The sequence below is a fragment of the Pseudoduganella buxea genome (assembly GCF_009720835.1).
Lineage (GTDB): Bacteria > Pseudomonadota > Gammaproteobacteria > Burkholderiales > Burkholderiaceae_D > Rugamonas > Rugamonas buxea.
Window position 1 is genome coordinate 1 of sequence record NZ_WNKZ01000011.1, and the last position, 89,882, is coordinate 89,882.

76 protein-coding genes, 1 tRNA gene and 2 pseudogenes are annotated in these 89,882 nt (G+C 66.5%); 33 read left to right on the top strand and 46 right to left on the bottom strand.

What is annotated here, in order from left to right:
* Nucleotides 1-1,296: DEAD/DEAH box helicase (locus GM672_RS06140; RefSeq protein ID WP_155469714.1), on the bottom strand; the 1,296-nt coding region annotated here is incomplete at its 3' end.
* Nucleotides 1,297-1,631: 335 nt separating this feature from the next.
* Between GM672_RS06140 and GM672_RS06145 the strand changes: the two genes are divergently transcribed.
* Together GM672_RS06145 and GM672_RS06150 are read left to right on the top strand one after the other, a co-directional pair.
* Nucleotides 1,632-4,685 carry a ligand-binding sensor domain-containing diguanylate cyclase gene (locus tag GM672_RS06145; protein WP_155469650.1) on the top strand — a complete coding sequence of 1,018 codons (3,054 nt, stop codon included), beginning with the start codon at nt 1,632-1,634 and terminating at the stop codon, nt 4,683-4,685.
* On the top strand, nt 4,678-4,866 hold the full coding sequence (locus tag GM672_RS06150) for an oxidoreductase-like domain-containing protein (RefSeq protein WP_155469651.1): 189 nt from the start codon (nt 4,678-4,680) through the stop codon (nt 4,864-4,866). Before GM672_RS06145 ends, GM672_RS06150 begins: the two co-directional genes overlap by 8 nt.
* A 27-nt stretch (nt 4,867-4,893) precedes the next feature.
* Here the strand turns inward: GM672_RS06150 and GM672_RS06155 are convergent, their stop codons facing one another.
* Entirely contained in the window at nt 4,894-6,594 is a 1,701-nt protein-coding gene (locus tag GM672_RS06155) for a methyl-accepting chemotaxis protein (RefSeq protein ID WP_155469652.1), read from the bottom strand.
* 241 nt (nt 6,595-6,835) lie between these two features.
* On the opposite strand from GM672_RS06155, the gene GM672_RS06160 reads away from it, so the two are divergent.
* From GM672_RS06160 to GM672_RS06180, 5 genes are all read left to right on the top strand, one after another.
* Entirely contained in the window at nt 6,836-7,162 is a 327-nt protein-coding gene (locus GM672_RS06160) for a hypothetical protein (protein ID WP_229417578.1), read from the top strand.
* Nucleotides 7,163-7,326: 164 nt separating this feature from the next.
* Nucleotides 7,327-7,986: a PEP-CTERM sorting domain-containing protein gene (locus GM672_RS06165; protein ID WP_155469653.1), complete on the top strand. Its 660-nt coding sequence runs from the start codon at nt 7,327-7,329 to the stop codon at nt 7,984-7,986.
* A 254-nt stretch (nt 7,987-8,240) separates the two neighbouring features.
* The gene (locus GM672_RS06170; protein WP_155469654.1) at nt 8,241-8,768 is read left to right on the top strand and encodes a (2Fe-2S)-binding protein; all 528 of its coding nucleotides are present in this window, start codon (nt 8,241-8,243) and stop codon (nt 8,766-8,768) included.
* Nucleotides 8,765-9,853 (top strand): FAD binding domain-containing protein, encoded by a 1,089-nt coding sequence (locus GM672_RS06175; RefSeq protein ID WP_155469655.1) that lies wholly within the window; start codon nt 8,765-8,767, stop codon nt 9,851-9,853. The genes GM672_RS06170 and GM672_RS06175 overlap by 4 nt, the downstream gene beginning before the upstream one ends.
* Complete coding sequence (locus GM672_RS06180) at nt 9,850-12,162, top strand: xanthine dehydrogenase family protein molybdopterin-binding subunit (RefSeq protein ID WP_155469656.1); 2,313 nt, start codon at nt 9,850-9,852, stop codon at nt 12,160-12,162. The genes GM672_RS06175 and GM672_RS06180 overlap by 4 nt, the downstream gene beginning before the upstream one ends.
* A gap of 31 nt (nt 12,163-12,193) precedes the next feature.
* On the opposite strand, the gene lpxO is transcribed toward GM672_RS06180, so the two are convergent.
* Nucleotides 12,194-13,093 (bottom strand): lipid A hydroxylase LpxO, encoded by a 900-nt coding sequence (gene lpxO / locus GM672_RS06185; protein WP_155469657.1) that lies wholly within the window; start codon nt 13,091-13,093, stop codon nt 12,194-12,196.
* Nucleotides 13,094-13,358: 265 nt separating this feature from the next.
* Between lpxO and GM672_RS06190 the strand changes: the two genes are divergently transcribed.
* On the top strand, nt 13,359-14,288 hold the full coding sequence (locus tag GM672_RS06190; protein WP_229417579.1) for a PLP-dependent cysteine synthase family protein: 930 nt from the start codon (nt 13,359-13,361) through the stop codon (nt 14,286-14,288).
* A gap of 9 nt (nt 14,289-14,297) precedes the next feature.
* On the opposite strand, the gene GM672_RS06195 is transcribed toward GM672_RS06190, so the two are convergent.
* The 4 genes from GM672_RS06195 to paoA form a co-directional block, all read right to left on the bottom strand.
* Nucleotides 14,298-16,283: an alpha/beta hydrolase family protein gene (locus GM672_RS06195; RefSeq protein WP_155469658.1), complete on the bottom strand. Its 1,986-nt coding sequence runs from the start codon at nt 16,281-16,283 to the stop codon at nt 14,298-14,300.
* A gap of 173 nt (nt 16,284-16,456) precedes the next feature.
* Nucleotides 16,457-18,661 carry an aldehyde oxidoreductase molybdenum-binding subunit PaoC gene (paoC, locus tag GM672_RS06200; RefSeq protein WP_155469659.1) on the bottom strand — a complete coding sequence of 735 codons (2,205 nt, stop codon included), beginning with the start codon at nt 18,659-18,661 and terminating at the stop codon, nt 16,457-16,459.
* A 4-nt stretch (nt 18,662-18,665) separates the two neighbouring features.
* Nucleotides 18,666-19,619 (bottom strand): FAD binding domain-containing protein, encoded by a 954-nt coding sequence (locus GM672_RS06205; RefSeq protein WP_155469660.1) that lies wholly within the window; start codon nt 19,617-19,619, stop codon nt 18,666-18,668.
* Complete coding sequence (gene paoA / locus GM672_RS06210; protein ID WP_155469661.1) at nt 19,616-20,266, bottom strand: aldehyde dehydrogenase iron-sulfur subunit PaoA; 651 nt, start codon at nt 20,264-20,266, stop codon at nt 19,616-19,618. Before paoA ends, GM672_RS06205 begins: the two co-directional genes overlap by 4 nt.
* Nucleotides 20,267-20,504: 238 nt before the next feature.
* Here paoA and GM672_RS06215 point away from each other — a divergent pair, with 238 nt between their 5' ends.
* The 3 genes from GM672_RS06215 (at nt 20,505) to GM672_RS06225 (ending at nt 22,577) form a co-directional block, all read left to right on the top strand.
* Nucleotides 20,505-20,873, top strand: a complete 369-nt coding sequence (locus GM672_RS06215) for a YbaN family protein (protein WP_155469662.1) — start codon at nt 20,505-20,507, stop codon at nt 20,871-20,873.
* A 70-nt stretch (nt 20,874-20,943) separates the two neighbouring features.
* A complete protein-coding gene (locus GM672_RS06220) occupies nt 20,944-22,008 on the top strand; it encodes a hypothetical protein (RefSeq protein WP_155469663.1) in 1,065 nt (354 codons plus the stop codon).
* A gap of 2 nt (nt 22,009-22,010) precedes the next feature.
* Nucleotides 22,011-22,577, top strand: coding sequence for a hypothetical protein (locus tag GM672_RS06225; protein WP_155469664.1), 567 nt, complete (start codon nt 22,011-22,013; stop codon nt 22,575-22,577).
* Here the strand turns inward: GM672_RS06225 and GM672_RS06230 are convergent.
* Nucleotides 22,561-22,716 carry a hypothetical protein gene (locus tag GM672_RS06230; protein ID WP_155469665.1) on the bottom strand — a complete coding sequence of 52 codons (156 nt, stop codon included), beginning with the start codon at nt 22,714-22,716 and terminating at the stop codon, nt 22,561-22,563. The genes GM672_RS06225 and GM672_RS06230 overlap by 17 nt on opposite strands.
* Nucleotides 22,717-22,854: 138 nt before the next feature.
* Between GM672_RS06230 and GM672_RS06235 the strand changes: the two genes are divergently transcribed.
* On the top strand, nt 22,855-23,319 hold the full coding sequence (locus GM672_RS06235) for a DUF3016 domain-containing protein (RefSeq protein ID WP_170299950.1): 465 nt from the start codon (nt 22,855-22,857) through the stop codon (nt 23,317-23,319).
* Between the two features lie 373 nt (nt 23,320-23,692).
* A complete protein-coding gene (locus GM672_RS06240; protein WP_155469667.1) occupies nt 23,693-24,778 on the top strand; it encodes a porin in 1,086 nt (361 codons plus the stop codon).
* Between the two features lie 29 nt (nt 24,779-24,807).
* Here the strand turns inward: GM672_RS06240 and GM672_RS06245 are convergent, their stop codons facing one another.
* The 3 genes from GM672_RS06245 to GM672_RS06255 are packed head-to-tail and all read right to left on the bottom strand — an operon-like array spanning nt 24,808 to nt 28,797.
* On the bottom strand, nt 24,808-26,466 hold the full coding sequence (locus GM672_RS06245) for a long-chain fatty acid--CoA ligase (RefSeq protein ID WP_155469668.1): 1,659 nt from the start codon (nt 26,464-26,466) through the stop codon (nt 24,808-24,810).
* 50 nt (nt 26,467-26,516) lie between these two features.
* Entirely contained in the window at nt 26,517-27,734 is a 1,218-nt protein-coding gene (locus tag GM672_RS06250; protein ID WP_155469669.1) for an acyl-CoA dehydrogenase family protein, read from the bottom strand.
* Nucleotides 27,735-27,753: 19 nt separating this feature from the next.
* On the bottom strand, nt 27,754-28,797 hold the full coding sequence (locus GM672_RS06255; protein WP_155469670.1) for a phosphotransferase family protein: 1,044 nt from the start codon (nt 28,795-28,797) through the stop codon (nt 27,754-27,756).
* Between the two features lie 154 nt (nt 28,798-28,951).
* On the opposite strand from GM672_RS06255, the gene GM672_RS06260 reads away from it, so the two are divergent.
* Nucleotides 28,952-29,437 (top strand): PaaI family thioesterase, encoded by a 486-nt coding sequence (locus tag GM672_RS06260; protein ID WP_229417580.1) that lies wholly within the window; start codon nt 28,952-28,954, stop codon nt 29,435-29,437.
* Between the two features lie 4 nt (nt 29,438-29,441).
* Here GM672_RS06260 and GM672_RS06265 read toward each other — a convergent pair whose 3' ends face one another.
* Nucleotides 29,442-30,263: an IclR family transcriptional regulator gene (locus tag GM672_RS06265; protein WP_155469671.1), complete on the bottom strand. Its 822-nt coding sequence runs from the start codon at nt 30,261-30,263 to the stop codon at nt 29,442-29,444.
* A 303-nt stretch (nt 30,264-30,566) separates the two neighbouring features.
* Here GM672_RS06265 and GM672_RS06270 point away from each other — a divergent pair, with 303 nt between their 5' ends.
* The 8 genes from GM672_RS06270 to GM672_RS06305 all read left to right on the top strand — a co-directional run bounded on the left by GM672_RS06270 (nt 30,567) and on the right by GM672_RS06305 (nt 38,612).
* Nucleotides 30,567-32,009, top strand: a complete 1,443-nt coding sequence (locus GM672_RS06270) for an aldehyde dehydrogenase family protein (protein ID WP_155469672.1) — start codon at nt 30,567-30,569, stop codon at nt 32,007-32,009.
* Between the two features lie 11 nt (nt 32,010-32,020).
* A complete protein-coding gene (locus GM672_RS06275) occupies nt 32,021-33,139 on the top strand; it encodes a zinc-binding dehydrogenase (protein ID WP_155469673.1) in 1,119 nt (372 codons plus the stop codon).
* Nucleotides 33,140-33,209: 70 nt separating this feature from the next.
* Complete coding sequence (locus GM672_RS06280; RefSeq protein WP_155469674.1) at nt 33,210-34,073, top strand: branched-chain amino acid ABC transporter permease; 864 nt, start codon at nt 33,210-33,212, stop codon at nt 34,071-34,073.
* Nucleotides 34,073-35,089 carry a branched-chain amino acid ABC transporter permease gene (locus GM672_RS06285; protein WP_188916000.1) on the top strand — a complete coding sequence of 339 codons (1,017 nt, stop codon included), beginning with the start codon at nt 34,073-34,075 and terminating at the stop codon, nt 35,087-35,089. The genes GM672_RS06280 and GM672_RS06285 overlap by 1 nt, the downstream gene beginning before the upstream one ends.
* The gene (locus GM672_RS06290) at nt 35,082-35,840 is read left to right on the top strand and encodes an ABC transporter ATP-binding protein (protein WP_155469675.1); all 759 of its coding nucleotides are present in this window, start codon (nt 35,082-35,084) and stop codon (nt 35,838-35,840) included. The genes GM672_RS06285 and GM672_RS06290 overlap by 8 nt, the downstream gene beginning before the upstream one ends.
* Nucleotides 35,833-36,540 carry an ABC transporter ATP-binding protein gene (locus GM672_RS06295; protein ID WP_155469676.1) on the top strand — a complete coding sequence of 236 codons (708 nt, stop codon included), beginning with the start codon at nt 35,833-35,835 and terminating at the stop codon, nt 36,538-36,540. The genes GM672_RS06290 and GM672_RS06295 overlap by 8 nt, the downstream gene beginning before the upstream one ends.
* Nucleotides 36,541-36,579: 39 nt before the next feature.
* Complete coding sequence (locus GM672_RS06300) at nt 36,580-37,752, top strand: ABC transporter substrate-binding protein (RefSeq protein WP_155469677.1); 1,173 nt, start codon at nt 36,580-36,582, stop codon at nt 37,750-37,752.
* A 2-nt stretch (nt 37,753-37,754) separates the two neighbouring features.
* Nucleotides 37,755-38,612 carry a hypothetical protein gene (locus GM672_RS06305; protein WP_155469678.1) on the top strand — a complete coding sequence of 286 codons (858 nt, stop codon included), beginning with the start codon at nt 37,755-37,757 and terminating at the stop codon, nt 38,610-38,612.
* A 124-nt stretch (nt 38,613-38,736) separates the two neighbouring features.
* On the opposite strand, the gene GM672_RS06310 is transcribed toward GM672_RS06305, so the two are convergent.
* Genes GM672_RS06310 through GM672_RS06330 form a run of 5 tightly spaced genes read right to left on the bottom strand, consistent with a single transcriptional unit; the run spans nt 38,737 to nt 45,220 of the window.
* Nucleotides 38,737-39,501, bottom strand: coding sequence for an SDR family oxidoreductase (locus GM672_RS06310; RefSeq protein ID WP_155469679.1), 765 nt, complete (start codon nt 39,499-39,501; stop codon nt 38,737-38,739).
* Nucleotides 39,502-39,516: 15 nt separating this feature from the next.
* On the bottom strand, nt 39,517-40,656 hold the full coding sequence (locus tag GM672_RS06315) for an acyl-CoA dehydrogenase family protein (protein WP_155469680.1): 1,140 nt from the start codon (nt 40,654-40,656) through the stop codon (nt 39,517-39,519).
* A gap of 7 nt (nt 40,657-40,663) precedes the next feature.
* Nucleotides 40,664-41,872, bottom strand: coding sequence for an acyl-CoA dehydrogenase family protein (locus tag GM672_RS06320; RefSeq protein WP_155469681.1), 1,209 nt, complete (start codon nt 41,870-41,872; stop codon nt 40,664-40,666).
* An 8-nt stretch (nt 41,873-41,880) separates the two neighbouring features.
* A complete protein-coding gene (locus tag GM672_RS06325; protein ID WP_155469682.1) occupies nt 41,881-43,062 on the bottom strand; it encodes an acetyl-CoA C-acyltransferase in 1,182 nt (393 codons plus the stop codon).
* Nucleotides 43,055-45,220: a 3-hydroxyacyl-CoA dehydrogenase NAD-binding domain-containing protein gene (locus GM672_RS06330; RefSeq protein ID WP_155469683.1), complete on the bottom strand. Its 2,166-nt coding sequence runs from the start codon at nt 45,218-45,220 to the stop codon at nt 43,055-43,057. The genes GM672_RS06325 and GM672_RS06330 overlap by 8 nt, the downstream gene beginning before the upstream one ends.
* A gap of 348 nt (nt 45,221-45,568) precedes the next feature.
* On the opposite strand from GM672_RS06330, the gene GM672_RS06335 reads away from it, so the two are divergent.
* On the top strand, nt 45,569-45,733 hold the full coding sequence (locus GM672_RS06335) for a hypothetical protein (RefSeq protein ID WP_155469684.1): 165 nt from the start codon (nt 45,569-45,571) through the stop codon (nt 45,731-45,733).
* A gap of 76 nt (nt 45,734-45,809) precedes the next feature.
* Here the strand turns inward: GM672_RS06335 and guaD are convergent, their stop codons facing one another.
* Both guaD and GM672_RS06345 read right to left on the bottom strand, forming a co-directional pair.
* Entirely contained in the window at nt 45,810-47,252 is a 1,443-nt protein-coding gene (gene guaD / locus GM672_RS06340) for a guanine deaminase (RefSeq protein WP_229417581.1), read from the bottom strand.
* A gap of 509 nt (nt 47,253-47,761) precedes the next feature.
* Nucleotides 47,762-48,949 (bottom strand): NnrS family protein, encoded by a 1,188-nt coding sequence (locus GM672_RS06345; RefSeq protein WP_155469685.1) that lies wholly within the window; start codon nt 48,947-48,949, stop codon nt 47,762-47,764.
* Between the two features lie 168 nt (nt 48,950-49,117).
* Here GM672_RS06345 and GM672_RS06350 point away from each other — a divergent pair, with 168 nt between their 5' ends.
* On the top strand, nt 49,118-49,372 hold the full coding sequence (locus tag GM672_RS06350; protein WP_155469686.1) for a heavy-metal-associated domain-containing protein: 255 nt from the start codon (nt 49,118-49,120) through the stop codon (nt 49,370-49,372).
* A gap of 12 nt (nt 49,373-49,384) precedes the next feature.
* Here the strand turns inward: GM672_RS06350 and GM672_RS06355 are convergent, their stop codons facing one another.
* From GM672_RS06355 to GM672_RS06390, 8 genes are all read right to left on the bottom strand, one after another.
* Nucleotides 49,385-50,062: a response regulator gene (locus tag GM672_RS06355; RefSeq protein WP_155469687.1), complete on the bottom strand. Its 678-nt coding sequence runs from the start codon at nt 50,060-50,062 to the stop codon at nt 49,385-49,387.
* A 22-nt stretch (nt 50,063-50,084) separates the two neighbouring features.
* Nucleotides 50,085-52,031 (bottom strand): type IV pili methyl-accepting chemotaxis transducer N-terminal domain-containing protein, encoded by a 1,947-nt coding sequence (locus tag GM672_RS06360; RefSeq protein ID WP_155469720.1) that lies wholly within the window; start codon nt 52,029-52,031, stop codon nt 50,085-50,087.
* Between the two features lie 141 nt (nt 52,032-52,172).
* Nucleotides 52,173-53,147 carry a GTP 3',8-cyclase MoaA gene (gene moaA, locus GM672_RS06365; RefSeq protein ID WP_155469688.1) on the bottom strand — a complete coding sequence of 325 codons (975 nt, stop codon included), beginning with the start codon at nt 53,145-53,147 and terminating at the stop codon, nt 52,173-52,175.
* Nucleotides 53,148-53,264: 117 nt separating this feature from the next.
* Nucleotides 53,265-54,011: a peptidylprolyl isomerase gene (locus GM672_RS06370; RefSeq protein ID WP_155469689.1), complete on the bottom strand. Its 747-nt coding sequence runs from the start codon at nt 54,009-54,011 to the stop codon at nt 53,265-53,267.
* A 19-nt stretch (nt 54,012-54,030) separates the two neighbouring features.
* Complete coding sequence (narI, locus tag GM672_RS06375; RefSeq protein WP_155469690.1) at nt 54,031-54,714, bottom strand: respiratory nitrate reductase subunit gamma; 684 nt, start codon at nt 54,712-54,714, stop codon at nt 54,031-54,033.
* Between the two features lie 12 nt (nt 54,715-54,726).
* Entirely contained in the window at nt 54,727-55,416 is a 690-nt protein-coding gene (narJ, locus tag GM672_RS06380; protein ID WP_229417584.1) for a nitrate reductase molybdenum cofactor assembly chaperone, read from the bottom strand.
* On the bottom strand, nt 55,416-56,969 hold the full coding sequence (narH, locus tag GM672_RS06385; RefSeq protein ID WP_155469691.1) for a nitrate reductase subunit beta: 1,554 nt from the start codon (nt 56,967-56,969) through the stop codon (nt 55,416-55,418). The genes narJ and narH overlap by 1 nt, the downstream gene beginning before the upstream one ends.
* Nucleotides 56,970-56,982: 13 nt before the next feature.
* Nucleotides 56,983-60,681: a nitrate reductase subunit alpha gene (locus GM672_RS06390; RefSeq protein WP_155469692.1), complete on the bottom strand. Its 3,699-nt coding sequence runs from the start codon at nt 60,679-60,681 to the stop codon at nt 56,983-56,985.
* A 249-nt stretch (nt 60,682-60,930) separates the two neighbouring features.
* Here GM672_RS06390 and GM672_RS06395 point away from each other — a divergent pair, with 249 nt between their 5' ends.
* Entirely contained in the window at nt 60,931-61,332 is a 402-nt protein-coding gene (locus GM672_RS06395) for a hypothetical protein (protein WP_155469693.1), read from the top strand.
* 23 nt (nt 61,333-61,355) lie between these two features.
* On the opposite strand, the gene GM672_RS06400 is transcribed toward GM672_RS06395, so the two are convergent.
* Genes GM672_RS06400 through GM672_RS06420 form a run of 5 tightly spaced genes read right to left on the bottom strand, consistent with a single transcriptional unit; the run spans nt 61,356 to nt 66,404 of the window.
* Nucleotides 61,356-61,589: a DUF3079 domain-containing protein gene (locus GM672_RS06400; protein WP_155469694.1), complete on the bottom strand. Its 234-nt coding sequence runs from the start codon at nt 61,587-61,589 to the stop codon at nt 61,356-61,358.
* 10 nt (nt 61,590-61,599) lie between these two features.
* A complete protein-coding gene (locus GM672_RS06405; RefSeq protein ID WP_155469722.1) occupies nt 61,600-62,280 on the bottom strand; it encodes a Crp/Fnr family transcriptional regulator in 681 nt (226 codons plus the stop codon).
* 18 nt (nt 62,281-62,298) lie between these two features.
* Nucleotides 62,299-63,723 carry an oxygen-independent coproporphyrinogen III oxidase gene (hemN, locus tag GM672_RS06410; RefSeq protein WP_155469695.1) on the bottom strand — a complete coding sequence of 475 codons (1,425 nt, stop codon included), beginning with the start codon at nt 63,721-63,723 and terminating at the stop codon, nt 62,299-62,301.
* A gap of 17 nt (nt 63,724-63,740) precedes the next feature.
* Complete coding sequence (locus GM672_RS06415; protein ID WP_155469696.1) at nt 63,741-65,126, bottom strand: NarK family nitrate/nitrite MFS transporter; 1,386 nt, start codon at nt 65,124-65,126, stop codon at nt 63,741-63,743.
* A gap of 24 nt (nt 65,127-65,150) precedes the next feature.
* Entirely contained in the window at nt 65,151-66,404 is a 1,254-nt protein-coding gene (locus GM672_RS06420; RefSeq protein ID WP_155469697.1) for an MFS transporter, read from the bottom strand.
* Nucleotides 66,405-66,698: 294 nt separating this feature from the next.
* Here GM672_RS06420 and GM672_RS06425 point away from each other — a divergent pair, with 294 nt between their 5' ends.
* From GM672_RS06425 to GM672_RS29710, 5 genes and pseudogenes are all read left to right on the top strand, one after another.
* Entirely contained in the window at nt 66,699-68,981 is a 2,283-nt protein-coding gene (locus tag GM672_RS06425; RefSeq protein WP_155469698.1) for a nitric-oxide reductase large subunit, read from the top strand.
* A 112-nt stretch (nt 68,982-69,093) separates the two neighbouring features.
* Nucleotides 69,094-71,319, top strand: a pseudogene (locus GM672_RS06430) (ribonucleoside triphosphate reductase); the annotation flags it as partial.
* Between the two features lie 44 nt (nt 71,320-71,363).
* Nucleotides 71,364-72,047: an anaerobic ribonucleoside-triphosphate reductase activating protein gene (locus tag GM672_RS06440; protein ID WP_170299953.1), complete on the top strand. Its 684-nt coding sequence runs from the start codon at nt 71,364-71,366 to the stop codon at nt 72,045-72,047.
* Between the two features lie 100 nt (nt 72,048-72,147).
* Nucleotides 72,148-72,465, top strand: a complete 318-nt coding sequence (locus GM672_RS06445) for a DUF2249 domain-containing protein (protein ID WP_229417582.1) — start codon at nt 72,148-72,150, stop codon at nt 72,463-72,465.
* A gap of 14 nt (nt 72,466-72,479) precedes the next feature.
* Nucleotides 72,480-73,781, top strand: a complete 1,302-nt coding sequence (locus GM672_RS29710) for a permease (protein WP_155469701.1) — start codon at nt 72,480-72,482, stop codon at nt 73,779-73,781.
* 228 nt (nt 73,782-74,009) lie between these two features.
* Here the strand turns inward: GM672_RS29710 and GM672_RS06455 are convergent, their stop codons facing one another.
* From GM672_RS06455 to GM672_RS06490, 8 genes are all read right to left on the bottom strand, one after another.
* Entirely contained in the window at nt 74,010-74,615 is a 606-nt protein-coding gene (locus GM672_RS06455) for a DUF1287 domain-containing protein (RefSeq protein ID WP_155469702.1), read from the bottom strand.
* A gap of 235 nt (nt 74,616-74,850) precedes the next feature.
* Nucleotides 74,851-75,294: a hypothetical protein gene (locus GM672_RS06460; RefSeq protein WP_155469703.1), complete on the bottom strand. Its 444-nt coding sequence runs from the start codon at nt 75,292-75,294 to the stop codon at nt 74,851-74,853.
* Nucleotides 75,295-75,306: 12 nt separating this feature from the next.
* A tRNA-Ile gene (locus GM672_RS06465) sits at nt 75,307-75,385 on the bottom strand.
* Nucleotides 75,386-75,524: 139 nt separating this feature from the next.
* Nucleotides 75,525-77,723, bottom strand: coding sequence for an RNA polymerase sigma factor RpoD (gene rpoD, locus GM672_RS06470; protein ID WP_371867038.1), 2,199 nt, complete (start codon nt 77,721-77,723; stop codon nt 75,525-75,527).
* Between the two features lie 760 nt (nt 77,724-78,483).
* Entirely contained in the window at nt 78,484-80,301 is a 1,818-nt protein-coding gene (gene dnaG / locus GM672_RS06475) for a DNA primase (protein WP_170299952.1), read from the bottom strand.
* 64 nt (nt 80,302-80,365) lie between these two features.
* Nucleotides 80,366-80,815: a GatB/YqeY domain-containing protein gene (locus GM672_RS06480; protein WP_155469704.1), complete on the bottom strand. Its 450-nt coding sequence runs from the start codon at nt 80,813-80,815 to the stop codon at nt 80,366-80,368.
* Between the two features lie 140 nt (nt 80,816-80,955).
* Nucleotides 80,956-81,168, bottom strand: coding sequence for a 30S ribosomal protein S21 (gene rpsU / locus GM672_RS06485; protein ID WP_005665410.1), 213 nt, complete (start codon nt 81,166-81,168; stop codon nt 80,956-80,958).
* Nucleotides 81,169-81,368: 200 nt separating this feature from the next.
* On the bottom strand, nt 81,369-82,577 hold the full coding sequence (locus tag GM672_RS06490; protein WP_155469705.1) for a BaiN/RdsA family NAD(P)/FAD-dependent oxidoreductase: 1,209 nt from the start codon (nt 82,575-82,577) through the stop codon (nt 81,369-81,371).
* Between the two features lie 142 nt (nt 82,578-82,719).
* On the opposite strand from GM672_RS06490, the gene sodC reads away from it, so the two are divergent.
* Nucleotides 82,720-83,262, top strand: a complete 543-nt coding sequence (sodC, locus tag GM672_RS06495; protein WP_155469706.1) for a superoxide dismutase family protein — start codon at nt 82,720-82,722, stop codon at nt 83,260-83,262.
* Nucleotides 83,263-83,627: 365 nt separating this feature from the next.
* Here the strand turns inward: sodC and ybiB are convergent, their stop codons facing one another.
* The gene (gene ybiB, locus GM672_RS06500) at nt 83,628-84,605 is read right to left on the bottom strand and encodes a DNA-binding protein YbiB (RefSeq protein ID WP_155469707.1); all 978 of its coding nucleotides are present in this window, start codon (nt 84,603-84,605) and stop codon (nt 83,628-83,630) included.
* Between the two features lie 74 nt (nt 84,606-84,679).
* On the opposite strand from ybiB, the gene GM672_RS06505 reads away from it, so the two are divergent.
* Entirely contained in the window at nt 84,680-85,738 is a 1,059-nt protein-coding gene (locus tag GM672_RS06505) for a 3-deoxy-7-phosphoheptulonate synthase (protein ID WP_155469708.1), read from the top strand.
* Between the two features lie 56 nt (nt 85,739-85,794).
* On the opposite strand, the gene GM672_RS06510 is transcribed toward GM672_RS06505, so the two are convergent.
* Nucleotides 85,795-86,205, bottom strand: a complete 411-nt coding sequence (locus GM672_RS06510) for a nitrite reductase (NAD(P)H) small subunit (RefSeq protein ID WP_155469709.1) — start codon at nt 86,203-86,205, stop codon at nt 85,795-85,797.
* A gap of 234 nt (nt 86,206-86,439) precedes the next feature.
* Between GM672_RS06510 and tsaD the strand changes: the two genes are divergently transcribed.
* Entirely contained in the window at nt 86,440-87,471 is a 1,032-nt protein-coding gene (gene tsaD / locus GM672_RS06515) for a tRNA (adenosine(37)-N6)-threonylcarbamoyltransferase complex transferase subunit TsaD (protein WP_155469710.1), read from the top strand.
* A gap of 34 nt (nt 87,472-87,505) precedes the next feature.
* Here tsaD and GM672_RS06520 read toward each other — a convergent pair whose 3' ends face one another.
* The 4 genes and pseudogenes from GM672_RS06520 to GM672_RS28250 form a co-directional block, all read right to left on the bottom strand.
* Nucleotides 87,506-87,688 (bottom strand): hypothetical protein, encoded by a 183-nt coding sequence (locus tag GM672_RS06520; protein WP_155469711.1) that lies wholly within the window; start codon nt 87,686-87,688, stop codon nt 87,506-87,508.
* A gap of 117 nt (nt 87,689-87,805) precedes the next feature.
* Entirely contained in the window at nt 87,806-88,705 is a 900-nt protein-coding gene (locus GM672_RS06525; protein WP_155469712.1) for a LysR family transcriptional regulator, read from the bottom strand.
* Nucleotides 88,705-89,604, bottom strand: a complete 900-nt coding sequence (locus GM672_RS06530) for an ion transporter (RefSeq protein WP_155469713.1) — start codon at nt 89,602-89,604, stop codon at nt 88,705-88,707. The genes GM672_RS06525 and GM672_RS06530 overlap by 1 nt, the downstream gene beginning before the upstream one ends.
* 19 nt (nt 89,605-89,623) lie before the next feature.
* Nucleotides 89,624-89,882, bottom strand: a pseudogene (locus GM672_RS28250) (metal-dependent hydrolase); the annotation flags it as partial.

The window sequence follows — 89,882 nt, forward strand, 5'->3', positions numbered from 1 at the left end:
GCCGCCGAAGCTGCGCTCGCCCTCGGCGCCACGGCGTGGCGGACGCGCTTCGCGCGGGCGCTCCTCGCTGCTGCGCGCGCCCGGCTTGAAGCCTTCCAGCTCGGCGCGGCGGATGGTCTGCTTGATCAGCTTTTCGATGTCGACCAGCAGGCGCTCGTCCTTGTCCGAGAAGATCGAGATGGCGTCGCCCGACGCGCCGGCGCGGCCCGTGCGGCCGATGCGGTGCACGTAGTCTTCCGCGTTGTACGGCAGGTCGTAGTTGATCACGCAAGGCAGGTCGGAGATATCGAGCCCGCGCGCGGCCACGTCGGTGGCCACCAGCACGTCGATCTCGCCGCGCTTGAACGCTTCCAGGGCCGCCATGCGTTCCTGCTGCGTGCGGTCGCCGTGGATGGCGGTGGCCTTCATGCCTTCCTGTTCCAGGCCGCGCGCCAGGCGCGACGCGCCGATCTTCGTGTTCGAGAACACGATCACCTGCTTCAGTTCGCGCTGGCGCAGGATGTGGGCCACGGCTTCGCGCTTGTTTTCCTCGCTGACCTTGTAGACCACCTGGGTGACCTTGTCGGCCGTGGCATTGCTGCGCGCGACTTCGATGGTGACGGGGTCGTTCAGGAAGCTGTTGGCCAGGCGCTTGATCTCGGTCGAGAAGGTGGCCGAGAACATCAGGTTCTGGCGCTGCTTCGGCAGCAGGTTGATGATGCGCTGCAGGTCGGGCAGGAAGCCCATGTCCAGCATGCGGTCCGCTTCGTCCATGACGAACATCGACACCTGGCCCAGCGACACGGTCTTCTGCTCGATGTGATCGAGCAGGCGGCCCGGCGTGGCGATGATGATCTCGACGCCGTTGCGCAGGATGGCCGTCTGCGGCTTCATGTCGACGCCGCCATAGACGACGGTCGAACGCAGCGGCGTGTGGCGCGAATACGCGGCCACGTTTTCCGCCACCTGCACGGCCAGCTCGCGCGTGGGCGTCAGGATCAGCGCGCGCACGGGGTGGCGGGCCGGGCTCATGCTGGGGCTGGCATGGGCCAGCAGCAGCTGGATGATGGGCAGCGAGAAGCCGGCCGTCTTGCCGGTACCGGTCTGGGCGGCGCCCATCACGTCGCGGCCTTTCAGCACGACGGGAATGGCCTGGGCCTGGATCGGGGTCGGGTGTTCATAACCCTGGTCCGTCAGCGCACGCAGGATATCGGGCGACAGGCCGAAGTCGGCGAAGCGCACCGGGGCGGATGCCGCAGGCTCAATATCGGAAGCCGAAGCGGAAGCGGAAGCTGGAGGGGTTTCGAAATCGGACATATTCTGGGGCGGCGGACGGGCCGCCATGCTCTCTACATTTAATCAGTGGGAACGCCGCCACCTGCGCTGCGTTCGTGTTCGGCCGGCCGGCCGCGGGGTGTGCGCGGCGCTTGCCGGGATGACGGCGCTGGCGACGTGTGGCACGAAAGCCTGCAGCCTGCGCGCGCAACGGCCAGAGCAGCCAACCCCGGATCATACCCGTTTCGGCCGGGATACGCACAAATCGCGACATTTGAATGCAAAATTATTGCATAAAAGGAATGTATAATCGCCGGATGCACTGCACACCTGTCCCAATTCCCCCATTTGCGCGGCCGCGCGCCCTCTGCCAGCTGATGCTCGGCTTCCTGATCGCCATCCTGCTGGCCGGCGCCGCGCTGGCGCAGCCGGCGGCGCCGCCGACCCTGCGCTTCAAGAAGCTGGGACCGCTGGGCAACGACGAGCCGTCGATGCTGTCGCTGCTGCAGGATCGCCAGGGCTTCATGTGGATCGGTACCCACGTCAACGGCCTGTACCGCTACAACGGCTACCAGGCCGTGCGCTACACGAGCCGGTCGAACGACGCGAAAAGCCTGCCGCACGACCGCGTGTCGGCCCTCTATGAAGATGGCAAGGGCCGCATCTGGGCCGGCACGCAGGACGGCCTGGCCCGCTACAACCCGGCCACCAACGACTTCACTGTGTTCCGCGCGCCACAGGGGCCGAAGAACCGGGGCATCATCAAGGCCATCATTTCGGACGGCAAGGACGGCATGTGGATCGCCAGCTGGGGCGGGCTGCAGCACTTCGATCCGGCCACCGGCAAGTTCGTCGTGTACGAGCACGACGCGGCCCGCCCGGGCAGCCTGGCCACCAACGACCTGAACGCCATCGCGCTGGACGCCAAGGGCGGCGTGTATGCCGCCACGTGGCCGGGCGGACTGGACTACCTGCCGCCGGGCGGCACCGAGTTCGTCCATTACACCGTCGATCCGGCCGACCAGCCCGACCCGCGCATGAATATCGTGCGCGCGCTGCAGTTCGACAAGGCCGGCAACCTGTGGATCGGCACCGAAAGCGGCGCGCTGCGCTGGGATGCGGGCACGCCGTGGAGCGAACGGCGCGTGCTGGTGGCGCCGAACAGCCGCGTCAACAGCTTCTATATCGACCGCGAGCAGACCCTTTGGGCCACCACCCTGTCGGCCGGCCTGCTGCGCTGGGACGCGCGGGCCGGGCGCTTCAGCCAGTTCTCGCACAATCCCAGCGACCCGTTCTCGCTGCCGGGCGACAACCTGCGCGCCATCACGCAGGACCGGGGCGGCATGCTGTGGATCGCCTCGTTCACGGACGGCATCAGCCTCGTCAACCTGAACAGCACGGGCTTTGCCCGCTACGTGCCGCACAGCGCCGACCAGACGGGCGCGCCCGGCACCAATGCCGTGCTCAGCATCGCGCAGGCGCCGGCCGGCAAGCTGTGGCTGGGCGGTAACGTGGGCATCAGCCTGTTCGATCCGGCCACCAATGCCGTCATCCGCCGCTATGTGTCGGACCCGAAGAAGCCCGGCACCCTGACGCAGAATATCGTCTACTGCCTGTACCAGGACCCGGACGGCCCCCTGTGGGCCGGCACCTCGAACGGCCTGAACCGGCTGGACGATCCGGACGGCAGCTTCCAGTCCGTTCACTTCGGCAATACGGCCAGCGACTACATCAACGGCATCGCCCCGGGCCGCGACGGCGTGCTGTGGCTGGCCACCGGCAACAGCCTGATCCGTTACGAGCCGGCCAGCGGCACGCACCGCATGTACCGCAACGACCCGAAGGACCCGGACAGCCGCAGCGTCAACGGCACATCGACGGTGCTGGAGGACCGCAGCGGCCGCGTGTGGATGGGTTCCGAATGGAACGGCGGCGGGCTGGACCTGCTGGATCCGAAGACGGGCAAGTTCCGCCACTTCGAGCACGATCCGAAGTCGCCCGACAGCCTGGCCGACGACAACGTCTCGAGCCTGCACGAGGATTCGCTGGGCCGCCTGTGGGTGGGCACGGCCAAGGGCCTGCAGCAGGTGGTGCTGCGCGAAGGCGGCCGGATCGGCTTTCGCTCCTATCTTGCCGCCACCAACGGCGCCAAGATCCTGTCGATCCGCAACGACCTGGACGACAGGCTGTGGGTCAGCACCATCGCCGGCCTGTACCGAATCGATCCGGCCACGGGCAAGTCGATGCAGTACACGGCGGCGGACGGCATGACGGACGGCTTCACCATCAATTCCTCGCTGCCCGGCCCGAACGGCCTGCTGTACTTCGGCGGCGTGCACGGCATGACGGCCATCGCCCCGCGCGACGTGCGCAGCCCGACGGCGGCGCCGCAGGTGGCCATCACGGACATCAAGGTCTACAACCATTCGCTCAGCGAAGCGCGCCCCCATCCGGGCGTGAAGCTGGAAGGCGCCGTGACGGCCCCGCGCGCGCTGACCCTGGCGCCGGAAGCCTCCGGCTTCTCGATCGAATTCGCCGCGCTGCACTACACGGAGCCGGGCCTGAACCGCTATGCCTACCGGCTCGAAGGCTTCGACAAGGACTGGGTCGAAACGGACGCCACCCGCCGCGCCGCCACCTATACCAACCTCGATCCGGGCCGCTACCGCTTCAGCGTCAAGGCCGCCAACCACCGGGGCGTGTGGAACACGGAGCCCGCTTCCCTGCTGGTGACGATCACGCCGCCGTTCTGGCAGACGTGGTGGTTTCGCATCCCGGCCGCCGTGCTGGCCTGCGCGCTGCTGTGGGCCTTCTACCGCTGGCGCGTGCGGCGCCTGACGCAGTTGAAGGCGGCGCTGGAACGCATCGTTGCCGTGCGCACGGCCGAACTGGAACAGTCGAACCTGAAGCTGGCGGCCCTGTCGACGACGGACGGCCTGACGGGCGTGACGAACCGGCGCGGCTTCGACACCCAGCTGGCCAGCGAATGGCGCCGCGCCGCGCGCTCCGGCCAGCCGCTGGCGCTGCTGGTGCTGGACGTCGACTACTTCAAGAGGTACAACGACCGCTACGGCCACGTGGCCGGCGACGCCTGCCTGCGCTCCGTGGCAGCCCTGGTGGCACGCCACGCACGCCGCCCCACCGACCTGGCGGCCCGCTACGGCGGCGAGGAATTCGTGCTGCTGTCGGCCGGCACCGAAAGCGCGGACGCGCTGCAGACGGCACAGGACATCTGCACCGAGCTGGCGGCGATGGAATTCGAGCATGAAGAGTCGCCCTTCGGGCGCGTCACCATCAGCATCGGCGTGGCCGTGCAGGTGCCGACGGAAGGCGCCGACCCGGACGAACTGGTGCAGCGCGCCGACCGCGCCCTGTACCGCGCCAAGATCCGCGGCCGCAACCAGGCCATGCTGGCGTCGAAGGATGGCTGACGTGGCCACCACGCGCGCCGTTCCTGCACCCGATCCGCGTCCCGAGCCGCCGCCCAAGCCGGAACCGGGCGACTGCTGCGGCAGCGGCTGCGCCGTGTGCGTGTATGACCTGTACGAGGAAGCGCTGGAACGGTACCGCGAACTGCTGGCGGCCTGGCTGGCGCGGCATCCGAGCGGCTGACTTGAACCACCCTGCCTCACGCGCCGGCTAGAACGTCTCCCACTCATCCTCCTGCGGCTTCGAAGGCTTCGCCGCAGCCAGCGCCGGCCGTGGCGCGACGGCCACCGGCCGCGCCTTGGCGGCGGCCACCATCCGCGCCGGTGCCGTGGCGGCCTGCGCGGCAATGCCGGCCATGGCCTGCGCGTTCAGCCGGAACACGCTGACGATCTGCGCCAGCCGGGCGGCCTGCTGCTGCATCGACTCGGCGGCGGCGGCCGATTCCTCCACCAGGGCCGCGTTCTGCTGCGTGGTCTGGTCCATCTGCACCACCGCCTGGTTGACCTGCTCGATGCCGGCACTCTGCTCGCTGCTGGCGGCCGTGATTTCGCTCATGATGTCCGTCACGCGGGTGATGCTGGCGACGATTTCATCCATCGTGTTGCCGGCCTCGTTGACGAGGCGCGAGCCCGTGTCGACCTTGTCGACCGAGTCGTTGATCAGCTGCTTGATGTCCTTGGCGGCGGCCGCCGAGCGCTGCGCCAGGTTGCGCACCTCGCTGGCGACGACGGCGAAGCCCCTGCCCTGCTCGCCCGCACGCGCCGCCTCGACCGCGGCATTCAGGGCCAGGATATTGGTCTGGAAGGCGATGCCGTCGATGACGGAAATGATGTCGACGATCTTGCGCGACGCTTCATTGATGGACGCCATCGTCCCGACCACTTCGCCGACGACGGCGCCGCCCCGCACGGCGATGCCCGAGGCCGACTGCGCCAGCTGGTTGGCCTGGCGCGCATTGTCCGCGTTCTGCTTGACGGTGGACGTGAGCTGCTCCATCGACGACGCCGTCTGCTCCAGCGCGCTGGCCTGTTCCTCGGTGCGGGCCGACAGGTCCTGGTTGCCGGCCGCGATCTCGCTGGAGGCCGTGGCGATGGTGTCCGTGCCCGTACGGACCTGGGCCACCAGGCCCTGCAGCCTGGCCGTCATGTCGCGCAGGGCCGCCATCAGTTCGCCCGTTTCGTCGCGCGAGCGCACGTCGATTTCCTGGGTCAGGTCGCCCTCGGCCACGGCCCGCGCCGCGTCGACGGCCTGGCGCAGGGGCCGCGCGACGATGCGCGCCACCCACAGCGCCAGGGTGCAGCCCAGCACCAGCGCCAGTGCCAGCAGGGCCAGCGACGTGGCGCGGGAGTTCTGGTACAGCGCTTCGGCTTCATCGCTGGCCTTCTTGCCGCCGTCGACATTCATCGTCACGAGCTTGTCCAGCGCGGCGGTGGCGTCGGTCAGGATTTTTGCGGACTGGCCGGCCGCGGCAGCACGGGCCTCGGCCTTCAGGTTCTGGCGCGACAGGCCGATCACCTTGTTGTGCTCGACCAGGAACAGCTGCCAGTTGCGTGCGAAGTCCTGGTAGATGGCCCGTTCCTCCGGGCTGGAAATGAGTTTCTCGTAGTTCTCCGCGTTGCTGCGCTGGGCCGCCAGTGTCTTGGCCATGCGGTCTTCATAGGTATCGAGCGACTTGGGCACGTCGGTCAGCATGTGCGCCAGCTGCCAGCGGCGCAGCTCGCCCACGTCGGTGCGCAGCTGCATCACGGCGCGTACGCTGGGCATCCAGTTCGCGGCCAGCGCGGTCGACGCATCGTTCAGTTTCGACATCGCGCTGATACTGGCAATCCCCATGATCAGCATCAGCAACTGGACGATACCGAACACGGCAAGCAGCTTCGGCGCGATTTTCAGGTCGTAGAACCACTTCATGGCATCTCCTCGACGGCACCTCGATCGCCTCGCGGCCTGGCGGCCAGCGGGGGCGGCGGCTTCGGGTCCCTGGATGTAGGTTGATGGTCGCCCACAAATGCACGGCGTTCTCCAGCCGGCGGCTGGCGCCAGCATGCCACGCACCGTCAAAACACGGAGCCACGCAGCGAAAACCGGGGCCGTCCCGCGCTTTCCATCGGTGCGGCGGCCGGGTACAGTAAGGCTTTTTGCGGGAGGTCCCATGCAACGCCGTACCCTGCTTGCCCTCGTCATGCTGGGCCTGTCGATCGCCGCCGTGCCGGCCCGGGCCGACGAGCGCGTTTTCCCACCGGAAGCGAAGCGCGGCCGCATGACACCGGGCTACTTCCCCGACATCACGCTGGACGGCAAGGCCCGCAGGCTGTCGCCGGCTGCCCGCATCTTCAACCAGGACAACCTGGTCGAAGTCCCCGCTGCGCTGCGCGGCAGCGATATCGTGGTGAATTACACACAGAATGCTGACGGCGACATTGACCGCGTGTGGTTGCTCACACCCGATGAAGCCCGGCAAAAACCCAGGCAACGGTGACACGGGAGGCTGGTTGTTGCGTAAAGAGCAAGTTGTGTTATGGAAAGTCTAATTTCGTTGTTGCAATCGATGTGTTACTGGTTTACTATTTGATTTCGGCCAAACAATTGCCGCCATTCTCTTCCTGCCCCCACTCCCGGCAAGAACGAACCAAAGAAAATCAAATGACCATTGCACGTATTGCCAAGATCGCGCTGCTGAGCGCAACCCTGCTGACCGCCGGCGCGGCCAATGCCACCTTCTTCCACTCCAAGGCAGGCGTGGGCAAGGCCTCCGTGGACGACGTCAAGCTGGCCGGCGAGAACGCCGACAAGCTGGCCTACTCCAGCGGCGATTCGCTGACCGTCTTCGGCCCCAGCACGGCCGGCTTCAACTCCGCCTTCAAGAGCAGCGGCACCGGTTCGTGGGACACGCTGTACAAGGAAAACTACATCGGCTTCTTCGACCTGGACTTCAGCCGGGCATTCGATTTCGGCTTCACGGAAAGCCGCGACGGCAAGACCGGTACGTGGACCATCACGAACGTCAGCAAGACCGTGGACGCCACCCTGGACCTGGCCCTGTCGCTGAACGGCGTCAACGCCGGCAGCACGACCTTCCTGTTCGATAACCAGGCCATCGGCGCCGGCCAGACCCTGACGGGCAGCTGGAATATCGAGTGGCTCAACAACGGCGGCAAGACCGCCCGGTTCGACGACGCCGTGATCTTCGGCCGCGACCTGTCGTTCAAGGCCGTTTCGCCGGTGCCGGAACCGGGCACGCTGCCGATGCTGGCCGCCGGCCTGGCGCTGGTCGGCCTGCTGGCGCGCCGAGTACGCAAATAAGTACGCAAACAAGCACGCAAACAAGCATGTGATGAAATAAGAAGCAGTAAAGAAGAACCGGTAGTCCTCTTCGGGCCCGCGGCGCAAGCTGCGGGCTTTTTCTTTGGCGCTGTGTGAACGAGCGCACTGCCGGGTACGGCTATTGGACGCTAAGGTGAGGCATACCCCGGGATCGCCGGGGCGACTGCCTGCGCGCCATTGCTGCCATGCCGGGCTGCCCCGCGATCCTTTAACGCCACGATAAAGGATACGCCATGCAAGCTCCCGAGCGCCATCCGCTGACCATCACCGTCAACGGCCGCGAGCACACATTGGAACTGGAAGCCTGGGTCACCCTGCTCGACCTGCTGCGCGAGCGGCTCGGGCTGACGGGCACGAAGAAGGGCTGCGACCACGGCCAGTGCGGCGCGTGCACGGTGCTGGTGGACGGTCGCCGCATCAATTCCTGCCTGACCCTGGCCGTGATGCAGGACGGCCGTGACATCACCACCGTGGAAGGCCTGGCCGACGGCGACAAGCTGCACCCGGTGCAGCAGGCGTTCGTCGAGCACGATGCCTTCCAGTGCGGTTACTGTACGCCGGGGCAGATCTGTTCGGCCGTGGGCCTCGTCAACGAAGGCCAGGCGCGCTGCTCGGCCGACGTGCGCGAGCTGATGAGCGGGAACATCTGCCGCTGCGGCGCCTACCCGCAGATCCTGCGCGCCGTCAGCCAGGTGGCGGGCATCGACCCGGCCAGCGAGAACGCCGAACGGGGCGTCGTGACGGGGACGGTGCCGGCATGAACCCATTCGCCTACTCCCGCCCCGCCGATCTAGACGGCGCGCTGCAGCAGATCGCCGCCAACGCCGGCGACAGCAACGAAAACGGCAGCGACAACACGGCCAACCAGCACGAAGTACGCTTCATCGCCGGCGGCACCAACCTGCTCGACCTGCTGAAGGAAGGCGTGCAGGCGGCGCCGCGCCTGGTCGACATCAACCGCCTGCCCTTCGACCAGATCGAGGAAACGCCGGACGGCGGCCTGCTGCTGGGCGCCCTGGCCCGCAATGCCGACACGGCCTACCACCCGCTGGTGAAGGAGCGCTATCCGCTGCTGGCCGACGCCATCCTGGCGGGCGCCTCGCCGCAGCTGCGCAATATGGCCAGCAACGGCGGCAACCTGCTGCAGCGCACCCGCTGCTACTACTTCTACGACGTCGCCACCCCGTGCAACAAGCGCACGCCGGGCAGCGGCTGCTCGGCCATCGGCGGCGTCACGCGTCAGCACGCCATCCTCGGCACGTCCGAACACTGCATCGCCACCCACCCTTCCGACATGTGCGTGGCCCTGGCCGCGCTGGAAGCGGTGGTGCACGTGCAGTCGGTGCGGGGCAAGCGCGAGATCGCCTTCGCCGACTTCCACCGGCTGCCGGGCGACCGGCCCGACCGCGACACGACCCTGGCGGCCGACGAGCTGATCACCCATATCGCCCTGCCGCCCGCCACGCAGTTCGCCGGCCACTCGGCCTACCTGAAGCTGCGCGAACGGCTGTCGTATGCCTTCGCGCTGTCCTCCGTGGCGGCGGCCCTGGACATGGGCGAGGACGGCAGCATCCGCGCGGCCCGCATCGCCGTCGGCGGCGTGGCGCACAAGCCCTGGCGCAAGCCGGAGGCCGAGGCGCTGCTGGCCGGCGAGCGGCCGTCCGACGAACTGTTCGGCCGCGTGGCCGACGCGCTGCTGGCCGGCGCCGTGGGGCGCGGCGCGAATGATTTCAAGATTCCGCTGGCGCGCAACGCCATCGTGCGCGCGCTGCAGGTAGCCGTGCACGGCACCGTCAAGAACTGGAGCGCCACGCCGGACGATACCGAACAAGGAGAAACACCATGACCGATCTGATCGAGGCATTGCAGGCCCCCGTGGCCGACCCGGGCACGGGCCAGGTACGCACCGGCACGCCCGTCTCGCGCATCGACGGCCGCGCCAAGGTCACCGGCCAGGCCAAGTACGCAGCCGAACACTTCGCGCCCGACCTGGCCTACGGCGTCGTCGTCAACAGCCCCGTGGCGAAGGGCCGCATCACGGCCATCCACGTCGACGAAGCGCTGGCCGTGCCGGGCGTGGTGCAGGTGCTGACGCATGCGAACCGCCCCAAGGTACGGGGCTTCGACATCGCCTACAAGGACATGACGGCGCCGGCCGGCGCCCCGTTCCGGCCCCTGTACGACGACAAGGTGTTCTACAGCGGCCAGCCGGTTGCTCTGGTCGTGGCCGAAACGTTCGAGGCGGCCCGCTACGCCGCCTCGCTGGTTCGCATCGACATCGACCAGGAAGCGCACGACACCAAGCTGTCGGCCAATGTCGACAAGGCCTACAAGCCCAAGCCCCTGAAGGCCGGCTTCGAACCGCCCCCGAGCGAAAAGGGCGACGCCGACAAGGCTTTTGAGGCTGCGCCCGTGAAGGTCGATGCCCAGTTCTACAGCGGTGTCGAGCACCACAACCCGATGGAGCTGTTCGCCTCCACCGTGATCCGCGAGGCGGACGGCCATCTCACCATCTACGACAAGACGCAAAGCTCGCAGAACAGCCGCTGGTACGTGTCGCACGTGTTCGGCCTGTCGAAATCGAAGGTCACGGTGCGCAATACCTATGTGGGCGGCGCCTTCGGCTCCGGCCTGCGTCCGCAATATCAGCTGACCCTGGCCGTGATGGCGGCGCTGCACCTGAAACGCTCGGTACGCGTCGTGCTGACGCGCCAGCAGATGTTCACCTTCGGCCACCGCCCCGAAACGCTGCAGCGGGTGAAGCTGGCCGCGGAGCGCGACGGCACCCTGCGCTCGATCTATCATGAGGCGATTGCCGAGACGTCGCATATCGAGGATTACGTGGAAGTGGTGGTCAACTGGTCCGGCCTGCTCTACGCCTGCGACAACATCAAGTTCGACTACAAGCTCGTCAAGCTGGACCAGTACACCCCGATCGACATGCGCGCGCCCGGCGCCGCCCACGGCGTGCATGCGCTGGAAGTGGCGATGGACGAGCTGTCCTACGAGCTGGGCATGGACCCGCTGGCGCTGCGCCTGAAGAACTACGCCGACCGCGCGCCGGTGGAGGACAAGCCCTACTCCAGCAAGGAACTGCGCGCCTGCTATGAACTGGGCGCGAAGCAGTTCGGCTGGGACAAGCGCCCGCTGGCGCCCCGCTCGATGCGGGAAGGGACGGAACTGGTGGGCTGGGGCATGGCCACCGGCGTGTGGGACGCGATGCAGATGTTTGCCCGCGCCAGTGCCGTGCTGCACGCGGACGGCAAGCTGGTGGTCTCCAGCGCCGCCACCGATATCGGCACCGGTACCTACACGGTGATGGCGATGATCGCCGCCGAGGCCATGGGCCTGCCGCTGGAGGACGTGACGTTCCAGCTGGGCGACTCGACCCTGCCGGTGGCGCCCATCGAGGGCGGCTCCTCGCACGTGACGACGGTCGGCTCGGCCGTTGCGGGTGTGTGCGAGAAGCTGCGCAAGACCCTGCTCAAGCACGCCCAGAAACTGGCCGATTCGCCGTTCGCCAAGGCGAGGAACCGCGACGTGGAATTCGTCGCCGGGACTTTACGGTTGAAGAAGCACCCCGAGACGGCCGTGCCGCTCGCCACCATCCTGGCTGACAGCGGCGTCGTGCGGCTGGAGGAAAAATACCTGATGCTGCCCAATATGCTCAAGCAGCGCAAGTTCCGCCGCCTGGTGCATTCGGCCGTGTTCGTGGAAGTGCGGGTGGACGAGGAGCTGGGCGTCGTGCGCGTCACGCGCGTGGTCGATGCCGTGGCGGCCGGGCGCATCATGAACCTGAAGACGGCCACCAGCCAGGTCGTCGGCGGCATCGTCTGGGGCATCAGCCAGGCCCTGCATGAGGAAAGCTACACGGACCACCGCTTCGGCCGCTTCATGAACCATAACCTGTCGGAATACCATGTGCCGGTGAACGCCGACATCCACGCCATCGACGTCATCTTCGCCAACGAAGACGACCGCATCGTCAGCCGGCTGGGTGCCAAGGGCGTGGGCGAGATCGGCATCGTCGGCGTGGCGGCGGCCATCAGCAACGCCATCTACCACGCCACGGGCCGGCGCCTGCGCAGCACGCCGATGACGCCGGACAAGGTGCTGGCCGGCTTCGACGGCCCGCCGGCGGCAACCGGCGCCTGACGCGTCAGCGCAGCAGGTCAGCTGTAGTAACTCAGATGTAGTAGATCAGGGCGGCAACGCCCACGATCAGGGCGATCTTGGTGATCTTGTAGACGGTCTTGTTCCACGCCTTGAAGCGCCGGCGGTATTTGCCGGCGTAGAAGGAGACGCGGAACAGCTTGCTGACGAGGCCCACCTGGTCGCCCGTTTCGTTCGGCGACGCGGCAGCCGTCATCATCGTCTTGCCGAGGAAGCGGTTGATCGCCTGCGCCCAGCGGAAACGCATCGGCCGCTCGATATCGCAGAACAGGATGATGCGGTCGCTTTCGCTGCCGTTGATGGCCCAGTGGATATAGGTTTCGTCGAACATCACGGGCTGGCCGTCGCGCCAGCTGTGGCGCTCGCCGTCGACGTCGATGAAGCAGCGGTCGTCGTTCGGCGTGGCCAGGCCCAGGTGGTAGCGCAGCGAGCCGGCGAACGGGTCGCGGTGGGGATTGAGCTTGCCGCCCGGCGGCAGCTCGGCGAACATGGCCGCCTTCACGGACGGAATACCCTGCAGCAGCGCATGGGTCTGCGGGCACAGCTGGGCCGCCGACGGGTGGCTGGCGTTATACCACTTCAGGTAGAAGCGCTTCCAGCCGGCCTTGAAGAAGGAATTGAAGCCGGCGTCGTCGTTCTGCTCGGAAGCCTTGATCTTCTGCAGGCGCAGCAGGTTTTCCGCCTCGGCGCGGATTACCTGCCAGTTCTGCTGCAGCGGCGCCAGTTCGGGGAAATTACTGACCGGCAGGTAGGGCGTGGACGGCACGCGCGAGAACGAGTGCATGAAGATATTGATCGGTGCCATGAACGACGAATGGTCGAACAGCTGGCGCCCGAACGGCAGGCGCACGCGGCCACGGAAGTGGATGTGCAGGACCGACAGAAAGTAAAAACCGATAATGGCCCATTTCATGGTGCAGAACCCCTGAATCGCTAAACCGGCCATTCTAACGCAGCTGCCTGACGGCCGCTCGGCCGGCTTTGACTCCCCGTAGCGCGCGTGGCGCCGCGGCACGCGGCGGATCAGGTGTCTGACCGAGTGCCCGAAAACTTCCCGGCCGGTGCCCCTCACCGGCCGCACCGTTCCACTTTCATAAATGAACGCAACAGAAATTGTAATTGCGCTAGCTTTTCGCGAAAGAAAAGCTTAGCTTGGCGATAACACCTGGGAGATTCTTATGTCCGCAGCCCGGCAGTCATCGCAGATACGCGGCTCCGTCATGGAGGCCATCGGCAACACGCCCGTCGTGCAGTTGCAGCGCCTGTTCCAGGGCCACGAGGTGGTGGCCAAGCTGGAGTACATGAACCCCGGCGGCAGCATCAAGGACCGCATGGTGCGCTACCTGCTGCGGCACCGGCCCGCCGACGTGCGCCATGTGGTGGAAAGTTCTTCCGGGAATACGGGCGCGGCGCTGGCCATGGCCAGTGCCGTACTGGGGCTGGATTGCGATGTCACCGTGCCCGACCACACCAGCGCGGAAAAGGTCAAGCGCATCGAAGCCTACGGCGCGCGCGTGCATCCGTGCGCGGCCGATGTACCCGAGTCCGATAGCCGCAATTACCAGGCCGTGGCGGAGCGGCTGGCGGCCGACGAAGGGGCCTGGCACCTGGACCAGTACCGCTCGGAACTGAACCGCCAGGCCCACTACGCCGACACGGCGCCGGAGCTGTGGGACCAGCTCGACGGGCAGCTCGACTACTTCGTCTGCGGCATCGGCTCGGGCGGCACCATTTCCGGCATCGGCCGCTTCCTGAAGGACCGCGATCCGAACGTGACGGTGATCGGCATCGAACCGCGCAACTCCGGCTATCGCCCCGTCATCACGGACGTGGCCAACGACGGCGACTTCGGCACCGTCATCGAAGGCGTCGGCAAGCGCCGCCCGCCGCCCGCCTTCGACGCCGCCGTCGTCGATGACGTGATCCAGGTCGATGACGCCGATGCCCTGGCCTACTGCCACCGGCTGGCGCGCGAGGAAGGCATCCTGGCCGGCGGTTCCAGCGGCTGCGTCACGGCCGGCATCGCCCGGCTGCTGCCCCGCCTGCACGGCAGGGTGGCGACGGTGTTTCCGGATTCCGGCGCCTACTACCTGTCGAAGTACTTCTGACGGACCGCCCTACTTGCACGCGCCCTGCAGGAAGGCATCGACACGCTTGTAGAAATCGATGCGGTTGTTCTCGTGACGCAGGCCGTGCCCTTCGTCGGCGTACACCACCCATTCCAGCTGCTTGTTATTGCCGCTCAAGGCGCTGCGCAGGCGCTTGGCGTGCTCGATGGGCACGCGCCTGTCCTCGGCGCCGTGGGCGATCAGCAGGGGCTGGGTCAGCTGGCCGGCCAGCGCCACGGGCGAATTCTGGCGGAATACGTCGGCATCCTTGTCCGGGTCGCCGATCAGGGTGCGCATGTCGTAGCGCAGGCTGTGCTCGGAAAAGTCGCCGCGGGCGGACGTGAACATCAGGTCGATATCGGTAACGCCGACCAGGTCGATACCGCAACGGAACAGCTCGGGATTGCGAATCAGACCCATCAAGGTGGCATAGCCACCGTAGCTGGCCCCCATGATGGCGATGCGCCGTGGATCGGCCAGGCCCTGCTTGATGGCCCACTGGGCCGTATCGGCCAGGTCGTCCTGCATGGTGCGGCCCCACTGCTGCCAGCCGGCCTTGAAATGGGCGACACCGAAGCCCCGGCTGCCGCGAAATTCCGGCTGCAGCACCAGGTAGCCGCGCGAGGCCAGGAACTGGGCCTCGTCATCCCATTCCCAGGAGCTGCCCCGTACCCATGGGCCGCCATGCACCAGCATCACGACGGGCAGCGGTCCCTCCGCTTTCCCTGGCGGTGTCGTCACGTACAGGGGAATCTTCAGCCCGTCACGGGCGGCGATGCGGTGGAACTCGCGCTGGCCCATGTCGGCCCGCTTGATCGCCGGGTGCCTACCGCCCAGGCTGACGATGGCGTTGGTGGCGGGCGTGTAGACCAGGTATTCGGTCGGCTGGCGGTCCGACGAGGACTCGACCAGCAGCGCCACCGGGTCGCGGCAATCCGCGCTGCAACTGATGCGGTTGCTCCTGCCCGGCACCAGCGCGTCGATTTTCTGCTGCGCCGCCTTCATGGCCGGATCGAACCACACGGTCGACCTGGCATCGGACAGGAAGTCCAGGCCCAGCAGCTTGCGCGCCGCATAGTCGATGTGGGGCGAACCGTTGAAGTCGAAGCCCTCCAGCACCAGCAGCGGGTCCGCCGCGCGCTGCCGCTTGGCGATATCGAAGGTGTACAGGGCCTTGTGGCCCTTGTAATTGGCGGTGACGTACAGCGTGTTGCGGCTGTCGAAAAATTCCGGCGCGAACACCGTATCGCGGTAGCACTCGGCGTTGCTGATCTCCGTCCAGTCCTTGCCGTCCTTTTCCCGGTACGACAGGATGCAGCGCCCCTTGTCCTTCGAATACGCGATGCGCGGCGTATCGTCCGTGTCGAGCAGCCATGCCTGCACGCGCCCCGGCTGGGTGCCGGGCAGCAGGTCCGAAAGGGTGCGTGTACGCGTATTGAGGCGATACAGGCGCGACGTGTCGGGCTGCCGGTCGATGTTGTTCCAGATATGTTTTTCGACGACGATATCGTCCGAGCCGTCATGGGTCGGACCGTAATAGGCATAGGCAGCCGTTAATACCCGGTCCTTCATGTGCGAACCGGTTTTCTCCTGGCGGTGATACCAGTTCCCGGAAATAAGGTGCGTGACATTGCTGCCATCCCGATTGACGGCAATTTCCTCGTAATTGCCCTCGAATTCCACGCGCAGATCCTTGACGGTGAATGTCAGGCGATCCTCGTTGACCCAGTGAATACTATAAATCGGGGCGTCCTCGCTTTTCGACACGGCGGCAATCGTGGCACTCTTCAGGTTGCGCGTATCGCGCACCTGTACCATCTGCCGGCGCTGCGCATCCGTGTACAGGTAGGCCACGTAATTGCCCTTGGGGGACAGCACGGCCTTGCTGATTTCAGGCTCGCCGAAAAAGGCTTCCGCCGGCGGCGCGGCAGCCACTGCTGCGTGGGAAGACAGCAGGAGCGTCGTGAAGACAACGCTTGGAATAGGGAATTTCATATTGACGGTCAAATAAAGGAACCGTCAATTTTCCTTGCATAATTAATATCTCGTCAAGCCGCTTGTTGGGTCCGTTGTTTTAATAACGATTCTCTCCAATATTCACGCCTGGGAAAGTTAACAGGTGGCGCGGCACCGGCACGCCACGGCCGGTGCCGCGCCCCGCGCCCGTATTAAGCCACCTGCGGCAGCTTGCCGAGCATCTTGTCGAGCGTGACGGGATAATCGCGCACGCGCACGCCGGTGGCGTTATAGATGGCATTGGCAATGGCCGCCGCCACGCCGCACAGGCCCAGTTCGCCCACGCCCTTGGCCTTCATCGGCGACGAGATCGGGTCCGTCTCGTCAAGGAAGATGACGTCCTGGTGCGGGATATCGGCATGCACGGGCACTTCGTAGCCGGCCAGGTCGTGGTTGACGAAAAAGCCGATGCGTTTGTCCACCACCAGGTCTTCCATCAGCGCCGCACCCACGCCCATCGTCATCGCACCGATCACCTGGCTGCGCGCCGTCTTCGGGTTCAGGATGCGCCCGGCCGCGCACACGGCCAGCATGCGCCGGACGCGCACTTCGCCCGTGTAGGCATCGACGCCGACCTCGACGAAGTGGGCACCGAAGGTGGACTGCTGGAACTTCTTGTCCAGGTCGCCGAACTCGATGCTGTCCTCGGCCACCAGTTCCGCCCCCTGCGCGGCCTGGCGCAGCGGCAGCGACTTGCCGCCCGCCTTGACCATGCCGTCCGTGAACTGGGCCGTGGCGGCGTCGAACCCCAGCTTCCGGGCCACGCTCTCGCGCAGCTTGACGCAGGCGGCGTACACGCCCGACGTCGAACTGTTGGCGCCCCACTGCCCGCCCGAGCCGGCCGCGGCCGGGAAGGACGAGTCGCCCAGCTTGACGACCACCTTGTCCAGCGGCACGCCCATCATCTCGGCGGCAGTCTGGGCGATGATCGTGTAGCTGCCCGTGCCGATGTCGGTCATGTCCGTCTCGACCGTGACCACGCCGTCCTGGCCCAGCCGCACGCGGGCGGCCGACTTCGTCACGATATTGTTGCGGAACGCGGACGCGACACCCATGCCCACCAGCCAGCGGCCGTCGCGCACCTGGGCCGGCTGCGCGTTGCGCTTGTTCCAGCCGAAGCGTTCCATGCCGGTGCGCATGCATTCCACATAGCGCCGCTGCGAGAACTTGCGGTCCCGTTTTTCCGGGTCCACCGTCGTGTCGTTGACGATGCGCAGCATCACCGGGTCCATCTTCAGCTTTTCGGCCAGCTCGTCGATGGCGATTTCCAGCGCCATCATGCCGGGTGCCTCGCCCGGCGCGCGCATGGCATTGCCTTCGGGCAGGTCGAGCACGGCCAGGCGCAACCTCGTCATCCGGTTCGCGCCCGCATACAACAGGCGGGTCTGGTTGACGGCCGTTTCCGGTTTGCCGTCCGGCAGGTCGCCGGACCAGCTTTCATGGGCGATGGCCGTGATGCGCCCTTCGCGCGTGGCGCCGATGCGCAGGCGCTGGATCGTGGCAGGCCGGTGCGTCGTGTTGTTCATCATCAGCGCGCGCTGCAGGGCCACCTTGACGGGGCGCCGCGCCGCTTTCGCGCCCAGCGCGGCCAGCACGGCTTCGCTGCGGATGAACAGCTTGCCGCCGAAGCCGCCGCCGATGTACGGCGAAATGAGCCGCACGTTTTCCTTCGGCAGGTTCAACGTCCTGGCCATGTCGGCCACGCTCCAGGCGATCATCTGGTTCGACGTCCAGATCGTCACCTTGTCGCCTTCCCAGCTGGCGATGCTCGCATGCGGTTCCATCATCGCGTGGCTCTGGTCCGGCGTCGTGTAGGTGGCGTCCAGTTTCACGGGCGCGCTGTCGAAGGCCTGGGCAAAGTTGCCGGCCTTGGTTTCCGGCGGATCGTCTTCCGTCTTCGGCACCTTGGCGCTGCCCTTGGCGGCGGCCAGGTCGTAGGCGCCCTTCTCCTTGACGTATTTCACCTTGACCAGCCCGGCCGCGGCGCGGGCCTGCTCGAACGATTCCGCCACCACCAGCGCAATGGCCTGGTGGTAGTGTTCGATCTTCGGGCCGCCCAGCAGGGTCGCCGTGTTCATCTTGCCCTTGCCGAGCTTGCCGGCCGTGTCGGCCGTGACGATGGTGATGACGCCGGGTGCGCGTTGGGCGTCGGCCAGGTCCATCGACGCGATGCTGCCCTTGGCGATGGCTGAGCCGACCACGTAGCCGTAAGCGGCGTTCGGCGCCGCCTCGTGCTGTTCGTAGGCGTAGGCGGCCGTGCCGGTGGTCTTTTTGGGACCGTCGATGCGGTCCACCGGCTGGCCCACGACCTTCAGCTGGTCGATGGGGTTGGTGGTGGCGGGGGTGGCAAATTTCATCGGCTTATCCTTTTCTTGCTTCCGCCAGCACGGCGTCGAGCGTGCGCTGGACCAGGGGAATCTTGAACGCGTTTTCTTCCGTCGTCTTCGCGCCGGCCAGCAGCTGATCGACGACGGCCTTGCCGCCCCGCGCCATCTGCTCGTCGGCGGCGGGCAGGCGCCATGGCTTGTGGGCCACGCCGCCCACGGCCACGCTGCCGCGCCCGTCCGGCTGCACGATGGCGGCAACGGAAATCAAGGCGAAGGCATATGAGGCGCGGTCGCGCACCTTGCGATAGAAGTGCTTGCCGCCGACGGGTTTCGGCAAGGTCACGGCGGTGATCAGCTCGCCCGGCGCCAGAGTGTGCTCGATATGGGGCGTGTTGCCGGGCAGGCGGTGGAAGTCGGCAATGGGGATCACGCGCGTGCTGCCGTCCGGCTTGACCGTCTCGATGGCGGCATCGAGCACGCGCATGGCCACGGCCATGTCGCTGGGATGGGTGGCGATGCACGCATCGCTGGCGCCGACGATGGCATGTCCCCGCGTGTAGCCGCCGATGGCGGAGCAGCCGCTGCCGGGCGAGCGCTTGTTGCACGGCATGTTGGTATCGTAGAAGTACGGGCAGCGGGTGCGCTGCAGCAGGTTGCCGGCCGTCGTGGCCTTGTTGCGCAGCTGCTGCGAAGCGCCGGCCAGCAGCGCCCGCGACAGCACGCCGTAGTCCTTGCGTACCCGTGCGTCCGCGGCCAGGTCCGTGTTGCGCACCAGGGCGCCCACGCGCAGGCCGCCGTCGCGCGTGGCCTCGATGCCGTCCAAGCCCAGGCCGTTGACGTCGACCAGGTGGGGCGGCGTCTCGATTTCCAGCTTCATCAGGTCCAGCAGGTTGGTGCCACCCGCAATGAAGCGGGCGCCATCGACGCGCATGACGGCAGCAGCGGCCTCGGCCGGCGTGCGGGCGCGCTCATAAGTAAAGACTTTCATGCTTTCCTCCCGGACACTTCGACGATCGCGTCGACGATATTCGAGTAGGCGCCGCAGCGGCAGATATTGCCGCTCATGCGTTCGCGGATTTCCGCTTCCGTCAGCAGCGGCGCCGTCGTCAGGTCGCCCGTCACGTGGCTGGGAATTCCCTTGCGGATTTCATCGAGCACGGACACGGCCGAACAGATCTGCCCGGGAGTACAGTAGCCGCACTGGTAGCCGTCGTGCTTGACGAAGGCGGCCTGCATCGGGTGCAGCTTGTCCGGCGTGCCCAGCCCTTCGATGGTGGTCACTTCGGCGCCGTTGTGCATCACGGCCAGGGTCAGGCAGGAATTGATGCGGCGGCCGTCGACGATGACGGTGCAGGCACCGCACTGGCCCTGGTCGCAGCCTTTTTTCGTGCCCGTCAGGTGCAGGTTCTCGCGCAGGGCGTCGAGCAGGGTGGTACGCGTGTCGACGTTCAGCTCGCGCTGCTTGCCGTTCACGATTAGCGCTACCTTCGACGTCACCGGTGGTCGTGGGGTTTCATTGCGGGTCGTACCTGTGGCCTGCGCGGCGGCGACGGACGGCACGGCAGCGGCCGTGGCGGACAGCGCGCCGGCGATCAACAGGTCGCGCCGGGTGTGATTGATGTCGAGTTCATCCATGTGTTCGCATCCTTTGGCTGGGTGGATTTTTGCTGGGAGGCGGCGCCGGGGAGCGCGAGCGGCGGCGGGCCATGGGTGAATGGCCGGCCAACATTGATAATAAAGCGATATCGATATTTGATTTGCACGGTTGAACGGCATGGGCTTATGCATGGCATTCATCAATGCGGGGGTCGGAACGCTGCAAGGGCGGGCCCGATGCGGTACGCTGCGCGCTGGCATGCCACCTCAGATACTCATGAAACACCTGCTCAACCTTGTCGGCTGCATCGCCGTCGTCCTGGCGATCTTCGGCGTCTTCCTGCCGCTGCTGCCGACCACGCCCTTCCTGCTGCTGGCGTCGGCCTGCTTCGTGCGCAGCTCGCCCCGGCTGCACAACTGGCTGCGCACCAACCGCGTGTTCGGCCGGTACCTGCGCGACTACGAGGACGGGCGCGGCATTCCGCTGCGGGCGAAGATCGTCGTGCTGGTCATGATGTGGGGCTCGCTGGGCTGGTCGATGACGCGGGTGCCGAACCTGCCCCTGCAGATTCTGCTGGCCGTCATCGGCACGGCCGTCACCATTTACCTGGTACGCTTCGTGCCCGTGATGCGGCGCCGCAAGTAGCCAGACCGGCCCGGACGGCGCTCTTGTCCGCACATGTATCGTAAAATACATTTTTTACAACTTTGTCCCCATGTTCCCTGCCCGTCTTTCCGTCCTCGCGGCGTATGCCGTGTGCGGCGCCGTGCACGCCGCGCCGGATGCCTTCGTCGGCATCTATTCCTCCTTCGATCCCGTGGCGAACGCGCCGGTGGACCTGCTGAAGGTGCAGGACGTGTTCGGCGAACTGGAAATCTGCACCAGCGCGGACCGGCGCTGGTCCTGCGTCGAGGCCAGCACGAAACCGGAGCTGGGCGATCGCCCCGGCCTGTTCAAGGCGGCGCCATCAGTGAAAGCCCTGGGTTCGCCGAAACTGGGTTACCTGTACAGCGCGCCGGCGGGCGTGCCCACGCGCGTGGGCACGACACCGACGGGCCATATCACGGAAATGGTGTTCGGCATCGAAGCCTTGCAGCGCCGGCCCCTGCGCGGCGGCCTGTCGCCGTCGCCGACGGGCTACCGTCAGGCCGGCCAGGAAGTGCACCTGCACGCGGCCAACTACAGCGGCGACATGCTGGCGCTGGCCGTGGCCCGCAGCGATGCGCCGACGCTGCGCACGGAACTGGACACGGTCAATGGCTACGGTGTCACCAACGGACAGTGCTGCATGCACCTGCCGCCGCCGGACAGCAAGGCGGCCGCGTCGATGATCGTCACGTATCGTGTCCTGCCGGACGGCAGGGAAACCGCCGTCACCGTGCCGCTGCCGTCCACGGCGACGCCCTCCGCGCTGTGGGTGGTGGTGCATGCGGACCGGAAGATCGAGCTGGTGCCGACGGAGGGCCGGTACAGCGACCCGGGCAGCAGCAACTGGCCGGGCAAGGTGAAGGGCATGCCGGCGCTGCCGCCAGCCCGGCGGGCCACCGTCATGGGGCAGGAAATCGCGCTGCGCAAGCAATACATTGCCAGCCTGGTCCAGCGCCGCGACAGCGCCCAACCGGGCGAGGTACCGAACGACGAAATGGGCATCGAGGAAGTGCTGCGCGTCAAGCGCCAGCAGTTGCGCTTCCTGGAAACGATGGCGAAGTGCGGCAAGGACCTCGAAGCCTGCGCGCGCGAGGCACAGCAGGCGGCGCGTGGCGTGGGCCGGGAGGACTGAACATGAAACCACTGATCTTGCCGCTGCGCCGGCTGCTGACCGGCTGCGCACCGCTCCTGCTGTGCCTGGCCGCCTGGGACGCCCACGCGGCAGGCCGGTCCTGCGCCGCCGAGCTGGGCCCGCGGGGTGCGGCCGTGCTGGTACAACAATGCCTGAAGGTGTCGCCGGCGACCCGGCCACCCTGCAACGCCGCCAACAGCTGCCAGATGATCGAAAGCGAAATCCTGCGCGGCTGCGCGCTGGTAGGCAGCGACGCGGCCCCGTTCTGCGACGCGCCGGCCAGGCCGGGCGTGGTCACGGGGACACTGGTGGGCGGCGGCGGCACCGACGACCTGCAACTGGTCGTGCGGCGCGACGACGGCAGCCGGGTATCGCTCTACTGCAAGGCCGATGGCTGCGACGACTGGTTCGAGATGACGGACGAAGGCGAGTCGCAGCAGCTGAAACGGGCATGGACCGGCAAGCGGGTCAGCATCACCGTCCGGGTCCGGCGCAACGACGGCGTCATCGCCGGCCCGGGCGATGACGAGCTGGTGCCGCTGGCCGTGAAGGTCACGTTTCTGAAGTAAGCGTGCCGGCGGCCGGCTCCGTGCCCTGGCCCGGCTCGGCCACGGTTTCCTGGCCCGGCGCGGGCGACTTGGCGCACAGCACCGGGGCGGAGAAAATCAGGGCCAGCAAGGTGGCGGCCGTAGCAAGGGTGGTGGACATGAAAAGTTCCTGTCGTCGGGGTTGTCTTGATGTCACGCATATGGGATGCCCGTTGCATATTGCAATAGCGCAAAGCACCGGCGGAATGGGAAAAGCGTATATTTCCCCTATCGTCCCATTGCCATGAAGAGGCACGCCATGAAAACATTTGTATTCGCCGCCATGCTGCTGGCGACCACGGGCGCCGGCGCCACGGCCAAGGTCACCTACGTCCATCCCGAGAAGATGACGGACGTGCCCCGCTTCCCGTCCGACCGGGAATCGATGGAATTCACCTTCCGCGAGCACCTGGAAAAATTGTCCGAACGGCTGCCCGCCGGCCAGCAACTGAGCGTGGAGTTCCTCGATATCGACCTGGCCGGCGACGTCTTCCCGCGCGTGCCGGTGCAGGACATCCGCGTACTGAAAGGCCGCGCCGACTGGCCCCGCATGCACCTGCGCTACCGCATCGAGCAGGACGGCAAGGTGCTGCGCAGCGGCGAACGGGAACTGGCCGATCCCAGTTACCTGATGAATTCGACCCGCACCAACAGCGAGCTGTACGAACACGAAAAGCGCATGCTGGACGACTGGTTCCGCAAGGAGATCCAGGCGGCCCGCTGAGCCACTCCACCGTTTACCTTTCCGTCCTTCCCTTCCGCCCGCCCCTATCGCGCCACCGCAGCGACAACCCCGCAGCGTTGCCTGCGGTTGCCTTGAATTCCGTGTCTGGCACTGAATTCGTAGCCCGGTGCCTCATCTACCCTGTTCTTCCGCACAGCAAAACGGCAGCGTACGCTTTTACTACATAGCTGACGTAATCGACGCTGGAGCACAACGTTCAGCGGTTTCACGTTCCGCCAGTTGGAATGTTGATTGACATCTCAGCCACGTGCCCAATACAGTTTCATTATCGACTATCGAATTCCGCACAGAGAAACCGAAGCCGATCCAGCCGCCCGGCTGGCTACCCCGACAATAATCAGGAGACAGCATCATGCAGAAGACCATCGCAGCAATGGCCGTGCTGAACGTTTGCATCGCCAGCGCCGCAGCACAGAGCAATGTCACGCTGTACGGCATCGTCGATGCCGGCTTGACCCATGTCCGCAACGACAGCCCGGTCGGGGGCCGGGCCAGCGTGGAAGCGGGCCAGATGCAGGTGTCGCGCTGGGGCGTGCGCGGTGTCGAGGACCTGGGCGGCGGCATGAAGGCGCGCTTCGGCCTGGAGAGCACCCTGCTCAACGACACCGGCGTGGCCGGCGTGGCGACGGGCACGCCGTCGTCCACCAGCCTCTTCGACCGCGAAGCCACCGTGGGCCTGTCCGGCAGCCTCGGCTCCATCGACCTGGGCCGCCAAAACATCCTGGGGGTACAGTCGGTCGGCCTGGCCGATCCGATGGGCCTGGCCTTTGCCGCGACCAATCCGAACGTGCTGTTCTCGGCGATGAACCACGCCGGCGTGTACGGCCCCTACGGCGCCAACAATGGCGGCACGGCGCTGCGGCAGAACAACTCCGTGCGCTACGTGTCGCCCCTGTACCAGGGCGCCGGTTTCGCGCTGATGCACGGCTTCGGCGAGCAGGCCGGCGACAGCGGCAAGAGCACCTACCAGGGCGGCTCGGCCTTCTACAACAACGGCCCCTTCGGCATCGCCGGCGCCTACGCGCGCCTGACCAATGCCGCCGACACGGACCACCTGTCCTCGCACGCCATTGGCGTCAAGTACGCGATGAGCCGGGCCGTCTTCAAGGGCACGTGGTCGGCCAATAAACTCGACAGCACGGGCCGCAAGATCAGCGTCTACGGCATCGGTGTCGACGTTCCCGTCAGCCCCCTGCTGACCTTGACGGGCGCCTTCTACAACACGCGCCGCACGGGCGACCTGCGCGACGACTCGCAGCAGTACATCTTCATCAGCCGCTACGCACTCAGCAAGCGCAGCACGGCCTATGCGTCGATCGGCCGCGCCAATACCGATACCGTCGTCACGGCCGCGCAGATCAACCTGGCGCAGGGCTTCGTCGCTGTCGGCAGCGATTCGGCCAACCGCGTCACGGTCGGCTTGATGCACTACTTCTGATGCACTACTTTTGAGCCCCCGGCGGCGCCTCACGGCGCCGTCGTGGCCTGCGCATCCTGCAGCGCGCGCCACTGCACCTTGCCCGTGGCGGACTTCGGCAGCGCCGCGCAGAACTCGACGATGCGCGGGCTCTTGTAGGCCGCCATGTTCCCGTGGGCCCAGTCGATGATGTCCTGCTCGGTGACGTGGTGGCCCTCCTTCAGCGCCACCACGGCCTTCACGGTTTCGCCCCGCCGCTCGTCCCGGCTGGCCACCACGCACACTTCGCGGATGGCCGGATGCCGGTACATCAGCGCTTCCACCTCGGCCGGCCAGACCTTGTAGCCGCAGGCGTTGATCATTCGCTTCAGGCGGTCGACCATGAAGAAGTAGCCGTCCTCGTCGACCCGTCCCAGGTCGCCCGTGCGCAGGAAGCGCTTGCCGTCGATGGTGACGAAGGCATCACGGCTCGCCTCCGGATTGTTCCAGTAACCCTGCATCACCTGCGGCCCATGGACGAGGATTTCGCCCACCTCCCCTGGCGGCAGGTCGGCCATCGTCACCGGATCGAGCACGCGCGCGTCGACGCCGGAGATGGGAATGCCCAGGCACTGCTTCTTCGGCCGGTCGGCTGGATTGATGTGGGTCGGCGCGATGGTCTCGGACATGCCGTAGCCCTCGACGTAATCGATGCCCAGCAGGTCGTGCATCTTCTGCGCGATGGCGTCCGGCATGGCGGCCCCGCCGCCGCTCATGCGCCGGATCGTCGACAGCTCGTACTCGCCCACGCGGGGGCTGGACAACAAGTCCACCACCATCGTCGAAATCAGCTGCAGCGCGTTGATGCGGTGGCGGCGGATGCACTCGGCGGCGGTATCCCTGTCCCAGCGCGACAGCAGCACGATGGTGGCGCCAATGAAGATGGGACCGTTCATCCCGCCCTGCATGCCCGTCACGTGGAACAGGGGCAGCACGGACAGCGCCACCGCGTCCTGCTGGGTGCCGAACCACTGCATGCCGGCGACGGCCGTATACATCGCATTGCGGTGGCTGTGCATGCAGCCTTTCGGATGGCCCGTCGTGCCGGACGTGTAGGGCATCACGCACAGGTCGTCCGGCCCCGCCGTGACGGGCCCCGGGTGGCGCCCGGCCGCCAGCGCCGCGTGCCACGCCACTACGCCGGCGCCGGCGATCTCGCGGCGCGGCGCACGCACGAAGTCCGGCACGTTCAGGTCGGTCGGCTGGCGCAGGTAATCGGCGTACGTCGCCACCACCGCATGGTCCAGGCCATGGCCCAGCAGGGGCTCGATGTGCGCGAACAGGTCCTGCGCCACGACGATGGTGGCGGCGCCGGTATCGGCGACGTAGTGGCGCAGCTCCTCCGTCAGGTTCATCGGGTTGACGGGCACCACGACGGCGTTGGCGCGCAGGATGGCGTAATAGGCCAGCACGAACTGGGGGCTGTTCTGCATGTACAGCAGCACCCGGTCGCCGTGGCGCACGCCGCACACCTGCTCCAGGTAGCCCGCCAGGCGCTCCACTTCGTCGCGGCACTCGGCATAGCTGACGGGCGTGTCGTAGAAGATCATGCAGGGTTTGTCCGGGTAGCGCGTGGCCGACACTTCCAGGTTGTAGAACAGGTTCGTTTGCGGCGGCGTGAGGTGCCGGGGCAGGCCCTTGGGCCAGTACGCAAGGTGACGCTCCATCATCTGACTTGTCTCCATCGGTTTTTTTATGGTGGGTGCTCTGGATTGCCCGGTTACTGGTAGCGCGCCAGCTCCAGCCTGGCGATGGCGTTGCGGTGCACTTCGTCCGGCCCGTCGGCCAGGCGCAGCGTGCGGGCGTTGGCGTAGGCCTGGGCCAGGCCGAAATCCTGGCTGACGCCGGCCGCGCCATGGGCCTGGATGGCCCAGTCGATCACCTTGCAGGCCATGTTCGGCGCCACCACCTTGATCATCGCGATCTCGCGCGCGGCGCCCTTGTTGCCGACCGTGTCCATCATATGGGCCGCGTGGAAGACCAGCAGGCGGGCCTGGTCGATCAGGATGCGCGACTCGGCGATGCGCTCGCGCCACACGCCCTGGTCGGCGATCTTGCGCCCGAAGGCCACGCGCTCCAGGGTGCGCCGGCACATCGCCTCCAGCGCCGCCTCGGCCTTGCCGATCAGGCGCATGCAGTGGTGGATGCGGCCCGGTCCCAGCCGGCCCTGCGAGATCTCGAAGCCGCGCCCTTCGCCCAGCAGCATATGGTCGAGCGGCACTCTTACATTGTCGAAGTGGACCTCGGCGTGGCCGTGCGGCGCATCGTCGTTGCCGAAAACGGACATGTCGCGCACGATGGTGACGCCCGGCGTATCGGCCGGCACCACGATCATCGACTGCTGGCGGTGCCGGTCCGGATTGTCCGGATCGGATTTGCCCATGAAGATCAGCACCTGGCAGCGCGGGTCGGAGGCGCCGGAGATATACCACTTGCGGCCGTTGAGCACATAGCTGTCGCCGTCGCGCACGATGCTGGCCGTGATGTTGGTGGCGTCCGACGACGCCACCTCCGGCTCCGTCATCGCAAAAGCCGAACGGATCTCGCCGGCCAGCAGCGGGGCCAGCCAGCGTTGCTGGATCGCCGGCGACGCGTAGCGCACCAGGGTTTCCATATTGCCCGTGTCCGGCGCGGAGCAGTTGAAGGCCTCGGCGGCAATCGGCACGCGGCCCATCAGTTCGCACAGGGGCGCGTATTCCAGGTTGGTCAGTCCCGCGCCGTGTTCGGACTGGGGCAGGAACAGATTCCACAGGCCGGCCGCGCGCGCCTTCGCTTTCAGCCGCTCGATGGTGGGCGGCACGATGAAGGCATTACCCTGCCGACGCGCGTCGGCCACCTCGCGCTGATAATCCGGCTGGGCCGGCACGATCTCGCTGTCGATGAAGTCCTTCACGCGCGCCTGCAAGGCCAGCGCAGCGTCGGAAAACTGGAATGCCATGGGGTTCCTTTCGATGTGGTTACTTGATCGCTTGCGCCATGCGCCAGGCCTGTTCGGCCAGCGGGCGGGCCCGGCGGCCCGTCGCCACGGCATCCGCGGCCGCTGCATTGCCCTGCACGGCGCGGTGCGCGATGCCCTGCAGGATGCCGGCCAGGCGGAACATATTGAAGACGAGGTAGAACTCCCACTCGGCCCTGGCGACACTGCCACGGCCCGTGCGGCGGCAGTAGGCGTCCAGGTAAGCCGCCTCGTCGGGAATGCCCAGCGCGGCCAGCGGCTGGCCGGCCAGCCCGCGCGCCACCGGCGGCGCCATGCGCCAGGCCATGCAGTGGTAGGCAAAGTCCGCCAGCGGGTGGCCCAGGGTCGACAGCTCCCAGTCCAGCACCGCCAGGATGCGCGGCTCGGTGGGGTGGAAGACGACGTTGTCGATGCGGAAGTCGCCATGCACGATGCGGGTCTCGTCCTGCGCGGGAATGTGCTCCGGCAGCCACGCGATCAGCCTGTCGACGGCGTCGATGGTTTCCGTTTCCGCGGCGCGGTACTGGCGCGTCCAGCGCGCCACCTGCCGTTCCATGTAGTTGCCGGCCTTGCCGTAGTCGCCCAGGCCCAGCGCGGCGTAATCGACCCGGTGCAAGGCCGCGATCACGCGATTGAGTTCGTCGTACATCGCGGCCCGCTCGGCTGGCGCCATGCCGGGCAGCGCCGGATCGCGCAGGATGCGGCCCTCGACATATTCCATCAGGTAGAACGGCGTGCCGAATACGGATGGGTCCTCGCACAGCGCCAGCGCGCGCGGCACCGGCACGTCCGACCCTGCCAGCGCGGCGATGACGCGGTACTCCCGTTCGATGGCATGGGCCGACGGCAGCAGGTGCCCAGGCGGCTTGGCGCGCAGCACGCAGCGCCGGCTGCCGGTGGTGACGAGGAAGGTGGGATTGGATTGGCCGCCGTTGAGGCGTTCGACGTAGGCGTCGCCGGCGAAGTGGCCGACATGCCGGCGCAGGAACGCGTCCAGCGCGCTGCCGGCGTGCCCGGCCGGACGGTGCAATGCTTCAGAAATCATCGAGCCGCCTTGTTCGACGTTGAGGATTAAAACCGCTGTGCGAAACCGTGTTTCATTGCAGATCAGTGTAGCAGCAAAATAATATAAACTGAACCATGAATTTTCAGTTCACCGGGCAGTGCGGCGCGCAAGGGCGCCATGACAAGGGGATGGCATGACGGAAGATGGTGCGGAAATGCGCGAGGAAGTGCGTGGGAAGATGCTTGACGACGTGCCGCCGGGGTTCGAGCGGATCAAGCGGGGCGGCCCGTTCGTGGCGGGACTGGGCGAGTTGTATTACCGGCGCAACGGCGCGGACATCGTCATTGCGCTGCGCGTCACGCAGCGGCACACGAATATGCGCGGCATCGCCCACGGCGGCCTGCTGGCCAGCCTGGCCGACACGGCGCTGGGCATCGGGCTGACCCTGTGGTGCGACGGAAAGCAGTCCTTCGTTACCGTCAGCCTGACGACGGATTTCCTGGCGGCGGCGCGCCCGGGCGACTGGGTCGAGGCGCACGTGCAGGTCGAGCGCATCGGCGGGCGCGTGGCCTTCGCCGGCTGCCACCTGGAAGCGGGCGGCAAGCGGCTGCTGCGCGCCACCGGCGTCTTCGCCGTGATGGCCCCGCTGACGGCCGAACAGCTGGCCGCGGGCTACTGACGGCTCAGGATTCCAGCCGCGCGGCGATCTCGATCAGCCGCGGACGCACTTCGTCCAGCAGGAACTCCTTCGACACGCTGGACGACGGTCCGCCGCAGTTCATCGACATCAGCTGGCTGCCGCCGATGGGCATGAAGCCGATGGCGATGCCGTTCACGTCCGGCTGCCAGTCGCCGAAGGAGGTGGCGCAGCCGTACTGTTCGTAGTCGCGCAGGCCCTGCTCCAGGCCACGGCGCAGGTTGTTGTGGGCCAGCTCGTCAAGCTCCATCGAGCGGCTGAGGATGTCCTTGCGCTCCTGCTCCGACGCGCGCGCCAGGTAGGCCCGGCCGATGGCCGACGCCGCGATCGGCAGCCGCGAGCCCACCTGCAGCGCCAGCGCCAGCGCCGCCGTGCTGCGGCACACTTCCACGTAGATCATCGACAGCCGGTCGCGCATGGCAATCGACACGGTCGTGCCGGAGAACTCGGCCAGCTCCTGCATCATCGGGCGGGCCAGCTGGCGGATGTCGAGCCGCGCCAGCATCGCGCTGCCCAGGCCCAGGGTGGCCGTGCCCAGCATGTAGCGCCCGCCCGTTTCCTGGGTCAGGTAACCCAGCTTCGTCAACGTGTAGGTAAAACGCGTGACGGTCGACTTCGGCAGGCCGCAGCGCTCGGCGATCTGCTGGTTGGTCAGGCCCTTGTCGGCGCGCCGGAAGCACGACAGCACTTCCAGCCCCCGCGCCAGCGCCGTGATGTAGTAGCGATCTTCAGGATTGCGAGTCTCGTCGGTTTCCGGCGCCGGGTTGTCCGCGCCGTCTTGTTGTTCCTTGTTCTCGTCAGCTTGCATGCATGCTCCAGATTGAATTGATGGACCGTGTCCGCCGCCCCTTCCGGCGGGGCGGCAACAGTGGCACACTGGGCGGCGTGCAGCGAAATTGAAACACGACGTCGCGACCGCCCCGCTCGCGAACCCCTCTTCCACCCCGTTGGCCGCCCTGCCCGGCCGACGCTGCGGCAACAAACCGTTGCCGACGATGCAAAAGTATCGTATTCTTTTTTTATTCCATTTTACATCACGTTGTTTCGCATAGCAAAACAGTTGTTCCGAATAGCCCATGGTCGCCCGACCGTGCATCCAGGAGTCAGCAGCATGCAGGAAACACAGATCGTTCACGATCGCTTCTTTATCGCTTCCCAGTGGGTCAATCCACACACGCCGGACACCATCGACGTCATCGACCCATCGACGGGCGATGCCATCGGCCGCGTGCCGGCCGGCGATGCGCCGGACGCCGATGCCGCCGTGCAGGCAGCCCGCGCCGCCTTCGACAGCTGGAGCACCACCGCCCCGCACCGCCGCGCCGATTACCTGGACCGCATCGCCCACGGCCTGCGCGAACGCAGCGACGAACTGGCGCGGCTGATCGCCGGCGAAGTAGGCATGCCCATCAAACTGGCCAGCGCCATCCAGGTCGGCTCGCCCATCGCCATCTTCGCCAGCTACGCCAGACTGGCCCGCGAGGCTGAATGGGAACACACGGTGGGCCACTCGCGCGTGCTGCGCGAAGCGGTCGGCGTGGTGGCCTGCATCACGCCGTGGAATTACCCGCTGCACCAGATCGCGGCCAAGGTGGGCGCGGCGCTGGCCGCCGGCTGTACCGTCGTGTTGAAGCCCTCCGAAGTGGCGCCCCTGAATGCCTTCGTGCTGGCCGAGGTGATCGAAGCGGCCGGCCTGCCGCCGGGCGTGTTCAACCTCGTCACCGGTTATGGCCCGGCCATCGGCGAAGCGCTGGTGCGCCATCCGGACGTGGACATGGTGTCGTTCACCGGGTCGACCGATGCGGGCCGCCGCATCTCGGCCGTCGCGGGCGAGACCATCAAGCGCGTGGCACTGGAACTGGGCGGCAAATCGGCCGCCATCGTGCTGGAAGACGCCGACCTGCCCGCCGCCATCAAGGGCACCTTGAGCGCCTGCTTCCTCAACAGCGGCCAGACCTGCTCGGCCCATACCCGCCTGCTGGTCCCGGAAGCGCTGTACGACGAAGCCGCGCGCCTGGCCGTGCAAGGCGCCGCCGCCTTCACGGTGGGCGACCCGCTGCAACCGGGCGTGCGCCTCGGACCGCTGGCCTCCAGCGCCCAGCTGCAGCGCGTGCGTGCCTACATCCGCCGTGGCATCGAGGAAGGCGCGGACCTGCTGTGCGGCGGCGCCGAAGCGCCGGCGGGCCTGGAGCACGGCTTCTATGTGCAGCCCACCGTGTTCGGCAAGGTCGATCCCGGCAGCACCATCGCCCAGGAAGAGATCTTCGGCCCGGTGCTGGCCATCCTGACCTACCGCGACGAAGATGACGCCGTGCGCATCGCCAACGGCACGCCGTATGGCCTGGGCGGCGCCGTCTGGGCCGGCAGCGACGAACGGGCCATCGCGCTGGCACGCCGCCTGCGCACGGGCCAGGTCGACATCAACGGCGGCGCCTTCAACGGCAGCGCCCCGTTCGGCGGCTACAAGCAGTCCGGCAACGGCCGTGAGCTGGGCAGCTACGGCCTGGACGAATTCCTCGAATACAAATCCCTGCAATGCAAACAGGCCGCCTGAAAGGAGCCCCCATGCCAGAGACCCGTTACCAGCGCGCCAAGGCCGTCCTGTGCCGCACCACCGGCGCGAGCGTCGTGGTGGAAGACATCGACGTCGAATACCCCCGCCGTGGCGAAGTGATGATCAAGCTGTCCGCCTGCGGCATCTGCCACAGCGACCTGTCCGCCACCAACGGCACTATCCCGATGCCGGCGCCGCTGGTGCTGGGCCACGAAGGTGCCGGCGTCGTTGTCGCGCTGGGCGAAGGCGTGACGGACTTCGCGCTGGGCGACCATGTGCTCAGCTCCTTCGTCAGCATGTGCGGCAAGTGCCGCTATTGCCAGACGGGGCGCCCGCAGCTGTGCGACCAGGCCGCCAAGGCGGCCGTCTCGCTGCCGGACGGTTCGGTGCGCACCTTCGGCCTGGACGGCCAGCCCATCAACGTCTTCTCCGGCTGCGGCGTGATGGCCGAATACGCCACGCTCCACGTCGATAACGTCGTCAAGATCGCCCAGGACGTGCAGCTTGACCACGCCTGCCTGGTCGGCTGCGGCGTCATGACGGGCGTGGGCGCGGCCGTCAATACAGCCAAGGTCGAAGCAGGGTCGATCGCCGTGGTGTTCGGCTGCGGCGGCGTCGGCCTGAATGCCATCCAGGGCTGCCGCATCGCCGGCGCCGCCATGATCGTGGCCGTCGACATGGCGGACGCCAAGCTGGACCTGGCGCGCGAATTCGGCGCGACCCATACCATCAACAGCGCCACGCCGGAGCTGGTCAAGGCCATCCGCAAGCTGACGGGCGGCGGCGCCGACTATGCTTTCGAATGCGTCGGCAAGGGCGAGATCGTGGCCCAGGCCTACGGCGTGCTGGCCAAGGGCGGCAAGGCCGTGGTGGTGGGCGTGGCCGCGCCGAAGGACATGACGACGATCCGCACGGGCAGCCTGACCTTCGAGGAAAAGACGCTGACGGGCAGCTACTTCGGCTCGGCCCGGCCGCGCCAGGATTTCCCGCGCCTGCTGGCGCTGTACCGCGAAAAGCGCCTGAAGCTGGCGGAGCTGATCACGCGCCGCTACCGCATCGACGAGGCGCCGCAGGCCTTTGCCGACCTGGCCGAAGGCCGCAACGCACGGGGAGTCATCATGTTCGATTGATTGCACCGTACTGCCGGCAGCATCCAAAAACACCAGGGCCTCGATGCCCGCTAAAACAACGGAGACAATTTTGGAGCTCTTCCTGCAACAAGTCTTGAATGGACTGACCCTGGGCGGCGTCTACAGCCTGGTGGCATTGGGCCTGACCCTCGTCTATGGCATCCTGCACGTGCCGAACTTCGCCCATGGCGCCTTCTACATGGCGGGCGCCTACTCGGCCTTCTTCCTGATCAACCGCATGGGACTGAACTACTGGTGGGGCATGGCCGGCGCCGCCGTGACGGTGGCGCTGATTTCGGTGCTGTCCGAGCGGCTCGTGTTCCACCCGCTGCGCAAGGCACCCTACCTGCACCACATGATCGCCTCGATCGGCATCCTGCTGTTCCTGGAAGCGGGCGCGCAGGCGCTGTGGGGCGCGGACTTCCACCGCATGGACACGCCCTACACGCAGATCGTCGAACTGGGTTCGCTGACCCTGCCGGCCCAGCGCCTGCTGATCATCGGCGCCGCCTTCGGCCTGGTGGTGCTGCTGCAGCTGTTCCTGAAAAAGACCGTCACCGGCGCCACCATCATCGCGATGGCGCAGAACCGCGAAGGCGCCGCCCTGGTGGGCATCGACGCCAACCGCGTCGCGATGCTGACGTTTGCGATTGCCGGCGCGCTGGCAGGCATGGCCGCCGTCCTGTACGCGCCGATCAACCTGGTGTACACGTCGATGGGCCACCTCGTCATCACGAAGGCCTTCGTCATCATCGTGCTGGGCGGCATGGGCAGCGTGCCCGGCGCCATCGTCGGGGGCCTGATCATCGGCTTCGCCGAAGCCTTCGGCGCCTTCTACATCTCGACCGACTACAAGGACATCATCGCCTTCGCGCTGCTGGTGCTGATCCTGTCGGTACGGCCGCAAGGCCTGTTCGCCCGGGGAGCCCACTGATGAAACTCGTGAACGCACGAACCGGCTGGAGCCTGCTGCTGCTGCTGGCGCTGGCCTTCCCCTTCATGGCCGGCAATGACTACCACCTGACCGTGATGTCGACCGCCTATATCTACGCCATCGCCACGGTGGGCCTGAACCTCATCACGGGCTACACGGGCCAGTTCAACCTGGCCCACAGCGGCTTCATGGCTGTCGGCGCCTATACGGTCGGCATCCTGACGGTCGACCATGGCGTGCCGTTCTGGGCCGCCTTCGCGCTGTCCGGCCTCGTGGCGGCCTTTATCGGCTTCTTCGTCGGGCTCGTGTCGCTGCGGCTGAAGACGCACTTCTTCTCGATCTTCACCTTGTGCGTGGGCTACATCATGTTCCTCCTGATCGAGAAGTGGGAAAGCCTGACGCACGGCACCGTCGGCATCGTCGGCATTCCCGCGCCGGAGTCGATCGGGCCGCTGGATTTTTCCGAGCCGCGCACGCAGTACTACATGGTGCTGTTCTTCCTCGTCGCCAGCCTGTGGATCATGCACCGCATCGTCCACTCGCTGCTGGGCCGTACCTTCGTGGCGATCCGCAATGGCGACGAGCTGGCGCAGGCACTGGGCATCAACCTGATGCGCAACAAGCTCCTGGCCTTCATGCTGTCCGTGTTCTTCTCCGGCATGGCCGGCGGCCTGTATGCGGGCTATGTGCGCTTCCTGGGGCCGGGCGTGGCCGGCGTCGAGCATACTTTCGACATGACGATGTACATGCTGGTGGGCGGCATCGGCACCCTGTCCGGCCCCCTGCTGGGCGCCATCGCCGTACCGTGGCTGACGCAGTACCTGCAGTTCCTGCAGGAGTACCGCTTCGTCGTGTTCGGCCCCGTGCTGGTGCTGCTGGTGATCTTCCTGCCGCACGGGATCGTCGGCACCTGGCTGAACCGCCAGCGCAGGAAGGCTGCCCTGCCCGCGACCGCGCCCACGCCGGCGCCGCGCCTGGCCGCCGTGCCGCAGGAGAAGGGAGCGCGCCATGCTTGAAATCGAATCGCTCAGCAAGCGCTTCGGCGGGCTGACGGCCGTCAACGCCGTCAGCGCCAGCTTCGCGCGCGGCACCATCAACGCCATCATCGGCCCGAACGGCGCCGGCAAGACGACGTTCTTCAACCTGGTCAGCGGCACCATCCGTCCCACTTCGGGGCGCGTGCTGTTCGACGGGCGCGACGTGACGGGCCTGCGCGCGGACCAGGCGGCCCGCCTCGGCATGGCCCGCACCTTCCAGACCACGGCGCTGTTCGATACGGCGACGGTGCTGGACAACCTGATCGTCGGCCACCGTCTGCGCACCCGTTCGACCCTGGTCGACGTGATACTGGGGACGAATCGGCTGCGCGACGAGGAACGCATCTGCCGCGAGAAGGCCCGGGCTGCGCTGGACTTCGTCGGCCTGTCCCACCTGGAGGCACGGGTGGCCGGCGACATCTCGCAGGAAGAGCGCAAGCGCGTCGCCTTCGCGCTGGCCCTGTCCACCGATCCCACCCTGCTGCTGCTGGACGAACCGGCCGGCGGCGTCAATCCGGAGGAAACCGACGGGCTGGCGCAGCTGATCCGCAAGATGGCGAAAAGCGGCCTGACAGTGTGCCTGATCGAACACAAGATGGACATGATCATGAACCTGGCCGACCGCATCCTCGTGCTGAACTACGGCGAGAAGATCGCCGAAGGCACGCCCGCCGAAATCCGCGCCAATCCGGCCGTCATCGAAGCCTACCTGGGGACCGAACATGCTTAGCCTCGACCGAGTATCGCTGTCCTACGGCAGCTTTCGCGCGCTGCACGACGTCAGCATCCACGCCGACGACGGCGAACTGGTGGTGCTGCTGGGATCGAACGGCGCGGGCAAGAGCTCGATCTTCCTCACCATGAGCGGCTTGAATCGGGCATCGTCCGGCAGCATCCGCTTCGGCGCGCACGAGCTGGTGGGCCGCAAGCCCTCGCAGATCGTCGCCGACGGCCTGGTGCACTGTCCCGAGGGACGCAAGCTGTTCCCCGGCATGTCGGTGCTGAAGAACCTGACCCTGGGCGCCTACGTGCACCGCAGCGACAGCAAGGGCGTCAAGCGCACGCTGGATGAAGTATTCGAGCTGTTCCCCATCCTGCACGAGAAGCGGGAAAGCCCCGCCGGCTCGCTCAGCGGCGGCCAGCAGCAGATGGTGGCCATCGGCCGCGCGCTGATGGGGCGACCCAAGGCGCTGCTGCTGGACGAGCCGTCGCTGGGCCTGGCCCCGCTGGTGGTGAAGCAGATGTTCGAGATCATCGCCCGCATCAACAAGGCCGGCACGACGGTGCTGCTGGCCGAGCAGAACGCCTACGCGGCGCTGAACATCGCCAGCCGTGCATATGTCATCGAACAAGGCCGCATCGTCATGGAAGGCGGCCGCGACGAGCTGTTGAACAACCCGCAGGTCCGCAAGGCGTATATCGGCGCATGAGGCGCGCCACCCCATAACCATAAAACCACAGGAGACATCATGAACCAGCACTTCAAGTCCATCCGCCTCACCGCGCTGGCAGCGGCCGCGCTGCTGCTGTCCGGCGGCGCCCACGCGCAGGAAGTCATCAAGATCGGCTTTTCCGGCCCCCTGAGCGGCGGCGCCGCCCTGTACGGCAAGAACGTCCTGTCGGGCATGCAGATGGCCGCCGCCGAGATCAACGCCAAACCGCTCGACATCGGCGGCAAGAAATACAAGCTCGAAATCGTCGCGCTGGACGACAAGTACAACCCCAGCGAGACGGGCATCAACGTGCAGCGCCTGGTCCAGCAGCACAAGACGGCGGCCGTGCTGGTACCTCACTCGGGCGGCATCTTCGCCGTCCAGGCCTTCAACGAAAAATCGAAGGTACTGCTGCTGGCCTATACCAGCCTGCCGCAGGCGACGGAACGGGGCAACACGCTGACGGTGCGCATCCCGCCCGACTTCACCGGCTATATCGGCCCGTTCACGAAGGCCATGATGACGCGTCACGGCAAGAACGTGGCGCTGGCCGCGGCCGACCACGATTACGCCAAGGCCTGGGCCGCCGCGTTCAAGCCGGCCTGGGAGGCGGCCGGCGGCAAGGTGGTGGCGGAAAACCCGATGAGCTACAACAAGGCCACGGACTTCTACAGCGGCGTCAGTCGCGTGATCCAGGCCAAGCCGGACGTGCTCTTCATCGGCGGCGCGTCGGAACCGACGGCACTGGTGGCCAAACAGGCGCGCGAGCTGGGCTTCAAGGGCGGCTTTATCATCATCGACCAGGCCAAGATCGACGAGATGGCGAAGGTGGTGGGCGGCCTGGGACCGCTGGAAGGCTCGGTCGGCGTCATGCCCGTCTCCGGCGACGACCGCCCGGAACCGGCGGCCTTCACGGCCCGCTACCGCAAGGCCAATCCCGGCAAGGACCCCAGCAGCGAAATCAGCCTGAATTACTCGGCCGTCCACGCCACCGTGGCCGCCATGAAGCTGGCCGGCACCGTCAGCGACGCCGCCGCCATCCGCGCCAAGATGGACCAGGCCTTCAAGACGCTGCCGCCGGAGCACAACCCGAACGACATCGAGGGCCTCGATGCCAAGGGCGGCACGGTGGCCAACACCATCATCGGCGTCGTCGAAGGCGGCAAGATAAAGGGGCAGTTCCTGCGGGCGTTGAACGCGGCGAAGTAAGCTTGATCCAGCGCTGCCTCGCGCCGCTGCTGTTTGCCGGCTGCTCCCTCGCTTTCGCGGGCGAGCAGCCCGTGCCGTTGTCGCGCCTCTTTCCCGGCGTGACCGGGCAAGGCAACGCCGTGATGGACATGGGCGGTCATGGCACGGTCGCGCTGGTCGGCGCGATCGACGGGAACGTCGTGGCCAGTATCCGCCGCATCGGCAGCGCCCGCGTGCCGATCCGCACGCTGTATATCGATTCGATCGGCGGCGATATCATGTCGGCCATCGACCTGGCACTGTACCTGCGCGAACAGCGGGTGCACGTCGTCGTGGCCGGCCGCTGCTTCTCCGCCTGCGCCAACTACGTCTTTACCGGCGCCATAACGAAGAGCGTACTGCCGGGATCGCTGGTGGCGATCCATGGGCTGCGCTACCAATATCATGGGTCCGGCGGCATGACCCATATCGGCAGCGTCGACGCGGCGAAAAAGCTGCATGCCGTCGATGCCGGCGCGCCGGCCAGGCTGGCGGCCATCGTCAGCCGCGAGCAAGTCTTCTACCGCCAGGTCGGCATCGACCAGTCCCATCACCAGGCTTTCGCCCGCTACGAACAGGCGAGGCAGGGCCGCAAGGCATCGGCCGCCTGTCCGGCAATCGAGCTGTGGGCACTGGGCAAAGCCGACTTCGACGCGATGGCGATCCGCGGCTTGCGCGAAGTCTGGACGCCCGGCACCGCCGATGAGGCGCGCAGCACCGGCCGGCACCTCGGCCTCAACTCCACCAGCCTTTATTTCGGCGGCAAGGACGACTTCGAACGGCTGTGCGGCGGCAAGCCTACCAGCAGCCTGCGGGCCTTCCTTACGTCACTGTTCCGCTGAATGTCGCCTGATCCCGTGTCAGCCACCTGAATCGGCGATATTGCTTCAACCGGTGTCAGACCGCTGCGGCGGACCGACCGGTTTTGAAGCCACATCGGCTGGATTCAAAATGGGGTGGCGCGATTCAGATGGTCACGCCCCCATCGACAACGATGGTCTGGCCGGTGACGAAGCTGCCGGCGCGGGAGGCGAGGTAGACGGCGGTGCCGGCGATTTCGTCGGGCTCGCCGATGCGGCGCAGCGGAGCGTTTTCGTTGACCTGGCGCAGCCGCTCGGGGTCCTCCCACAGTGCGCGGGCGAAGTCGGTGCGGATCAGGCCCGGGGCGATGCAGTTGACGCGAACATTGTGCGGGCCGAATTCCACCGCCAGGTTGCGCGCCAGCTGCATGTCCGCCGCTTTCGACACGTTGTAGGCGCCGATCACGGGCGAGCCGCGCAGGCCGCCGATGGACGAGACGATGATGATGGCGCCGTCGCGGCGCTCGATCATCGCCGGCGCCACCATCTGCACCAGCCAGTGGTTCGCGATGACGTTGTTGTCGAGGATCTTGCGGAACTGCTCGTCGGCGATGCCGGCCATCGGCCCGTAGTACGGGTTCGATGCGGCATTGCAGACGAGGATGTCGATGGCGCCGAAGGCGGCGTTCGTCGCGTCGACCAGGTGGCGCAAGTCCTCCTTCGACGAGATGTTCGCCGCCACCGCCAGCGCCGTGCCTTCGCCGTGCAGCGCGTTGATCTCGTCCGTCGCCTGCCTGCAGGCCTCCAGCTTGCGCGACGAGATCACCACCCTGGCGCCCTGCTCCGCCATGCGGCCGGCGATGGCGCGTCCGATACCACGCGACGAGCCCGTGATGACGGCGACCTTGCCCTTCAGATCGAACAGTGACATGGTGTCTCCTTATCGTTAAGCCGCAACCCGGCCCAGGGTAATGTAGCGCTCCAGGTGATGGTCCTCGTCGCCCAGCTGGTGATCGATCATGACGAGGCGCTTGGCGTAGTGGGCCAGCGGCAGCTCCCACGTCATGCCGATGCCGCCATGGAGCTGGATGCATTCCTCGGCGACGAGGGTGCCGATGCGGCCGATGCTGGTCTTGGCCGCCGACAGGGCGCGCTCGCGCGCGATGCGTGGCGCATCCAGCGCGGCGGCGGCGTTGATGACGGCCGAACGGGCCTGCTCGATTTCCAGCAGCAGGTCCGCCATGCGGTGCTGCAGCGCCTGGAAGCTGCCGATCGGCACGCCGAACTGCTTGCGGGTGCGCAGGTAGTCCAGGGTCGCGGCCTTGGCGGCCTCCATCGCGCCCACCGCTTCGGCGCACAGCGCCAGCACGCCGCGTCCCACCGCGTGTTCCAGGGTGGCGTAACCGCCGCCCTCCTCACCCAGCAGCGCATGGGCATCGAGCCGCACGCCGTCGAGCCGCAGCTCGGCCACGCGGCCGCCGTCCATCGTCGGCATGCCCAGCACGGACAGCCCGGCCACGCCGGCCGGCACCAGGAACAGCGAGATGCCCCGCTCGTCGTCGACGGCGCCGACGGTGCGGGCCGAGATGACGAACAGGTTGGCGTGTTCACCATGGGGCACGACGGCCTTGGCGCCATCGAGCACCCAGCCTTCGCCGTCGCGCCGCGCCGTCGTCTGCACGCGGGCCAGCTCGTAGTGCGTATCGGGTTCGTCATGGGCCAGCGTGGCGATGACGCTGCCATCGATGATGCCGGCCAGTTGCGCCTTCTGGTCATTGCTGCCCGCGTGGGCGATGGCGCTGCCGGCCAGCACGGCGCTGCCCAGCAGCGGTTCGAGCACGAGGCCGCGCCCCAGCGACTCGAAGACGACGGCGATGTCGAAGCCGGCGCCGCCGAAGCCGCCGTCATCCTCGCCGAACAGGGCGCCGATGACGCCCAGTTCCGCGAACTGGCCCCACATGTCGGGCGAAAAGCCTCGGCTCGATGCAGCGATGCGGTTGCGCACCTCGAAGCCGTATTGCTGGGCCACGAAGCGGTCCAGGGTGTCGGCCAGCATGCGCCGTTCTTCCGTGTGTTCGAAGTTCATCTCTGCCTCACAGTCCCAGGATCATCTTGGCGATGATGTTTTTCTGGATCTCGTTGGAGCCGCCGAAAATCGACAGCTTGCGGTTGTTGAAGTACTGCGCCGACGCGGCGTGCGCGAAGGCGGGGCCGACCTGCGGGCCGTCATAGTCCGCCTCGAGCGCGGCCTGCTTGAACGGGCGCGCGTAGACGCCCATGGCGCGGCGGGTCAGCGACAGGATCTCCTGCCGGATCTCCGTGCCGCGGATCTTCAGCATCGAGCTCTCGGCGCCCGGCACGCCGCCGCCGGCCACGGCCGCGATCATGCGCAGGTTGGTGGTCTTCATGTTCTCCAGGTCGATCTCGACGCGCGCCATGCGCGCCGCAAAGGCCGGGTCGTCGGCCAGCGGACGGCCGTGGCGCCGCGTGTTCGCCGCCACCCGTTTCAGGCGCTCCAGCGCCGCCACGGACAGGCCGACGCCGGCGATATTGGTGCGCTCATAGGTCAGCAGGTACTTGGCGCAGTTCCAGCCCCGGTTTTCCTCGCCCACCAGGTTCGCCGACGGCACTCGCACGTCCGTGAAGAACACCTCGTTCACTTCATGCTCGCCTTCGAGCGTGATGATGGGCCGAATCTCGATGCCGGGCGAGGTCATGTCGATCAGCAGGAAGCTGATGCCCTCCTGCTTCTTCGCTTCGCGGTCCGTGCGCACCAGGCAGAAGATCATGTTGGCGTGCTGGCCCAGGGTGGTCCACGTCTTCTGGCCGTTGACGATGTAGTGCTCACCATCCGCGTCGACGCCGCGAACGGCGGTCGTGCGCACGGCCGCCAGGTCCGATCCCGCGCCCGGCTCCGAGTAGCCCTGGCACCACCAGTCCGATCCGTCCAGGATGCGCGGCAGCCAGTACTGCTGCTGGGCCGTGCTGCCATACTTGATCAGCACGGGGCCCAGCATGTTCACGCCGAAGGGCACGATTCGGGGCGTGTTCGCCACCGCGCACTCGTTTTCAAAAATGAACTTTTCGACGGCCGTCCAGCCCGGGCCGCCGAACTCGGTGGGCCAGTGGTTGGCCAGCCAGCCGCGCCCGTTCAGCAGGGCGTGCCACTGCTCCGTATCGGCCTTGTCCAGCCGCTTGCCATTGGCGACCTTGTCCTTCAGGCGCGCCGGCACGTCGTTTTCCAGGAAGGCGCGCACTTCGGCGCGGAAGCGTTCTTCCTCGGGGGTGAAATTCAGGTCCATGTCGTTCCTCAGAAAATTTCGAACAGCGCGGCCGCGCCCATGCCGCCGGCCACGCACATCGTCACCACGGCGTAATGGGCCCCACGCCGCCGCCCTTCCAGCAGCACGTGCCCGGCCAGCCGCGCACCCGTCATGCCGAAGGGGTGACCGAGCGCGATGGCGCCGCCATTGACGTTGAGCCGTTCGTCGGGAATGCCCAGGCGCTGCTGGCAGTACAGGGCCTGCGAGGCAAAGGCCTCGTTCAATTCCCACAGGCCGATATCGTCCACGGTGAGGCCGTGGCGGGCCAGCAGCTTCGGCACCGCGAACACGGGGCCGATACCCATCTCGTCGGGTTCGCAACCTGCCACCGCCATGCCCCGGAAGGCGCCCAGCGGCACCAGGTTGGCCCGCTCGGCCAGCTTCGCTTCCATCATCACGCAGGCCGACGCGCCGTCCGACAGCTGCGACGCGTTCCCCGCCGTGATGAACTTGTCCGGCCCCATCACGGGCGCCAGCCTGGCCAGGTTTTCATACGTGGTGCCGCGCCGGTTGCAGTTGTCCGCGTCGACCGTCACTTCGCGGTGCGAGACGGTGCCGCTGTCCTTGTCCGTCACCGTCATCGTCGTGGTGCAGGCGACGATCTCGTCGCGATAGCGCCCGGCTACCTGCGCCGCTTCCGTCTTGTGCTGGCTGGCGGCGGAGAAACGGTCCTGCGCCTCGCGGCTGATGCCGTAGCGGGCGGCGACGATATCGGCCGTGTCGATCATCGGCATGTACAGCGCCGGCTTGTTCTCCAGGATCCACGGATCGAGGCTGGTATCGGTGCCCTCGCGCGCACGGATCTGGGAGATGCTCTCGACGCCGCCCGCGATCAAGGCAGGTGCGCCATCGAGCACGATGCGCCCGGCCGCCATGGCGATGGCCTGCAGACCCGAGGCGCAGAAACGATTCACCGTGGTGCCGGCAATCGTGATGGGCAGCCCGGCGCGGACGACGGCCTGGCGGGCGATATTGCGGCCGGTGGTGCCTTCCGGGTAGCCGCAGCCCAGCACGGCGTCCTCGATCAGTCCGGGGTCGATGCCGGAGCGTTCGACGGCGGCGCGCACGGCAAAGGCGGCCAGGGTGGCGCCGGGAGTGATATTGAATTCGCCCCGGTGCGCCTTGGTCAGCGGCGTGCGGGCGGTGGCGACGATGACGGCTTCACGCATGGGCGTTCTCCGGTTGCTTGATGGTTTGAGTTTCGGGGTGATTGAGGCTTTCGAAATCGTGGCCCCGTTCGACCAGCTCGACCAGCAGCGGCGACGGGCGCCAGAACAGCGGGTCTTCCTGGGCAAAGGCGCGGATGTCGGCCAGGATGTTCGGCAGGCCGACCGTGTCGGCGTATTTCATCGGGCCGCCCAGGTGGCGGGGAAAGCCGTAGCCGTGTACCAGCGTGACGTCGACGTCGAGCGGACGCAGTGCGATCTTCTCGTGGACGACGTTGGCGCCTTCGTTGACCATCGCCGCCAGGTAACGCCGCACGATCTCCTCGTCCGTGAAGCTGCGCGGGGTCACGCCGGCGCGAACGCGTTCGGCATCGATGACGGCCTGCACTTCCGGGTCCGGCGTGCCGGTGCGGGCACCGTCGGGGTAGAGATAGAAGCCGCGCCCCGTCTTCTGACCGAACCAGCCCCGCTCGCACAGGCGGTCGGCGATCTGCACGTAGCGGGCGCGCGGGTCGCGGGTGGGCGCGCGGCGCTTGCGCGTGGCCCAGCCGATATCGTTGCCCGCCAGGTCGGCCATTTCATAAGGACCGATGGGATAGCCGAAGGCGCGGATGGCGCGGTCGATCTGCTGGGGCGAGGCACCATCTTCCATCACGTGGTCGGCCGCCTGGCGGTACACGGCCAGCATGCGGTTGCCGATAAAGCCGTCGCACACGCCGGCGCGCACTGGCGTCTTGCGCAGGCTGCGCGCGAGGGCAAAGGCCGTGGCCACTACGTCCGGCGCCGTTTTCGCGGCGACGACGATCTCCAGCAGTTTCATGATGTTCGCGGGCGAGAAGAAGTGCAGGCCGATGACGTCCTGCGGGCGCGACGTGGCGGCGGCGATCCGGTCGATATCCAGGTACGAGGTGTTCGTGGCCAGCACGGCGCCGCGCTTGCAGACGCGGTCCAGCTCCGCGAAGACGGCCTCCTTGACGGCCATCTCCTCGAACACGGCCTCGATCACCAGGTCGGCGTCGGCCAGTGCGTCATAAGCCGTGCTGCCGCTCCAGCGGGCAAGGACGGCTTCGCATGCCGCCGCCGTCAGGCGGCCCTTCGCGACGTGGCTGTCGTAGACCTTGGCGACATTGGCTCGCCCCCGTGCCAGTGCCGCGTCGTCGCGCTCGATCATCGTCACCGGCAGGCCGGCGTCGAGCAGCGCCACGGCGATGCCGGCGCCCATCGTGCCGCCGCCCACCACGCCGACCTTGGCGATGGGGCGAGGGCGCGCAGCCGCCGTCTCGGGCGACTTGGCCGTTTCGCGCTCGGCGAAGAAGGCGTGCACCAGGCCGGCGCGCTGTGGGCTGTCCAGGCACTCGACGAACAGCTCGCGCTCGCGCACCATGCCGGCTTCGAAAGGCAGGTCCAGCGCGGCCTGCACGGCGTCGACGATCTTCAACGGCGAGAACAGGCCGCGCGCTTTCTTCGCCGTGGTGGCGCGGGCCGCATCGATGGCGCCCTGCTGCGCCGCGCGATCGGCCAGCGCACCGGCGTCACGCGTGCGGCGCACGGGCGCGCCTTCGGCCAGCAGCTCGCGCACCCAGGCCAGGCCCGCGGCGGCGGCATCCTCGCCTGTACCGACCCTGTCGACCAGACCCAGGGCCAGTGCCTCGGCCGCATCGACGTGGCGCCCGCTCAGCATCAGCTCCAGCGCGGTTCCGGCGCCGATCAGCCGTGGTGTGCGTTGCGTGCCACCGGCGCCGGGCAGCAGCCCCAGGTGCACTTCCGGCAGGCCCAGTTTCGCGGAAGGGAGCGCCAGCCGGTAGTGGGCGGCCAGCGCCATTTCCAGTCCACCGCCCAGGGTGGCGCCGTGCACGGCGGCCACCACCAGTTTCGACGAGGCCTCGATGCGGTCGCAGACATCCGGCAGGCGCGGTTCCTGCGGCGGCAGGCCGAACTCGCGGATGTCGGCGCCGCCGATGAAATTGCGGCCGGCGCCCACCAGCAGCACGGCGGCGACGGCGGGATCACGCTCGGCCGCGTCGATGGCGTCCAGCAGGCCACGGCGGACGTCGACGCCGAGCGCATTGACGGGCGGGTTGTTGATGGTGACGAGCAGGATATCGTCGTGGCGTTGCGCAATCAGCTGGGGGATCAACTGTGGGTCTGCGGCGGAATTCATCGGTATGCCTCCTGTATCGGTTGTTTCGCTATGCGGAACATTATTTCGCAGAGCGATCTGGAATGTACGATATCGCATTTCTGGTTGAAATGTAAACGTGCAATCGACGCTGGAGGCAGGGTTACGGCTGGGGATATCGGTCCGTTTCGCTGTGCGGTACAGGCAGCTCAGTTTCTACATGAAACTTTCCAGGAAGGTATAACTGGCACGCATATCCTCACTGTGGCCCAGCCATATACGCAGCCCGGACGTTTCAATCGTTATACGGCTGCCTTATGCCGAACATCCGAAAGCAAAATTGGATAGATAATTTGGGCTGGCCTGCACTGGCTTCATCGCCAAAAGCCCATGTATACGAAGGAGCCCACCATCAATACCGCCGTCGCTCACCTGGAAGAACAAGCCGCCCCGTCGGCGTTCGCGGCCCTGCTGAAAACCATCGGCGCGCACCCGTACCGCGCCTTCGAGCTGTCCGGCGCGCCATACGCCAACGACTCCATGCCGCCGCTGTAATTTCGGCAGGAATACGCTGGCAATAAGCAAAAAGCCCCGGTGATGCCGGGGCTTTTGTCGTTAATGGCGAGCCGATTTACTGGCGCCGGCCCATCACATACGTGCGTTCGACGGTGCGCTCGTCGCCCAGCGTCTGGAGCACGAACAATTTATCCTCGATGGTGCTGGCGCGCGCCGAGCGCAATTTCATCAGCTCCGTCGCATTCGGGTTCAACACGACGAAGTCCGCTTCGTTACCGGCCTTGAAGCTGCCGACCTTGTCGTCGATATCGAGCGCCCTGGCGGCGCCCAGGGTGGACAGGTAAAACGCCTTCAACGACGACAGCGGCTTTTTCTCGGCCGGGTTATCCGTGAATGCCTTGTGCAGCTGGATCACCTTGTAGGCTTCGCCCATCGTGCGCAGCGCCGAGAAACTGGTGCCGGCACCGACGTCCGTGCCCATGCCCACTTTCACGCCGTGTTTTTCCGCAGCCTGCAGGTCGAACAGGCCGCTGCCCAGGAACAGGTTCGACGTCGGGCAGAATGCGATGGCCGAGCCGCTTTTCGCCAGCGACGCCAATTCGTCGTCACGCAGGTGCACGCCATGGGCGTAGACCGAGCGCTTGCGCGACAGCCCGAAGCTGTTATAGACGTCCAGATAGCCGGTCGATGCCGGGAACAGCTCCTGCACCCAGGCGATTTCACCCTTGTTCTCCGAGATATGGGTGTGCATGTACACGTCCGGATATTCCTGCAGCAGCTTGCCGGCCAGCGTCAATTGCTCCGGCGACGAAGTCGGCGCGAAGCGCGGCGTGACGGCATACAGCGCCCTGCCCCGCTTGTGCCAGCGCTGGATCAGCGCCTTCGAGTCGGTATAGGACGTTGCCGGTGTGTCGAGCAGGTAATCGGGCGCGTTCCGGTCCATCATCACCTTGCCCGAAATGATGCGCATATTGCGCAGCGCCGCTTCTTCGAACAACGCATCGACCGACTCGGGATGCACGGTGGCCATCACGAGCGCCGTCGTCGTGCCGTTCTTGATCAATTCATTGACGAAGACCCTGGCGATCTTGCGCGCGTAATCCTTGCTGGCGAACTGCTTCTCGGTCGGAAAGGTGTACGTGTTCAGCCACTCCAGCAACTGTTCGCCGTAGGAGCCGATCATTTCCGTCTGCGGATAATGCACGTGGCTGTCGATAAAGCCCGGCACGATCAGCCGGCCCCGCAAATCGATTACCTGCACGTTCTGGTTGGCCGACAATACCGTGCCGGCCGGTCCGATGCTCTTCACCTTGCCGTCCGCCCCCACCAGCAGCACCCCGTCCTCGTAATATTCGTAGGACTGCTGCGTGGCGGCCGGATCGCCCGTGAAATGCAGCACGGAGGCGCGATAGGCCGTCGTGGCGATTTGCTGTTGCTGGTCCTGCTGCTGCTGTTGTTGTTGCTGTTGCTGTTGCTGCTGCCGTGCCGCTTGCGCGCTTGACAGGGTCATCATCGCCACGGCGACGAGGGCGGACAAATACAGGCTTTTTGCTTTCATATGGTCTCCAATAATGAGGGGGGCAGCGGTGCCTTCGGCACTCGTTCTTATGCAAAGCAGTAGTTCTCCATCGGGGGGCTTGCCGGCCCCGATCATCCTTTCGCGCAGGCGGGCACGCAGGGCCATGGACCATTGCCATGCGTGCGGGCTTGATTTGATTGAACCGGCCGGAGGGCCGGGGGGATGTGTGCCGGATGCCGGATATCGGCGTTGGGCGATGCGTGGTGCGCGGTGTGTCAATGTACCGGCGAAGGCGCGCGCCCGTATATGCGACGCGACATCATTGCTATCTGTGCAATCGGGTGTTCGTGGGAGGTGTTTTGGGCGCTACGGGCAAAAAAATGCCCGCTCAGTGGCGGGCTTAAACTATTATCTTGGAGGAGAATAGTGGAGACAGGTGCATTGTGCCTGTGGCCACGATATGCGTCCAATGATCATTTCCGATACCGGTCATCACGACTTCATATAACTGCTGAGTTCGGCCGTGCAGCCGTGATGCAGGCGCCGGCTCACCCCTCCTTGCCGTCGATGCGGGGACGCGCCAGGCGCGGGCCATAGCTTGCGAGGAACAGGGCGAACGACACCGTCCAGGCGGCGGCAGCCAGCAGCATGGCAACGTCGCGTACGACGCCCGTGTCGAGCGCCGCCACCAGCCGCGCCACGGCGGACAGCTGGATCGCCGCGAACATCGCCACCTCGGCCATGCCCGCCTTCAGCGGCCGCCCCGTGTGCCCCAGCGACGTGCGGCACATCATGCCGATGATCAGCCCCGCCATCGAGCCGACCGTCAACGCATGGAAGGCGGCGCTGGCAGGCGTGCGGCCCAGGGCGGCCAGGGCCAGCAGCAGCAAGCCGGCACCGATCCACCCGTACGACAGGTGCAGGATCCACAGCAGCGGCACCTTCAGCGTGCGCTGCGGCTGCCACCCGGCCAGGCGCCACAGTGTCAGCACGCCGGCACCCGCGCACAGGACGGCCGTCACGATCGCCGGCATACCCGCCACCCAGGCCAGGCCCGCCGCCACGGTACACAGCAGGCCTGCCTGGTCCAGCCGTGGCCGCACCGCCGGGGTGCTGCCGGGCGCGCCATTGCGGGTGAACATCGGCAACACCCGCACACCGATCGCCGCCTCCATCAGCACGATGACGAAGATGGCGGCTTGTGCGGGCAGAAGCGGCGACCAGCCGACCCAGCCCAGCGCCGCCAGGTGGTGGGCCCCATTGGCCGCCGAAAGCAGCACCAGCAGCAGCACGAGGAAGTAGTTGCGCCGGTTGCCGGCCTGGCGCAGCACGCGCCACAGCGGCCACGCCGCCAGCGGCAGGAACAGCATGTCGACTAGGGCTGCCCATGGCCCGCTGCTTACCAGCATCGCGATGCGGCCGGCCACCCACAGCGCTGCCAGCAGGGCCAGCGCACCGCCACGCGGCGTCCACAACTGCGTCCAGTTGCGCGCTGCCGTGTACAGGAAGCCCACGACGACCGCCACGGCGAAGCCGAACACCATCTCGTGCAGATGCCACAGCAGCCCCACTGCGGGCAGGCGAACGTCCAACCCGTTGTAGGCGGCCATCCAGAGCGGCACGGCCAGTACGGCGAACGCTGCCGCCAGCAGGTAGAACGGCCGGAAGCCCAGGCGCCACAGGGCGGGCCCGGCGGCATGGGCGGGGGATGGATCGTCGATGGTCAGCAGCGTCATGATTTTCTCCTTGAACGTCACGATTGTCCCGCCGGGCAGCGGCACTGCCAACGGCAACAGGGAAAAAGACAATCTGGATCATGCTTTTCTCAACCGGCTGGCCCTGACCTTGGACAAAAGGCGCGGCCCAGGGCTACGCTGGCACCTGTCATTTCACAGGAGAACACCATGCAGACCACGATGCTCAAACTCGCCGATACGCCCGACGCGGATACCACCCGCGCCATCGCCGATGCCCTCGGTGCGGCGCCGGGCGTGCTGGCGGCGCGCCTGTCGACGGCCGGCGCCAGCATCACCATCGACTATGAATCGCCGCAGACCTCGCCCGAGCAGCTGCGGGCCACGCTGGCGCAGGCCGGCGTCGAAAGCCGGGTGCGCGACGCCGGCCCGGGTTCATGCTGCGGCGGCTGCTGCGGCACGTAATGACGGAAAGGCTCAACCCTGCTGGGCGCGACGGTGCTCGACCGCGAACACGGCGGCCTGCACGCGGCTCGACAGGTTCAGCTTCTTCAGCACGTTCTGCACATGGATCTTGACGGTGCTTTCCGACAGGTCCAGCGAACGGGCGATGACCTTGTTGCTTTCGCCCCGCGCCAGGCAATCGAGGATCTCCCGCTCGCGCGGTGTCAGCCGGTCGATCTCGGAAGCCGGTTCCGCTGGCCGCGCCCCCGCCTGCAACTGCGCCACAAGCTTGCTCGTCATTGCCTCGGCCACCACCGTCTCGCCCGCGGCGGCGCGCCGCACGGCCCGCGTCAAGTAGTCCGTATCGATGTTCTTCAGCAGGTAGCCACTGGCGCCGGCCTTCAGTGCCGCTGCCAGGTCCTGCGCGTCTTCCGAGACCGTCAGCATGACGATGGCGCTGTCCGGACAGTCCTGCAGCAGGAGGTGCAGCGTTTCCAGGCCCGACATGCCCGGCATGTGCAGGTCCAGCAAGACCACCTGGGGCGCGAGCTGTTTGGCGCGCTTGATCCCCTCGACGCCGTCGGCCGCCTCGCCCACCACGTTGAATTCGGGGTGGCGCTGCAGCAGCGAGCGGATGCCGCTGCGGAACAGCGTGTGGTCGTCCACCAGCAACACGGAGATCGGCTGGGAGTTTTCGTTTATCTGGTTCATGGCTTGTCCTGGTGGTTTCCGGTCACGCGGCGCGGCGCAGCTCACGCGGCAACTGCAGCAGCACCGTGGTGCCGGCGCCGGGCCGCGACAGCACTTCCAGCGTGGCCGAGATTCGCTGCGCCCGTTCGCGCATGATATGAATACCGACATGATGCTCGCCCTGCGTCGCCAGGACCAGCGGGTCGAAGCCGGCGCCATCGTCGCGAACCGTCAGCGTGAAATCCTGCTCGTCGCGCAGGATGACTTCGGCATGGCGGGCGCCGGCGTGCTTGCGCACGTTCGACAACGCCTCCTGCACGATGAACAGCAATTGCAACTGCTGCTCGCGGGGGAAGGGCGCGCCGTCGCAGTCGGCCTTGAGCACGACGTCGATGCCGCTTTGCCGGCCGAACTTGTCGATTGTCGTCTGCAGCGAGTTGACCAGGCTGTCCTCGACCAGGCGCGTGCGGAAGTTCAGCAGCAGCTCGCGCACGTCCTCGTAACTCTCCTGCACGCCCATGCGCAGCGCCGGGACGATGTCGGCCACCTCGCCCAACTGGCCGGCACGGACCGACTGCTCCAGCATCTGCACCTGCAGGTTCAGGAAATTGAGCCCCTGGGCGATGCTGTCGTGCAGCCCCTGGGCCACCAGGTTGCGCTCTTCGGAAATGGCCATTTCACGCTCGCGCGCGCCCAGGCGCAGATTCTCGATGGCGGTGCCCAGCAGCTGGCCCAGGGTCTCGAGCAAGGCCTGCTCATGCTGCGAAAATTCACGCGCCTGGCGGAAGTGCAGGTTGAACATCCCCAGGTGCTGCTGTTGCGCGTAGATGTGGAACATCGAAACGGTTTCGTAGCCTTCGCGCGCACACTCCAGCTCCGCCCCGCGCGGCATCCTGCGCAGGTCCTGCACGATGGTGATCTTCTTTTCCACCGCCTGGCCGCACAGGCAGTCGCCCACCTTCATGCAGTGCTCTGCCTCGACCAGCTTCGGCGACAGCCCGTGATGGACCAGCATGTGCAGGTTGCCGCGCTCGGGATCGAGGATGCGCACCGAGCCGCCGTCGGCACCAAAATAGTCGGACAGGCGCCGCAGGAAACCGCGGCACATTTCCTCGGCGGGCTGCGGTCGCTGCAGGAAGGCGGCGCTGTCGTAGAGCAGTGCCAGCTCGCGGTTCTGCGCGGCCAGTGCGGCCGTCTTGGTTTCCACCAGCTGTTCGAGATGCGTGTAGACGCCTTGCAGCCGGTCGGCCATCTGGTTGAAGCCTTGCGCCAGCTCGCCGAATTCGTCGTCGCGCTCGGCCGGCAGCCGCACTTCGAAATCACGCTCGCGCATGCGCGCCATGCCGCCCTGCAGCGACGTGACGGGGGCGATGATCAGGTTGAACAGCAGATAGATGATGCTGACGGTACCGGCCGTGGCAAAAGCCAGCAGCAGCAGTTGCGAGCCGCGCAGCCAGAACGTGCGCGTCTCGCTGTCCTGCTCGATCTGCTGGACGAGGCGGGCGACGTCGGCCACGAAGATCTCCGCATCGTGCTGGAACTCCCACGCGCGCGCAGGCTCGATGGCCGGTTGCCCCAGCAGCGCCATCGCCGCCGGACGCAGGCGGGTGGTCCAGTGCGCGGTGACCTGGTCAAAGGCCTGGCGGATGGCTGGCGAAGGGGGCAGGAACAGGGGCCGCTGCGGATCGCCGTGGCGCAGCTGTGCCAGTGCGCTGTCCAGCGCGGCGACCTGGGCCCGCACTTCCGCCGCCGCTGGCTCGCGGCGGCGCGGGTCCGCCAGGCCCGTGACGGCAAGGCTCAGCCGAAAACTCGTCATCCGCAGGCTGCCCGTGACATTGATGGCGGCGGCGCCGCCTTCGAGCTGCCAGGACAGGTACAGCGTGGCGCCGATCACCGTCAGCGCCACGGCCAGGAAGCCGAGCAGGCTCCCGACGATCTTCGTCGACAGCTTGCGCCAGGCGGCGTCGTGCGCCCCTCGCAGCAGCGCCATCGGCGCCCACCGCACGCCGGCGCCGGCAGTGGAAGGTCTGGTCTGGCTGTTCATGATGTCCTTCGTGATGGGCCTTGCGGAAGGCCAGTATACCCAGGTCGGCGTCGGCCCCTGCAGCGGCCGTCCGGGAGGCGATGGCGCTCAGCCGCCGGTCTGGGACATGAAGCGGACGATCTTTCCGGGCTGCCGGTTGAAATCATGCTGCAGCGGCTTCAGTTCGATGGCCGCGCGGATGGCTGCCTCCAGGGCCGCGTCGCTTGCGCCCGAGCGCAGCAGCGGTCGCAGGGGCACGCTTTGTTCCTGGCCCAGGCACATGTACAAGGTGCCGTCCACGGCCAGGCGCACGCGGTTGCAGGTTGCGCAAAAATGCTGCGACAGGGGCGTGATGAAGCCAATGCTGGCGCGGCCGTCCGGCGTAGCCAGGTAGCGCGCCGGGCCGCCGCCGAGTTCCCGCGCTTGCGGCAGCAGCCCGAAGCGCTCGACAAGGCGCTCGCGCACGGGGCCGAGCGGCAGCCAGTCCGTGCCCTGCCCCGTCGCACCCATCGGCATCACCTCGATCAGGCGCAGGATGAAGCCCCGTTCGATGCAGAACGCGGCCATCGGTTCGATCTCGTGCTCGTTGACGCCCTTCATCGCCACCATATTGATCTTGATGGGATCGAAGCCCGCCTCCTGGGCCGCCGCCAGCCCGGCCAGAATGGCCGGCAGGCTGTCGCGCCCCGTAATGCCCGCCATGCAGGTGCGGTCGAGCGAATCGAGGCTGACATTGATGCGGTCGATCCCGGCCGCACGCAGGGCCGGTGCGTGGCGTGCCAGGCGGGTGGCGTTGGTCGACAGCGACAGGTCGTCCAGTCCGGGCAGCGCGGCCAGGCGTGCGGCAAGGCCGGCCAGACCGCCGCGCGTCAGCGGCTCGCCGCCCGTCAGGCGCACGCGCCGGGTGCCGAGCCGGACGAAGGCCGCCACGACACGCTCGATTTCCTCGTAGGTCAGCCAGTCGGGCGGATTCTCGAAGCCACGGTAATCCTGCGGCATGCAATAGGTGCAGCGCAGGTCGCAACGGTCCGTCACCGACACGCGCAGGTAGTCGACGGTACGACCGTGCCGGTCGCTCAGCATGGCAGCCTCCTCTAGATGATGGTCCATTGTACGGGGGGAGCGCCGCCCTGGCACCTGGCAGGACGGCGTAGGGGGATGGCTTCGGGACTAGGCAGGAAGAACGATTGACAAGGCCGATTACTGCACCAGCGGCGAGTCCGCTCCGCCCAGCGCGACGCCCTCGATATCGGCCCGGCCCACGAGAATATGCAGGTACTGGTGCAGCGCGCGCTGCCACGACTGGCGCTGCAGCGTGTCGCGCACGTGTCCACGCACCGTCTCGAACGGCAGCACGCGGCCCTCTTCGCGGCGCAGCACCTGGACGATATGCAGGCCGAAACGGGTTTCCAGCAGGCGCCCGGCCAGTTCGCCCGGACGCAGCCGGAACAGCAGCGCCTCGAATTCGGGCACGCACTGGCCACGCGACAGCTGGCCCAGGCTGCCGCCGACAGCCCCGGACGGGCAGTTCGAATACTGGCGCGCCAGCTCATCGAAGCGTTCCGGCCGGGCCTGCAGTTCGGCCAGGATTTGCTCGCCCGTGTCGCGCAGCAGGTCCAGCGGCGCCGCCGGCGTAACCTGGAACAGGATATGGCGTGCCTCGACCATCTCGCCGCTGGCGAAGCGGTCGCGGTGCGCGTCGTAGAAGCGCCGGCATGCGGCGTCATCGGCCTGGGGCACCTTCACCTCCCGGTCGAACAGCGCCTCGATCGTGTCGTCGTCGCCGGCGGCGGCGATTCCCAGGCGTGCGGCTTCGGCCAGCAGCACGCGACGCAGCACTACTTCGTGCACGGCCGCCTTGAGCGGATTGCCGGCGCCGGCGTGGTGTGCCAGCTCGGCTTCGATTTCGGCATCCGGGACGTCGATGCCATTGACTGCGATACCCATGTCGTTCTCCTTGCGATGATCAGCGGCTGCGCACGAGCTGGAAGGCGCGCCCCAGATAGGTGACGGCACCGAAGCCGCTCCACACGTGCACCAGGCGGGTGAAGGGGAAGATCAGGAACAGCGACATGCCCATGAACAGGTGCAGCTTGAACACCAGCGGCGCGTCGACGATCAGCCCGGCCGCATCGGCGCGGAAGGTGACGATATGCTGGGCCCAGCCCATCAGCAGCACCATCATATGGCCGTCCATGTGCCCGGCCGACGACACGATCGACGAAAGGCCCAGCAGCAGCGTGGCAAGGATCCACAGCAGCACGATCTTGTCCTTGAACGTGGTGGCCCGGCGCAGGCGGTCACTGGCAAAGCGGCGCGCCAGCAGCATCAGCAGGCCGACCAGCGCGATGGTGCCCATGACGCCGCCGGCCACCATGGCAAACAGCTGCTTGGCGCCATGCGGCACGCCAAGGAAGTCCCAGATCCAGACGGGTGTCAGCAGCCCGACGGCATGGCCGAAGAACAGGCCGATGATCCCGACGTGGAACAGGGGACTGGCCAGGCGCAGCGCGCCCGCATGCAGCACCTGGCTCGATTCGGAGCGCCAGCTGTACTGCTCGCGGTCGAAGCGCACCAGGCTCCCCAGCAGGAAGACCGCCAGGGCGATATAGGGATAGATCCCGAACAGGAATTGGTGGATGTAGTGCATGATGGCCTCCTCTCAGGCTTGCCGCGCGCCGGCGCGCGGGGCGTTTTTCGGCTCGTGTTTCGGATAGAAGCGGATCGGCTGCTCGCCGCCCGGCATTTGCCGCAGCAGCGGTTCCACGCCATCGGCGCCGGGTCCGAAGGTCTCCAGCGCTTCGTCCATGTCGTGCACGGGCGGCTCCGTCAGCATCTCGGCCGCCACCGGGCTATGGCTCTCCAGCAGCGCAAACAGCGACGCGTAGGGATCGCCGCCAGCCGCCAGCTTGCGCCCGACATGGGCCAGCACGTGGACGGCGTCGCCGAGCAGGCGGCGCGCTTCGTCCTCGTCCTGCTGTCCGAGGAACTCGAGGAACAGCGGCACGTAATCGGGCAAGTCGTCGCCCACCATCTCCAGGCCGTGCGCGCTGTATTCGGCCAGCAGGTCGACCATGGCCTGGCCCCGGTCGCGCGATTCGCCATGGATATGCTCGAACAGGTGCAGCGAATGGGACGGATTGCGGTCGAACGTGGCCACGTAGTGCTGCTGCAGGTCGATCAGCGGCGTCGTGCCCAGGTGGACCAGCAGCGGCTGCAGCTGCTCGCGCCACGCGGGACGGCGTTCCAGCACGGCCTCGATCTCGCGCAGCGCGCCGATCAGCTCCGGCTCGGGATACTGCAGCAGCAGCGACAGGGCCTGGTAGCACTGCATGTTCTCTTCGGTAGCCATCACACGTTCTCCGCTTGCTTCTTGCGCGATTTCGGCATCGACATGAAGATCGTCGAGCCCTGCTTCTTCTTGCCGAACAGGCTGGCGTCGGTGACGCCATCGGAGCAGCCGTTACCGAAGCTGAAACCGCAACTGCCCTTCTCGTTGAAGCTGTCCTCCGCCATCTCCTTGTGGCTGCTGGGGATGACGAAGCGGTCCTCATAGTTGGCGATCGCCATGATGTGATACATGTCCTCCACCGTGGCCTTGTCCAGTCCCACCTGGGCCAGCACCTGCAGGTCCTCGGTGCCATGGACACTCTTGCCGCGCATGTAGGCGCGCATGGCCAGCATCCGGTCAAGGGCCTTGAGCACTGGTACCTGGTCGCCGGCCGTCAGCAGGTTGGCCAGGTACTGCACGGGAATCCGCAGGCTGGCCGTGTCGGGCAGGATACCGTTGGTACCCAGCTTGCCCGATTCGACAGCGGCCTGGATCGGTGACAGGGGCGGGATATACCACACCATCGGCAACGTACGGTATTCCGGGTGCAGCGGGAAGGCCACCTTCCACTCCATCGCCATCTTGTAGACGGGCGAGCGGGCGGCGGACTCCAGCCAGGCGTCGGGAATCCCTTGGCGGCGGGCCTCGGCGATGATAGCCGGGTCGTGCGGATCGAGGAACAGGCCCAGTTGCGACGGATACAGGTCACGCTCGTCGGCGACCGATGCCGCGGCCTCGATCTTGTCGGCGTCATACAGCAGTACGCCCAGGTAGCGGATGCGGCCGACGCAGGTTTCCGAGCACACTGTGGGCTGGCCCGCCTCGATGCGGGGATAGCAGAAAGTGCATTTCTCGGCCTTGCCGGAAGACCAGTTGTAGTAGATCTTCTTGTAGGGGCAACCGGAGATGCACATGCGCCAGCCACGGCACTTGTCCTGGTCGATCAACACGATGCCGTCGTCCTCGCGCTTGTACACGGAGCCGGACGGGCAGGACGCCACGCAGGTCGGGTTCAGGCAATGTTCGCACAGGCGCGGCAGGTACATCATGAACGTGTTCTCGAAGGTGCCGTACATCTCCTTCTGCATATTGTCGAACAGCTTGTCCTGGCTGCGCTGGGCGAACTCGCCACCCAGGTCGTCCTCCCAGTTCGGGCCCCACTCGATCTTGTCCATCTTGCGGCCCGTCAGCACGGAAATCGGGCGGGCCGTCGGCGGCGTCTGCGACAGGGGCGCGTTCTGCAGGTGTTCGTAGTCGTAGGTGAAGGGCTCGTAGTATTCGTCGATCTGCGGCAGGTTCGGGTTGGCGAAGATATTGGACAGGATCTTCAGCCGGCTGCCCTGGCGCGGCTCGATATTGCCGGCTGCCGTCCGGCGCCATCCGCCGTTCCACTTGTCCTGGTTTTCCCACTGCTTCGGGTAGCCGATGCCCGGTTTCGTCTCGACGTTGTTGAACCATGCGTACTCGACCCCATCGCGGCTGGTCCACACGTTCTTGCACGTGACCGAGCAGGTGTGGCAGCCAATGCACTTGTCCAGGTTCAGCACCATGCCGATTTGCGCTCGTATTTTCATTTTGTCTGCTCCGTTATTTCGCCGTCGCGGCCAGTTCGCCTTCGAGCCAGTCCACCTTGTTCATCTTGCGCACGACGACGAACTCGTCGCGGTTCGATCCCACCGTGCCGTAGTAGTTGAAGCCCCAGGACAGCTGTGCATAACCGCCGATCATGTGGGTCGGCTTCGTCACGGCCCGCGTGACCGAGTTGTGGATGCCGCCCCGCTTGCCCGACATTTCCGCGCCGGGCACGTTGATGATCTTTTCCTGGGCGTGGTACATCATCGTCATGCCGGCCGGTACCCGCTGGCTGACGATGGCCCGCGCCGTCAGGGTGCCGTTGACGTTGAAGACTTCGATCCAGTCGTTGTCGACGATGCCGGCCGCCTTCGCGTCCGTCTCGGACAGCCACACATGGGGGCCGCCGCGCGACAGGGTCAGCATGCGCAGGTTGTCCGAATAGGTCGAGTGGATACCCCATTTCTGGTGCGGCGTGATGAAGTTCAGCGCGATCTCCTTGTTGCCGTTCGGGCTCGCCCCCATCGCCCCCGCCGTCGTGCGCGTGTCGATGGCCGGTTTGTAGACGCACAGGCCTTCGCCGAAATCGCGCATCCAGCGGTGATCCTGATAGAACTGCTGGCGGCCCGTCAGCGTGCGCCATGGGATAAGTTCATGCACGTTGGTGTAGCAGGCGTTGTAGCTCACTTCTTCCGATTCCAGGCCGGACCAGGTGGGCGAGGAGATGATCTTGCGCGGCTGCGCCTGCACGTCGCGGAAGCGGATGCTGTCATGCTCGCGCGGCAGCGCCAGGTGGGTGTGGTCGCGCCCCGTGATGGCCGACAGCGCGGCCCAGGCCTTGACGGCCACGTGGCCGTTCGTTTCCGGGGCCAGCGAGAGGATCATCTCGGCCGCATCGATGGCCGTGTTCAGGCGCGGCTGGCCCTTCGACACGCCCTCTTCCTGCACCGTGCGATTGATGCCGCGCAGGACATCGACCTCGTGTCCCGTCTTCCAGCCGATGCCCTTGCCGCCGTTGCCGATCTTCTCCAGCAGCGGCCCCACCGACGTGAACTTCTTGTAGACCTGGCGGAAATCGCGTTCGACCACGGTGAAGTTCGGCATGGTCTTGCCGGGGATGGGCTCGCACTCGCCGGCGCGCCAGTCCTTCGGGTCGAACGGCTGGCCCAGTTCGCCCGGCGTGTCGTGCATCAGGGGCGTGAGCACCAGGTCCTTGCGGGTGCCCAGATAGTCCCCGCCGATCTCGGAAAACTTGGCGGCGATGCCCTTGTAGATTTCCCAGTCGGAGCGCGACTGCCACAGCGGCTGCACGGCTTCCGAAAGCGGGTGGATGAAGGGATGCATGTCCGACGTGTTCAGGTCATCCTTCTCGTACCAGGTGGCCGTCGGCAGCACGATGTCGCCGTACAGGCAGGTCGTGGACATGCGGAAGTCCAGTACCACCAGCAAGTCGAGCTTGCCTTCGGCAGCCGGGCGCACCTTGACGTCGCGCGGCTTGATGCAGTCCGCCTCGTCGCTCATCAGGGCGTTCTGCGTGCCCAGCAGGTACTTCAGGAAGTACTCGTGGCCCTTGCCGGAGCTGCCCAGGATGTTCGAGCGCCAGACGAACATATTGCGGGGGAAGTTGGCCGGGTTGTCCGGATCGTCGCAGGAGAACTGCAGCTTGCCGTCCTTGATCTGCTGCACCGCGAACGCGGCCGGGTCCTGGCCGGTGGCCGCGGCGGCGTCCATCACGTCGAGCGGATTGGTCTGCAGTTGCGGGGCCGACGGCAGCCAACCCATGCGCTCGGCCTTGGCGTTGTAGTCCAACAAGGTCATCGGCGCCACATCCGGCCCCGCCGTCGGCGAGGCGATATCGCTGGTGTACAGCTTCTCGTGGCGCCACTGGCTGGTATGCGCGTAGAAGAACGAGGTGCCGTTCATTTGGCGCATCGGCCGGTTCCAGTCCTGGGCGAAGGCGAGCGGTGTCCAGCCGGTCTGGGGGCGCAGCTTTTCCTGGCCCACGTAGTGCGCCCAGCCGCCGCCGGACTGGCCGATGCAGCCGCACATCATCAGCATGTTGATGATGCCGCGGTACGTCATGTCCATGTGGTACCAGTGGTTCAGGGCGGCGCCCACGATGACCATGCTCTTGCCGCGGGTCTGGTCGGCGTTCTCGGCGAACTGGCGGGCCACGGTGATCACGTCGGCAGGCTTGACGCCCGTGTGTTTTTCCTGCCACGCCGGGGTGTAGGGCACGTCGTCGGCGTAATCCCTGGCGACATTGCCGCCGCCCAGGCCACGGTCGATGCCGTAGTTGGCCAGCGTCAGGTCGAATACGGTGGTGACCAGCGCGGTGGTGCCATCGGCCAGTTGCACGCGCTTGACGGGGACGTTGCGGCGCAACAGGTCCGAGGCGTCGCGTCCGCCGAAGTAGGCAAAGGCCACCGGCAGCACGTCGTCGGCGCAGTCGATCAGCGACAGCAGCGGGTCCACCGGGGCGCCGTTGCCGCCCTCCTTCATCTCCAGGTTCCACTTGCCGGCCTCGCCCCAGCGGAAACCGATCGAGCCTCCGGGGGCGACGATGCGTCCCGATTGCTCGTCGATGACGAGCGTCTTCCAGTCAGGATTATTGGTCTCGTCCAGATCGTTCGCCAGGTGCGATGCGCGCAGGAAGTAATCGGGAATCAGGGCGCCTTCGTGCTCCTTCAGCAGCACCAGCATGGGGAAGTCGGTGTACTGCTTCACGTAGCCGCGAAAGTAGGCCGACTGGCCGGCGCTGTGGAATTCCTTCAGGATCACGTGGCCCATTGCCATCGCCAGCGCGGCGTCGGTGCCCTGGGTGGGCGCCAGCCAGATGTCGCCGAATTTGGCCATCTCGCCGAAGTCGGACGACACGGCCACCGTCTTGGTGCCCTTGTAGCGCACTTCCGTATAGAAGTGGGCGTCGGGCGTGCGCGTCATCGGCACGTTCGAGCCCCACACCATCAGGTAGGTGGAGTTGTACCAGTCGGCCGATTCCGGCACGTCGGTCTGCTCGCCCCATACCTGCGGGCTGGCCGGCGGCAGGTCGCAGTACCAGTCATAGAACGACAGCGCGACGCCGCCGATCAGCGACAGGTAGCGCGTGCCGGCGGCGTAGCTGACCATGGACATGGCAGGAATCGGCGAGAAGCCGACGATCCGGTCCGGGCCATACTTCTTGATCGTCAACGCATTGGCGGCGGCGATCATTTCGTTGCACTCGTCCCAGCTGGCGCGCACGAAGCCGCCCAGGCCGCGCACGGACTTGTAGCGGGCCGCCCGCTCCGGGTTCTGGCTGACGTAATCCCATGCTTCGACCGGATTCATGGTACGGCGCGCGTCGCGCCACATTTCCATCAGCCGGCCGCGCACCATCGGATACTTGACGCGCTGCGCCGAATACACGTACCAGGAATAGCTGGCGCCGCGCGGGCAGCCGCGCGGTTCGTGGTTCGGCAGGTCCGGGCGCGTGCGCGGATAGTCGGTCTGCTGGGTCTCCCAGGTGATCAGGCCGTTCTTCACGTACACCTTCCAGCTGCATGAGCCGGTGCAGTTGACGCCGTGCGTCGAGCGCACGATCTTGTCATGCTGCCAGCGCTGGCGGTAGGCGTTTTCCCAGGTGCGGTCGTCGTGGACCACGGCGCCATGGCCGTCCGAGAACGTGGATTTGGGCTTGTTGAAGTACTTCAGGCGATCCAGAAAATGACTCATGCTGCCTCCTTGAACCGGTTGCGCGCCCCGCGTGCCGGGCGCCGCTCCGTGCGACATGCAGGGAGCCGTGATGCAAACCAGTCTATCGGCCGCGCCCTTGGCTGAACATTGGCAATTGGTCGCGCGGCGGCGCAAGGAAGGACTAGGGCGGCTAGCTCTTTGTGACTAGGCCCGCCTGCGTCGTGCATATGGCCGGCCCGGGATGGCTCGGCTATACATACGGCACCGCATTCACTTGAAGGAAGCACCATGACAATCGACAGTTTCGCCACCCTGCTCGACGCCGCCAAAGGGCGGCCGGAACCGCAGCTGTTTCTGCTGACGTTTGCCGCGTTCGAGGCCGAGCCGCAGCAGCACGCCGCGCCGGGCCAGCCACCGCGCATGGCGCTGGCGCCGCTGGGCTGCGTGGACCGGCGCGCGCCCGAACTGGCCGGCTTCGATGACCTGGCGGCCGAAGCACGGCAGGCCCTGGGCGGCGCCCGTTGGGATGTGCTGCTGGTCAGCACCCTGTCCGGTTGCGCGGGCCAGTGGCCAGACGAGCGCCAGGCCGGAAGCGCGCTGCGTGCCATGGTCAACGCCATCAAGCTGGGGCAGATGAACGGGATGCTGGCCTTCGACCGCGACGGCGAACTGCTGCGCTGGGCCGCCTAGCGGCGCGGCAGGGTTCGCCGGCGCTACTGCTTGTCCTTGCCGGCGTCCTGCGCGGTGCCGGCACCTGGCCCATCCTCCTGCTGCGCATCGGGGAACGGCAGGATCGGTTCCAGCCAGTCCTCGCCGAACAGCTCGGCCGGATGCTGGGTGCGGTCCGAGCCGTTCCCGCAGGCCAGCGCATCGATGGGGCAGTACTTGTCGCAGCCCCAGCAGATGCGTTCGGGGTGGGCCGGCACGATCGGGAATTTCTTGGCCATGGGACTGTCCTCAGCCGGCGCAGGTGCGCAGCTTTTCCACGTCCGGGATGACGATATGCCGGCCCCGGAATGCGATCAGCTGGCGGGCCGACAGGTCGGCCATGATGCGCGAGAAGTGCTCCGGCGTCAGGTTCAGGCGCGAAGCCAGCACCGCCTTGGCGGCCGGCAGCGTCAGCTCCGAGCTGCCGGCGCCATCGCAGTCCTTCAGCAGGTAGCCGGCCACGCGCTGGGTGCCCGAGCGCAGCGAATACGATTCCATGTCGCTCATGAGGCTGTGCATGCGCTGCGACAGGCCGGCCAGCATGGCGCAGGCAAAATCGGGGTCGCCATGGATCTCGCGGAAGATGACGGGCTGCGAGACATGCAGCAGCATCGAGTCCTCCGTGGCCTGGGCCGTCACGATGTACGGCTTGTTCATGAACATCAGCGCTTCGCCGAAGCTGTGCCCCGGGCCGATCAGTTCGATGACCTTCTCGGCGCCGCCGTTCGACGTGAACGACAGCTTGACCTGGCCGTACACGACGATGTGAAAGCCCACGCACGGTTCGCCGCGCTGGAATACCAGCTCGCCCCGCGCGACCCGGACCTTGGTGGTGCCCAATGCGATCCGGTCCACTTCATCGGGCCGCAGCCGGGCGAACAGCGGCACCTTCGACAGGAAAGCCTGGATCTTGATGCGGGTCTGGTCCATCGTTGCCTCGTCAGTCATTCAGATGGTGCGCGAATAGCGCGGCCGCTGCGGTCCTTCCGGGACTGCGGCATACAGGTAGCGGTCGAAGGCCATGCAGATATTGCGGATCAACAGCCGTCCACGGGGCCGCACCTTGATGCCGCGGCTGCCCATGCACAGCAGCCCCTGCTCTTCCATCGGACGCAGGCGTTCCAGCTCGGCGGCGAAGTACTGCGCGGCCGGTATGCCGCCGGGAATGGCCAGCGCGGCGAAGTCGAGCGCGAAGTCGCACATCAGCGTGCCGATGACGTCGCGGCGCAGCAGGTCGTCGTCGTCGAGCGCCGTGCCGCGTGCCAGCGGCAGTTCGCCCGCATCGAGCCGGTCGTAATACGCGTTCAACGACTTCTCGTTCTGCGCGTAGCAGCGGCCCAGCGCACTGATCGCCGAAACGCCCAGGGCCACCATGTGCGCTGCCGCGTGCGTCGAGTAGCCCTGGAAGTTGCGCTGCAGCTGGCCGCTGGCCTGGCTGCGGGCCAGATCGTCGTCGGGCAGCGCGAAGTGATCCATGCCGATGTACACGTAGCCGGCCGCCGTCAGGCGCTCGATGCACACGCCCAGCATCGCCAGCTTCGCTTCGGCGTGCGGCATGTCTTGCGGATCGATCAGCCGCTGCGCCTTGAACAGGTGCGGCATGTGGGCATAGTTATAGACGGCGATGCGGTCGGGCCGCGCCGCGATGACCTGATCCAGCGTGGCGCCGATGCTCGTCACGCTCTGCCGCGGCAGGCCGTAGATCAGGTCGATGCTGATGGAGCAGAAGCCGGCCGCCCGCGCCGCATCCAGCACGGCGATCGTTTCGGCATGCGGCTGGATACGGTTGACCGCGCGCTGCACGTCGGGATCGAAATCCTGCACGCCCAGGCTGATGCGGTTGAAGCCCTGGCGGCGCAATGTGTGCACGCGCGCCGCGTCCACCGTGCGCGGATCGACTTCGATGGAAAATTCACCGGCGTCGTCGGCCGCGAAGGCAAAGCGGCGCCGCAGGTCCGCCAGCAGGCCGTCCATCTGGGCGTCGGACAGGAAGGTCGGCGTGCCGCCGCCGAAGTGCAGCTGCGTCACCGGGCCGAGGCCGGCGACCAGCTCCGCCTGCAGGGCGATCTCGCGCGCCAGGTAGTCCAGGTACTGGACCGCCTTGCCATGGTCCTGCGTGATGATCTTGTTGCAGGCGCAGTAATAGCACAGCGACTCGCAGAACGGTATGTGCACGTACAGCGACAGCGCATGAGGGCCAGGCTGGCCGCGCAGTGCCGCCACGGCCTGCCGGTAGGCGCCGGGCCCGAAACCGGCATCGAAGCGGTCGGCCGTCGGGTACGACGTGTAGCGCGGACCATGCCGGTCCAGCTTGCGCACCAGTGCCGCATCGAATTCGACGGAGCGGGCAATGGGGATGACGGTCGATGACATGAGGACTCTCCGGCGGATCAGCAGGGCATCGGCGCGTTCCGCCGCGCGTAGCACCACCACGTGATGGCGATGCAGGTGGCGTAGTAGGCGATGAAGCAGTACAGCGCGGCATCGGGCCGACCCGTCAGCGCGATCGACGTGCCATAGCTTTTCGGAATGAAGAAGGCGCCGTAGGCGGCAACGGCGGACGTGAAGCCCAGCACGGCGGCGCTTTCCTTGTTGGCGTCGACGATGGCCTGGTCCTGCGCGGCCTTCGGCTTGCCGGCGGCGGCGCGCTGGTGCTGCGTCATGAAGATAATGGGAATCATGCGGAAGGTCGACGCGTTGCCGATGCCGGTACCGGCGAACAGCAGCATGAACATCCAGAAGAAGCCCGTGAAGCTGCCGGGGCTGCCGGCCTGCGGCAGGAAGGCGACGACGCCGAAGACGGCGGCGATCATGCCGGCGAAGGTCCACAGCGTCACGCGTGCGCCGCCCAGCTTGTCGGCGACGATGCCGCCGGCGACGCGGGCCAGCGCGCCGACCAGGGGGCCGAGGAAGGCGTAGCGCAGCGGATCGACGTCGGGGAACAGCGTCTTGGTCAGCAGCGGAAAGGCTGCAGAGTAGCCGATGAAGGAGCCGAAGCTGCCCGTGTAGAGCCAGCACATCAGCCAGTTGTGCTTGCGCCCGAAGATCACGGCCTGCTCGGCGAACGAGGCCTTGGCCGAAGCCAGGTCGTTCATGCCGAACCAGGCCAGCAGGGTGCTGACGACGATGAACGGCACCCAGATGAAGGCCGCGTTCTGCAGCCACACGGCCTGGCCGTGGCCCGGCGTAACGGGCACCTGCGCGGCGCCGCCGATGGCACCGAAGATGCCGGTGGTGATCACCAGCGGCACGATGAACTGGACCGCCGACACGCCCAGGTTGCCCAGGCCGGCGTTCATGCCCAGCGCGTAGCCCTTCTGCGCCTTCGGGTAGAAGAAGCTGATATTGGCCATCGACGAGGCAAAGTTGCCGCCGCCGAAGCCGCACAGCAGTGCCAGCACCAGCATCGTCGGATACCCCGTGGCAGGATCCTGCACGGCCAGGCCGATGCCGATGGCCGGCACCAGCAGCGAAGCGGTCGACAGCGCCGTCCATTTCCGTCCGCCGAAGATCGGCACCATGAACGAGTAGAAGATACGCAGCGTGGCGCCGGACAGGCCGGGCACGGCCGCCAGCCAGAACAGCTGGTTGGTGCTGTACGTGAAGCCGATGACGGGCAGGTTGACCACCACCACGCTCCACACCATCCAGACGGCGAAGGCCAGGCTGAGCGCCGGAATGGAAATCCACAAGTTGCGGTTGGCGGTACTCCTGCCCTGCCGTTGCCAGAACACGGGGAGTTCGGGCTCCCACGTGTTGATCAGGTATTTGCTCATGAAGTGCTCCTTGGGTGAATGGGGTTATGCCGCCAGCGGCGACGCCAGGGGCGCGGTCACGTTGGCCGGCGTGGGCCGGAACGAGAAATGCATCCAGACCAGGGACACGCACACGGTCCCGTACAGCAGCATGAAGGCCGACGAGCGCACGCCGGTCAGGTCGAGCAGCGCGCCGAACATGATCGGCAGGACGAAGCCACCCAGGCCACCAGCCAGGCCGACGACGCCGGAGACGGCACCGATATTGTCGGCAAACTCGTCGCCGATGAACTTGAAGACGGAGGCCTTGCCGATGGCCATGGCAGTGCCGGCGACGAACAGCAGCGCCGTGAAGACCCACGGCGACAGCGACAGTTCCAGCGCCAGCGGGCCGTTGACGGTCTGCACCTGCATGCTCGTTGGCGGATAGGACAGCAGGAAGAAGCACACCCAGCACACCCACATGACGGACCACGTCACCTTGTAGGCGCCGTATTTGTCCGACACCCAGCCCCCCAGCGCGCGCAGCACGCCGCCGGGCAGCGAGAAGCAGGCGGCCAGCAGCGCTGCCAGGCCCAGGTCGAAACCGTACTGGGCGACGTAGTATTTCGTCATCCACAGCGCCAGGCCCACGTAGCCGCCGAAGACGACGGAGTAGTACTGGCAGTAGCGCCAGACGCGCCGGTCCTTCAGCACGCGCAGCTGGGCGGCGAAGCTGGTGGTGCCGCCCACGTTGTGGGCCGGGTCGGTATGGCTGAAGCACCAGAACAGAAGTGCCGTCGCCAGCATCGCCAGCGCGAAAACCTTGGGCAGCGCCTGCCAGCCCCACGCGGCGATGATGGCCGGCGCGACGAACTTGGTCAGCGCCGAGCCGGAATTGCCGGCGCCGAAAATGCCCATCGCCAGGCCGCGCCGCTCCTGCGGGAACCAGCGCGCGACATAAGGCGTGCCGACGGCGAAGCAGCCGCCGGCAAGGCCCAGCAGCAGCCCCAGTGCCAGGAACTGCCAGTACGCCGTGGCGTAGGCGATCAGCCAGACGGGGATCACCGTGGCCAGCATCACGCCGAAAAAGACGATGCGCCCGCCGAAGCGGTCGGTCCAGATCCCCAGCGGCACGCGCACGAGCGATCCGCTCAGCACGGGCATTGCCGCCAGCAGGCCGAACTGGGTTTCGTTCAGGCCCAGCATCTTCTTCACGGGAATGCCCAGCACCGCAAACATCATCCACACGGCAAAGCACACCGTAAACGAGAAGGTACTGCTGGTCAGTACCTGTAGCGCTCTTGTGTCGTTCTTCATTCCATCCTCGCACACCGTATCGATGCAGTCAGGGTACGCGGCCGGCAGCACGGGCACCATCGGCAGGAGGTCGGCCGCCCGGCAAGCAATCAGGTGAGCCGGCTAGGCCGAAATGACTAGGCACCGGCGACAGTCCTCATGCCGATGGCCGATGGCAGGACCGGCGCGTGCGGCCGTTCATAACCTGGGTCAAGAAAACCGTCATCCGGGATGCTTCGCCGGCCGCCCCGTCCTACCATCGCCGTGCGGTTCGCCGAACGGGCCGCACGATCAATCACGATGAGGAACCCCGCCATGCACGCCACGCGCAAACTCTGGACCTGGCTCGCCGTCATCTGCGCACTCTCCTTTGCCGTACTTGGCTGGGTGGGTTCGGAGATCTGGCTTGCCGCGCCGCCCATTCCCAGGCAAGTCGCCGCCAGCGACGGCATTACGCTGTTCCACGAAGGCCAGGTGGACCAGGGCCAGCAGGCCTGGCTGGCCGCCGGCGGCCAGCAGGTCGGTTCCGTCTGGGGCCACGGCAGCTACCTGGCGCCGGACTGGTCGGCGGACTGGCTGCACCGCGAAGCACTGGCGCTGCGCGAGATCCTGGCCCGCCGCGACCATACCGCCCCGTTCGACACGCTGCCCAGGCCGGCCCAGGCCGCGCTCGATGCGGCCGTACAGGAAGAAATGCGGCGCAATACCTACGACAAGGCCAGTGGCACCATCGTGCTGTCGCCCGAGCGCGCCAGCGCCGTGCGCCAGGTGGCGCGCCACTACCGGGCCCTGTTCGGCGTCGACCCCGCGCTGGAAGACCTGCGCAAGCAATACGCGATGGCCACCGGCGTGCTGACCGATCCCGCCGACCTCGATGCGCTGCCCGCGTTCATGTTCTGGTCGGCCTGGTCGGCCGCCACCGATCGTCCCGGCCATCCGGGGCTGAGCTACACGAGCAACTGGCCGCACGAGCCGCTGGTGGGCAACCGCCCCACCCCGGGCACCGGTATCTGGTCGATCGCCAGCGTCATCCTGATGCTGGCCGCGATCGCGGCGATGGTCTGGTTCCACGCCGCCCACAAGGAACAGGATGATCCGGCGCCGCCCGAGGCCGACCCGCTGTTCGCGATGAAGGCGACGCCGTCGATGCGGGCCACGCGCAAGTACTTCTTCGTCGTCATCGCCCTGATCCTGGTGCAGGTGGGCATGGGCGTCATCACCGCGCACTATGCCGTGGAAGGGCGCAGCTTCTTCGGCATCCCGCTGGGCGACATCCTGCCCTTCTCCGTCAGCCGCACCATCCACACGCAGTTCGCCGTGCTGTGGATCGCCACGGCGTGGCTGGCCACGGGCCTGTATATCGCGCCGGCCATTTCCGGCCATGAGCCGAAGTTCCAGAAGCTGGGCGTGGACGTGCTGTTCTACGCGCTGCTGTTCATCGTCGCCGGCTCCACCGCGTCGGGCTGGCTGGGCACCCTGCAGCACAAGGGCAGCGCGTTCGCGTTCTGGCTCGGTAACCAGGGCCTGGAGTTCACCAGCATGGGCCGTGTCTGGCAAGTGCTGCTGTTCGCCGGCCTGCTGTTCTGGGTCACGCTGCTGGGCCGGGCGCTGATGCCCGCGCTGAAGAAGCCGTCGGAGAGCCGCGGCCTGATCGTCATGGTGTTCCTGGCCGCGCTGTGCATCGGCGGCTTCTACGCCACCTCGCTGACGTGGGGCCGCCACACGCACTACTCGATGATCGAATACTGGCGCTGGTGGCTGGTGCACCTGTGGGTCGAAGGCTTCTTCGAGGTATTCGCCACCGCCGTCATCGCACTGCTGTTCGTGCGCCTCGGCCTGATCCGCGCGGCCGCGGCCAACAGCGCCATCGTGCTCGAAACCATCGTTTTCCTGTTCGGCGGCATCCTCGGCACCCTGCACCACTTGTACTTCACCGGCACGCCCACCTTCGTCATCGCACTGGGCGGCATGTTCTCCGCGCTGGAAGTGGTGCCGCTGTCGATGATCGGCATCGAAGCCTGCCGCAACTACCGGCGATCGCAGTCGGCGCCCTGGCTGCAGGCCTACAAATGGCCGATCCTGTGCTTCATCGCCGTCGGCTTCTGGAACCTGGTCGGTGCCGGCCTGCTGGGCTTCTCGATCAACACGCCGATCGCGCTGTACTACATGCAGGGCCTGAACATGACGGCCGCGCATGGCCACGCGGCGCTGTTCGGCGTGTACGGCATGCTCGGCATCGGCCTGCTGCTGTTCTGCCTGCGGGGCCTGTCGGCGCGCGCCGCCTGGTCCGATGCGCTGCTCAAGCCGATGTTCTGGTGCCTGAACCTGGGCCTGGCCATGATGGTGTTCATCTCGCTGGTGCCGGCGGGGATCGTGCAGGCCGCCGCCAGCATCGAGCATGGCATGTGGTACGCCCGCTCGCCCGAGCTGGTGCATTCGCCACTGATGGAAACCCTGGTGTGGCTGCGCGTGCCGGGCGATATCGTGTTCGCCGCAGGCTGCCTGTTCCTGGCCCTGTTCGGCTGGCGCCTGCTGCGCCGCCCTGCCCCGGTGCTGGCGGTACCGGCCACCACCAGGCACGCCGCCCGCACGCCGTGACGCACGGTACCTGCAGAACCACGCTGTTGTCGTACCGGGTGCCGGCATGGGCCGGGCAACCCCGCAAATCAACCAGAATCCAGGAGATATCGTGACCAGCACCACAAAAAAGATGGCGTCGGCCGATGCGCTGACGCGCATCGTCAAACGCGACGGCAGCGTGCAAGGCTTCGACGCCGCCAAGATCCTGTCGGCCCTGTACCGGGCTGGCGCCGCCAGCGGCGAATACGGCGTGGAAGCGGCCCAGCGACTGGCCCACAACACGGTGCTGCGCCTGCAGGCGGCACGCCAGGCACCGCTGTGCGTGGAGGAAGTGCAGGACCACGTCGAGAGCGTGCTGTATGACGCCGGCTACCGGCGCACATTGCGCCGCTATGTCGTCTACCGCGAGCAGCACCGCAGCCTGCGCCAGGACCGCAAGTCGCTGGTCGACGTGGAGACGTCGATCAACGAGTACCTGGATCGCCAGGACTGGCGTGTCAATGCCAATGCCAACCAGGGCTATTCGCTGGGCGGCCTGATCCTTAACGTGTCGGGCAAGATGATTGCCAACTACTGGCTCAATCACGTCTATCCGCCCGAAGTGGGCCAGGCCCACCGTGACGCCGACCTGCACATCCACGACCTGGACATGCTGGCCGGGTACTGCGCCGGGTGGTCGCTGCGCATGCTGCTGGCCGAAGGCCTGAACGGCGTGCCGGGCAAGGTGGAGTCGGGCCCGCCGCGGCACCTGTCCAGCGCCTGCGGGCAGATCGTCAATTTCCTCGGCACCTTGCAGAACGAATGGGCCGGCGCGCAGGCCTTCAGTTCCTTCGACACATATCTGGCGCCCTTCGTGCGCAAGGATGCGCTGACGTTCGAGCAGGTCAAGCAGTCGGTCCAGGAGCTGGTCTACAACCTGAACGTGCCGTCGCGCTGGGGCACGCAGACCCCGTTTACCAACCTGACGTTCGACTGGACCTGCCCGGACGATCTGCGCAGGCAGGTGCCCGTCATCGCCGGCATGGAACAGCCCTTCACGTATGGCGAGCTGCAGGCCGAAATGGACATGCTCAACCGCGCCTATATCGAAGTGATGATGGAAGGCGACGCCAAGGGACGGGCCTTCACCTTCCCCATCCCGACCTACAACATCACGCCCGATTTCGACTGGGACAGCCCGAACGCGGAGCGGCTGTTCGCCATGACTGCCCGCTACGGCCTGCCCTATTTCCAGAACTTCGTCAATTCGGAGCTGCAGCCGAACATGATCCGCTCGATGTGCTGCCGCCTGCAGCTGGACCTGCGCGAACTGCTCAAGCGCGGCAACGGCCTGTTCGGATCGGCCGAGCAGACCGGGTCGCTGGGCGTGGTGACGATCAACTGCGCGCGCCTGGGCCACCTGCACGCGGGCGACGAAACGGCCCTGCTGGCCGCGCTCGACCGGCTGCTGGAACTGGGCCGGGTCAGCCTGGAGATCAAGCGCAAGGTCATCCAGCGCCATATGGACAACGGCCTGTTCCCGTACACGAAGCGCTACCTGGGCACCTTGCGCAACCATTTCTCGACCCTGGGCGTGAACGGCATCAACGAGATGATCCGCAATTTCAGCGGCGACGCCTACGACATCACGGACGAACGCGGCACCGCGCTGGCCCTGCGCCTGCTCGATCACGTGCGCGCGTGCATGCTGCGCTTCCAGGAAGAGACGGGCCACATGTACAACCTGGAGGCCACGCCGGCCGAAGGCACCACCTACCGCTTCGCCCGGGAGGACCGCAAGCGCTATCCCGGCATCCTGCAGGCGGGCACGGAGCAGATGCCCTACTACACGAATTCGTCGCAATTGCCGGTCGGCTTCACGGACGACCCGTTCGAGGCACTGGAGCGGCAGGACGCGCTGCAGCGCAAGTACACGGGCGGCACCGTGCTGCACCTGTACATGACCGAGGCCGTCTCCAGCGCCGCCGCCTGCCGCGCCCTGGTGCGGCGGGCGCTGGGCCGCTTCGGCCTGCCCTACATCACCGTCACGCCGACGTTCTCGATCTGCCCGACGCACGGCTACCTGTCCGGCAGCCACCCGTTCTGCCCGAAATGCGATGCGGCGCTGCTGCAGCGCCGGCAGGCGCAGCTGCTGGCGGCGGCACCCTGAGCGCAGGGCACGATTGCTCATCAACCCCACCATGAAAGGCACACAATGACCGATCCAACCATGCCCTCCCTGTCGGCGGACGACCCCGAACGCCAGCCCTGCGAAATCTGGACCCGCGTGATGGGCTACCACCGCCCCGTCTCGTCGTTCAATACGGGCAAGCAGGGCGAGTTCCATGAGCGCCTTCATTTCGACGAGAAGCGCATCGCGCCGGCCGGGGCGGTGCCTTGACGACGGGTCGCCTGCTCAACGTGGGCGGCTTCACGCCGTTCACGGCCACCGACTATCCCGGCCGGCTCGCCGCCGTGGTGTTCGTGCAGGGCTGCGCGTGGCGCTGCGCCTACTGCCACAATCCCCACCTGCAGCCGCGCCCCGTGCGCAGCGCGCTGGACTGGGGCGACATCCTCGTCACGCTGGAGCGCCGGCGCGGCCTGCTCGATGCCGTCGTCTTCAGCGGCGGCGAGCCGACCACCGATCCTTGCCTGCCCGACGCGATGCGTGCGGTGCGGGCGCTGGGCTTCGAGGTGGGGCTGCACACGGCATGCATCTACCCCGACCGGCTGCGCGCCGTGCTGCCGCTGACGGACTGGGTCGGCTTCGATATCAAGGCGCCATTCGACGACTACGCAAGCGTGACGGGGGTACCCGGCAGCGGCACCGTCGCCCGTGCCTGCGTGGAGGCGATTATCGCCAGCGGCGTGCCGAGCGAGTGCCGCACGACGGTGCACCCGGACCTGCTGTCGCCACAGGCGCTGCTGCGCATGGGCGGCGAGCTGGCCGCACTTGGCGTCGTCCACTACGTGATCCAGCAGTTTCGCCCGCAAGGCTGCGCGGACGCGCGGCTGCGCCTCGCCACCGGCGTGCCGTATCCGCCCGAGGACACGGTGGCCGGCCTGCGTCGGCGCTTCCCCAGCTTCCTGCTGCGGCACGCTTGAACGGCCCCCGCTGCCAAACTGGAAATCTTTGACGTAAGTCAAGGATTTGTGCCGACAGCTGAGCAGACAATGGCGCCAACGCAAAGAGAAAGGACAGAACATGATGATGTTTTACGATGGCCTGAAGGCCCCGTCGTGCAGGAACAGTCCAGCGCAACTTGACGGCGACGACCCGCTGCACTGGCCTGCCACGCTGCTGGACGTGCGCGGCATGGAAGCGCCCGAGCCGCTGGTGTGCATCCTCGACGCGCTCGACACGCTGGCCGACGAGGGCAAGCTGCACGTGCTGATCGACCGCGAACCGCACCCGCTCTACGGCGTGCTGGAGCGCCATGGCCTGCGCCACCGCACCTGCCCGACGGGCGACGGGCGCTACGAACTGCTGATCTGGCAGGCGTACGGCGCGCGCGCCGCCTGAGGGCCGGCCGGGCCATGCAACGCATCCTGATGTTCGACCTGACCCCGCCGCTGGCATTGCCGATGCGCTTCTTCCTGACGGTGCCGGCATTCGCCCTGCTGGCGGCCGGACTGCTGCTGTGGCAAGGCGAGGCGGCGCTCGCCACGCGCTGGTCGCCCGTCACGCTGGCCCTGACGCACCTGCTGACGCTCGGCTGCCTGTGCATGGCGATGATCGGCGCGCTGCTGCAGATCCTGCCCGTCATGGCCGGCATCGCCGTGGCCGGCGGCACGCGCGTGGGCCGTGCGCTGCACGGTGCCCTGTGCGCCGGAACATTGCTGCTGGCCGCCGCCTTCCTCGCCGGCATGCCGCTGCTGTTCGCGCCCGCAATGCTGCTGCTGGGGGGCGCCTTCCTGCTGCTGATCGGCTGCTGCACGGTGGGCCTGTGGCAGCAGTTCCCCAGCGGCGCGGACGCGTCGCTGACGGCGATCCGCCTGGCGCTGGCCGCGCTGGCCGTAACCGTCGTCCTCGGCCTGCTGCTGGCGGCCGCGAATGCGTGGCCGGGCCGCTTCACGCTGCCGCTGGCGCGCGTGACGGACCTGCATGCCATGTGGGGCCTGTTCGGCTGGACCGGCCTGCTCGTGATCGGCGTCGCGTTCCAGGTCGTGCCCATGTTCCTCGTCACCGAATGCTATCCGCGCTGGCTGACCGGCAGCTTTGCCACGGCACTCTTCCTGCTGCTGGTTACCGCGTCGCTGCCGGTGGCCGCGTTCCGCCTGGCCGGCCTCGTCCTGCTGGGCGCAGGCTACGCTGCCTTCGCCTGCGCGACCCTGTTCCTGCTCGCGCGCCGCAAGCGGCCCGCGCCCGACGCCCCGACGCTGTTCTGGCACACGGCCATGGCAAGCCTGCTGGCGGCGCTCGCCACCGGTGCGCTGCCCTCCTCGCCGGCGATGGACCTGCTGCGTGGCGTGCTGCTCGTCGCCGGCTTCGCGCTCTCCACCATCAACGGCATGCTGTACAAGATCGTGCCTTTCCTGGCGCGCTACCACGCACGCCATGCGACGCCGGCACCGGCCGCCCCGCTGCCGGCCATTCACCGCATCATTCCCGACGCGCGTGCGCGCTTCCAGTACCTGCTGCACCTGGCGGCGCTTGCCCTGCTCGCGGGCGCCTGCGGATGGCCGGCGCTGCTGGCACGCCCGGCGGCCGTGGCGCTGGCCGTTTCCTGCATCGCCTGGTGGCTCAACCTGGTGGCGGGCCTGCGCGCCTGTGGTCCCGGTGCGGGACGCGCCGCGAATCCCTCCAGTTTTACCCTTGCTCCCGGAGCCCCGTCATGAAACCGCTGTGTCTCGCAAAACCTGTCTTCACACCCCTGCCCGGGGGCCGCATCGCCGTGCTGGTCAGCCTCGAAGGCCATCGTATCCACCGGCTGTGCGACGACGTGCTGTCGCCATTGCGTCAGCGGCCCGTGACGGTCCGGCGCGATCCGATGGTGGCGGCGTTGTTCGGCAGCGGGGGCTGCGCGGGTGGGCAGCGGGCGGCGCCACCTGGCGATCGTGATGCCGCTACCTGGCGGCCGGGTAGCGATAGTGCCCCGTGATGGGAAAGGCGAACAGCACGTCCTCCTGCTGCGTACCGGCGCCGATATTGTGGATCACCAGCGGCGTGCCTTGCGGCGAGCGCGCCTCGGCCACGATGCCGATATGGGGCAGTCCCTGCGGCAGGCGCCACGTGACGATATCGCCGGCCCGGTAATCCCGCAGCTGCGCCGAGGGTTCGAGCGACGTGCCATGCCGGCGGAAGAAGGTGGCCAGGTTCGGTACCCGGCGATGGTCGATATTGCGATCCGGCCCCTTCATCCCCCAGGTGGCCGGATACGCCTTCCAGGCCCGCCGCATATCATCGTGCACACGCTGCTGCAGATCGACCCCGACGGCGCGGTAGGCGCGAATCACGACATCGGTGCACACGCCGCGGTCCCGCGGTACGTCACCATTGGGATAGGCAATGCGCTGGTAGCTGCCGTCGTAGTGCAAGGTGACGCCGATCTGGCCGCGGGCGGCGCTGACCAGATCGGGTGGCGCTGCGGCCAGGGCCGGCAGCGAGATGACGCCGGCCAGCAGCAGACGCAGAAGCAGAAGCAGCAGCGGGAGCCGGAGGCGTGGCGTCATCGGACGTATGGCAGGCGTGTGTGACATGATTGGCAGGATAGCTTGTCCGGATCGACCCGGGCTCGATAGCGTATGCGTCCGGTCAAGCCGCAAGGGCCACCGTTTCCCGACTCGGCCCGATGACGAATGATCCTGCGCAACGCCGGCGCCGTCAACGCCGAAAAAGATGCCGGCCCGGTGCAATCTGCCGGCGAGCAGGCGCATCACGAGTGTAAGCGCGGCGTCTTGCAGACTGTCAGCGCATGATCTTGCACGAACTGTCGTCGTCCCCAGTGTGCTGGAAGACGACCGCCTTGCCGGTTTTCGCATTGGTATAGCGCACGTATTTGCCTTGCGTATTCCCGGCACCGGTCTGGACGAAGGTGTACTCGCCAGCCGGCTTCTTGCCCACGATCCCGGTCCTAGTGGCTTCGTAATTGCCCAGGCCAGGGGAATCCGTATCGGTGCTGACGTGCCTGGCCAATACCAGAGGAATGATCTCCGTCGAGCCATCATGCTGCACGAAGGCGCCGACCTCCTTTTTCAGGTCCTGGTCGACATAACGGCGAAACGCCATGCGGGTCGGCTTGCTGTCTTTTCCCGCTGGGACGCGAACATAACATTCCGTTTCGACGTGGATTTCTGCTTGCGCATTCGTGGTGCCGTACAATGCGGCAGCAACAATGAGATACCTGATCATCGTCGATTTGATTGGTAGGCCTCCCCGGAGTCGAACCGGGCACCAACGGATTATGAGTCCGCTGCTCTAACCAGGCATGAGCTAGAGGCCCTGAGGTGTTGCGGATGCGTGAGGGTGATGCGGGACTGCCCTGCACGGGTTCGTTGGAAGGGATGCACCAAACGAACTCGGCAGAATAGAGGCTGGCCAGGCTCCCGTCAAGTTTTAGTGACGGGAGCCCGGGCCGGCGCTCAGTTCCCTTCCAGGAAGCTTTTCAGCTTGTCCGAACGGGACGGGTGGCGCAGCTTGCGCAGGGCCTTGGCTTCGATCTGGCGGATACGCTCGCGGGTGACGTCGAATTGCTTGCCGACTTCTTCCAGGGTGTGGTCCGTCGACATTTCGATGCCGAAGCGCATGCGCAGTACCTTCGCTTCGCGGGGCGTCAGGGAATCGAGCACGTCCTTGACGACGCCGCGCATCGACGCGTGCAGGGCCGCGTCCGATGGGGCCAGGGTGTTGTTGTCCTCGATAAAGTCGCCCAGATGGGAATCGTCGTCGTCGCCGATCGGCGTTTCCATCGAGATCGGCTCCTTCGCGATCTTCATGATCTTGCGGATCTTGTCTTCCGGCATCTCCATCTTGATGGCCAGGGTGGCCGGATCGGGCTCGGCACCCGTTTCCTGCAGGATCTGGCGGCTGATGCGGTTCATCTTGTTGATCGTCTCGATCATGTGCACGGGAATACGGATCGTGCGGGCCTGGTCGGCGATCGAACGGGTGATGGCCTGGCGAATCCACCACGTCGCGTAGGTCGAGAACTTGTAGCCGCGACGGTACTCGAACTTGTCCACCGCCTTCATCAGGCCGATGTTACCTTCCTGGATCAGGTCGAGGAACTGCAGGCCCCGGTTCGTGTACTTCTTGGCGATGGAAATGACGAGGCGCAGGTTGGCCTCCGTCATTTCACGCTTGGCCTTGCGCGCCTTCATTTCGCCGGCCGCCATCTGGCGGTTGATGTTGCGCAGGTCCGGCAGCGGCAGCACGACGCGGGCTTGCAGGTCGATCAGGCGCTGCTGCAGCTCCTTGATGGTCGGGATGTTGCGGCCCAGGATGGCGCTGTAGGCGTGGTTGGCGGTGACTTCGCCGTCGACCCAGTCCAGGTTCGTTTCATTGCCCGGGAAGACCTTGATGAAGTGGGCGCGCGGCATGCCGCACTTGTTCACGGCCACGTCGAGGATCTGCTTCTCGATATGGCGCACTTCATCCACCTGGCCACGCAGGGTGTCGCACAGCTTTTCCACGACCTTCGCCGTGAAGCGGATGCCCAGCAGCTCGTTCGAGATGGCCTCCTGCGCCCGGATGTACGACTTCGAGCTGTAGCCTTCCTTCTCGAAGGCCTTGCGCATCTTGTCGAACTGGTTGGCGATTTCGTTGAACTTGTCCAGCGCCGTGTTCTTCAGTGCTTCCAGCTGTTCGGCCGAGTAGCCGGCGGCCGCGCCCGACGGGCTGGCCTCTTCCTCTTCCTCGGCTTCTTCCTCTTCCTCTTCCTCGTCTTCCTCGTCGTCTTCCGTGGCGGGCGGGGCCGCGGCGGGGGCGGGCTGGTCGTCGCTCTCGTCGACCAGGCCGTCGACGATTTCGTCGATCTTGATCTCGTCGTTACGGATGCGGTCGGACGTGGCGATGATCTCGGCGATCGTCACGGGGCAGGCGGAAATGGCCTGGATCATGTCCTTCAGACCGTCTTCGATGCGCTTGGCGATTTCGATTTCGCCTTCGCGCGTGAGCAGCTCGACCGAGCCCATCTCGCGCATGTACATGCGGACCGGGTCGGTGGTGCGGCCGAAATCGGAGTCGACGGTGGACAGGGCCGCTTCAGCGGCCGCTTCCGCTTCGTCGTCGCTGGTGACGGTGGCGACATTGTCCGACAGCAGCAGCGTTTCCGCGTCCGGGGCGTGCTCGTAGACGGCGATGCCCATGTCGTTGAAGGTGCCGATGATGCCTTCGATCGCTTCCGGATCGACGATATTGTCGGGCAGGTGGTCGTTGATCTCGGCATACGTGAGGAAGCCGCGTTCCTTGCCGAACTTGATCAGGGTCTTCAATTTCTGGCGGCGGCGCTCCAGCTCTTCCTCGGTCGCTTCCGTGTCGGACGAGAACGCGTCTTTCAGCAGGGCCTTTTCCTTGGCCTTGCGGTCCTTGGCCTTGGCCTTGTCGACGGCCTTCAGCTCGGCGCGCTCGACAGCGTTGAGCGCGGCGACTTCGTCGTTCTCGGGCTGGAATTCCTTCGGCTTGCGACCGCGCCGGCCCGGTACCTTGACGGACGGGAGCACGTAGCCGGACGTGTCGATGGCGGCCAGGGCCGCGGCGTCCGTGGTCTGACTCACCACCGGTGGCGTGTTGGCAACACGCGTCTCCGGCTTGTCGGCCGTCTTGGCCGCCTGGGTGGTCACTTTGCTGGGCTTTGCAGCCGCTTGGGTTTCAGGTTTCTTTGCTGGCACAGGCGCTTTCGATGTCACAACGACTTGCTTACGGGAACCTCGTTCGACCCGCTGCCCTTGCGCGCGCGGGTCTTGCCAGATTCCCCTACGGGTTAGACGATGCCGATATCCCGCCTCGGATTGCCCTGCCAACCTGTTGCACTTTCACGTTTACTTCCGGCCTGCCGCCATCCGTCTCCATCAGCGGCCTTTCCCTGCCGGACCTTACCGCTTGCAACGGTTTTTCGGGTCCTTCCACGGGTCCTTCCACGGTCCTTCCATGCTACGGCACTGCTACAAACTATTTGCCCAAACTGCGGCGCTTGCTGGCTGTCTCCCGGCGACAGACCTGACGCTGTCATCGGCGCGATCCGGCTTGCAAAGCCGACTGACTACAAAGCTGCGATCGACGACAACCATGAACGTTCGACCATAGATCGCAGAAATTCTACTGTATCACTGCGCTCGGGGGCTAGAGCGGACATTGGAGGCGGGGCATTTCCGCCCACTTCGGCGACAAGAAACTCGCGCCGTTCCACTGTTGTCCGGCCCGCCCGCCGACGCTGCGGCCCAGCGCCGTTCGAGAGCCTAACTCACTGAAAACAAACACAAATCCTGAACTGAATACTTTGCCAAAGTAATCAAATACTTAGCGTTTTATTATAGCACGTCACTTTTCGAATACCAGAAAGGCAAGACCGAAGCGGAACGTGCGGCCGGCGGCGAAAATACGTCAGCGATAACTCTTATCGGCTTCCTGTTCGCGCAGCAGCTGGCCTTCCAGTGCTTTTAATTCGCGGTAGCCCGCCATCAAAACGTCGGCCGGCTGTTTTGCCGAGACGGCGGCGGTAATCGCATCCATCACGATATTAATCTCGACCTTTACCTGTTCCAGTTTCAGCTGGCGCACGGTGGCGGCCAGCCACAAGCGTTCCGTGTCGATTTCCGGCTCCGGCGCGGCGGCGATTTCACCGATGATCCCGTCGTAGTCGGGCCCCAGCTCCTTCAATTGCTGGGCCAGCGCGGCGAACGTGCCGTTCGGCCCCAGCGCCTGGGCCTGCTGCACGAGCTGCCGCAGGTGCTCGGCCTGCTCGGGGCCGAACTGGCCGCAGGCGGCCAGCGCGTCCTCGTCCATCAGCTGGGCCAGCGACGGATGCGTCACCAGCACGCGGATGATCTTCTGTTCCAGCCCCACGGCGCCTTCGCGCTTGCCCCGGGGCGGCGCCTTGCGGCTGGCCGCGACCGGCTTGCTGAGCTCGAACAGCTGCTCGATCTCGCCGGGCGTGCTCTGCGTCATCGACGCCAGGCCCCGCACGATCTGCAGGCGCAACGCCGACGGCGTCATGGCCTGCAGCAGCGGCTTGGCGTCGAACTGGGCACGGGCGCGGCCCTCCGGTTCGTCCAGGTCGTGCTCGCCGGCCGCCTCGCGCAACAGGAACTGCGACAGCGGCATCGCATCGCTGATCTGCTGCTCGAAGCCTTCGGCGCCGAACTCGCGGATATAGCTGTCAGGGTCGTGCTCGGCGGGCAGGAACAGGAACTTGATGGTCTTGTCGTCGGACACATGAGGCAGGCAGGCTTCCAGCGCCCTGCGGGCGGCACGCCGGCCGGCCTTGTCGCCATCGAAACTGAAGATGACGGTGTCGGTCTGGCGCAACAGTTTCTGCACATGCACCGTGGTGCAGGCCGTGCCCAATGTGGCCACGGCCTGGGCGAAGCCCATCTGGGCCAGCGCCACCACGTCCATATATCCTTCCGTGACCAGCACATACCCCGCATCGCGGATCGCCTGGCGTGCCTCGAACAGGCCATACAGTTCGGAACCCTTTGAAAATAAAGGCGTCTCCGGGGAATTCAAGTACTTTGGTTCGCCCTGTTCCATGATGCGGCCGCCGAAGGCGATGACCTGGCCCTTGGTGTTGCGAATCGGGAACATGATGCGCTCGCGAAAGCGGTCGTAGCGCTTGATGTGGCGGCCTTCCTCGTCCACCTTGTCGATGACGAGGCCGGCTTCCACCAGCGCCACGGCGTCATACGCCGGGAAGACCGACCGCAGGTTGTCCCAGCCTTCGGGCGCGTAGCCCAGCGCGAAGCGGGCCGCCACCTCGCCCGTCAGGCCGCGGCCCTTCAGGTAGGCAATGGCGTTCGGCGCCTGGCGCAACTGGGTCTTGTAATACTCGGCGGCCAGGTTCATCGCCTCCGACAGCGCCATGCTCTGTGCCTGCATCTGCGCGCGCTGGGCCGGCGGAATCTTGTCGTCCTGCTCGGGCACGACCATGCCGACGTTCTGCGCCAGGTCCTTGACGGCGTCGACGAAGCCCATGCCGGAGTATTCGATCAGGAAACCGATCGACGTGCCATGAGCGCCGCAGCCGAAGCAGTGGTAGAACTGCTTGGTCGGGCTGACGGTGAAGCTGGGCGATTTTTCGTTATGGAAAGGACACAGGCCCTGGAAATTGGCCCCCGCCTTTTTCAGCTGCACATACCGGCCCACCACGTCGACGATGTCGACGCGGTTGAGCAGGTCGGAGATGAAGGATTGTGGAATCACGTTGGTACAGTCTTCTCGAAACGTTGCTCAGAAAATGGGGACAGACCCCATTTTTGCAGCAATATCAAGCGGGAACCAGGGCCTTCTTGACGAGGCCGGAGACGGCCGTCATGTCGGCGCGGCCGGCCAGCTTCGGCTTCAGGATGGCCATCACCTTGCCCATGTCCTGGGGACCGGCAGCGCCGGACTCGGCCACGGCGGCCTTCACTTCGGCGGCGATCTCGTCGTCCGACAGGCCGGCCGGCATGTAGGCGGCCAGCACGACCAGTTCCGCTTTTTCGATATCGGCCAGGTCGGCACGGCCGCCCGCTTCGAACTGGGTGATCGAATCCTTGCGCTGCTTGATCATCTTCTCGACGATAGCAACCGTCTGCACGTCGTCGACTTCGATCTGTTCGTCCACTTCCTTGCGCTTGATTTCGGCAAGCAGCAGGCGAATCGTGTTCAGCTTGCCGGCTTCCTTGGCGCGCATGGCGGCCTTCATGTCATCGGTAATCTGGGCTTTCAGGCTCATGGTGACCTCGAAAAAGTGGGATCAAAAAACGGGAATCCAAAAAGGAAAACCCGCTGCGGCCGAACCGGAGCGGGTGTGCACGCACGCAAACGAGCCGGGAGGCGAAATGCGCCGTCGGCAGGCTCGCAGCGAAGCGGAAATTAGTACAGCTTCTTCGGCAGTTGCTGGCTGCGGATGCGCTTGTAGTGACGCTTCACGGCAGCGGCCAGCTTGCGCTTGCGCTCTGCTGTTGGCTTCTCGTAGAACTCGCGTGCGCGCAGTTCGGTCAGCAGGCCGGTTTTTTCAATGGTGCGCTTGAAGCGGCGCATGGCGACTTCGAACGGCTCGTTTTCTTTAAGGCGAATAGTGGTCATGTAAAAATTCAAACCGTTAGAGGGTTTTTAGGAAGACAGCGATATTAGCAGCTTTTGTCCAGACTAGCAACAGGCGTGAACGCTAAACCGGCCCGGCGGGCGGTGACACCACAACCGAAAACGTCGGGCTTTGTCTTGCCCCGCTAACATCAGGAATCGTTGCAACGTGATGAAACTGTCACAACGGGAGCGGAATGATATCAGATCGCCAGCCCGGCCGCCATCCCCGATGCCCAGGCCCACTGGAAGTTGTAGCCGCCCAACCACCCCGTCACATCCACCGTCTCGCCGATGAAGTACAGGCCGGGCACCTTGTTGGCCATCATGGTCTGCTGCGACAGCTCGCGCGTGTCGACGCCGCCGCGCGTCACTTCGGCCTTGCGGTAGCCTTCGGAGCCGTTCGGCGTCAATGTCCACGCGTTCAGGGCCTGCCCCACCTTGCGCAGCTGTGCGTCCGGCATGTCGGCCAGGCGGGCATCGAGCGGGAAGCCGTGGGCCTGCAGCAGGCCTTCGGCCAGGCGCGCCGGCAGCCACTGGGCGATGACGTTGCCCAGCTGCTTCTTGATCGTCCCCTTGCCTTCGATCAGCACCTGGGCCACGTCCATTTCCGGCAGCAGGTTGATGACGATGGGCGTGCCGGGCAGCCAGAAGCTGGAAATCTGCAGGATGGCCGGGCCGGACAGGCCGCGGTGCGTGAACAGCAGATCTTCGCGGAAGCGCGCGCCGGTGGCCTTGCGGCCCTTCAGCGACCCCGTCTCCACGTCGACTTCCAGCGAAATGCCGGACAGCGACGCGAACGGCTGCCACTGGGCCTCGTCGAAGGTCAGCGGCACCAGCGCCGGGCGCGGCTCGACCAGCCCCAGGCCAAACTGTTTGGCGACCCGGTAGCCGAAGTCGGTGGCGCCGATTTTCGGGATCGACAGGCCGCCCGTGGCGATGACGACTGCGGCGGCATCGATCTCGCCGCTGTCCGTCTGCAGCAGGAAGCCCGTGTCCGTCTTCGCCAGCGATTCGACCTTGGCCGGCATGCGCCAGTGCACGTCGCCGGCAGCGCATTCGGCCTTCAGCATCTCGATGATCTGCTCGGCCGAGTCGTTGCAGAACAGCTGGCCCCGGTGTTTTTCATGGTGGGCGATGCGGTATTTCTTTACCAGCGCGAGGAAATCCTGCGGCGTGTAGCGCGACAGGGCGCTCTTGGCGAAGTGGGGATTTTCCGACAGGAAGTTGGCCGGCCCCGCATTGATATTCGTGAAATTGCAGCGGCCGCCGCCGGAAATGCGGATCTTCTCGGCCAGCTTGGTGGCGTGGTCGATCAGCACGACCCGCTTGCCGCGCTGTGCGGCCGCTGCCGCGCACATCATTCCGGCCGCGCCCGCGCCAATCACTGCCACATCAAACTGTTTCGCCATCATCCGCCCCGGTCAAACCCGCCATTTTACGCGAGGGCGACCGTGCTCGCTGCACACAATTTTCCGCAGCACGCCGGCGCGACCGCAATCTTGCCAGTTGCGGTATGCTGGCTTGTTTCAACAACACCCACAGGAGCTGACGATGCAACGAACCACCCGCCTTGCCCTCGCGCTGGCCGCACTGGGCTTTTCCGCCATGGCGCATGCCCAGATCACCGTACCGATCCATTCCGTGGCCAGCAGCGACGGCAACCGCTCGCTCGGCAGCGTGACGATCACGGAAACCCCGGGCGGCCTGCAATTCACGCCGGCCCTGCAAGGCCTGCCGCCGGGCCAGCGCGGCTTCCACGTGCACATGAATGCCAGCTGCGGCGAAGGTCCCGTCAACGGCAAGCCGGCCCCGGCCGGCGCGGCCGGCGGCCACCTCGACCCGCACGGCACCAATGCCCACAAGGGCCCGAACCAGGGCGGCCACATGGGCGACCTGCCGGCGCTGGAAGTGGACAGCAGCGGCGCCGCGCTGAAGCCGGTCGTCGCGCCGCAACTGAAGAAGCTGGCAGACGTCAAGGGCCGCTCGCTGATGATCCACGCCGGCGGCGACAACTACGCCGACGCACCGGCTCCGCTGGGCGGTGGCGGCGCGCGCATTGCCTGCGGCGTTATCGGCGAGCCTGCCGCGAAGTAAGGCTTCGCGTTACGGTTAAGTTCGTGTCCACCGTGGGGGCGTAGCTGGGGTTTCGATGAGCGCTGCTTATCGCCAGCGCAGCGGGCAATGGCCTGCAAGCCATTGCCCTGCTCAGGCCCCGACATGGACACAGGCTGAGCCTTTGCTTCGGCTATGGCGATACCGCCCAGATCGTTTCTACATCGGAGAGTAATTGGGGCTTCGATAAGCGCTGCTCATCGCTGCACGGGGCAATGACTTGCAAGTCCTTGCTCTGACCAGGCCGAGCCCTGCACACCGACTCAGCCGACGATACTGCTCAGGCCGTGTCTTTGTCGGGGTCTGACCCCAGGGTGGACACGGGCTCAGCGTTACAGGCTGGCGGCTTAGCCGGGATACCGCACCCGCAGCGCGCGGGCGGTGTCGATGATGTGGCCCACTTGCTGGGCGATGGGGTCGGGCACTGGGGTGGTGCCGTCGAGGACGGACCTGATCCACGCTGCCGTGGCGGCCGCGCTCTTGTCTTCCGGTAGCACCGGCACCTGCTCGGCCAGCATCTGGCGCTCCACCAGTACCGTGCGTTCGCCCCGGTGGAACCAGTCGATCTTCTGTGCCTTGGTGGCGTTGGCCACCGTCTCCCCTTCCGTGCCGCGCATCAGGAAGGCGTCGCCTCGTTCGTGCGGCGCTGCCGTCGTGAAGTATTCGCCCAGGGTTTCCAGGTATTCCGGATGGGTGTAGGACACCAGCCGCAGGGCCGGGCCGGCGAAGGGCTGCATGATCTTGACCAGGGTATGGGTGGAATTGCGCACGCCCAGCACGCGGCGCAGCGACAGCATGTAGGCCAGCTTCGGCGCCAGCGTGTCGATGGTGATGAAGCTGACGTGGCCATCCGCCAGCGCCGCTTCGGCCGCCGCAGCCGAGGCGGCCGCGTGGATGCCCAGTTCGGCGAACACTTCCGCCGTGGCCACGCGGCCGAGATCGGTCGGCACGCCGTGCACGAGGACGGGCACGCCGGCGCGCGCCAGCAACAGTGCCAGCAGCGCCGTCAGGTTTGCCATCTTGCGGGCGCCGTTGTAGCTGGGGATCAGCACGGGCGCGAACTCGCCGTCGGGCGCGCGCAACGGCGTGAACGACGCCTCGGCTGCCTGCAGGAAGCCGGCCAGCTCGTCCACGGATTCGCCCTTGATGCGCATGGCCAGCAGGATGCCGCCCAGCTCCAGGTCGGACACGCGGCCGTCCAGCATGGCCTGGTACAGGTCGTGGGCATCGGCGCGGCTCATGCCGCGCGCGCCCTTCTGGCCGCGCCCGATCTCCTTGATGAACGGGGCCGCCACAAAGCGGTTTTCGATGGTTTCAGTGCTCATGGCAAACAGCTTACATTATTTCGGCTACACTATTCGATCCCCGAAAGAAAACCTCGCTAGAAGCAGACCCAACCATGATTGCACCAGACCTCGAAAATATTAACGTCACCTCCTTCGCTGCCATGCCGACCCCGGCCGACCTGCACGCGAAGCTGCCGCTGACGGACGCCGCCTCGGCCACGGTCACCAAGGGCCGCGAAGACCTGCGCAACATCCTGGACCGCAAGGACCAGCGCCTGTTCGTCGTCGTCGGCCCCTGCTCGATCCATGATCCTGTCGCCGGCCTGGACTATGCCCGCCGCCTGAAGGCCCTGCAGGAAGAAGTCAAGGACACGATGCTGCTGGTGATGCGCGTGTATTTCGAGAAGCCCCGCACCACGACGGGCTGGAAGGGGTATATCAATGACCCGTTCATGGACGATTCGTTCCGCGTCGACGTCGGCATGGAAAAGGCGCGCCAGTTCCTGCTGGACGTGTGCGAGCTGGGCCTGCCCACCGCCACCGAGGCGCTCGATCCCATCTCGCCCCAGTACCTGGGCGACCTGATCGCCTGGACCGCCATCGGCGCGCGCACGACGGAGTCGCAAACACACCGTGAGATGTCATCTGGCCTGTCGACACCGGTCGGCTTCAAGAACGGCACGGACGGTGACATCAGCATCGCCATCAACGCCATCCTGTCCGCCGCCAACCCGCACGCCTTCCTCGGCATCAACGGCCAAGGCAATGTGTCGGTAGTGCGCACGCGCGGCAACGCCTACGGCCACGTCGTGCTGCGCGGCGGCGACGGGCGGCCGAACTACGATTCGGTCTCCGTCACCATCGCCGAGCAGTCGCTGGCCAAGGCCAGGCTGCCGGCCAACATCGTCGTCGACTGCTCGCATGCGAACAGCTACAAGAAGCCGGAACTGCAGCCGCTGGTGATGACGGACGTGATCAACCAGATCGTGCACGGCAACAAGTCGCTCGTGGGCGTGATGGTGGAATCGAATATCGAAGCGGGCAACCAGAAGATCCCGGCCGACCTGTCCGAGCTGAAATACGGCTGCTCCGTGACGGACGCCTGCATCGACTGGGACACCACCGTCACGATGCTGCGCGCCGCCGACGCCGAACTGCGCCGCCGTCCGTAAGAAAAATCCGGGACAGTCCCGGATTTCTGGAGGTGGTTGGTCTAGCTTAGGGTAACTCAGGGGTGCAGCGCGGCGAGCGGGGCGACGCCGTAGGTGCCTGCGAGGGCGGCTTCGGCGCGGCTGGCGGGGGCGTTCAGTTCCAGCAGGTCCAGGTAGACCTTGCCCTCTTCCACCTTGACGGCGTAGCGCCGCGTGCAGCCCTGCTCGGGGGCGACGGCGCAGCCGGTTTCCAGTGAGATATTCCACGCATGGCGCGGGCACTGCACGTGCTCGGCCAGCACCGTACCCTGCGACAGGGGACTGCCCTTGTGCGGACAGCTGTCGAGCAGCGCGAAGATGCGCTCGTCGGCCGTGCGGAACACGGCCACGCCCGGCAGCTCCTGCCATGCGAGGCCGCGTGGTACCAGGCAGGCGCCCCCGACAGGGATATCCTTGACCTTACACACCAGTTTCCATTGTTGCGGCATTGCTTCTCCTTCGGCGGCACGGCCGCCCACCGTCAGGAATTAGCAAGAGCGATGCCAAGGCACCATCGCCGCCCTTGGCGCGGCCGCCCTATCGGGGAGCAGCAAGCCCCGTGGACCGCACCGGGCCGGTGCGCCCTGCCCCGTGCCGGACCGGCACCGCCAGTGGCTTGCGGCGGAGAAGCCCGTCACTTTCCATTACAATGGCGGATTGCCCTCACCTGGTAAGCAGTTTCCATGATCGTTCTCGGCGTTGAATCTTCCTGTGATGAAACCGGCCTGGCCCTGTATGACACGGACCGGGGCCTGCTGTCGCACGCCCTGTATTCGCAGGTGGCGATGCACGAGGAATACGGCGGCGTCGTGCCGGAACTGGCGTCGCGCGACCACATCCGCCGCGCCATCCCGTTGCTGGAAGAGGCCCTGGCGGGCGCCGCCATCGCGCCCCAGGCCATCGATGCGATCGCCTACACGCAGGGACCCGGCCTGGCGGGTGCGCTGCTGGTCGGTTCGTCGATTGCATGCAGCCTGGGCCTGGCGCTGGACAAGCCGGTACTGGGCATCCACCACCTGGAGGGACACCTGCTGTCGCCCCTGCTGGCGTCGGACCCGCCCGAGTTTCCCTTTGTTGCCTTGCTGGTATCGGGCGGCCACACCCAGCTGATGCGGGTGGACGGCGTGGGCCAGTATGAAATGCTGGGCGAGACGGTGGACGACGCCGCCGGCGAAGCCTTCGACAAGTCGGCCAAGCTGCTGGGCCTGGGTTACCCGGGCGGCCCGGCCATTTCCCGCCTGGCCGAATTCGGCGACCCGCAGGCCTACAAGCTGCCCCGTCCGATGCTGCACTCGAAGGATTTGAACTTCAGCTTTTCCGGCCTGAAGACGGCCGTGCTGACCGTCGTCAAGAAGGCGGGAACGGCCAATGTGTGCGAGCAGGACAAGGCCAATATCGCGCGCGGCTTCGTCGACGCCATTGTCGACGTGCTGACGGCCAAGTGCCTGGCCGCGCTGAAGCAGACGGGCCTGAAGCGGCTCGTCATTGCCGGTGGCGTGGGCGCGAACAGCCAGCTGCGCGCCGCATTGAATGCGGCGGCAGCGAAAAAGCGTTTCCGCGTGTATTACCCTGAGCTGGAGTTCTGTACCGACAATGGCGCGATGATTGCGTTTGCCGGTGCCATGCGCCTGATGATCAATCCCCAGGCGGCACAACGGGACTATGGCTTCAATGTGCGGCCACGCTGGCCGCTGGACGAGCTGAAAGTCGTCTGACGACGCCGCACGGCGTCAGTTCCTGCAACGTTCCTTAACTACCCAGCAGAACGGCCGCCAGGCCGACCAGGGCCAGCAGGCCACCGGCGGCCACGGCCCCCGTGCGCACATGCTTTTTTTGCAAATCCACGCCGCGCGCGGCCATGCGCTCGCTGCGCAGCGGCTTGGCCGACTGCGTAACTTCCGGTTTGTGATTGGTGTGAACGGACTCGTTCATGGTGGTCTCCCCAATTGTCTATACAGACAATGTACCAGCAATTTACATGCCATTGCCACTCCGTTGGGAAATTTCGGTGCCGAAAAGCTACACGCCGAATGGACGGATTGTTCATGCCTATTGCAGCACGGGATTGCCGCGCAGCTGGGCTGCCAGCAGGTCGACAAAGGCCCGCACCCGGGCCGCGCCATGTCGCCCGGCATGCTGGACGATATGCACAGGCACGGGCGGCAGCTCGAATTCGGCCAGCACGGGCACCAGCTCGCCCGTACCCAGCAGCGGCGCGGCCTGGTAGGACAACAGCCGCGCCATGCCCAGCCCGTGGCGCACGGCCTCGATGGCACTGTCATTGCTGGTGACCGTCAGGCGCGGCTGCATGCGGTAGCCCCGTACGGCGCCCTCTTCCAGGAAGCGCCATTCCGGCTGCGTGCTGGCGCCCACGCTGGCAACGATGGTGTGTCCGGCCAGCTCGGCCGGATGCCGGGGCATGCCGTGCGCGGCCACATAGGCGGGCGCGGCGCAGATCATCCGGCGCACCTGCCCCACCCGCAGCGCGCGCAGGCCGGAATCGGGCAGCTCGCCGATGCGCACGGCCACGTCCAGCCCTTCCTCCAGCAGGTTCGTGATACGGTCGACGAACACGGCCGACACCTGCGTTTCCGGGTAGCGGCCCAGGTACTCGACGATGGCCGGCATCACGTACATGCGGCCGAACAGCACGGGCGCCGTCAGCGCCAGCTGGCCCCGGGGTGTCGCATTCAGGCCGGCCGCCGCGTCGTCCGCCTCGTCCAGCTCGGCCAGCAGGCGGCGGCAGTCGTCCAGGTAGCGCTGGCCCGCCTCCGTCACCCGTACATGACGGGTGCTGCGTTCCAGCAGGCGCACGCCGAGGCGTTCCTCCAGCGCGGCGACGGCGCGGGTGACGGCCGCCGGCGACAGCCCCAGCTTGCGCGCGCCGGCCGCGAAGCCCTGGCTGTCGGCGACGGCGACGAATACCGTCATCAGGTGCAGCCGGTCCATCAGGACTGCACGGGCGGCAGCGCCTTGCCGCACTGCTTGCAATAGCGCGCCGTTTCCTCATGGCCCTGCGTGAAGCAGCGCGCGCAGATGCGCCCGGCCATCAGGCGCGCGCCCCGCTGGTGGGCGATCTCGGAGCTGATGATGCCGGTGGGCACGGCCAGGATGCCCCAGCCCAGCAGCATCATGAACGAGGCGATGGTGCGGCCCACGTCCGTCTTCGGCACCAGGTCGCCGAAGCCCACCGTCGTCACCGTCGAGATGGCCCAGTAGACACCGGTCGGAATGCTGGTAAAGCCGTGCTTCGGCCCTTCCACCACATACATCACCGTGCCCAGCAGGAAGACGATGAGGAACACGACCGACAGGAAGACGAGGATCTTGCGCCGGCTGGCCACCAGGGCCGCGCCCAGCATGCTGTATTCCTGGATATACAAGGTCAGCTTCAGGATGCGGAAGATGCGCAGCAGGCGCAGGATGCGCACGTCCAGCAGCACGTGGGCGCCCGGCACGAACAGCGAAATCCAGCTGGGCAGGATGGACAGCAGGTCGATGATGCCGAAGAAGCTGCGGATATACAGGTGCGGGCGCCGCACGCAGACGATGCGCGCCGCGTATTCGACGGTAAACAGGATGGTGAAGAACCACTCGGCCGCGATCAGCCAGTCGTGGTGATCGCGCGCCACCTTCTCGATCGATGTCAGCACGGCGGCCAGCACGCTGAGCAGGATGGCGACGATCAGGGCCAGGTCGAAGGCGCGGCCGACCGGCGTGTGCGATTCGAAGATCACTTCATACACCTCGGCGCGCCAGCCCGCGTCGGGCTTGCCGAGGTGCTGTTGCGGGTCGGTAGACTGTTCGGGCGGCGCGGGCGCCTTGGGGGGACGGAGCTGGGCGGACATGGCGTTTATCTTAGCTGCTTTATCTTAGCGAAGGGTTCAGCAGATCGGCGCGCGGGTAGCCCCAGCGCGGCACGTCGCCGCACGCTTCACGGGCCGCGCCGGCGATGTCCAGCGCCGTGAAATTGCCGCGCGGCGTGGCAGCGTAGCGCAGGTCGCTCGCTGCGTCCGCCGTGACGGCCGGCATCCGCGCGAAGCGCAGCCACGCATTGACGTGGCAGTCGGTCCTGGCCAGCTGCCGCAACGTGGCCAGCTGGCCACGCCACGGCGGCGCCAGGGCC

Excerpts from the sequence above, each read along its gene's own strand:
- GM672_RS06145 (WP_155469650.1), top strand. The coding sequence starts at position 1,632 with ATGCTCGGCTTCCTGATCGCCATCCTGCTGGCCGGCGCCGCGCTGGCG.
- GM672_RS06150 (WP_155469651.1), top strand. The coding sequence starts at position 4,678 with ATGGCTGACGTGGCCACCACGCGCGCCGTTCCTGCACCCGATCCGCGT.
- GM672_RS06155 (WP_155469652.1), bottom strand. The coding sequence starts at position 6,594 with ATGAAGTGGTTCTACGACCTGAAAATCGCGCCGAAGCTGCTTGCCGTG.
- GM672_RS06160 (WP_229417578.1), top strand. The coding sequence starts at position 6,836 with ATGCAACGCCGTACCCTGCTTGCCCTCGTCATGCTGGGCCTGTCGATC.
- GM672_RS06165 (WP_155469653.1), top strand. The coding sequence starts at position 7,327 with ATGACCATTGCACGTATTGCCAAGATCGCGCTGCTGAGCGCAACCCTG.
- GM672_RS06170 (WP_155469654.1), top strand. The coding sequence starts at position 8,241 with ATGCAAGCTCCCGAGCGCCATCCGCTGACCATCACCGTCAACGGCCGC.
- GM672_RS06175 (WP_155469655.1), top strand. The coding sequence starts at position 8,765 with ATGAACCCATTCGCCTACTCCCGCCCCGCCGATCTAGACGGCGCGCTG.
- GM672_RS06180 (WP_155469656.1), top strand. The coding sequence starts at position 9,850 with ATGACCGATCTGATCGAGGCATTGCAGGCCCCCGTGGCCGACCCGGGC.
- lpxO (WP_155469657.1), bottom strand. The coding sequence starts at position 13,093 with ATGAAATGGGCCATTATCGGTTTTTACTTTCTGTCGGTCCTGCACATC.
- GM672_RS06190 (WP_229417579.1), top strand. The coding sequence starts at position 13,359 with ATGTCCGCAGCCCGGCAGTCATCGCAGATACGCGGCTCCGTCATGGAG.
- GM672_RS06195 (WP_155469658.1), bottom strand. The coding sequence starts at position 16,283 with ATGAAATTCCCTATTCCAAGCGTTGTCTTCACGACGCTCCTGCTGTCT.
- paoC (WP_155469659.1), bottom strand. The coding sequence starts at position 18,661 with ATGAAATTTGCCACCCCCGCCACCACCAACCCCATCGACCAGCTGAAG.
- GM672_RS06205 (WP_155469660.1), bottom strand. The coding sequence starts at position 19,619 with ATGAAAGTCTTTACTTATGAGCGCGCCCGCACGCCGGCCGAGGCCGCT.
- paoA (WP_155469661.1), bottom strand. The coding sequence starts at position 20,266 with ATGGATGAACTCGACATCAATCACACCCGGCGCGACCTGTTGATCGCC.
- GM672_RS06215 (WP_155469662.1), top strand. The coding sequence starts at position 20,505 with ATGAAACACCTGCTCAACCTTGTCGGCTGCATCGCCGTCGTCCTGGCG.
- GM672_RS06220 (WP_155469663.1), top strand. The coding sequence starts at position 20,944 with ATGTTCCCTGCCCGTCTTTCCGTCCTCGCGGCGTATGCCGTGTGCGGC.
- GM672_RS06225 (WP_155469664.1), top strand. The coding sequence starts at position 22,011 with ATGAAACCACTGATCTTGCCGCTGCGCCGGCTGCTGACCGGCTGCGCA.
- GM672_RS06230 (WP_155469665.1), bottom strand. The coding sequence starts at position 22,716 with ATGTCCACCACCCTTGCTACGGCCGCCACCTTGCTGGCCCTGATTTTC.
- GM672_RS06235 (WP_170299950.1), top strand. The coding sequence starts at position 22,855 with ATGAAAACATTTGTATTCGCCGCCATGCTGCTGGCGACCACGGGCGCC.
- GM672_RS06240 (WP_155469667.1), top strand. The coding sequence starts at position 23,693 with ATGCAGAAGACCATCGCAGCAATGGCCGTGCTGAACGTTTGCATCGCC.
- GM672_RS06245 (WP_155469668.1), bottom strand. The coding sequence starts at position 26,466 with ATGATGGAGCGTCACCTTGCGTACTGGCCCAAGGGCCTGCCCCGGCAC.
- GM672_RS06250 (WP_155469669.1), bottom strand. The coding sequence starts at position 27,734 with ATGGCATTCCAGTTTTCCGACGCTGCGCTGGCCTTGCAGGCGCGCGTG.
- GM672_RS06255 (WP_155469670.1), bottom strand. The coding sequence starts at position 28,797 with ATGATTTCTGAAGCATTGCACCGTCCGGCCGGGCACGCCGGCAGCGCG.
- GM672_RS06260 (WP_229417580.1), top strand. The coding sequence starts at position 28,952 with ATGACGGAAGATGGTGCGGAAATGCGCGAGGAAGTGCGTGGGAAGATG.
- GM672_RS06265 (WP_155469671.1), bottom strand. The coding sequence starts at position 30,263 with ATGCAAGCTGACGAGAACAAGGAACAACAAGACGGCGCGGACAACCCG.
- GM672_RS06270 (WP_155469672.1), top strand. The coding sequence starts at position 30,567 with ATGCAGGAAACACAGATCGTTCACGATCGCTTCTTTATCGCTTCCCAG.
- GM672_RS06275 (WP_155469673.1), top strand. The coding sequence starts at position 32,021 with ATGCCAGAGACCCGTTACCAGCGCGCCAAGGCCGTCCTGTGCCGCACC.
- GM672_RS06285 (WP_188916000.1), top strand. The coding sequence starts at position 34,073 with ATGAAACTCGTGAACGCACGAACCGGCTGGAGCCTGCTGCTGCTGCTG.
- GM672_RS06290 (WP_155469675.1), top strand. The coding sequence starts at position 35,082 with ATGCTTGAAATCGAATCGCTCAGCAAGCGCTTCGGCGGGCTGACGGCC.
- GM672_RS06295 (WP_155469676.1), top strand. The coding sequence starts at position 35,833 with ATGCTTAGCCTCGACCGAGTATCGCTGTCCTACGGCAGCTTTCGCGCG.
- GM672_RS06300 (WP_155469677.1), top strand. The coding sequence starts at position 36,580 with ATGAACCAGCACTTCAAGTCCATCCGCCTCACCGCGCTGGCAGCGGCC.
- GM672_RS06310 (WP_155469679.1), bottom strand. The coding sequence starts at position 39,501 with ATGTCACTGTTCGATCTGAAGGGCAAGGTCGCCGTCATCACGGGCTCG.
- GM672_RS06315 (WP_155469680.1), bottom strand. The coding sequence starts at position 40,656 with ATGAACTTCGAACACACGGAAGAACGGCGCATGCTGGCCGACACCCTG.
- GM672_RS06320 (WP_155469681.1), bottom strand. The coding sequence starts at position 41,872 with ATGGACCTGAATTTCACCCCCGAGGAAGAACGCTTCCGCGCCGAAGTG.
- GM672_RS06325 (WP_155469682.1), bottom strand. The coding sequence starts at position 43,062 with ATGCGTGAAGCCGTCATCGTCGCCACCGCCCGCACGCCGCTGACCAAG.
- GM672_RS06330 (WP_155469683.1), bottom strand. The coding sequence starts at position 45,220 with ATGAATTCCGCCGCAGACCCACAGTTGATCCCCCAGCTGATTGCGCAA.
- GM672_RS06335 (WP_155469684.1), top strand. The coding sequence starts at position 45,569 with ATGTATACGAAGGAGCCCACCATCAATACCGCCGTCGCTCACCTGGAA.
- guaD (WP_229417581.1), bottom strand. The coding sequence starts at position 47,252 with ATGAAAGCAAAAAGCCTGTATTTGTCCGCCCTCGTCGCCGTGGCGATG.
- GM672_RS06345 (WP_155469685.1), bottom strand. The coding sequence starts at position 48,949 with ATGACGCTGCTGACCATCGACGATCCATCCCCCGCCCATGCCGCCGGG.
- GM672_RS06350 (WP_155469686.1), top strand. The coding sequence starts at position 49,118 with ATGCAGACCACGATGCTCAAACTCGCCGATACGCCCGACGCGGATACC.
- GM672_RS06355 (WP_155469687.1), bottom strand. The coding sequence starts at position 50,062 with ATGAACCAGATAAACGAAAACTCCCAGCCGATCTCCGTGTTGCTGGTG.
- GM672_RS06360 (WP_155469720.1), bottom strand. The coding sequence starts at position 52,031 with ATGGCGCTGCTGCGAGGGGCGCACGACGCCGCCTGGCGCAAGCTGTCG.
- moaA (WP_155469688.1), bottom strand. The coding sequence starts at position 53,147 with ATGCTGAGCGACCGGCACGGTCGTACCGTCGACTACCTGCGCGTGTCG.
- GM672_RS06370 (WP_155469689.1), bottom strand. The coding sequence starts at position 54,011 with ATGGGTATCGCAGTCAATGGCATCGACGTCCCGGATGCCGAAATCGAA.
- narI (WP_155469690.1), bottom strand. The coding sequence starts at position 54,714 with ATGCACTACATCCACCAATTCCTGTTCGGGATCTATCCCTATATCGCC.
- narJ (WP_229417584.1), bottom strand. The coding sequence starts at position 55,416 with ATGGCTACCGAAGAGAACATGCAGTGCTACCAGGCCCTGTCGCTGCTG.
- narH (WP_155469691.1), bottom strand. The coding sequence starts at position 56,969 with ATGAAAATACGAGCGCAAATCGGCATGGTGCTGAACCTGGACAAGTGC.
- GM672_RS06390 (WP_155469692.1), bottom strand. The coding sequence starts at position 60,681 with ATGAGTCATTTTCTGGATCGCCTGAAGTACTTCAACAAGCCCAAATCC.
- GM672_RS06395 (WP_155469693.1), top strand. The coding sequence starts at position 60,931 with ATGACAATCGACAGTTTCGCCACCCTGCTCGACGCCGCCAAAGGGCGG.
- GM672_RS06400 (WP_155469694.1), bottom strand. The coding sequence starts at position 61,589 with ATGGCCAAGAAATTCCCGATCGTGCCGGCCCACCCCGAACGCATCTGC.
- GM672_RS06405 (WP_155469722.1), bottom strand. The coding sequence starts at position 62,280 with ATGGACCAGACCCGCATCAAGATCCAGGCTTTCCTGTCGAAGGTGCCG.
- hemN (WP_155469695.1), bottom strand. The coding sequence starts at position 63,723 with ATGTCATCGACCGTCATCCCCATTGCCCGCTCCGTCGAATTCGATGCG.
- GM672_RS06415 (WP_155469696.1), bottom strand. The coding sequence starts at position 65,126 with ATGAGCAAATACCTGATCAACACGTGGGAGCCCGAACTCCCCGTGTTC.
- GM672_RS06420 (WP_155469697.1), bottom strand. The coding sequence starts at position 66,404 with ATGAAGAACGACACAAGAGCGCTACAGGTACTGACCAGCAGTACCTTC.
- GM672_RS06425 (WP_155469698.1), top strand. The coding sequence starts at position 66,699 with ATGCACGCCACGCGCAAACTCTGGACCTGGCTCGCCGTCATCTGCGCA.
- GM672_RS06445 (WP_229417582.1), top strand. The coding sequence starts at position 72,148 with ATGATGATGTTTTACGATGGCCTGAAGGCCCCGTCGTGCAGGAACAGT.
- GM672_RS29710 (WP_155469701.1), top strand. The coding sequence starts at position 72,480 with ATGCAACGCATCCTGATGTTCGACCTGACCCCGCCGCTGGCATTGCCG.
- GM672_RS06455 (WP_155469702.1), bottom strand. The coding sequence starts at position 74,615 with ATGACGCCACGCCTCCGGCTCCCGCTGCTGCTTCTGCTTCTGCGTCTG.
- GM672_RS06460 (WP_155469703.1), bottom strand. The coding sequence starts at position 75,294 with ATGATCAGGTATCTCATTGTTGCTGCCGCATTGTACGGCACCACGAAT.
- GM672_RS06480 (WP_155469704.1), bottom strand. The coding sequence starts at position 80,815 with ATGAGCCTGAAAGCCCAGATTACCGATGACATGAAGGCCGCCATGCGC.
- rpsU (WP_005665410.1), bottom strand. The coding sequence starts at position 81,168 with ATGACCACTATTCGCCTTAAAGAAAACGAGCCGTTCGAAGTCGCCATG.
- GM672_RS06490 (WP_155469705.1), bottom strand. The coding sequence starts at position 82,577 with ATGGCGAAACAGTTTGATGTGGCAGTGATTGGCGCGGGCGCGGCCGGA.
- sodC (WP_155469706.1), top strand. The coding sequence starts at position 82,720 with ATGCAACGAACCACCCGCCTTGCCCTCGCGCTGGCCGCACTGGGCTTT.
- ybiB (WP_155469707.1), bottom strand. The coding sequence starts at position 84,605 with ATGAGCACTGAAACCATCGAAAACCGCTTTGTGGCGGCCCCGTTCATC.
- GM672_RS06505 (WP_155469708.1), top strand. The coding sequence starts at position 84,680 with ATGATTGCACCAGACCTCGAAAATATTAACGTCACCTCCTTCGCTGCC.
- GM672_RS06510 (WP_155469709.1), bottom strand. The coding sequence starts at position 86,205 with ATGCCGCAACAATGGAAACTGGTGTGTAAGGTCAAGGATATCCCTGTC.
- tsaD (WP_155469710.1), top strand. The coding sequence starts at position 86,440 with ATGATCGTTCTCGGCGTTGAATCTTCCTGTGATGAAACCGGCCTGGCC.
- GM672_RS06520 (WP_155469711.1), bottom strand. The coding sequence starts at position 87,688 with ATGAACGAGTCCGTTCACACCAATCACAAACCGGAAGTTACGCAGTCG.
- GM672_RS06525 (WP_155469712.1), bottom strand. The coding sequence starts at position 88,705 with ATGGACCGGCTGCACCTGATGACGGTATTCGTCGCCGTCGCCGACAGC.
- GM672_RS06530 (WP_155469713.1), bottom strand. The coding sequence starts at position 89,604 with ATGTCCGCCCAGCTCCGTCCCCCCAAGGCGCCCGCGCCGCCCGAACAG.